Annotated in this window: 106 protein-coding genes (2 of these 106 cut by a window edge); 51 read left to right on the top strand and 55 right to left on the bottom strand. The window is 63.9% G+C overall.

Annotation, left to right across the window (positions count from 1 at the left end; all coding sequences use genetic code 11):
* Together HNQ39_RS05175 and HNQ39_RS05170 are read right to left on the bottom strand one after the other, a co-directional pair.
* A protein-coding gene (locus tag HNQ39_RS05175; RefSeq protein ID WP_184192881.1) for a PSD1 and planctomycete cytochrome C domain-containing protein crosses the window boundary here: on the bottom strand, positions 1–586 show its 5' end (the start). It extends 1,745 nt beyond the left edge of the window; only the first 586 of its 2,331 coding nucleotides appear in the window; it begins with the start codon at positions 584–586; its stop codon lies off the left edge, out of view.
* 224 nt (positions 587–810) lie between these two features.
* The gene (locus HNQ39_RS05170; protein WP_184192880.1) at positions 811–1,818 is read right to left on the bottom strand and encodes an alginate lyase family protein; all 1,008 of its coding nucleotides are present in this window, start codon (positions 1,816–1,818) and stop codon (positions 811–813) included.
* Positions 1,819–1,902: 84 nt separating this feature from the next.
* On the opposite strand from HNQ39_RS05170, the gene HNQ39_RS05165 reads away from it, so the two are divergent.
* Positions 1,903–4,470: a polynucleotide kinase-phosphatase gene (locus HNQ39_RS05165; protein WP_184192879.1), complete on the top strand. Its 2,568-nt coding sequence runs from the start codon at positions 1,903–1,905 to the stop codon at positions 4,468–4,470.
* 201 nt (positions 4,471–4,671) lie between these two features.
* Entirely contained in the window at positions 4,672–5,652 is a 981-nt protein-coding gene (locus HNQ39_RS05160) for a sigma-70 family RNA polymerase sigma factor (protein ID WP_184192878.1), read from the top strand.
* A gap of 44 nt (positions 5,653–5,696) precedes the next feature.
* Here HNQ39_RS05160 and HNQ39_RS05155 read toward each other — a convergent pair whose 3' ends face one another.
* The 7 genes from HNQ39_RS05155 to HNQ39_RS05125 all read right to left on the bottom strand — a co-directional run bounded on the left by HNQ39_RS05155 (position 5,697) and on the right by HNQ39_RS05125 (position 11,383).
* Entirely contained in the window at positions 5,697–6,380 is a 684-nt protein-coding gene (locus HNQ39_RS05155) for a putative N-acetylmannosamine-6-phosphate 2-epimerase (protein ID WP_184192877.1), read from the bottom strand.
* Positions 6,344–7,015, bottom strand: coding sequence for a protein phosphatase 2C domain-containing protein (locus HNQ39_RS05150; RefSeq protein WP_184192876.1), 672 nt, complete (start codon positions 7,013–7,015; stop codon positions 6,344–6,346). The genes HNQ39_RS05155 and HNQ39_RS05150 overlap by 37 nt, the downstream gene beginning before the upstream one ends.
* Positions 7,016–7,017: 2 nt before the next feature.
* Complete coding sequence (locus HNQ39_RS05145; RefSeq protein ID WP_184192875.1) at positions 7,018–7,593, bottom strand: hypothetical protein; 576 nt, start codon at positions 7,591–7,593, stop codon at positions 7,018–7,020.
* Positions 7,594–7,597: 4 nt separating this feature from the next.
* Positions 7,598–8,983 (bottom strand): asparagine--tRNA ligase, encoded by a 1,386-nt coding sequence (gene asnS / locus HNQ39_RS05140; protein WP_184192874.1) that lies wholly within the window; start codon positions 8,981–8,983, stop codon positions 7,598–7,600.
* A gap of 72 nt (positions 8,984–9,055) precedes the next feature.
* A complete protein-coding gene (locus HNQ39_RS30235) occupies positions 9,056–9,421 on the bottom strand; it encodes a competence type IV pilus major pilin ComGC (protein WP_184192873.1) in 366 nt (121 codons plus the stop codon).
* Between the two features lie 154 nt (positions 9,422–9,575).
* On the bottom strand, positions 9,576–10,541 hold the full coding sequence (locus tag HNQ39_RS05130) for a DPP IV N-terminal domain-containing protein (protein ID WP_184192872.1): 966 nt from the start codon (positions 10,539–10,541) through the stop codon (positions 9,576–9,578).
* The gene (locus HNQ39_RS05125) at positions 10,538–11,383 is read right to left on the bottom strand and encodes an FAD:protein FMN transferase (protein ID WP_184192871.1); all 846 of its coding nucleotides are present in this window, start codon (positions 11,381–11,383) and stop codon (positions 10,538–10,540) included. Before HNQ39_RS05125 ends, HNQ39_RS05130 begins: the two co-directional genes overlap by 4 nt.
* A 61-nt stretch (positions 11,384–11,444) precedes the next feature.
* On the opposite strand from HNQ39_RS05125, the gene HNQ39_RS05120 reads away from it, so the two are divergent.
* From HNQ39_RS05120 to HNQ39_RS05110, 3 genes are read left to right on the top strand one after another with little or no spacing between them, the layout of a single operon-like run.
* Entirely contained in the window at positions 11,445–12,521 is a 1,077-nt protein-coding gene (locus HNQ39_RS05120) for a M23 family metallopeptidase (RefSeq protein WP_184192870.1), read from the top strand.
* A gap of 20 nt (positions 12,522–12,541) precedes the next feature.
* Complete coding sequence (locus tag HNQ39_RS05115) at positions 12,542–12,859, top strand: HNH endonuclease (protein ID WP_184192869.1); 318 nt, start codon at positions 12,542–12,544, stop codon at positions 12,857–12,859.
* Positions 12,860–12,885: 26 nt separating this feature from the next.
* A complete protein-coding gene (locus HNQ39_RS05110) occupies positions 12,886–13,227 on the top strand; it encodes a DUF2500 domain-containing protein (protein WP_184192868.1) in 342 nt (113 codons plus the stop codon).
* Here HNQ39_RS05110 and HNQ39_RS05105 read toward each other — a convergent pair.
* Both HNQ39_RS05105 and HNQ39_RS05100 read right to left on the bottom strand, forming a co-directional pair.
* Complete coding sequence (locus tag HNQ39_RS05105) at positions 13,218–14,249, bottom strand: DUF2156 domain-containing protein (protein ID WP_184192867.1); 1,032 nt, start codon at positions 14,247–14,249, stop codon at positions 13,218–13,220. The two genes, HNQ39_RS05110 and HNQ39_RS05105, sit on opposite strands and share 10 nt — an antisense overlap.
* 8 nt (positions 14,250–14,257) lie before the next feature.
* The gene (locus HNQ39_RS05100) at positions 14,258–14,869 is read right to left on the bottom strand and encodes a hypothetical protein (RefSeq protein ID WP_184192866.1); all 612 of its coding nucleotides are present in this window, start codon (positions 14,867–14,869) and stop codon (positions 14,258–14,260) included.
* 83 nt (positions 14,870–14,952) lie between these two features.
* Here HNQ39_RS05100 and glmS point away from each other — a divergent pair, with 83 nt between their 5' ends.
* Both glmS and HNQ39_RS05090 read left to right on the top strand, forming a co-directional pair.
* Positions 14,953–16,788, top strand: a complete 1,836-nt coding sequence (gene glmS / locus HNQ39_RS05095; RefSeq protein WP_184192865.1) for a glutamine--fructose-6-phosphate transaminase (isomerizing) — start codon at positions 14,953–14,955, stop codon at positions 16,786–16,788.
* 151 nt (positions 16,789–16,939) lie between these two features.
* On the top strand, positions 16,940–17,512 hold the full coding sequence (locus HNQ39_RS05090; protein ID WP_184192864.1) for a DUF4126 domain-containing protein: 573 nt from the start codon (positions 16,940–16,942) through the stop codon (positions 17,510–17,512).
* On the opposite strand, the gene HNQ39_RS05085 is transcribed toward HNQ39_RS05090, so the two are convergent.
* Genes HNQ39_RS05085 through HNQ39_RS05070 form a run of 4 tightly spaced genes read right to left on the bottom strand, consistent with a single transcriptional unit; the run spans position 17,496 to position 21,623 of the window.
* Positions 17,496–18,377 (bottom strand): fumarylacetoacetate hydrolase family protein, encoded by an 882-nt coding sequence (locus HNQ39_RS05085; protein ID WP_221289815.1) that lies wholly within the window; start codon positions 18,375–18,377, stop codon positions 17,496–17,498. The two genes, HNQ39_RS05090 and HNQ39_RS05085, sit on opposite strands and share 17 nt — an antisense overlap.
* 2 nt (positions 18,378–18,379) lie before the next feature.
* A complete protein-coding gene (gene metG / locus HNQ39_RS05080) occupies positions 18,380–20,374 on the bottom strand; it encodes a methionine--tRNA ligase (RefSeq protein WP_184192863.1) in 1,995 nt (664 codons plus the stop codon).
* A gap of 40 nt (positions 20,375–20,414) precedes the next feature.
* Positions 20,415–21,377 carry an acyltransferase family protein gene (locus HNQ39_RS05075; RefSeq protein WP_184192862.1) on the bottom strand — a complete coding sequence of 321 codons (963 nt, stop codon included), beginning with the start codon at positions 21,375–21,377 and terminating at the stop codon, positions 20,415–20,417.
* Between the two features lie 9 nt (positions 21,378–21,386).
* Positions 21,387–21,623, bottom strand: coding sequence for an FmdB family zinc ribbon protein (locus HNQ39_RS05070; protein WP_184192861.1), 237 nt, complete (start codon positions 21,621–21,623; stop codon positions 21,387–21,389).
* Positions 21,624–21,774: 151 nt separating this feature from the next.
* Here HNQ39_RS05070 and HNQ39_RS05065 point away from each other — a divergent pair, with 151 nt between their 5' ends.
* Both HNQ39_RS05065 and HNQ39_RS05060 read left to right on the top strand, forming a co-directional pair.
* Entirely contained in the window at positions 21,775–24,183 is a 2,409-nt protein-coding gene (locus tag HNQ39_RS05065) for a DUF1549 and DUF1553 domain-containing protein (RefSeq protein ID WP_184192860.1), read from the top strand.
* Positions 24,184–24,347: 164 nt separating this feature from the next.
* The gene (locus HNQ39_RS05060) at positions 24,348–25,394 is read left to right on the top strand and encodes a mannonate dehydratase (RefSeq protein ID WP_184192859.1); all 1,047 of its coding nucleotides are present in this window, start codon (positions 24,348–24,350) and stop codon (positions 25,392–25,394) included.
* A gap of 77 nt (positions 25,395–25,471) precedes the next feature.
* Here the strand turns inward: HNQ39_RS05060 and HNQ39_RS05055 are convergent, their stop codons facing one another.
* The 7 genes from HNQ39_RS05055 to HNQ39_RS05025 all read right to left on the bottom strand — a co-directional run bounded on the left by HNQ39_RS05055 (position 25,472) and on the right by HNQ39_RS05025 (position 31,380).
* A complete protein-coding gene (locus HNQ39_RS05055; RefSeq protein WP_184192858.1) occupies positions 25,472–26,080 on the bottom strand; it encodes a hypothetical protein in 609 nt (202 codons plus the stop codon).
* 14 nt (positions 26,081–26,094) lie between these two features.
* Positions 26,095–26,562 (bottom strand): DinB family protein, encoded by a 468-nt coding sequence (locus HNQ39_RS05050; RefSeq protein WP_184192857.1) that lies wholly within the window; start codon positions 26,560–26,562, stop codon positions 26,095–26,097.
* Between the two features lie 32 nt (positions 26,563–26,594).
* Entirely contained in the window at positions 26,595–27,281 is a 687-nt protein-coding gene (locus tag HNQ39_RS05045; protein ID WP_184192856.1) for a hypothetical protein, read from the bottom strand.
* A gap of 168 nt (positions 27,282–27,449) precedes the next feature.
* On the bottom strand, positions 27,450–27,656 hold the full coding sequence (locus HNQ39_RS05040; protein WP_184192855.1) for a hypothetical protein: 207 nt from the start codon (positions 27,654–27,656) through the stop codon (positions 27,450–27,452).
* A gap of 46 nt (positions 27,657–27,702) precedes the next feature.
* Positions 27,703–28,596, bottom strand: coding sequence for a phytanoyl-CoA dioxygenase family protein (locus tag HNQ39_RS05035; protein ID WP_184192854.1), 894 nt, complete (start codon positions 28,594–28,596; stop codon positions 27,703–27,705).
* 43 nt (positions 28,597–28,639) lie between these two features.
* A complete protein-coding gene (locus HNQ39_RS05030) occupies positions 28,640–30,376 on the bottom strand; it encodes a hypothetical protein (RefSeq protein ID WP_184192853.1) in 1,737 nt (578 codons plus the stop codon).
* 68 nt (positions 30,377–30,444) lie between these two features.
* Positions 30,445–31,380: an NAD(P)-dependent oxidoreductase gene (locus tag HNQ39_RS05025; protein WP_221289813.1), complete on the bottom strand. Its 936-nt coding sequence runs from the start codon at positions 31,378–31,380 to the stop codon at positions 30,445–30,447.
* Between the two features lie 252 nt (positions 31,381–31,632).
* Here HNQ39_RS05025 and HNQ39_RS30230 point away from each other — a divergent pair, with 252 nt between their 5' ends.
* Together HNQ39_RS30230 and HNQ39_RS05015 are read left to right on the top strand one after the other, a co-directional pair.
* A complete protein-coding gene (locus HNQ39_RS30230; RefSeq protein WP_184193498.1) occupies positions 31,633–32,163 on the top strand; it encodes an RNA-binding protein in 531 nt (176 codons plus the stop codon).
* A 75-nt stretch (positions 32,164–32,238) separates the two neighbouring features.
* Positions 32,239–33,285 (top strand): UDP-N-acetylmuramate dehydrogenase, encoded by a 1,047-nt coding sequence (locus HNQ39_RS05015; RefSeq protein ID WP_221289810.1) that lies wholly within the window; start codon positions 32,239–32,241, stop codon positions 33,283–33,285.
* On the opposite strand, the gene HNQ39_RS05010 is transcribed toward HNQ39_RS05015, so the two are convergent.
* Both HNQ39_RS05010 and HNQ39_RS05005 read right to left on the bottom strand, forming a co-directional pair.
* The gene (locus HNQ39_RS05010) at positions 33,260–34,381 is read right to left on the bottom strand and encodes a TlpA family protein disulfide reductase (protein ID WP_184192851.1); all 1,122 of its coding nucleotides are present in this window, start codon (positions 34,379–34,381) and stop codon (positions 33,260–33,262) included. The two genes, HNQ39_RS05015 and HNQ39_RS05010, sit on opposite strands and share 26 nt — an antisense overlap.
* A gap of 27 nt (positions 34,382–34,408) precedes the next feature.
* On the bottom strand, positions 34,409–35,629 hold the full coding sequence (locus HNQ39_RS05005) for an aspartate aminotransferase family protein (protein ID WP_184192850.1): 1,221 nt from the start codon (positions 35,627–35,629) through the stop codon (positions 34,409–34,411).
* Positions 35,630–35,781: 152 nt separating this feature from the next.
* On the opposite strand from HNQ39_RS05005, the gene HNQ39_RS05000 reads away from it, so the two are divergent.
* A complete protein-coding gene (locus HNQ39_RS05000) occupies positions 35,782–36,582 on the top strand; it encodes an ATP-grasp domain-containing protein (protein ID WP_184192849.1) in 801 nt (266 codons plus the stop codon).
* Here the strand turns inward: HNQ39_RS05000 and nagA are convergent.
* The 6 genes from nagA to HNQ39_RS04970 all read right to left on the bottom strand — a co-directional run bounded on the left by nagA (position 36,567) and on the right by HNQ39_RS04970 (position 43,014).
* Complete coding sequence (gene nagA, locus HNQ39_RS04995; RefSeq protein ID WP_184192848.1) at positions 36,567–37,676, bottom strand: N-acetylglucosamine-6-phosphate deacetylase; 1,110 nt, start codon at positions 37,674–37,676, stop codon at positions 36,567–36,569. The two genes, HNQ39_RS05000 and nagA, sit on opposite strands and share 16 nt — an antisense overlap.
* Positions 37,676–38,797 (bottom strand): twin-arginine translocase subunit TatC, encoded by a 1,122-nt coding sequence (gene tatC / locus HNQ39_RS04990; protein ID WP_184192847.1) that lies wholly within the window; start codon positions 38,795–38,797, stop codon positions 37,676–37,678. Before tatC ends, nagA begins: the two co-directional genes overlap by 1 nt.
* A gap of 42 nt (positions 38,798–38,839) precedes the next feature.
* Positions 38,840–39,742, bottom strand: a complete 903-nt coding sequence (locus HNQ39_RS04985; protein WP_184192846.1) for a polysaccharide deacetylase family protein — start codon at positions 39,740–39,742, stop codon at positions 38,840–38,842.
* 68 nt (positions 39,743–39,810) lie between these two features.
* Entirely contained in the window at positions 39,811–41,646 is a 1,836-nt protein-coding gene (locus HNQ39_RS04980; protein ID WP_184192845.1) for a hypothetical protein, read from the bottom strand.
* A gap of 24 nt (positions 41,647–41,670) precedes the next feature.
* Positions 41,671–42,261 carry a LolA family protein gene (locus HNQ39_RS04975; RefSeq protein WP_184192844.1) on the bottom strand — a complete coding sequence of 197 codons (591 nt, stop codon included), beginning with the start codon at positions 42,259–42,261 and terminating at the stop codon, positions 41,671–41,673.
* A 9-nt stretch (positions 42,262–42,270) separates the two neighbouring features.
* Positions 42,271–43,014 (bottom strand): endonuclease III, encoded by a 744-nt coding sequence (locus tag HNQ39_RS04970; RefSeq protein ID WP_184192843.1) that lies wholly within the window; start codon positions 43,012–43,014, stop codon positions 42,271–42,273.
* A gap of 90 nt (positions 43,015–43,104) precedes the next feature.
* On the opposite strand from HNQ39_RS04970, the gene HNQ39_RS04965 reads away from it, so the two are divergent.
* The 15 genes from HNQ39_RS04965 to HNQ39_RS04895 all read left to right on the top strand — a co-directional run bounded on the left by HNQ39_RS04965 (position 43,105) and on the right by HNQ39_RS04895 (position 61,130).
* On the top strand, positions 43,105–43,986 hold the full coding sequence (locus tag HNQ39_RS04965; RefSeq protein WP_184192842.1) for a universal stress protein: 882 nt from the start codon (positions 43,105–43,107) through the stop codon (positions 43,984–43,986).
* A 48-nt stretch (positions 43,987–44,034) separates the two neighbouring features.
* Positions 44,035–45,945, top strand: a complete 1,911-nt coding sequence (mnmG, locus tag HNQ39_RS04960) for a tRNA uridine-5-carboxymethylaminomethyl(34) synthesis enzyme MnmG (RefSeq protein ID WP_184192841.1) — start codon at positions 44,035–44,037, stop codon at positions 45,943–45,945.
* A 5-nt stretch (positions 45,946–45,950) separates the two neighbouring features.
* Positions 45,951–46,367, top strand: coding sequence for a hypothetical protein (locus tag HNQ39_RS04955; protein ID WP_184192840.1), 417 nt, complete (start codon positions 45,951–45,953; stop codon positions 46,365–46,367).
* 45 nt (positions 46,368–46,412) lie between these two features.
* Positions 46,413–46,976, top strand: coding sequence for a GNAT family N-acetyltransferase (locus tag HNQ39_RS04950; protein ID WP_184192839.1), 564 nt, complete (start codon positions 46,413–46,415; stop codon positions 46,974–46,976).
* Positions 46,977–47,031: 55 nt separating this feature from the next.
* A complete protein-coding gene (locus HNQ39_RS04945) occupies positions 47,032–47,421 on the top strand; it encodes a nuclear transport factor 2 family protein (RefSeq protein ID WP_184192838.1) in 390 nt (129 codons plus the stop codon).
* Positions 47,422–47,429: 8 nt separating this feature from the next.
* On the top strand, positions 47,430–48,236 hold the full coding sequence (locus HNQ39_RS04940) for a GNAT family N-acetyltransferase (RefSeq protein ID WP_184192837.1): 807 nt from the start codon (positions 47,430–47,432) through the stop codon (positions 48,234–48,236).
* Between the two features lie 57 nt (positions 48,237–48,293).
* Positions 48,294–48,809 (top strand): hypothetical protein, encoded by a 516-nt coding sequence (locus HNQ39_RS04935; protein WP_184192836.1) that lies wholly within the window; start codon positions 48,294–48,296, stop codon positions 48,807–48,809.
* Positions 48,787–49,188, top strand: a complete 402-nt coding sequence (locus HNQ39_RS04930; protein ID WP_184192835.1) for a nuclear transport factor 2 family protein — start codon at positions 48,787–48,789, stop codon at positions 49,186–49,188. The genes HNQ39_RS04935 and HNQ39_RS04930 overlap by 23 nt, the downstream gene beginning before the upstream one ends.
* A 20-nt stretch (positions 49,189–49,208) precedes the next feature.
* Positions 49,209–49,631, top strand: coding sequence for a hypothetical protein (locus tag HNQ39_RS04925; RefSeq protein WP_184192834.1), 423 nt, complete (start codon positions 49,209–49,211; stop codon positions 49,629–49,631).
* A 193-nt stretch (positions 49,632–49,824) separates the two neighbouring features.
* A complete protein-coding gene (locus HNQ39_RS04920) occupies positions 49,825–53,472 on the top strand; it encodes an adenylate/guanylate cyclase domain-containing protein (RefSeq protein WP_184192833.1) in 3,648 nt (1,215 codons plus the stop codon).
* Positions 53,469–54,773, top strand: a complete 1,305-nt coding sequence (locus HNQ39_RS04915) for a ferritin-like domain-containing protein (RefSeq protein ID WP_184192832.1) — start codon at positions 53,469–53,471, stop codon at positions 54,771–54,773. Before HNQ39_RS04920 ends, HNQ39_RS04915 begins: the two co-directional genes overlap by 4 nt.
* Complete coding sequence (locus tag HNQ39_RS04910; RefSeq protein ID WP_184192831.1) at positions 54,770–55,654, top strand: hypothetical protein; 885 nt, start codon at positions 54,770–54,772, stop codon at positions 55,652–55,654. The genes HNQ39_RS04915 and HNQ39_RS04910 overlap by 4 nt, the downstream gene beginning before the upstream one ends.
* Before the next feature lie 20 nt (positions 55,655–55,674).
* Positions 55,675–57,222 (top strand): FAD-binding oxidoreductase, encoded by a 1,548-nt coding sequence (locus HNQ39_RS04905; protein ID WP_184192830.1) that lies wholly within the window; start codon positions 55,675–55,677, stop codon positions 57,220–57,222.
* 27 nt (positions 57,223–57,249) lie between these two features.
* Positions 57,250–60,147 (top strand): BTAD domain-containing putative transcriptional regulator, encoded by a 2,898-nt coding sequence (locus HNQ39_RS04900; protein ID WP_184192829.1) that lies wholly within the window; start codon positions 57,250–57,252, stop codon positions 60,145–60,147.
* 242 nt (positions 60,148–60,389) lie between these two features.
* Positions 60,390–61,130 carry a YebC/PmpR family DNA-binding transcriptional regulator gene (locus tag HNQ39_RS04895; protein ID WP_184192828.1) on the top strand — a complete coding sequence of 247 codons (741 nt, stop codon included), beginning with the start codon at positions 60,390–60,392 and terminating at the stop codon, positions 61,128–61,130.
* Positions 61,131–61,180: 50 nt separating this feature from the next.
* Here the strand turns inward: HNQ39_RS04895 and HNQ39_RS04890 are convergent, their stop codons facing one another.
* The 3 genes from HNQ39_RS04890 to HNQ39_RS04880 form a co-directional block, all read right to left on the bottom strand.
* Positions 61,181–62,104, bottom strand: a complete 924-nt coding sequence (locus tag HNQ39_RS04890) for a DUF418 domain-containing protein (RefSeq protein ID WP_184192827.1) — start codon at positions 62,102–62,104, stop codon at positions 61,181–61,183.
* Positions 62,105–62,298: 194 nt separating this feature from the next.
* A complete protein-coding gene (locus HNQ39_RS04885; protein WP_221289808.1) occupies positions 62,299–66,249 on the bottom strand; it encodes a non-ribosomal peptide synthetase in 3,951 nt (1,316 codons plus the stop codon).
* Positions 66,250–66,270: 21 nt separating this feature from the next.
* Positions 66,271–66,744, bottom strand: coding sequence for an SET domain-containing protein-lysine N-methyltransferase (locus HNQ39_RS04880; protein WP_184192826.1), 474 nt, complete (start codon positions 66,742–66,744; stop codon positions 66,271–66,273).
* Positions 66,745–66,886: 142 nt separating this feature from the next.
* On the opposite strand from HNQ39_RS04880, the gene HNQ39_RS04875 reads away from it, so the two are divergent.
* Entirely contained in the window at positions 66,887–67,081 is a 195-nt protein-coding gene (locus HNQ39_RS04875) for a hypothetical protein (protein ID WP_184192825.1), read from the top strand.
* Here the strand turns inward: HNQ39_RS04875 and HNQ39_RS04870 are convergent.
* Positions 67,073–68,224, bottom strand: coding sequence for a hypothetical protein (locus HNQ39_RS04870; protein WP_184192824.1), 1,152 nt, complete (start codon positions 68,222–68,224; stop codon positions 67,073–67,075). The two genes, HNQ39_RS04875 and HNQ39_RS04870, sit on opposite strands and share 9 nt — an antisense overlap.
* Before the next feature lie 68 nt (positions 68,225–68,292).
* On the opposite strand from HNQ39_RS04870, the gene HNQ39_RS04865 reads away from it, so the two are divergent.
* Genes HNQ39_RS04865 through HNQ39_RS04850 form a run of 4 tightly spaced genes read left to right on the top strand, consistent with a single transcriptional unit; the run spans position 68,293 to position 71,594 of the window.
* Positions 68,293–69,039, top strand: coding sequence for an SDR family NAD(P)-dependent oxidoreductase (locus HNQ39_RS04865; protein ID WP_184192823.1), 747 nt, complete (start codon positions 68,293–68,295; stop codon positions 69,037–69,039).
* Between the two features lie 9 nt (positions 69,040–69,048).
* Positions 69,049–70,137: a sialidase family protein gene (locus HNQ39_RS04860; RefSeq protein WP_184192822.1), complete on the top strand. Its 1,089-nt coding sequence runs from the start codon at positions 69,049–69,051 to the stop codon at positions 70,135–70,137.
* Between the two features lie 6 nt (positions 70,138–70,143).
* The gene (locus HNQ39_RS04855) at positions 70,144–70,866 is read left to right on the top strand and encodes a hypothetical protein (RefSeq protein ID WP_184192821.1); all 723 of its coding nucleotides are present in this window, start codon (positions 70,144–70,146) and stop codon (positions 70,864–70,866) included.
* The gene (locus HNQ39_RS04850) at positions 70,866–71,594 is read left to right on the top strand and encodes a hypothetical protein (protein WP_184192820.1); all 729 of its coding nucleotides are present in this window, start codon (positions 70,866–70,868) and stop codon (positions 71,592–71,594) included. Before HNQ39_RS04855 ends, HNQ39_RS04850 begins: the two co-directional genes overlap by 1 nt.
* A 3-nt stretch (positions 71,595–71,597) precedes the next feature.
* On the opposite strand, the gene HNQ39_RS04845 is transcribed toward HNQ39_RS04850, so the two are convergent.
* The 3 genes from HNQ39_RS04845 to HNQ39_RS04835 form a co-directional block, all read right to left on the bottom strand.
* Positions 71,598–72,002, bottom strand: coding sequence for a thiol-disulfide oxidoreductase DCC family protein (locus HNQ39_RS04845; RefSeq protein ID WP_184192819.1), 405 nt, complete (start codon positions 72,000–72,002; stop codon positions 71,598–71,600).
* Between the two features lie 16 nt (positions 72,003–72,018).
* Positions 72,019–72,648: a hypothetical protein gene (locus HNQ39_RS04840; protein WP_184192818.1), complete on the bottom strand. Its 630-nt coding sequence runs from the start codon at positions 72,646–72,648 to the stop codon at positions 72,019–72,021.
* 142 nt (positions 72,649–72,790) lie between these two features.
* Complete coding sequence (locus HNQ39_RS04835; protein ID WP_184192817.1) at positions 72,791–73,312, bottom strand: hypothetical protein; 522 nt, start codon at positions 73,310–73,312, stop codon at positions 72,791–72,793.
* A 27-nt stretch (positions 73,313–73,339) separates the two neighbouring features.
* Between HNQ39_RS04835 and HNQ39_RS04830 the strand changes: the two genes are divergently transcribed.
* A complete protein-coding gene (locus HNQ39_RS04830) occupies positions 73,340–73,783 on the top strand; it encodes a hypothetical protein (protein ID WP_184192816.1) in 444 nt (147 codons plus the stop codon).
* On the opposite strand, the gene HNQ39_RS04825 is transcribed toward HNQ39_RS04830, so the two are convergent.
* Positions 73,780–74,235: a hypothetical protein gene (locus HNQ39_RS04825; RefSeq protein WP_184192815.1), complete on the bottom strand. Its 456-nt coding sequence runs from the start codon at positions 74,233–74,235 to the stop codon at positions 73,780–73,782. The genes HNQ39_RS04830 and HNQ39_RS04825 overlap by 4 nt on opposite strands.
* Positions 74,236–74,416: 181 nt before the next feature.
* The gene (locus HNQ39_RS04820) at positions 74,417–76,186 is read right to left on the bottom strand and encodes a glutamate mutase L (RefSeq protein WP_184192814.1); all 1,770 of its coding nucleotides are present in this window, start codon (positions 76,184–76,186) and stop codon (positions 74,417–74,419) included.
* A 138-nt stretch (positions 76,187–76,324) separates the two neighbouring features.
* Here HNQ39_RS04820 and HNQ39_RS04815 point away from each other — a divergent pair, with 138 nt between their 5' ends.
* A complete protein-coding gene (locus tag HNQ39_RS04815; protein WP_184192813.1) occupies positions 76,325–76,690 on the top strand; it encodes a group I truncated hemoglobin in 366 nt (121 codons plus the stop codon).
* 5 nt (positions 76,691–76,695) lie between these two features.
* Entirely contained in the window at positions 76,696–77,646 is a 951-nt protein-coding gene (locus tag HNQ39_RS04810; protein WP_221289806.1) for a 2Fe-2S iron-sulfur cluster-binding protein, read from the top strand.
* Between the two features lie 167 nt (positions 77,647–77,813).
* Here the strand turns inward: HNQ39_RS04810 and HNQ39_RS04805 are convergent, their stop codons facing one another.
* From HNQ39_RS04805 to HNQ39_RS04785, 5 genes are all read right to left on the bottom strand, one after another.
* A complete protein-coding gene (locus tag HNQ39_RS04805; RefSeq protein ID WP_184192812.1) occupies positions 77,814–79,784 on the bottom strand; it encodes an alpha-ketoacid dehydrogenase subunit alpha/beta in 1,971 nt (656 codons plus the stop codon).
* Positions 79,785–79,842: 58 nt separating this feature from the next.
* Positions 79,843–81,219, bottom strand: a complete 1,377-nt coding sequence (locus tag HNQ39_RS04800) for a hypothetical protein (RefSeq protein WP_184192811.1) — start codon at positions 81,217–81,219, stop codon at positions 79,843–79,845.
* Positions 81,220–81,361: 142 nt separating this feature from the next.
* Positions 81,362–83,995, bottom strand: coding sequence for an alanine--tRNA ligase (alaS, locus tag HNQ39_RS04795; RefSeq protein WP_184192810.1), 2,634 nt, complete (start codon positions 83,993–83,995; stop codon positions 81,362–81,364).
* 6 nt (positions 83,996–84,001) lie between these two features.
* Positions 84,002–84,997, bottom strand: a complete 996-nt coding sequence (locus tag HNQ39_RS04790; RefSeq protein WP_184192809.1) for a GNAT family N-acetyltransferase — start codon at positions 84,995–84,997, stop codon at positions 84,002–84,004.
* Between the two features lie 39 nt (positions 84,998–85,036).
* On the bottom strand, positions 85,037–85,330 hold the full coding sequence (locus HNQ39_RS04785; protein ID WP_184192808.1) for a hypothetical protein: 294 nt from the start codon (positions 85,328–85,330) through the stop codon (positions 85,037–85,039).
* A 94-nt stretch (positions 85,331–85,424) separates the two neighbouring features.
* Here HNQ39_RS04785 and HNQ39_RS04780 point away from each other — a divergent pair, with 94 nt between their 5' ends.
* The 8 genes from HNQ39_RS04780 to HNQ39_RS04745 all read left to right on the top strand — a co-directional run bounded on the left by HNQ39_RS04780 (position 85,425) and on the right by HNQ39_RS04745 (position 94,215).
* Positions 85,425–87,857 (top strand): DUF1549 domain-containing protein, encoded by a 2,433-nt coding sequence (locus HNQ39_RS04780; protein ID WP_184192807.1) that lies wholly within the window; start codon positions 85,425–85,427, stop codon positions 87,855–87,857.
* Positions 87,858–88,086: 229 nt separating this feature from the next.
* The gene (locus HNQ39_RS04775) at positions 88,087–88,536 is read left to right on the top strand and encodes a hypothetical protein (RefSeq protein ID WP_184192806.1); all 450 of its coding nucleotides are present in this window, start codon (positions 88,087–88,089) and stop codon (positions 88,534–88,536) included.
* A gap of 24 nt (positions 88,537–88,560) precedes the next feature.
* The gene (locus HNQ39_RS04770; protein WP_184192805.1) at positions 88,561–89,889 is read left to right on the top strand and encodes a DUF1501 domain-containing protein; all 1,329 of its coding nucleotides are present in this window, start codon (positions 88,561–88,563) and stop codon (positions 89,887–89,889) included.
* A complete protein-coding gene (locus HNQ39_RS04765; protein ID WP_184192804.1) occupies positions 89,886–91,187 on the top strand; it encodes a WD40 domain-containing protein in 1,302 nt (433 codons plus the stop codon). Before HNQ39_RS04770 ends, HNQ39_RS04765 begins: the two co-directional genes overlap by 4 nt.
* Positions 91,177–91,818 (top strand): hypothetical protein, encoded by a 642-nt coding sequence (locus tag HNQ39_RS04760; RefSeq protein ID WP_184192803.1) that lies wholly within the window; start codon positions 91,177–91,179, stop codon positions 91,816–91,818. The genes HNQ39_RS04765 and HNQ39_RS04760 overlap by 11 nt, the downstream gene beginning before the upstream one ends.
* Before the next feature lie 16 nt (positions 91,819–91,834).
* Positions 91,835–92,464, top strand: a complete 630-nt coding sequence (locus HNQ39_RS04755; RefSeq protein ID WP_184192802.1) for a hypothetical protein — start codon at positions 91,835–91,837, stop codon at positions 92,462–92,464.
* Positions 92,465–92,757: 293 nt separating this feature from the next.
* Entirely contained in the window at positions 92,758–93,201 is a 444-nt protein-coding gene (locus HNQ39_RS04750) for a hypothetical protein (RefSeq protein WP_184192801.1), read from the top strand.
* 39 nt (positions 93,202–93,240) lie between these two features.
* Entirely contained in the window at positions 93,241–94,215 is a 975-nt protein-coding gene (locus tag HNQ39_RS04745) for an alpha/beta fold hydrolase (protein ID WP_184192800.1), read from the top strand.
* Between the two features lie 189 nt (positions 94,216–94,404).
* Here the strand turns inward: HNQ39_RS04745 and HNQ39_RS04740 are convergent, their stop codons facing one another.
* The 5 genes from HNQ39_RS04740 to HNQ39_RS04720 all read right to left on the bottom strand — a co-directional run bounded on the left by HNQ39_RS04740 (position 94,405) and on the right by HNQ39_RS04720 (position 102,522).
* A complete protein-coding gene (locus tag HNQ39_RS04740; RefSeq protein ID WP_184192799.1) occupies positions 94,405–95,388 on the bottom strand; it encodes a TolB-like translocation protein in 984 nt (327 codons plus the stop codon).
* A 66-nt stretch (positions 95,389–95,454) separates the two neighbouring features.
* Positions 95,455–98,829 carry an efflux RND transporter permease subunit gene (locus HNQ39_RS04735; RefSeq protein WP_184192798.1) on the bottom strand — a complete coding sequence of 1,125 codons (3,375 nt, stop codon included), beginning with the start codon at positions 98,827–98,829 and terminating at the stop codon, positions 95,455–95,457.
* Positions 98,830–98,936: 107 nt separating this feature from the next.
* Entirely contained in the window at positions 98,937–100,520 is a 1,584-nt protein-coding gene (locus HNQ39_RS04730; protein WP_184192797.1) for an efflux RND transporter periplasmic adaptor subunit, read from the bottom strand.
* Between the two features lie 11 nt (positions 100,521–100,531).
* Entirely contained in the window at positions 100,532–101,977 is a 1,446-nt protein-coding gene (locus HNQ39_RS04725; protein WP_184192796.1) for a TolC family protein, read from the bottom strand.
* On the bottom strand, positions 101,974–102,522 hold the full coding sequence (locus tag HNQ39_RS04720; RefSeq protein ID WP_184192795.1) for a TetR/AcrR family transcriptional regulator: 549 nt from the start codon (positions 102,520–102,522) through the stop codon (positions 101,974–101,976). The genes HNQ39_RS04725 and HNQ39_RS04720 overlap by 4 nt, the downstream gene beginning before the upstream one ends.
* Before the next feature lie 188 nt (positions 102,523–102,710).
* Here HNQ39_RS04720 and HNQ39_RS04715 point away from each other — a divergent pair, with 188 nt between their 5' ends.
* From HNQ39_RS04715 to rpiA, 3 genes are read left to right on the top strand one after another with little or no spacing between them, the layout of a single operon-like run.
* Positions 102,711–103,277, top strand: a complete 567-nt coding sequence (locus tag HNQ39_RS04715; RefSeq protein WP_184192794.1) for a hypothetical protein — start codon at positions 102,711–102,713, stop codon at positions 103,275–103,277.
* Between the two features lie 60 nt (positions 103,278–103,337).
* Positions 103,338–104,288: a class II fructose-bisphosphate aldolase gene (locus tag HNQ39_RS04710; protein WP_184192793.1), complete on the top strand. Its 951-nt coding sequence runs from the start codon at positions 103,338–103,340 to the stop codon at positions 104,286–104,288.
* Between the two features lie 57 nt (positions 104,289–104,345).
* Positions 104,346–105,041, top strand: coding sequence for a ribose-5-phosphate isomerase RpiA (gene rpiA / locus HNQ39_RS04705; protein ID WP_184192792.1), 696 nt, complete (start codon positions 104,346–104,348; stop codon positions 105,039–105,041).
* Here rpiA and HNQ39_RS04700 read toward each other — a convergent pair.
* The 4 genes from HNQ39_RS04700 to ruvX are packed head-to-tail and all read right to left on the bottom strand — an operon-like array spanning position 105,026 to position 107,302.
* On the bottom strand, positions 105,026–105,469 hold the full coding sequence (locus tag HNQ39_RS04700) for a GNAT family N-acetyltransferase (protein WP_184192791.1): 444 nt from the start codon (positions 105,467–105,469) through the stop codon (positions 105,026–105,028). The two genes, rpiA and HNQ39_RS04700, sit on opposite strands and share 16 nt — an antisense overlap.
* Positions 105,466–105,972 (bottom strand): YqeG family HAD IIIA-type phosphatase, encoded by a 507-nt coding sequence (locus HNQ39_RS04695; RefSeq protein WP_184192790.1) that lies wholly within the window; start codon positions 105,970–105,972, stop codon positions 105,466–105,468. Before HNQ39_RS04695 ends, HNQ39_RS04700 begins: the two co-directional genes overlap by 4 nt.
* Complete coding sequence (mltG, locus tag HNQ39_RS04690) at positions 105,969–106,895, bottom strand: endolytic transglycosylase MltG (RefSeq protein WP_184192789.1); 927 nt, start codon at positions 106,893–106,895, stop codon at positions 105,969–105,971. Before mltG ends, HNQ39_RS04695 begins: the two co-directional genes overlap by 4 nt.
* Positions 106,892–107,302 (bottom strand): Holliday junction resolvase RuvX, encoded by a 411-nt coding sequence (ruvX, locus tag HNQ39_RS04685; protein WP_184192788.1) that lies wholly within the window; start codon positions 107,300–107,302, stop codon positions 106,892–106,894. The genes mltG and ruvX overlap by 4 nt, the downstream gene beginning before the upstream one ends.
* A gap of 210 nt (positions 107,303–107,512) precedes the next feature.
* On the opposite strand from ruvX, the gene HNQ39_RS04680 reads away from it, so the two are divergent.
* The 4 genes from HNQ39_RS04680 to HNQ39_RS04665 are packed head-to-tail and all read left to right on the top strand — an operon-like array spanning position 107,513 to position 110,168.
* Positions 107,513–107,923, top strand: a complete 411-nt coding sequence (locus HNQ39_RS04680; protein ID WP_184192787.1) for a LysM peptidoglycan-binding domain-containing protein — start codon at positions 107,513–107,515, stop codon at positions 107,921–107,923.
* Positions 107,924–107,981: 58 nt separating this feature from the next.
* Positions 107,982–108,488: a transcription antitermination factor NusB gene (nusB, locus tag HNQ39_RS04675; protein WP_184192786.1), complete on the top strand. Its 507-nt coding sequence runs from the start codon at positions 107,982–107,984 to the stop codon at positions 108,486–108,488.
* Complete coding sequence (folD, locus tag HNQ39_RS04670; protein WP_184192785.1) at positions 108,481–109,344, top strand: bifunctional methylenetetrahydrofolate dehydrogenase/methenyltetrahydrofolate cyclohydrolase FolD; 864 nt, start codon at positions 108,481–108,483, stop codon at positions 109,342–109,344. The genes nusB and folD overlap by 8 nt, the downstream gene beginning before the upstream one ends.
* Entirely contained in the window at positions 109,341–110,168 is an 828-nt protein-coding gene (locus HNQ39_RS04665) for a polyprenyl synthetase family protein (protein WP_184192784.1), read from the top strand. The genes folD and HNQ39_RS04665 overlap by 4 nt, the downstream gene beginning before the upstream one ends.
* Before the next feature lie 5 nt (positions 110,169–110,173).
* On the opposite strand, the gene HNQ39_RS04660 is transcribed toward HNQ39_RS04665, so the two are convergent.
* Positions 110,174–110,908 (bottom strand): SDR family NAD(P)-dependent oxidoreductase, encoded by a 735-nt coding sequence (locus HNQ39_RS04660; protein WP_184192783.1) that lies wholly within the window; start codon positions 110,906–110,908, stop codon positions 110,174–110,176.
* A 94-nt stretch (positions 110,909–111,002) separates the two neighbouring features.
* Between HNQ39_RS04660 and HNQ39_RS04655 the strand changes: the two genes are divergently transcribed.
* Positions 111,003–111,995 carry a nucleotidyltransferase family protein gene (locus tag HNQ39_RS04655; RefSeq protein WP_184192782.1) on the top strand — a complete coding sequence of 331 codons (993 nt, stop codon included), beginning with the start codon at positions 111,003–111,005 and terminating at the stop codon, positions 111,993–111,995.
* Here the strand turns inward: HNQ39_RS04655 and HNQ39_RS04650 are convergent.
* Positions 111,992–111,996 carry the 3' end of a DOMON domain-containing protein gene (locus tag HNQ39_RS04650; RefSeq protein ID WP_184192781.1) on the bottom strand. It continues 532 nt past the right edge of the window, so 5 of the gene's 537 nt are visible here — the last part of the coding sequence; its start codon lies beyond the right edge, outside the window; the stop codon is at positions 111,992–111,994. The genes HNQ39_RS04655 and HNQ39_RS04650 overlap by 4 nt on opposite strands.

Here is a 111,996-nt window from a genome sequence, read left to right as displayed (position 1 = left end):
GCGGGGTCGGTGGCAGACCCACGAGGTCTAAAAATACGCGGCGCAGGAGCGTGGTCTTATCGGCGGGCGGGCTCGGAAAGAGCTTCTGCGTCTCCAGCTTCGCCAGCACAAAAGCATCGATCGGGTTCTTCACCCACTCGTCGCGCAGCACCGGGTTCTTGAGCCGTGGCAGTGTCGGGTTTGTCGGCGCGAGATAAGGCCAGCCCAGCTTTGCCTCGTCGATCTTGGCCCCCTGCGCGATCCAGCGCTCGATGGTCTGAATCTGCGCCTCTTTGAGCGGCGGCATCCCGATGGGCATCTGCGGCTGGTGCTTGCCGCGCAGGTAGCCGATCAGGGCGCTCTCGCTGGGCTTGCCGGGGACAATCACGCGCTTGCCGAACTTGCTCCCGCCGGAAAAGAGCGCGGCCTCCTCGGTGACAAAGCCCCCTTGCTTTGCGTCCTTACTATGACAGCCCGTGCAGTCGGCCTTGAGGATCGGCTCCACCTCCTCCCGGAAGCTCACCATCTTCGTGCTCTCCACCTTCTGCCCCGCCGCCCCGAGAGCAAAAAGCCCGATCAGAGGGAGTGCCGCCATAAACTTGCGCATAAACGTCATTTTACCGGTTTTGTCGGAAATCTGGCCTGGTTTGTTCACCTAGAAAGAGAAGGAAATCCCACAAAAATTCCCGAACCTGCGCCTGGATAGCCCTGGACGGTAAACCTCCGGGCTGTAGGGCCTTCGGCCGCCTCCTCGTCCCTCGTCGGTATATATTCCGCAGAAGGCATACCTAGACAAGCAGATACTATAGGGTGGTACTTAAGGAGTCCACTTTACCGTAGGAACAGCAGGGTTCCGAAGCCGGGGTGGTCGGCTTGGAAGGCGGCGCCTTCGGGGCGCAGGGACTCGGCGGCGCGGCGGGTGTAGGGGGCTTTCTTGCCAAGTCGTCCCTCGAAGTGATTGAGCGCCAGCTCGTAGATCGGGCGGAGCTTGCCGCGGCCCTCGTCGGAGATTGTCGGCCAGTCGTACTTGCCGGTCTTGTCTTTGTAGCGCTCGAAGGGGACTTCGTCGCCGAGATTGTACTTGGCGGTGTACTCAAAGCCCTTGAGCAGGCGGAAGTTACCCTCGCTGTAGAGGTCCACGCCCTGGTTCCAGGCAATCTCCGCCGCCTCCGCCAGATGCGCGATCCCGAGCTGGACGTGCTGCTGGTCCCGCCCGCTCTCTTGGCACTGGCCTGTCTCATTGATAATGTAGTGGGTCAGCCGCCCATTGCCCGCGCCGGTTTTGTAGTAGGCCACCGCCTTGTCAAAGAGCGCTTTGTCGTCGAGAAACACCCCGCAGGCGAGGAGCATCTTGATGCAGGCGGTGTCCCAGTTGCCATTGGCGAAGGTCGCGAAGCTGGTCACCACGGGAATAAAGGCGCGGCGCAGGCACTCCGCGAAGGGCTTGTGGCCCAAGAGCTCGGCGGCATTGACCAGCTTGAAGCCATAGAGCGCGGCGGCGAGCTCTTTGTCGTGGCCCGTGATGCTCTGGAGCGAGCCGCCCCACGCGTCCAAGATGGCGAGCGCTTTGTCTCTGTGCGCCTTCTCGCCCGTCAGCCACCAGAGCAGCGCATTCTGATACGCGGCGTTGGAGTCGCTGGCCAGCTCGTCGTTGCCCACGTTCTTCTTGGTCTCCCGACAGACGATCGGAAACGCGCCGCCACGAATGCGCCAGTCTTTCGACGACGCGGGGTGCTCCTTGAGTTTTTGAAGGCCCCCTTTCCAGGGCTCGTCGTTGAGACGCGTGCGAAGACGCTCTAGATCGGGCTTGGTGTGCAGGGCTCCGGGGTGGGTGAACATAGAGGTATTGTACGCGAGAACCACAAAATTATTTCCAAAATGTTTCAAAAAAAGGCGAGTCTGTGGTATTATGGCACTTCCCCTATGCAAATAGACCTACCAGATTTTGCGCTCGTTGTCCTTGTGGGCGCGAGCGGAAGCGGAAAGAGTACCTTCGCGGGCAAGCACTTCTTGCCCACGGAAGTGCTCTCGTCGGACTACTTGCGCGGGGTTGTCTGTGATGACGAGGGCAGCCTGGAGGCGACCGGCGATGCGTTCGCGGCGCTCCACTACCTGGCAGGGATTCGGCTCAAGCGGCGCAAGCTCACCGTGATCGATGCTACCAATGTCCAGGAGCACGCCCGCAAGCCCTTGCTCGCCCTGGCCCATCAGTATCATGCGGTCCCCGTGGCGATTGTCCTGGATGTCCCAGAGAAGACCTGCTACGCCCGCAACCAGGCGCGACCGAATCGGGATTTTGGCCCCCACGTGGTCCAGCGCCACAGCCGTGAGCTCAAGCGCAGCCTGAAGTTCCTCAAGAAAGAGGGCTTCCGGTATGTCTTCCACCTCGATGGCGAGGAGGCGATTGCGGCGACGGAGCTAGCCCGCGTGCCGCTCTGGACCGACCGGCGCACGGAGCACGGGCCTTTTGACTTTATCGGGGATGTGCACGGCTGCTACGACGAGCTCCAGGCGCTACTGGGCAAGCTGGGCTACGACGAAGCCGGGGGGCACCCTGAGAACCGGCGGCTGGTCTTTGTGGGCGATCTCGTGGACCGGGGCCCCAAGTCGGTCGAGGTCGCGAGTTTTGTGATGGAGGCGGTCGCGGCGGGACGGGCGCTGTGCGTCCCGGGCAACCACGACGATAAGCTCAAGCGGGCGCTTGAGGGCAAGAAGGTGACGGTCAACCACGGGCTGGAGCAGTCGCTGGAGCAGATCGATGCCCTCCCCGAGGCCGAGCGGGAGGCATTTAAGGCGCGGTTTATCGCCTTTGTGGAGAGCCTTGTCTCTCACCTCTGGCTGGAAGACGGTGCGCTCTGCGTCGCCCATGCCGGGATTCGCGAGGACTTGATCGGCCGCGCCAGCCGCGCCGTGCGGGAGTTCTGCCTCTACGGCGACCCCACGGGCGAGCGTGACGAGCGTGGCCTCCCGATCCGCCGCGACTGGGCCGCCGACTACTCCGGCAAGACGAACGTGATCTACGGCCACACCCCGATTGAGCGTGCCCAGTGGCGCGGCAACACCATCAACCTCGATACCGGCTGTGTCTTTGGTGGCCAGCTCACCGCTCTGCGCTGGCCCGAGCGCACGATTGTCGGTGTTGAGGCTAAAGCAAGCTATGCGGAGCACCCCCAACCCCTTCGCGAAGCCGAAGCAGCCAAAAGCCCCTTTCCCAGCGACGGAGGAGCGCCCGCACCCAGAGAGTACCCGGGGGTTGGGGAGAGGTTGAATCTTGCCGATTTTGTCGGGCGGCGCATCATCGAGACGCGCCTCGGGGGGAATATCACGGTCAACGACGGCAATGCGGCGGCGGCGCTGGAGGTGATCTCGCGCTTTGCGGCCCACCCGCGCTGGCTGGCCTACCTGCCGCCGACCATGAGCCCCGTCGAGACCAGCAAGACCGAGGGCTATCTGGAGCGCCCGGAAGAGGCCTGCGCCTACTTCGTGAAGAATGGCTTCACCGAGCTGATCGCCCAGGAGAAGCACATGGGCAGCCGCGCCGTGGTGGTTGTCTGTCGCGACCAAGCGGCAGCACAGAGGCGCTTTGGAGCCGAGAGTGGTGAGACGGGCGTGATCCTCACCCGCACCGGGCGGCCGTTTTTCGACACACAAGAGCAGACCGAGGCGCTCCTCTCCGAGCTGCGCGCGGCGCTCACGGAGACGGGGCTCTGGGATGAGCTGAAGACGGACTGGGTGATCCTGGACAGCGAGCTGCTCCCTTGGAATGCCAAGGCACAGGGGCTCCTGCGCGGGCAGTACGCCCCCGTGGGAGCGGCGGGGCGGGTGGCGCTCTCGACGGCGCGGGAGCTCGCGGAAAAAGCGAATCTCCCCGAGCTGGCACAGCGCTTGCAGGAGAGGGAGAGCTGTGTCGGGGCCTACCAGGAGGCCTACGGACGCTACTGCTGGAGTGTGAGCGGGTTGTCGGGAGTCAAGCTCGCGCCGTTTCAGATTCTGGCGGTCGAGGGTAGGACGCTGCTGGAGCAGGACCATCTCTGGCATATGCAGACACTTGCACGGCTCGCGGCGGTCTCGGAGCGGTTTGTGGCGACACAGTACCAGCTTGTCCAGGCCGATAACGCCGAGCAGGTGAAGGAACTCTCCGCCTGGTGGGACAAAAAAACAGAGGAAGGCATGGAAGGAATTGTGGTCAAGACACGCGAATCTATCCCGGTTCGGAACTCCGTCGCCTCTCTGCGTGTTCAACCTGCGGTAAAAGTGCGGGGACGGGAGTACTTAAGGATCATCTACGGTCCCGAGTACACCGACCCAGCCCATCTCTCCCGCCTACGTGAGCGGGGTCTCTCGGGGAAGCGCTCGCTGGCACTCCGGGAGTTCTCTCTAGGAATCGAGGGCCTGGAGCGGTTTGTCCGCCGAGAGCCCCTACGTCGGGTGCACGAGTGCGCCTTTGCGACCCTTGCGCTGGAGTCTGAACCTGTGGACCCACGCTTATAGGGAAGCCCGAAACCTAGAGGGCACGGACGACGTCTATTACAAATAGAGCCGAGGCGAACGTCCGTTTAGCGCGTTTCCTGTTAAAAACGATAGGGAACTTACGAGCGGTTTTTACCGTAAATAATAAGACATTCTTGTCCCCGCAAGTCGGGGCACGGGCCGGGGCGGTCGAGAGATCCCCCATTGGGTATAAGAAAAAAAATGACTACACTAACGCCGGATACCATAGAAGAGCAGAAACTGGATACGGCGGAGGCGCCAACGACGGCTCTCTCCGAGCCGGAGCTTGCGCAGCTCGCACCTGACGAAGAAGAGAACTTTGATCCCATGAAGGAGTTCTCTTTCACGGCATTTGTCGCCGATCGTGGGGGTGCGAACAGTGTGGCGCTCTTGACGCCGCGCCAAGAGCGCTGGCTTGCGCGCTGCGTCGAGCGTGGGGGCAAGCAGGGTGAGCGTGCTCGTGAGATCCTGGTCAACGCCAACCTACGCCTTGTCACCAGTATCGCCAAGAAGTACCAGAACCGTGGGATCGCCATGGAGGACCTGATTCAGGAAGGTACTCTGGGCCTGATCCACGCCGTGGACAAGTACGACTGGCGCCGTGGCTTCCGCTTCTCCACCTACGCCACCCACTGGATTCGCCAGGCACTGGGCCGCGCGGTCGAGAACCAGGGCCGCACGATCCGCCTGCCCTCGCACGCTATCGAGAGCCTGGGCAAGATCAAGCGCACCCGTGAGATGCTCGCCACGCGCTTCAACCGTGTCCCCACCCCCCAGGAGATCGCCCATGAGATCAGCCTGCCGGTCGATAAGGTGGAGACGCTGCTCGAGGCCGAGACGCCCGAGCCGATGAGCTTGGACGCGCCCGCGGGCGACTCGACCACGCGCCTGGGCGACCTGCTTCCCGCAGAAGACGCCACCAGCCCGTCGTCGCGCATCTTCCGCCGCGCCCTCCGCGAGGAGATCAACAAGGCACTCGACCACCTGAGCAGCCGTGAAAAAGAGGTGCTCTCCCTGCGCTACGGCCTCTCCGAGGACCAGGAGCAACCCATGACCCTGGAGCAGGTGGGCAAGGCGCTGCATCTTTCCCGGGAGCGTGCCCGCCAGATCGAGGCCGGTGCCCTGCAGAAGCTACGCCGGAGCGAGGTCGGTGGTCGCCTCCGCGATACCGTGATCGCGTAAGCAACAGAATAAAAAGAGAAGCCCGCCAGTCCGGCGGGCTTTTTTTATCTCAGTGCCCGAGCGAAGCGCTCGGTGATCTGCGCCGGGCGGGTGATCGCGCCCCCCACGATCACCGCAAATGCCCCCGCATCCAGAGCCGCACGGGCGTCCTCCGGAGAGTGAATCCGCCCCTCGGCGAAGAGCGGCACGGGGAGCTTGCGGGCCGCCAGCCGCGCGACCAGCTCCAGATCGGGGCCGGGGAACTGAGGAGAATCCGGGGTGTAGCCGGAGAGCGTCGTGGAGATCGCATCAGCGCCCGCCTCGATCGCGGCAAGTGCGGCGGCCTCGTTGTCGATATCGGCCAACACAAGGCGGCCCGTCGTGTGCTTGATCGCCTGGATCAGCTCCGCGGTCGTGCCCTCGGGGTGGGGACGAAGCGTGGCATCTATCGCGATAATCTCCGCGCCCGCCTCCGCCACGGCAACGGCCTCGCGGAGCCGTGGCGTGATGTAGACCTCGTCGAAGCCGGGTACCACGACCTTCCAGAGGCCAAACAGCGGCAGCTCAGGCACCTCAGCCTTGATCGCGGCGATATCGACCGGCGTGTTTGCGCGGATCCCAACAGCGCCACCGAGCTTTGCAGCGCGCGCGAGCTTTGCCATTATCTCCGAGCCAAACAGCGGCTCCCCCTCGAGTGCCTGGCAGGAGACGATCAGCCCGCCTTGAAGCGATTCAAAAATCTTATCCACGGCGCTATTGTATCAACTCGAACCAGCACCAGCGCCAGGTCATCGTAGAAGCGCCCCGCGGGGGCGGAGGCGAGCGTCTCCAGCGCCGTGGCAGCGTCTTCGACCGACACGGCGGTGCGAACCGCTTCCGTGATGGCGAGAGGGTCGGCGTACTTAAAGAGGCCATCGCTGGCAAGCAAGAGGGTCCCCGGCTCGGTGAGCGGGAGGGTGAAGGCGACCGGCTCGGCGGCTCCGGTTCCGAGATAGGGCTTGCGCTTCTGTGCCTCGGTGAGGGCAAAGTGGCCCGCGGCGGTGATCCACCAGGCCTCGGAGTCGCCCACCGAGGCTCCGAGGATCTTGTGCGCCGTCAGGCAGAGCGCGATCAGAGTGGTCTGTCCGGCCTCAGGATGGGCCGCGAGGGCATCGTCGAGCGCCTGCACCAGCCCACGCCAGTAGCGCGCCTCACGTCGGATCAGCGCCGCTCCCTCCAGCTCGACCGTCTCGATTGCAAGCTGGGCTGCCTCCCCGCCTCCGGGCTGGCCCCCGACTCCATCTGCAAGTGCGAGGACGAGCGCCTGTGGGGTTGCCTGGAGTACCAGCGCCCGGTCCTCAGACTCCGCTCGGTAGCTGGCCTGCCGCGTGGCGATCGTAAACACGGTTAGCGCTCAGGGCGCCCGGTCGCCTCGCTGGCACTGGCCTCGACCACCAGGGAGATGGGGGTGGGTTTCTTATCCTGGCGCGGCCCCGTGGCGGGGTCCGAGAAGCGGGCGACAACCAGCGGCTTGCCAAAGGGCACACGCCGTGTCGACTGCACCGACTCCGTCCCCACGCGCCGCCCTCCTCCCACCCGAAACGCCTTCGCTTCAAAGACCAGCTGGACCTCGCTCGGGCTCCCATGGAGCGTGCCTGCCAGCTCGCAGGCCCCGTTGCCCAGGTTTACCGCCAGTGCTTCTTTATTGGTCAGCAGCAAGGTCTTCTTCTCCAGCACCTCGCGGCGACTGCCCGGCCCCAAGCGCACCAGAAGCAGCTCAAGCTGGTAGCGCAGCGGGCGAACATCAGCCAGCTTGGCGAGCTGTGCCACGAGCTCCACCGCCTCTTTCTCCCCCTGGACCGTCAGCCGCATCTTTTTATCGTCGGGGAGGAGCACATTGATCCCCTGGGGCTTCTTCAGCTCCGCGACAAACTTTGAGGGGAGCAAGAACTGGAAGCTCACGCTGCGGATGAGGGTCTGCATGGGCTTAGAAGTCCGCGCTACCGGGGGTTCGTGGGAAGGGGATCACATCGCGGATGTTCTTCATTCCCGTGAGGTAGAGCACCAAGCGCTCTAGCCCGAGCCCAAAGCCCGCGTGGGGTGCGGAGCCGTACTTGCGCAGCTCCAGGTACCACCAGTAGGCCTCCTCGGGGAGCTCCTGCTTGCGGATCTTGTCGATCAGTACATCGTAGCGCTCCTCGCGCTGGCTCCCCCCGATAATCTCCCCAATCCGCGGCGCGAGCACGTCCATCGCCCGGACCGTTTTTTCATCGTCGTTGAGGCGCATGTAGAACGCCTTGATCTCCTTGGGGTAGTCCGTGACAATCACAGGGCGCTGGAAGACCTCGTCGGTCAGGTAGCGCTCGTGCTCGGACTGGAGATCACAGCCCCAGAAGACGGGAAACTCGAACTTGTGGCTCTTGGCGGCTTTTTCAAGCTGCTGGATCGCCTCGGTGTAAGTAACTTGGGCAAAGGTGCTCGTCGCCACTTTCTCCAGAGTCGGCAGGACATTCTCGTCGATGCGCTTAGTGAAGAACTCCAGATCGGCGGCGCAGGTATCGAGGACGTGCTGGATGACGTACTTTAGAAACGCCTCGGCGAGGGCTTTGTTGCCTTCCAGGTCACAGAAGGCCATCTCGGGCTCGATCATCCAGAACTCGGCGAGGTGGCGCGGGGTGTTGGAGTTCTCCGCTCGAAACGTCGGGCCAAAGGTGTAGCAGTTGGTGAAGGCCAGCGCAAAGATCTCCGCCTCCAGCTGCCCCGAGACCGTCAGGTGCGCTTGCTTGCCAAAGAAGTCCTCTTTGAAGTCGATGCCGCCCGCCTCGGTGCGGGGGAGGTTCTGCAGGTCTAGTGTGGTGACCCCAAACATCGCGCCCGCCCCCTCGGCATCGCTCGTGGTGATGATCGGGGTGTGGACATAGAGGAAGCCGCGCTCTTGGAAGAACTTATGGATCGCCCAGGAGACCGCGTTGCGTACCCGGAAGACTGCGCCAAAGGTGTTGGAGCGGACACGCAGGTGGGCCTGCTCGCGCAGAAACTCAAAGGTGTGGCGCTTGGGCTGCAGCGGGTAGGTGGCGGAGTCGGCGGGGCCAAGGACGGTAATCTCCTTTGCCTGAAGCTCCACGGCCTGTCCCGAGCCCGGCGAGGCGACCAGCTCTCCTGCAATCGAAAGACAGGCCCCCGTGGTCACGCCCTCAGGAACCACGCTCGGGTCGGCGACCACTTGGAGGTCTGCAAAACAGGAACCGTCGGAGAGCTGAATAAAAGAGACTCCCTTGCCAGAGCGGACGGTTTTAACCCAGCCACGGGCGACGACAGCGCTGCCGACGGGCTGGGTGAAGAGATCACGAAGATACTGCCCAGGTTCTACCATGGGCTCAGGATACCATACGACAAAGGGCGGCGAAACCGAAGTCTCGCCGCCCCTTACTTAGCTCGATAAAACCTACGGCAGGACGTGAGCGACGGCAGCGGCCGTACCGATGGAGCAGGTGGGGTCGGTGCCCAGGTTGCCGATCGTGTAGGTGCCGCTCGATGCACAGGTGGGAGTACCGCCCTTGATGTAGGTGGTGGTACCCGCGCCACAGAGCACGGACAGAGCGGGCATGGTGGAGCCCTGTGCCAGCTTGTAGTCCATGGCGTACTGCTCCTTGGCGGAGTCGATCTGCTTCAGGTTGGCAACACAAGCACGAGCACGAGCGGACTCACGAGCACGGACAAAGTTGGGGACAGCGATCGCGACCAGGATACCGATAATCAGGACAACGATCATAATTTCAACAAGCGTAAACGCGCGGCGAAGAGATTTCATTTTTTCTCCTAATGGCTCGGGGAGTGTTTCAGGGCTCCTCCGATTAGTTCTCCCACAGGACTGGGATACATAAGAATTATGGAAATCTCTACGCTTATTCTTCAGGGGGAAAAACCCAGTAATTCTTTGGGTTTTCCCACCACTTAAAAGAGCGCTAGCGCTTGCTGCGTAGCTGTCGTCCTCGCTTCACCGCCCGGGTATCCGGGTTGGTCTCGGGGTCGTAGGAGTTGCTCAGGCGGGTGGTCTGGCCCGTGCTCAAGTTCAGCCGGTAGATATCCGAGTCCACATCCCGATCGCTATCGAACATCAGGAACGCACCATCGGGGGTATAGACCGGGAAGCCATCCTCACCGCTACCACCACTGGTGAGCTGCTGCAGATCGCCCGAGCCATCGGTGCGCACCTGGAAGATCTTGAACTTGCCTCCGTCCCGATTCGACGCAAAGGCAACCCAGCGGCCATCGGGGGAGAAGCTCGGGGAGTCATCTGTCGCGACATTCTGGGTGAGCCGAACGAGATCGCCGCCGTCGGAGGCGCGGATGGAGTAGATATCCGTGTTCTCCGTCGAGGTCGGAGTGGCGGCGAAGACAAGCCGGGAGCTATCCGCGGACCATGCGGGGGTCTGCTCCGCCGCCGCGGTGTTGGTCAGCCGCTTTACCTCCCCCGTTGCCAAGATCATCACGTAGATCTCATCGTTGCCATCCCGGTTGCTCACAAACGCCACTCGGGTGCCGTCGGGGGAGTAGGCCGGATCGGCCTCAAAGCCCGCGCTCTCGGTGAGCTGCTCCAGCTGCGTGCCATCGGTGCGCATCAGAAAGAGCCGGTACTGCTTGCTGTAGGTCGCGGCCCGGTCCGACGTGAAGATAATCCACTGACGGTCCGCCGAGAGGGTCGGCTGGAAGTCGAAGGCGCTCGTGTTGGTGAGTTGCTGGACATTGGTGCCATCGCCGTTCATCCGGTAGATATCGCCATTGCGGGTGTAGACCACCCGGAAGCCCGCCGCCGGATCGCCCGACCCACCGCCACTCTCCTTCGTGGTCCCCCCACCACCGCCACAGCCCGCTAGAGCCAGTGTTGTCAGTCCTAGCAGCGCCACCGCTGCCCGCATTCGCATCTTCATTTCATCTCTCCTGTGTTGCCTAAAGTAACGTCTTCGGGCAGAAACGTGTGACAGCCGGGCCAGGCTCCCTCGCCACGCACCAAGAGAGCAGTCGAGAGCGCATCGGCCTGTGTCGCAGTGGGGGCGATTACCGCGGCCCAGGCACGGGCCCCGACCGGCCAGCCCGTGCGGGGATCGAGGACGTGGCCGTAGCGCCGCTCTCCAAAGACCGCCCACCGCCCCGACGGTGCCGAGACTCCTAGGCTCTGGTTGCTCAGGGTCAGGGTCGGTCCTCCCCCAATCTGCACCTTCCAGCCCTCTCCCAGCGCCACGACCGACGATGTCCCGCCATGCAGCAGTGCCCGTGTCACTCCGGCCTCTTCCAGGATATCGCGGGCACGGTCCAGTGCCCAGCCTTTTCCAATCGCCCCCGGGTCGAGCCGAAGCCCCTCCCGCGCGAGTGTGATCGAGTTGGTCTCGTGGTCGAGCAGGACCCCTTGCCATCCCGTCCGTGCGAGCGCCTGGGCGACGCTCTCGTCCGTGGGCTCCTCGCTGCCACGCCAGAGCGCGATCAGAGCCCCAATTGTCGGGTCAAACGCCCCCGCGGTCTGCTCGGTCAGCGCGCGGGCCTCCTCCAGAAACGCCAGGGTCGTGGGACGAACCCGCACCGGCCCCTTCCCTGCCAGTGCATTGACCGCCCAGAGCTCGCTCTCGGGGTCGTAGGCAGAGAGCTGACGCTCGACCGCCTCGATCTCCGCCAGAGCCTCCTCGCCCGCCGCGACCAAGCGCTCCTCCGAGTCGCCCTCCAGCACGAGCTCAAAGCGGCAGCGCATGGCCTCGGTCGCGAGCAGAACGGTCTTCATGGGGGGATTGTACCCCCTTCAAAGCGGTACAATACGGACACCCTTTCTCTGTTGCCTTCTTATGCCTGAGCCTCTTCTTCCCCCCATCCCCCCCTACACCAAGCAGCACCTGCCCACGGAGCGGGTGACGATCCCCATGGTCTTTCCGGTGATCAACCCCACGCGCTGGCGCTCTAGCTACAACGAGGACTGGGGCTCACACCGGCACACGGGCTGTGACCTGATCGCCCCCAAGCTCTCGCCCGTGGTCGCACCGTTCGCAGGGGTGCTGGGCTTCAAGCCCCAGACCTTTTGGATTGTCCGCGAGGATGGCTGGGGGTGCTTGGGGACGCACCTCAACGACGATACCCCGGGCACCAACGACAACAAGGCGCACTTGGATTTCATGTTCGCGCCCAATCTCGTCCCAGGGGAGCGGGTGCGGGAGGGGCAGCTGATCGGCTATGTCGGCGATAGCGGGGATGCCGATGGCCCGCACCTGCACTTTGAGCTCCACGGCCCCGAGGGCATGCGCGACCCTGCCCCGTCGCTGAAAGTGGCACGGCGGCTCCGTGCTCCCCTCCCCCTTCTCCCGCCCGAACCCAATCGCCTTGAGGGCTGCGTGCGTCGCTTCGCTGCCAAAACACGCCGCCTTACCGTCCTGCCTCTCACGGAGCCGCGCTACAAGACCCTCGTCCTGAGCGAGACAGCCCTGGCCCAGCTGGGGGGAGAGGCGGGGCTTGCCGCGCTGGAGCGCAGCCGTGTCGTGAGCCTCACGGTCGAGAAGCAGCGGGTCGAGCGCGCCACCCTCGTCCCAGCAGGCGCACGCTCTGCTACCGAGAGTGGTCAGCCGCTCGTCCGGCTCAGCGGCTCCAGCCTGAGCCCGGACGCCACCCTCACCCGCTGCGCCACCGCCGAGCTCGCCCAGTTTACCAAGCTGTCGTCGCCGCGCTGGATCCGCACGGGGAGCATGGCGCTCGGGCCGCTCCGCATGCGCGGAACCAAGCTCAAGCAGGCCGCGATCCTAGGACTCTCGGGTGCGCCTGCCAGCCTCTTTTCCCAGGAGGTTGTTCAGGAGGCCCTTCGCTACAGCGGCTTCACGCGCTTTGGCGGGGCCGTGGGCAGTGGGCGCATAATCCTCATCCTTGCCGACGGCTAGCCCTCGTGCGATAGAGAGGCATGGGGAAACACCACAAAAAGGCCGTGCGGGCAGCGTTTCGGGAGGCGGTCTTTGCCCGGGATGGCCACTGCTGCCGTGTCTGCGGGCGGAGCGATACCGCGCTGGATGCCCACCATATCTCCGACCGCACGACCCTGCCCGGCGGTGGCTATGTCAAAGAGAACGGCATCAGCCTCTGTGCTCTGTGCCACCGGCTCGCCGAGCAGCTCTGGGAGACAGGAGTTGCGGCACCGGGCTTCTCCCCCGACCAGCTCTACGCCTTGATTGGCTCGTCGTACGCACAAGCGCTCCATGCGGCAGAGAGAGCGGCAACTTAGTTGGGCCCTGCGGGTCTCTCATGGGCATGAATACGATCCATACAGGCTCACTGATTCTTCTGGGCTGTGTCGCGCTCACGGCGCTCCTGACTTTTCTGATCGCCAGCTACCTGCGGGTGTGGCGCAAGCCCCTGATCCGGTGCACCGCGACCGTCATGGAGAAGCGTACTGCCTCGATGTACCATGGGGTCGGCTGCTTTGTGACCTTTGCCTTTGAGGGCGGCCTCCAAGAGGAGCTCGCGGTGGACACGGAGATCTACTCGGCGCTCCAGGTCGGGCAGGTGGGGCCGCTCACCCGGCGGGGGACACGTGTCCTGAGCTTTGAGCCGCAGGCCCAGGCGCAGCGAAACACCAACGCTCAGCGCTGACGGAGCCAGCGCCACTCTTGGCGGACGGCCTTGAACAAGCCACGCGTTATGGTTGAGAGGGGCGAGCGGTCGGCGAAGGCGGCGGCGATCGCCCAGAGGGTGCGCGGCGAGAAGCGCGGCTCGTTGGCGATAGCGTAGATCGGCTCCCAGCCGCTTGGGGAGAACTTGGCCTTGAACGCCTCCAGCCCCCCAAAGTTATAAAAACGCTGCCCGTGTGCCCGCACCCAGCCGAGGGTAAAACGCAACCAGAGCGGGTTGTAGAGCGCGGGGTCCCAGGTGCCCGAGGAGAGCGGGACGAGGCCCATGGTCGCGTACTGGGCACCGTCGGCAGCGATGGCCCGTAGCGCCGCATCCAGCATCAGCTCCACGGTCCCATTGGGTGCCCCCCTCCCCCGCACAAACTGCTCCGTGAGCCAGCCCTGGCGTGCGGGAATGGGCGCGAGGGTGACAAACCCCAGAGGCGAGCCCCCCTGCTCCGCGACAAAGACCCGCTTGTCGGTGAGCGCCGCGAGGGTCTGGGGCTCGACCAGGAAGTGCATCGACGGCAGGGGCTTGCGGGCCAGCCACTCGCCCAGCACCCGCGCCAGTTCGGGGTGGCTCTCCGCCTCGGTCACGGGCCACTCGCGGACGGTGACCCCTTTGTTTCTAGCGCGGGAGAGCTGCGCCCGTAGCGACGGTCGCCAGTTCGGGAGCGCTTGTGGGTTCCAGACCGGCTGCGCCCCCAGCACGACCACCGAGTGCCCCGCCAGCTCCGAGAGCAGAGAGAACACCCGCCCCGCCGCCCCAAAGTAGCAGACCTGCTCCCCCGCGTGCGCAGCCTCCTGCGCAAACGCCGCCAGCACCGCCGCGAGCCGAGCTTCGTCGCAGACCGGTGCCCCCGCCACTACCCGCACCCCGGCCCTTGTGACATAGCCAATGACAGCATCGCCCTCGGGGGAGAACCAGTGCACGATCCCCGGATTCACGATCTGGTAGGCCGTGGCGTTCCAGGCGTACTGGCGGAGCAGGGAGTAGAGGCTCAAGTCCCTCCTTAGTACCCGGAACGCGGCCCCGGCGTATAGCCCGGCGGTAAAAGAAACATGCTGTCAGGAAGGTTCGGGTTGATCACCACCTGGGAGTAGGTTGTCTGCGAGATATCCTTGCCCCCGTCGCGCTCATTTCGGACACGGTAGATCAGACGATCCGGGCCAATGTAGAGCCGTGTTATCTGAGTCGGCCAGCCATTACTCCCTAGGCTCAGACCGCTCACGATATCTCCACGGACAACATCACAGGTGACCGCCCCCAGTCGCTCGGTTCCTAGGTACTTGAGATAGGCCAGCTCCTCCGAGTGGAGCTCGGGCCAGCCCTCAAGGTAGGGCAGGAGGTTCCTGAGCGTGGTGGAGCTAAAGGGGCTCTTGACATAGGTCTTCTTCAGCGTGTCTAGCTGAATATCGCGCCCCTGGTTGGAGAGCGCGATAATCCGCCTATCGGCTTGCAGGGAGCGGTAGGCGAGCGGACGCTTAAAGTCGAGGTGGCCCTGCACCTTACGCGCCGGAGTCTCTAAGAGAGTGTCCAGAGAGAGGGACTGAATCGACCTTCCTCGCTGGGCAACGGCCTCTAATAGCGTCACTGCCTTGGGATCAATAGATCTCTGTCGCATCGAGATTTTCCTTTTATAGACTTCAGACGATCCCCAAAGAAAGTGGGTTCCGGGCAGGGGTGGGCACGATACAATAAAAGCCTATGTGTGGAATTACCGGCTATGTGGGACCGCGCCCCGGCGTGCGGACAGTGATTGAGATGCTGCGGCGCCTTGAGTACCGTGGCTACGACTCCGCAGGGGTGGCGGTGGCCTCCGAGGGCGATGTCCAGATCGTCAAGGCGGCGGGCAAGCTCGCGGTACTGGAGTCGCAGCTCCAGGACCACTGGGAGACCCACGGTGCCTCGATCGCCCACACGCGCTGGGCGACCCACGGCGGCCCGACCACGCCCAATGCCCACCCGCACTTCTCCCACGACGGCAAGATCGCGCTGATCCACAATGGGATTATTGAGAACTACCAAGAGCTCCGCGCCGAGCTGCTCGCCGAGGGCTTTGTCTTTGCATCCGAGACCGACACCGAGGTCATGGTGCATCTCGTGGACCGGGCGTTCCGCAAGCTCGGGGGGATGGAGGCCGCGATCCGCGAGGCGCTGACCCTGGTGACGGGCGCGTACTCGATTGCGGTGTGCGCGTCGCACGAGCCCGAGACCCTCTACTGCGCCAAGACCGCCTCGCCGCTGATCCTCGGGCTGGGCGAGGGCGAGAACTTCCTGGCCTCCGACATTCCCGCCGTCATGCGCTACACCCGGCGCGTGGTCGTGCTCGAAGACGGCGACTTTGCCAAGCTGACCCCCGAGGGTGTGACCCTCACCAGCCTCACAGGCGCTGCCATCCACCGGGAGCCGTTTCAGGTCACCTGGGACGAGCAGACGGCGGAGAAGGGTGGCTTTCCCCACTTCATGCTCAAGGAGATCCACGAGCAGCCGCGTGCGCTGGCCGACACGCTCCGGGGCCGCCTCACGGAGAGCGACCGGGTCTTCATCCCCGAGCTCGACGGCTTCACCAAGGAGCAGCTCGCGGGCTTTACGCATATCCACATTGTCGCCTGTGGCACGGCCTACCACGCGGGCATGGTCGCCAAGCGCTTCTTTGAGAACCTGCTCCGTCGCCCGGTCGAGGTGAGTGTGGCCTCGGAGTTTCGCTACGCCGACCCGCTCGTGAGCCCCCAGACCCTCTGCTTCATCATCTCCCAGTCGGGCGAGACCGCCGATACGCTGGCCGCCCTGCGCGAGGCCAAGCGCCTTGGAGCGACCATTGTCTCAGTAGTCAATGTCGTGGGCTCGTCGATTGCCCGCGAGAGCCATGCCTGTGTCTACACCCAGGCCGGCCCCGAGATCTGTGTGGCGAGCACGAAGGCCTATGTCACCCAGCTCATGGTGCTGTATCTGATCGGCCTGCACCTCGCCGCGGTTGAGGAGCGCCTCACCGACGAAGCCCACGCCGACTTTGTCCGCGATCTCGTGGCCCTCCCGGATGCGGTGGAGAGCGTGATCGGCAACGCGCTTCTCGTGGAGGACCTCGCCGCCCAGCTCGCGGACCGCAGTGTCTTCTTCTATCTCGGGCGCGGCTACGACTTCGCGGTGGCGCTGGAGGCGGCGCTGAAGCTAAAAGAGATCAGCTACCTCCACGCCGAGGCCTATGCCGCCGGGGAGCTCAAGCACGGCCCGCTCGCGCTGATCGAGCCAGGGGTGATCGTGGTCTGCCTCGCGACCCAGCCGGCGGTCTTTGAGAAGATGCTCAGCAATATCAAGGAAGTGGCCGCACGCGGCGGGACGGTCGTGGGCGTGGTCTACGAAGGCGAGCACCGCCTCGACTCCAGCACCGACCACCTCCTCAGAATCCCCCAAGTTCGCCCCGAGCTCGCCCCCATTGTCTCGATTGTCCCCATGCAGCTCCTGGCCTACCTCATCGCCAAGCAGCGCGGCTGTGAGATCGACATGCCCCGGAACCTAGCGAAGAGCGTCACGGTCGAATAGCTATGGGTGGATTAGCGTGGACGGAAATCGTCCCGCTATGGGGCCTTCGGCCGCCTCCTCGTGCCTCGTCGGTAAAATCTGAGCGAAGCGAACGGCGGAGGCACGACGCCCCATAGCCCCACGTTTACCGTGCGGGACGGGGAGGGGAAACATGGGTGGATTAGCGACCTTGGGCATGGCGCTGGGGAGTGCGTGGGTCTCAGGGATCAATTTATACGCGACCGTGGCGACTCTGGGGCTCTTGGGACGCTTTGCCCATCTGACCCTGCCCGGCGACCTGACGATCCTCACGAGCTGGTGGGTGATCGGGGTGGCGCTCGTGCTCTACGTGGTCGAGTTTATCGCCGATAAGATTCCCGTGGTGGACCATGCCTGGGATGCGATCCACACGTTTCTGCGGGTTCCTGCCGGGGCAGTTCTCGCGGCGGGCGCCTTTGGGCACTTCGATCCGACTATCAAAACCATCGCGTTTCTGATTGGGGGGACGATTGCCCTCTCCAGCCACGGTGCCAAGGCCGCAGCGCGCCCCGCGATCAATGCAGCGCCCGGTGCGGGTGCCCTCGTGAGCCTTGCGGAAGACGGTGTCGCCATTGGCACCGCCTCCCTGGCCGCGTTCTACCCCGCCGCCGCGATTGTGGTGGTCGTGGTCGGCGTGGGCATCTCGCTGTTTCTCTTCTCGCGGATTCGCAAGGCGCTTCTGGGGCTGTTTAAGAAGCCGGGCTAACCGCGCTCCGCAGCACCCCGATGCCGTCGATCTCCACCTCGACCATGTCCCCGACCACCAGCGGCCCCACTCCCGGCGGGGTTCCTGTGGCGATCACGTCGCCGGGCTCCAGCGCAAACCAGGTCGAGAGGTAGGCGATCAGCTTGGGGATCGAGTGGATCATCTGGCCTGTGGTGCCGTCTTGCTTGGTCTCGCCGTTCACGCGCAGCTGCACTCGAATCTCGGAGGGATCGGGGAGCTCGTCGGCGGTGACCAGGTGCGGCCCAAGCGGCCCGAAGGTATCGAGGCTCTTGGCCAGAAACCACGGGTGCCCCTTGCTCTGGAGCGCCTTGGACTTCTCGCGGGCCGTCACATCGTTGAAGCAGCTATAGGCCACCACGCAGCCCATGGCCTCGCTCTCGGGGATGTTCTTGCCGCCCTTGCCCAGCACCACCAGCAGCTCGCCCTCGTAGTCCACACGCCCGATGCCGTCGGGAACCAGAATCTCCTGGTCCGGCCCGATCACGCTCTGGGATGCCTTGAGAAAGACCACGGGCTCATCGGGGACCGCGTTGCCCAGCTCCTTGGCGTGCTCAGCGTAGTTGCGGCCGATAGCGAGGATGCGATTGGGCTTGGGGATCGGCGCGTGGCGTGGTGCAAACGGCGGAAGGAGCAAGTCTTCAAGTTGCCCCGTCTCCAGCAGAACCGAGAGCGCCCGCTCCAGCCGCGTGCTGAGTGCTGCGGCCTCACACGCCGCCTCAAACGGGGTCGCCGGCGCAGGAGCCGTGTCCCCCGCCGCCGCCAGCGCCGCCACCACGGGAAGGAGCTGCTCTTCGTCGCCGTAGGTCACGGCCAGCCGATTGTCCGAAAGAAGTGCCAGTTTCATCCTTACCGCACCGTGCTCCCCGAGTCGGCCTTTTTATCGGGCTGGAGCAGGATCGCATTGCCCTCGGCATCGGTGGCGGCCAGGAGCATTCCCTTGCTCTCCACCCCGCGCATCTTGCGGGGCTTGAGGTTGTAGACCACGACAATCTGGCGGCCGACCAGCTCCTCGGGCGTGTAGGCGGTCGCGATCCCACTGACAATCTGGCGGTCTTCCTCACCAATCTTGAGCTGGAGCTTTAGCAGCTTATCGGCATCGGGCACTTTCTCCGCCGCGACAATATCGGCGACACGGAGCTCGACTTTCAGGAAGTCATCGATCGTAATCTCGTTAGACGTAGGGGCTTCAGTTTCCATAGGTTGCTTATCACTTTTCTCCCCCTTCGCCGGGTACCCTTTGGGTGCGGAGGGGGAAACGGCGCTGTCGCCGGGGGGAGGCGGAGCGAGTAGAATTTTAGTATCGACACGCGGGAAGAGCGGGGCGGGCTCGCCGGTCTTGATCCCGCCGGGCAGGGCGCCAAAGCGGGTGCTGTCTTCCCAGGTGCCACTCGTGAGCGACTCTAGGCCCAGCTGGCTCGCCACCTCCGCAGCGACCGTGGGCATGACAGGCGAGAGGAGGTAGGTCGCCAGGCGCACTCCCTCCAGCGCGTTGTAGACCGCCTCGGCGACCGCCGCTGTCTCGCCTGCCTTGGCCGCTTTCCACGGCGCTTTCTCGGCGAGGTAGACATTGACCGCGCGCAAGAGGGGCCACACCGACGAGAGCGCGCTGCCCCAGTCGAAGCGCTCCAGGGCTTTCTCGTAGGCAGCGACCGCCTCCGCCGCAACCGCGGTCAGGCCGGGATCGAGCGGGGCGCTTGCGGGGATGACACCGTCGAAGTAGGTCGCCTTGAGGATGCGGTTGAGGACATTGCCAAAGTCGTTGCCCAGATCGGCGTTCCAGCGGTTGGCCAGAAGCTCCAGCGAGAACTCGGAGTCGTCGGTGAAGCGGATATCGCGCAGGAGGTAGTAGCGCAGGGCATCTTTTGCCGTGCTCTCCGCCGCCCCACTGGCCGCAACCAGCGCATCGACCACCGCCTTGGGCTCGGGGATATTGCCCTTGGACTTGCTCCCCTTCTCCCCACCGACCGTCCACCAGCCGTGCCCGACCACGTGCTTGGGCAACGGCAGGCCGAGCCCCATCAGCATCGCGGGCCAGAAAGTGGCGTGGAAGCGGGCGTAGATCTCCTTGGCCATCAGGTGCGCATCGGCGGGCCAGAGCGTGCTCCAGTTTTCGTTGTCGGGCCAGCCGGTCTCGCTCAGGTAGTTGATCAGGGCATCGAACCAGACATAGAAGACTTTCCCCTCGTCGCCTGGCACCTCGATCCCCCAGCCCGCGTTCTTGCGCGAGATCGCAATATCCCGTAGGCCATCGTCGATCATGGCCAGCACTTCATTGCGGCGGGTCTCGGGGAGCAGAAAAGTCGGGTTGGCCGCGATATGCGCCTTGAGCCGCTCGCCGTAGGCCGAGAGCCGGAAGTAGTGGACATCTTCCTGGATGCGAATCACCTTCGCGCCGGTCTCTTTCACAATCCCGTTCTCATCGACATCGGTGTCTCGGAAGAAGGTCTCATCCGCGACCGAGTACCAGCCCTCGTAGACACCGAGGTAGATATCGCCGCTGGCCTGCAGGCGCGAGAAGATCTCCCGGACTACTTTCTTGTGGCGCTCCTCGCTGGTGCGAATGAAGCTATTGTATTTTATTCCTAGGTATTCCCAGCACTCCACATAGCGCTGGCTGACCTCGTCCACAAAGTCCTGCGGCGTCTTCCCCACTTTCGCGGCCGCATCGGCGACTTTCTGGGCGTGCTCATCGGTGCCCGTCAGGAAGTAGGCATCGTCGCCGCGCAGCTTTCGGTAGCGGGTGTGGGCATCGCACAGGAGCGTGGTCGTGGCGCTCCCCACGTGGGGAACTCCATTGACATAGTAGATCGGGGTGGTGATGTAGTAGCGTTTTTCAGGCATAGTGAACTCAGTATCGCCGCAGCGACAGCAATCCTAAAGGCTATTTTACCGCGCTTGCTCGCCGGGCCAGCGCATGGGCGGGCGCCTCGACAAAGCGGCCGTAGAGCCAGGCAAATCCCAGAGCGGCGGTGAGGGCAAGGGCACTGGCAAACGGAGGATGAAGATTGAGGAGAATCACCAGGCTCCAGCCCACCCCGATATGGGTCAGGTAGAGCGAGTAGCTCCAGGCCCCAGCCGCGACCAGCCACGCGGGAAAGGGGTACTTCTGTGCTCTGAGGAGCTCCTGCCCCAGCCAGTAGGCCGCGAGCCACGCGAAGGCATTGAGGGTGAGCCCATCGGGGACCTGCTTCCAGTGGAGTGCCGCCGCGCCCCAGCCCGCCAGCGCCAGCGCAAGCCGCACGCCCCAGAGCTCTCCCAGCTCCAGGGCAAAAAGGCGCCGCATGCTCCACTGCTCGGCCAGCCGCACGCCGAGGAGCCAGACGGGCAGGCCCAGTGCCCAGGAGAGTGTCGGGCCATAGCCGGGAATTCCCTCCCGCACGGGTGAAAAGACGAGAATCGCGAGCGCGATGGCGAGCGCCGCGCCGTAGACTATCCCCCAGCCGACCCGGCGGACAGCGAGTCGTAGCGCGGGGTAGAGCGCGTAGTAGATCAGCTCGGCCCAGAGGCTCCAGAGCGCTGCCAGGCTCAGGGAGCGCTCCTTTAGTACCAGTGCCACGGGTAGCCAGAGCGCCAGCGGCAGTACGAGCCGCAGGACCCGGCGCAGGTAGAACGCGCGCAGCTCCAGGGGGCGCTCCCCCACAAACGGCAGGTGGATACAGAACCCCGAGATGATGAAGAACACCATCACGGCGGCGGGGCCATTGAAGAAAAACATCACCAGCTGCTGGGGCAGGCTTGGGACAGCTCCCCGCTCCGCGCTGAAGAAAGGGACGCCAATATGGGAGACCACGACCACCAGAGCCGCGAGAAAACGCAGCGCATCGAGCGCTGGCAGACGTTGCATGAAAGACGGCTAGCGTCGCATCGGCAGACCACACCCCCCACCGCAGCAGGGCATGTTCAGAGCGGCACTGGTCGCACAGGCCCCGGCTCCGTCGGCGGAGACATGGGCGGCAACCATCGAGAGCAGGCGTGTCTTGGTGGGCGTGCCACAGCTCGGGCAGGGCGTGGGTTCGTCTTTTTGCGAGAGCGTTCGTAGCGTCTCAAAGCTGCGCTCACAGGGCTTACAGCGGTACTCATAGATCGGCATGGTGGTGTATTTTACCGCGCCAGGTAGTGAAATACCCGTCTCCAAGCAGGAGCGTCCCGAGGACGTGCAAGCCCCAAAACTCAGCGCGTCCTCGGGACGCTCTCTTTTACCAGGCGGGGATTTTCAATCCCCGACAGTGTATAATCCCTGCATGAGAAAACTGCTATGCATCGGGGCATTGCTGGGGCTAGCAGCGCTTAGCTACAGCGCCCCCCCGCCCACAAAACCCACCCTGGCTTTTTCGGGCGGTGAGAAAGCTATCGCGCTCGCGGGCGCGTACGCATCGGCGCGGGTGCTGGTCGAGGAGAGCGGGCGAGATGTGAGCGGCGAGGTGGCCCTGTCGCTGGCCGATCCGAAGCTGGCGGTGCTTAGCAAGAACGGGACACTCTGGCCGCGAAAAGACGGCACGACCGTCCTCACCGCGCAGTACAAAGGGCAGAAAATTACCATTCCGGTCACCGTCACTGGGCTCACGGGGGCCAAGCCACCACGGTTTACGTCGGACGTGATCCCCGTGCTCACCCGCTACGGCTGCAACCAGGGCGGCTGTCATGGCGCGACCCAGGGCAAGGGCGGCTTCAAGCTCTCCCTCCAGGGCTACGATCCTGAGGCGGACTACGACTCCATCACCCGTGCCGCCGCGGGCCGCCGCCTGAGCCCCGCCCAGCCGGAGAACAGCCTGCTCCTACGCAAGCCGACGATGCGAGTCAGCCACAAAGGCGGCCAGCTCTTTGAGCCCGGCTCGCCGCCCTACCAGCTACTCGTGGACTGGATCGCGGCGGGGATGCCACGGCCCAAAGCCGACGAGCCCGAGGTCACGGGCCTGGAGATCGTCCCCCCGACCCGCACGCTCGCTCTCGGGCAGAAGCAGCGCTTCCGGGTCTGGGCCAACTTCGCCGACAAGGCCCGCCGCGATGTGAGCGCGGAGGCGCTGTTTAGTGTCAGCGATGGGACGGTTGCCCAGGTCTCTCCCGAGGGCGATGCCAAGATCGTGGGTAAGGGCGAGGGCGCGATCCTGATCCGCTACCAAGACCGGGTCGCAACGGCGTCCCTGCTCTCCCCGTTTTCCAAGCCACGCCCTGCGCAGCCCCAGCCCACTAACATCGACCGCCTGATCGAGAACAAGCTCGCCGCGCTTGGGCTGGATGCCTCGCCCACCTGCTCCGACTCGGACTACCTGCGCCGGGTCTCGCTGGACCTCACCGGCCTGCTCCCCACCCCCGATACCACCCGCGCCTTCCTCGCCGACACCGATCCCCAGAAGCGCAGCAAGCTCGTGGAGACCCTGCTGGCACGCCCGGAGTACGTGGACTACTGGACTCTCAAGTGGGGCGATCTCCTGCGCAGCAACCGCAATGTCCTCAACGATAAGGGGCTTATCGCGCTCAACCGCTGGATTCGCGACAGTGTGGCGGCCAACAAGCCCTGGAACACCATGGCCCGCGAGCTGCTCCTGGCGCAGGGCAGCGCCTACGACGACGGCCCGGCCAACTACTTCCGCGCCGCCGCCACCCCCGATGCCCTCACCGAGACCACGTCGCAGGTCTTTCTGGGCGTGCGGATTCAGTGCGCCCGCTGCCACAACCACCCCTATGAAAAGTGGAAGCAGGACCAGTACTACCAGTTCGCAGCGTTCTTCTCCCGTGTCAAGACGAAAAACGGCGAGGCTGCGGATGAGAAGATTGTCTACACGGTCAGCTCGGGCGAGTCGGTGAACCCGCGCACGGGCAAGACCATGGTCCCCACCGCGCTCGGTGGTGCCCCCGTCGCCAAAGAGTTCACGGGCGACCGCCGCCTCGCGTTTGCGGACTGGCTCACGGACACGAAAAACCCGTTCTTTGCCAAAGTCGTGGTCAACCGCCTCTGGAAGCACTTCCTGGGACAAGGGTTGATCGAGCCGGTCGACGATGTGCGTGTCACCAACCCGCCCACCAACCCCGTTCTCTTAGATTGGCTGGCGGCAGACTTTGTGAACCATGGCTACGACCTGAAGCACACGATGCGCACCATTCTTGCGACCCGTGCCTACCAGCGCACCGCCTTCCCCACCAAGATCAATGTCGCCGACACGCGCTACTTCTCGCACTACTTCTTCAAGCGCCTCGACGCTGAGTCCCTCCTCGATGCAGTGGGGAGCGCCACGGGCTCACCCGAGAAGTTCGGCGGCTACCCGGCCGGCATGCGCGCCGCCGAGCTCCCCGACACCACAGCGGGCTCGTACTTCCTCGATCTCTTTGGCCGCCCCGCCCGCAATATTGTCTGCCAGTGCGAGCGCCAAGACGCCCCCAACCTCGGGCAGCTTCTGCACTTCATGAACGGCAAGGGCATCAACGAGAAGCTCTCCAGCAAGACAGGCCGCATCGCCAAGCTGATCGAGGCAAAGACACCCGATACCAAGCTGGTCGAGGAGCTCTATCTCGCGTCCGTCTCGCGCCTCCCCGACCAAGGCGAGCTCTTCGATGCCGTGGTCTCCCTGCGCGAGGCCAAGGACAAGCGCCAGGAGGCTGAGGATATTCTCTGGGCACTGCTCAACTCCAAGGAGTTTTTGTTCAATCACTAACGCAGTTGAATCGCCCCGGTGAGAGCGGGGCGTCAACGAGCCTGCGGCTGGGAAGGCCTTCGGTCATAAGATATTCGGTATGGCCGAAGGCCTTTGCAGCCGAGGCACGAGGCTCGTTGACGCTCCCCTCCAACGGGAGTGATCCAAACAACAATGAGGTAAGTATGGATCGTTATCCGCTCCGGGCGGTTCCCGGCTTCTATGGCACCAAACCGGGCATTCAGATCGGCACCTATGTCAGCTCCGAGGCAAGCGACGACGACTTGCAGTTCTTGCAGCAGCTCGGGGTGGAGTGGGCGATGCTTAATATCGTCAACCCGGCGCACCATACGGCGGAGGACTATTGTCGATTCAGCGAGCGGCTGGCGAAGTACGGGGTGAAGATCTACCGGATCGGCAACCACGGGGTCCACAATGTCCCTGAGATCACGCTAAACCTGCCGGGCCGCGACCAGAAGATCGAGGAGTTCCTGGGCTTTCTGCGCAATCTCCAAAAGGCGGGGATCTTCTACCACACCTACGCCCACATGGGAAACGGCATCTGGAGCACGGGCCACACCGACGGGCGCGGGGGCGTCCAAGCGCGCGTGCTGGACATCAAGAACGCCAAGGGGCACTGGATCGAGAAGGTCTTCGAGGGCGAGCTGACCCACGGGCGGGTCTACACCGAGGACGAGCTCTGGGAGAACTACACGTACTTTATCAAGCAGGTCGTGCCGGTGGCCGAGGAGACCAAGGTCTGTATCGGCATCCACCCCGACGATCCCCCGGTCTACGCGCTCGGCGGGATTCCCCGCTGCATCTTCGGCAACGCCGCGGGCTACCAGCGGGCACTCGATATCGCAAACTCCCCCTACATCGGAGTCTGCCTCTGCGTGGGGTGCTGGCTGGAGGGTGGGACGGTCGGGATGGGGTGCGATGTAATCTCCGCGATCAAGAGCTTCGCGGCGCAGAAGAAGCTCTTTAAGGTGCACTTCCGCAATGTCAGCAACCCCATGCCCGAGCCCTGGCAGGAGACCTTCATCGACGATGGCTACCAGGATATGCACCAGGTGATGCGCGCGCTCCGGGAAGTCGAGTACGACGGTGCGATCATCCCCGACCACATCCCCCAGATGCTCGGCGGCTCCCGCACGGGCCTCGCCTACTCGATTGCCTACATGAAAGCCTTGGTGCAAGCCGTCAACAACGAGTTCGGCGGCGCAGTGTAGCCACCGGTTGAAACCGGCGTCTGCAAAGCCCGGATCCCCTCTGGGTGCGGGCTGACAAAATTCAAGCAAAACAAGAGCTACGTGGGAATAGAGTCTGCTTGGGCCTTTAAGTAATCATAGACAGCTCCTTCGTGCATCGTATAGCGACGACCGGGCGCACTGTCCTTCCAAGCCTCCGACTGGCGCACTGCGAGTACGTCCTGAAGTGCTTGCTCCCGTGTGGGCACAGGAACGGGTTGCGTGCGAAAACGCCCTTCCGTCTGACAGTACCTCAGGTATTTCAGCGGGTCTTCGGGGCTCCCCCCTAGCATATATCCCTCGCTCAAGACAAAGTAAGAGCTTCCTGAGGCAACCACGGGATAGAGAGGCCAGCGTGCTGGAGGCATCGTGAGGGTTGGGAGGCTCAGCCCGCCGTAGCGCGGCTCACGCAAAGGGTATGCCTTCTTAGGCAGGAAGAGAATCCGAAGAACCCAGCCCACGCGATCATGACGCTCAAAGCCTCGTGCGACTCGCACTTCCAAAGGTGTCTTCGGATCGAAGGCTTGGGGAGCGAGCTGGGCCAGCTCTGTTGCGGCGCGTCTCTCTCCCAGAGCCACAAAGTAATTCACTGCCTCGGCAAGGACTGCGGCGTTGTACGCTTTTTCGCAAAAGAGAGAGGGAGTACGGGAGGGTTGGGGACGTGGCATGAAGGTTCCTCTTGTCAACGGCGGGTGTACTGGTCCCGGAGCTTCGTGAGCTGCCCGGCGTGGTAGGCGTTGTGCACGAGAATACTGGCGATCCCCAGCAGGCGGCTAGTCGGGGTAACCTCTGGGGTGGGAGACTCGAAGAGCGCCTCGGCACGGAGGGCGGCGATCCCCTCGCCAAAGGCTGTAAGCGTCGACTCCACCCGCTGCTGGGTGGCCGCCCAGCTCTCCGTGGCGGTCGGGGGCCAGTCGGTGACGGTGGTATCTCTGCCCTGAAGGAAGTGTACCGCCCAGCTTGTCCAGGCCTCGATATGGAGCACGATCTCCCAGAGCGAGCGCTCGCCCGGTGCCGGGCGCCACGCCGCCTCGTCTTCGTCGATTCCCTCCAGAACGTCGCGGAGCGGCGTGATCCAGGACTCCGTCTCCACCGTGTTGCGGTGCATCAGGGAGAGCACTGCCAGAAGCTCGGTTTCGTGTTTTTCCATGGGAGCATTGTGCCTGAAGCGGAAGGCATGCGCTAGAGCGACTCAAGCACGACCACGTAGGGGTGTTGGGTGACTCGGGTCTGGAAGGAGTCGGTCTCGGGGTAGGTGCCGTTGAGAATCCCTTTCAGCGCGACAATACCAGAGCCGGTCTTAGGATAGGCGAGGACAGCCTTGAGCGTACCGCCATGCTCCACCTGCGTGCGCCCCGCAAGCGTGAGAGCCACCGTGCCAGAGAGAATCGCATAGCGGTACTTTGTATCACTCCCAGCGGGTCGGAGGGTGAGAGAGCCGCCCACCCTGTCGTTGTGGATATTAGCCCCCACCATCTCCTTCATCCCCACCGGAAAGACCTGCTCCAGCCAGACACGCAGCAGCTCCGCGGCGACCGTGCGTGGGGCGCTGGGGTGTGCGAGCGTAGCCCACTCGGCGCTGGTGAGGGCGATAGGCTGAACGATAGGGACACGGTAGGCCGGCTGTGGGTGCTCCGGCAGGCGGATGAAGAGTCGAACACCTGCAGGCACCGCCAAGGGAGTTTTGCTTGGGGGGAGACTCGGGAGTCGAACGGGGCGAAGCGGAGCGGTGTGCGGGGGGAGCTTCAGGTAGGCAATGGCGCGCTGAAGCTGATCTCGGACATAGCCCGTGGCAGCTCCGGGCTGGCGATTGAGCATCGTGCCGCCCGGAATCGCGCCCTGGATACGCCCGGTAGCATCGGCGATCACAAAATAGGTGGTCTCGCCAGGGCTATCCGCGGCAAAGAGAGCGTCACGAATCCCAGCAGGCGCTTCGCTCGGTGAGCTACCTGCCCAGGTGGTGAGGACAAAAGGCTGTAAAAGCGCGACGACCGCCGCGTCCGAGAGAGCGCCCCCTCTCGTGTAGTTGGAGTTCGATCAGCAGTGCCCCGTAAAGGTATCCCCGTGGGCATTGCGCACCGCGACAACCAGCAGGGGGCGTCTCTCTTGAAGGGCACGCTTTTGTGCCGTTGCCAGAGGGACGGTCCAGTCGAGGCGGTAGATCTCAAGGTCGGTTTCCTGAGGGCGAGCCGCCGCAAAGTCGCGGCGGAGCAACTCTATCTGAGGGTCAAGGTTCGCATTCATACCCTGCCACTCTAGCCACAGACCATGAAGACATTCTTAACTCACTCTAGGCAGTCGTTGCGGGCCACCAGTACGACTCACGAGGAGCCGTGGGCACAAAATCGAGGCGCTCCTTACCGAGGTAGTGCAGGGTCGCACGCTCTAGCAGGGAGAAGTCCTCGGGGTTCTCACGGTTGAGGTTCATGGGCTCTTTGAGCACCACGGGCGGGTTGGTCATAAAGCGCGGGCGTCGGAGGGTGTTCTGCGACGAGGCATGGAGCATAAACGGGTGCAGGATCACGAAGTCCCCCACCTCGCCGGTCAGCTCCTCGAAGCGCTGGCACTGGGCAATGAGCTCCTGGAACTTAAAGTCTCCCGGCGCGACTCCCTCGGGGTGCTCCGCGAGGAACTTAGCGACCACACGCACGGAGTCCGGGGCGATAAACGTCCCGCCGCCTTGGTGCCGCATATCGGACCAGAGGACAATGGTGAGGAGCGCCTGCTCGCGGCTATCGAGAAAGTGCCGGAAGTAGCTGCCGTCTTTGTGCCAGCCGCCCACCTCAGCGCTCGGAGGCTGCCAGGGCTGGTCGGCACCACGGTGGAAGTTGGCGACAAAGGCATCGGACCAGAGCCAAGAGTTGATGGTCGAAAAATGCGCCGACTCGATCTGCATCACCTGGGTCTCCAGCCGCTCCTCGCCCCCAATTACCTCACAGAGCGCGGCCCATGCCTTGGGCGCGAGCTCTCGCACGGGGAGCTTGTGGTGGTGGTCCATCCAGACAATGTCTTTTTTCCAGGTGCTGGGCTCGCCCGGGTCGTAGCCAAGCCGGGCAAAGCCATCGTCCACCCAGCGCCGGGCCAGCTCGGGATCGAGGCAGCCCTTGACAACAAGATAACCATTATCAAGAAAGCCCTGCACCTGCGCAGGGCTTAAGACAGAAGAGGGGTTCGCGGTGGTCATGGAAGAGAGATTGGCCAGCAAGGTCCCCCTCTCCTCCCTGAGGCTACTTCAGGGGAGCATGGACAATCAGCAGGCTGTTGGTGGTCTTTGCCACGGCCTTACCGCCGCCCAGCTGAAGGGGCACGAGGTCTTGTGGGGTCAGGGCTGTGATGACGACCTCCGTCTTAGAGCCCCAGCTGCGTAGGTTGTTCTCCGTCAGCATGGAGTAGTAGCGTCGCTCCGGCTCTAACCCGGTGGTGGAGCGCCAAGGCATCTCCGCCGACTGCACCGTGACCGTCTGTCCCGGAGCGATCGTCTCCACGCGCCCCACCATCCCGTAGCGATGCAGGGTCACACTCTCCAGCACGACCGGCGTGTTGTTGGTGATCGTCCCCGTGAGCATCCCCCGAACTTCTTTGAGGTCTGCGACAATGCCACCGCCCAGAGGAAGGTCCTTACTCTGGAAAGCGACCGAGCGCATCGCCCACTGGGGAACGCTGAACTCATCCAGGCGGGGTGGCTGCCCCGTGTTCTGCTGGGTCGCGAGGTTGACGACATCGCCGACCGTCCGGAAGAACGTGGTATCGGGGGTCGGGGCGGTCAGGCTGTAGGTGGTCCGGTGCGGCGAGTAGAGCCCGTAGCGTGCCACCGCATTGCCCGTGGTCTGGCCGGAGCCGGTCTCGATCACGGCGGCCGACGTGTAGAAGGCGGTATCGCTGCGCCCCTGACTTCCCACGACATAGGCCCCGACCGCAAACACACCGGCGAGGAGCGGGGTGGTTCCCCAGGCCCACTCGCGCTTATCCAGGCGGCGCAGGACAATGTACTGAAGAGGAACCACCGCAAAGAGATAGGCTCCCAAAAAGAGGGCGATTGTCGAGAACGGCGGGGCCTTGACATCGGAGTTCTGCAGGATCTGCGGGAAGAAGTTCTGGCTCCCCTGATTGTAGTAGTCTCCATCGCTTGCCTGTGCGGCACGAAGGGCACCGACCTGATTCCAAGAGGTTAGTAGCGGGGCAGGGTTCTCCAGCCCCACATGGCGGATGCGCCCCACTCCCAATCGCTCTACTGCTTCAACGGGGCCATCTGTCTCCGCTGGCAGAGGGATCAGTGTCCCGCCGGCATTGACCCAGCGCCGCAGGGCCGCGCTCTGCGCCTCGCTCAGGCCCAGCTCCCCCGAGAGCACCACAATCCCAAACTGGTCCAGATCGCCCGCCTGATCGGTGAGCTGGGTGGGGCTTGCCGCGACCACGGAGAGATAGTCTTCCTCCGGGAGCTGGCCACCGCGGTAGGGCTCGTCGGGGCGGCGACGAGGGCCGGCCTTGGCGAGATAACCAAGAGAGCGGTGGACACCGCGGGTCTGGCCGTTGAGCGCTTCCCACTCCGTCGGCAGGTTACCGTCTTTGGTGACCACGAGAACACGCAGCAAGTTCGTGGGCTTGACCGCAGGGTTCCATGGGATGCTCTTGTTCTCCCCGTGTGAGCCGCGCAGAGAGAGGGCAGTGGGGTACCAGCTATTGGCCGGAATGTAGATGCGCAGATCGACAGTCGCCACCGATGGGCCCGCGGGGAGCGAGACAGGCGCACGCCAGCTCTGCTGCCCCCGCTGCAAGACCACTTCACCGGTGAACGCCCCGGCATCGGCGGGATTGGTCACCGTGACCGTGACCGGCTGGTCGTAGCCTGGCATGAGGGCGGCCCCAAAGCGTGGCTTCGCGGAGAGATCGGGACCAGCGGCCAGCGCGGTGGAGACCGTCAGCAGGCTGAGACCAAGTAGGGCAGTGAGTGTCAGGCGTCGCATCACAAAAAAACTCCTGTTGTTTGTAACGTCATTATGGCGCTTTCGGTTACGGCTCCGTGGGATTTTTTTCAGCCATTGACCACGTTGCGTGGGTGTCCCGCCTGGAACGCCGCGATATTGGCCACGGTCTCTGCCAGGAGGCGCTCGCGGGCGGCCTTTGTGGCCCAGGCATGGTGCGGCGTGATCCGTGTGTTCGGCGCGCGGAGCAGGGGGTTGTCCGAGGCGGGGGGCTCGGTGGAGAGAACATCCGTGGCAAAGCCCGCCAGGTGCCCAGAGTGGAGGGCAGCGGCGACGGCGGCTTCGTCGATCACGGGGCCCCGGGCGCAGTTGACCAGGAGTGCTCCGGGCTTTAGCAGTGCAAGGGTCTCGGCGTTGATCAGGCCACGAGTCGCGGGGGTCAGCGGACACTGCAAGAGCACGATATCGGCCTGGGCAAGCGCCTGATCGAGGGGGTAGGTTCCCTCGCGCGGGGTGCGGGCCACGGGCAGAACGCGCAAGCCCAGCGCCTCGGCGATCATGGCCACCCGTCGCCCAATCGCCCCGTAGCCCACCAAGACGAGGGTCTTGCCATCGAGCTCCGTGAGCGGGGTATCGGCCCAGCTCCAGATCCCACGGGCCTGCCACTCCCCTGCTGCCACGGAGGCCGCGTGTTGCCCCACTTGATTCGTGAGCTCTAGGAGCAAGGCGATCGCGTGCTGCGCCGTGGAGGCGGTCGAGTAGCCCGCGACATTGCAGAGCGTCACCCCGGCGGCGCGCGCCGCAGCCCCATCGACCACATCGTGGCCCGTCGCCAGCACCGTGACCAGCTTGAGCTTGGGGGCAAGCGCGAGGGTCGCAGCGGTCAGCGGAACTTTATTGAGCACGACAATCTCGGCATCGGCCAGGCGCTCCGTGAGCTGATCTGGCGACGTCTTCTGGTACAAATCAAGCTCTCCAAGTGCGGAAAGAGTGTGCAAAGCAAGCCCTTCAAGTGCAGGAGCAGCATCTAATACAGTTATTTTCACGTGTTTATTATACCAATTTGCGCTTTGCACAAGATATGAGATATACTCTATTTCGGTGCAATGGGGGAGGCCCTCCCTCCAGCTAATGGGTTTAGCGACTTCTTCGGACAGCGTTCGGTTCCATGCGGAATTCTGCTCTAGATGTTGGTTGAACGAGCACTCGGGTGCGTCAGTGGTGCGCATCGTTCGTTGGTGGGGGCAATGAAGTTCCAGGAAGCACTAGTGCCGCTTCCTGTCTGGAGAGCAGATTCCATGCGGATCTATGTGGGCGGTTTGCCCTTTTCGGTGACGTCAGAAGAGCTGGCGCGCATTTTCGGTGAGTACGGCGGAGTGGATGACGCACAGGTGGTCTCGGACAAGTTTTCCGGTCAGTCCCGTGGTTTCGGCTTCGTTGAGATGGGAAGCAGTGACGAGGCCCAGCAGGCAATCGCCGCTCTCAATGGCTCCAGCTACGGCGGACGCTCCCTGACCGTCAACGAGGCTCGTCCTCGTGAAGAAGGCGGCGGCGGTGGTCGCTCTGGTGGCGGCGGTGGCTACGGCGGCGGCGGTGGTCGCTCCGGCGGCGGCGGTGGCTACGGCGGTGGCGGTGGCTACGGCGGTGGCGGCGGACGCTCCGGCGGCGGCGGTGGCTACAGCGACTACGGTGGCGGTGGACGCTCCGGTGGCGGTGGTGGCTACGGCGGCGGCGGCGGTCGCTCCGGTGGCGGTGGTCGCTCCGGCGGCGGTGGTCGCTCCGGCGGTGGCCGTGGCGGCGACTACGGTGGCGGCGGCGGTCGCTGGTAGTTCCCCTCCCCCTCTAAAACAAACACCCGGCGTACGCGCCGGGTGTTTTTCGTTTCATACGATACACTAAGTGCCGTGTTTTTGGAAAATATCCCCCTCGCCCCCCGCACCACCCTCGGAGTTGGTGGTCTAGCACGCTTCTTCGCTGCCCTGACGACTATCACCGAGGTTCACGCCGCCCTCGTCGAGGCACAGCAGCGCTCCTTACCTGTCTTTGTTCTAGGTGGAGGGAGCAACCTGGTGGTTGCGGATGCCGGCTGGCCGGGCCTCGTGCTTGCACCACAGCTCACCCACCAAGACGGGGGGATCGTTGGGGCGGGTACAGACTGGAACACCTTTGTGGACCACTGTGTCGCGCAGAATCTTGCGGGCGTGGAGTGCCTTGCGGGGATCCCCGGCACGGTCGGTGCCACCCCCATCCAGAATGTCGGGGCCTACGGCCAAGAGGTCAGCGAGACCATTGTCTCAGTGACAGCCCTCGACCGCCAGAGCCTGGAGCTGCGCACGTTCTCCAAGGCCGAGTGCCGGTTCGCCTACCGCCAGAGCCGCTTCAACACCGATGAGCTGGGCCGCTGGCTGATTGTCGAGGTGACGTTCCAGCTCCAAGAAAACGCCACCCCCGCGCTCAAGTACCGCGACTTGGTGCAGCACTTCGAGGAAGCCCCCCACCCCACCCTCGCCGAGGTCGCTGCCGCGGTGCGCCAGATTCGGGCAAAGAAGGGTATGGTGGTCGATCCCCACGACCCCGATAGCCGTAGCGCGGGCTCGTTCTTCAAAAATCCGATCCTGGAAGCCCCCTTGGTTCCCGACGATGCCCCGCGCTTCGCCCAGCCCGATGGCACGGTGAAAGTTCCCGCGGCTTGGCTCATCGAGCGCTCCGGGCTCACCCGCGGCGAGACGCTGGCCGGTGGGATGGGGCTCTCAAGTAAGCATATTCTCGCGCTGGTCAACCAGGGCGGGGCCACGAGCGCGGATGTGGTCGAGGCAGCAAAACGGGTGCAGGAGCGTGTCCACCAGCACTGGGGAGTTGTCCTGCACCCGGAGCCTATCTTTGTCGGGTTCTCGGGGAGCGAAGCGCTCCCCGAGGGCGCGACCGTTATTTCTTCAGCGCCGCCTCAATAGCCGGAGCAAGGGCCTCGCCGCGTGCGCCCACGGCTGCGATCTTGCCGTCCTTGCCGATGAGCAGCGTGAAGGGAATCGCGCGGACCCCGTAGGCCACTGCATTGGCGGACTGCCAGTACTTGCCATCGTAGATCTGGCGCCAGGGCATGTTCTTGTCCTTGATAAAGGTCTCCAGCTTGGCACGCGCCGTGTCCTGGTCCAGGGAGATGCCCAGGATCTCAAAGCCCTGGCTGTGGTACTTGGCGTAGGCGGCCTGCACATTGGGAAGCTCCGCGACACACGGGCCACACCAGGTCGCCCAGAAGTCCACGAGGAGCACCTTGCCCTTGTAGTCGGCGTAGGAGACCGGCTTTCCGGCCAGGTCCACGCCCACCAGCTTAAAGGGCTCCGCCCCCACCTTCAGGCGCTCGTCGAAGTACGCCGGTGCCTTGGGCGGGTCCATGGCCACCGCGCCCGCCGCAGGGACATAGGTAAAGGTCGCCTCCGTTGTCTCAGGCGTGGTCGTGATCTTGCTGTAGGTCTCGGTGATGCTGGGTGCTCCCCCGGCCGGGCCGATCGTCAGCCGGCGCAGGAAGTGATCCCCCTTGCCAATCGCAAACTGGTAGGCCGACTTCTGCTGGGCGTTGCCGATAACCGCCGTGATGACATCACAGGCGACCCCATCGAGTGTCTCGTCGGGCCCCTTGGTCACGGACTCGGGCTTTCCGGGGATGATCTGCTTCTCGGCCGCAGGGCTGGTCAGGAGAATCGGCAGGAGCCCGACTCCGACACCACGGCTACTGCTGAGCGCATTCACCGCCTGCTGCAGGGTATTGCCCGGCTGCTTGACGTACTTGCTGGCCTTGTCCGTGGAGCTATCACTGTAGATCGTTGTTCCATCGGCGATCACGCGCTTGACCACGGTCCCGGTCGTAACGGTGGCGGCAAGCTTCCCGGCCTTCAGCAGGGTTATCTCCGATGTTGTCGTGCCACTGGTGAGGGTCAGGGCGAGGGACGAAGCATTGCGGTAGGCCGCAGCCGTGTCCGCGATTATTTTTTGGATGGCCGCATCGGGGGCTTGTGCCACCAGGACCAGGGCAGGAACCATAGGAATCATGACGAAAAATCAACCTTTCTCTAGATACTAAGACAGTACTAGCTTCAATTGTGTGACCGCATGGGTAATTTCCTCCTCGGAGATTACCAGCGGGGGCGTAAACTCTAGAATGTCACCGTCGCCTGCTGGCAAGACAATCACGCCCCGGTGCAGGAGCTGGACCATGAGCTCGCCGGCAAACGCGCTCGTGAGCTGAATCCCCAGCATGAGCCCGCGCCCGCGGACGCCGCGAATCTTGGTCGGAAACTGGCTTTGAAGGCGCTCTAGCTGCTCGATAAAAAACGCCCCACGCTCGCGTGCCAGCCCGGGGGCAGCGAGGCGCTCTAGCTCGCCCAAAGACGCCAGCGCAGCGGCGCAGCAGAGCGGGTTTCCGAGAAACGTCGATGTGTGCAGTGCCTCACCGGTCGAGACCCCCCAGGCCGCCATGACGTCGGGCCGAGCGAGGCAGGCGGAGATCGGCAGGCCCCCGCCCAGTGCTTTGCCCACGCAGAGAATGTCCGGCACGACCCCCTCGTGCTCACAGGCAAACCAGTCGCCGGTGCGCCCCCAGCCGGTGAAGATCTCGTCGAGAATGAGCACTGCACCGCTCTTTTCACAGAGCGCCTTGAGCGACTCCAGCCAGCCCGGCGGCGGGACGACAATCCCGCCCCGCCCCTGGATCGCCTCGACCAGCACCGCCCCCACACCGTCGGGCAGTTCCGTCAGAAACTCCCCATAGGGCTTGTGCACCGCAAAGGGCGCGATCTGTCCGGCAAACGGCTCCCGAAAGTCCGCGCGCCAGGTCACCGCCAGCGCCCCAAGATTGAGCCCGTGGTAGCCCCCCGTGAACGCCACGACTCCCGGCTTGCCCGTAAAGACCCGTGCGGTCTTGAGCGCCGCCTCCACCGCATCGCCCCCCGATGTCCCCAGCAGCGCCCCGCCCAGATCGCCCGGTGTCAGTGCGCTCAGCTTCTGCGCCAGCGCCACTTTCACGCGGCTGGGGTGGACATCGCCCATGCCATGGATGAGCTTCTGCGCCTGCGCCGCAATCGCCGCCGCCACCGCCGGGTTGGTGTGCCCGACACTGGCCACCCCAAACGCCGCCGTGAGGTCGAGGTACGCTTGGCCGTCGGCATCGGTGACCGTGCAGCCGTGCGCCTCCTCCCAGAAGATCGGAAAGCTGCCATCGTCGGCGAGGAACGTCACGTTGGGAGACTCAAACTGGCGGAGCGTTGCCGCCAGAGCGCGGGATTTAGGGCCGGGGGTCATGCCTTTTGTTTTACCATCTCCCCGCGCCTTAGAGCGCCTCCTCTCTTCCCGGCGAGGCACGAGCCATGATGGGAAGAGAGGTGCCTGAGCCGTGCGAAGGCGGAGAGATGACGAAAGACAGCGGAGTACTGACCTATGGTATACCCTAGAGCATGGCACTCTGGATTGTCGATCAGCAGCCCGCACGCAACCTGGGGCTGACGGGCGAGCCGCTCGTGGACGTGATCCGCTCCTGTGGGCACGAGGTTATTGAGACACACTTCGATCCCGCCAAGGGGCACCTTGCGCCTGAGGCGATCCCCTACTTTGACTCGGGGCGGCCGCTGCTCCTCACCGGCTCTGTGGGCTTTGCGATTTGGGCGCACGCGCACTGGCCGCTTCGTCCGGGCGCGTTTCGCTCTGAGCGGCTGGAGGCGCGGCACTGGCTCCCGGCCTACGGTGCGCTGGCGCTCAACGCGGGGGCGCAGTGGGTGACCTATGGGGAGTTTCTGACGCGCCCCCGCACCGAGCCGGTGTTTCTCAAGCCCGCGGCTGGGGGGAAGCTGCTCTCGGGGCTCTTGCTGGAGCCGGGAGCGAGCCTGCAAGACGCGCACTTCTCACGCCACCGGCGCTGGCCCGAGCTTCCCGAGGAGTTTTTATTGCTCGTCGCGCCTCCCCATGAGATTTTCGGGGAGTGGCGCTTCGTGATTGTCGGCGAGCAGGTAGTCGCGGCGTCGCAGTACAAGCTGGGGGAGAGCCTGGTGCTAGAGCGCGGTGCCCCCGATGGTGCCTGGGCAGTCGCGCGAGCCGTGGCAGCGCACCCATGGCGCCCCACCGATGTCTTTGTGGTGGATATCGCCGAGACCGCGGAGGGCTACTTCGTGCTAGAGCTCAACACCTTTGGCACCGCCGGGCTCTACGCCTGCGACCCTGAGGTTATCGTGCGCGCCGTTGCCCCCTACGCGGCGGAGTAGACGCACTCTCCGGCCACATAGGTTGCTTGCACCGTGAGGCCATCGTCCACGACCACCAAATCCGCGACGCAGCCCTCAACGAGACGCCCGGTGTCGAGCCAGCCTTGCTGATCGGCGGCGTTGGTGGCGGTGACTTGGGCGATTTCTTGCCAGCCAAGGGCGCACCACGCGCGAAGATTGCGGGCGGCCTGGTCCATCAAGAGCAGCGAGCCCGCCAGCGTTCCATCGGCGAGGGTAGCCTTGCCATTGACCACGGTCACCTCATGCCCCCCGAGGCCGTAGACCCCATCGCCCTTGCCCGCGCCCTCCATCGCATCGGTGATCGCGATAAAGCGCTTCGGGCCGACCGCAGCGTAGGTCATGGCGATCACCTCGGGCGCGACATGGTGCCCATCGGCGATCACCTCGACACGGGCACGGGGATCGGTGAGGAAGACGGGAATCGGGCCAGGGTTGCGGTGGTGAATCCCGCTCATCGCGTTGAAGAGGTGGGTCGCCTGCCGCGCTCCCAGGGCCAGTGCGCGCCGAGTCTGCTCCGCCGTGATATCCGTGTGCCCCAGCGAGACCACGATCCCCGCCGCATTGCACGCCGCGATCAGCGCGTCGCCGCCGGGCTGCTCGGGCGCGAGCGTGATCTGCCGCAGCTTCCCCTGAGCCGCCGCCAGCCAGCCCGCAAACTCCGCCTCGTCGTAGGGGCGCACAAACTCCTTGGGCTGCGCACCGGGCTTGTTGGGGCTGATGTACGGCCCCTCCAAGTGAATGCCCGCCAGCAGGGGCTCGGGGGAGGCCGCCGCATTGGCAAGCGCCGCCGTGATCGCCGCGTCACTCTGGGTGATCGTCGTGGCGAGCAGGCGGGTCGTACCGTGCGCCGCGTGCGTCTTACAGATCGTCGCCAGCGCCTCCGGGGTCGCGTTCATCGTGTCCGCGCCACCGCCGCCATGAATGTGCAGGTCGATAAAGCCAGGAAGCACGGTCCGCCCGGATGGTGTCCCTGCGGTCTCGGTGATCGCCTGGATGCGCCCCGCCTCCAGCGTGAGCGTCCCGTTCTCGATCACCCGCTCGGGTGTCACGATGCGAACATTACGCAGCTCCACTAGCGGCCATCCTGGGGCATGTTGGGAGTCACCGGGTTGGGGGTTGCACTTGGCTCCGCGGTTGGTGCGGGGGTTGCCTGGGGCACGGGTGACGGCGTGGCAGTCTTCTGCTCCAGTGCCGCCTTCAGGGCCGCGAGCTCCTCGGCCTGCTGGGTGACTTTCTCCTCCAGCGCGGCCAGGCGCTTCTCGATATCGGGGCTGACTGTCGGCGCGGAGGTCGCAGTGGGCAGGATCATACCCGGCTTTTGGATCGGCACCGCACGCTGGCGCACGATCCAGTAGCTCACAGCCCCCAGCATGATCGCAGGAGCCAGAGAGACCAGGATCATGGTCAGCAGCGGCTTGTTCTGCGTTCCATCTTCCCGCGGCTCAAAGGCCTTCACCAGGCTGATCGAGAGCAGGTACAGACCGGCCATCGGGACGGCCATCATCACCATGGTGATCGGGTCGTTGGAGGGCACAAAGATCGCGGCCAGGGCAGCCAGAACCACCACGGCGTGGCGCCAGTAGGCCACCATCAGCTTGGAGGTCAGGATCCCGACACGGGCCAAGAAGAGTAGCACCACGGGGAGCTGGAAGGCGATCCCAAAGGCCAGGATGATCTTGACCGAGAGCAGCAAGTACTTTGCGGCATCTTGGAGGAGCTGGGCATCCGGGACATCTCCCAGGTAGCCCACCATCCAGTCGTAGGCTAGGGGCAGGACCGCGTAGCCCGTCCCAACACCCGCCAGAAAGAGCAGGACCGAGAACGGTGCCAGGAACTTCACCGGCTCGCGCTCCTTGGGGGTGAGGGCCGGCTTGATGAAGCCCCAGAGCTCCATGACGAGCAGAGGCAAGGCGATAGCCAGCCCCGCGATAAAGCTGACCTGAAGCTTCAGGAAGAAGGCATCCTGGACGGAATCAAACTTGATGGTCCCGGACACCCCATGCTGCACCAGCGCACGAGTCAGGGGGTCGTTGATGATCCGGTAGAGCGGCTTGAAGAAGTTGTAGGTGACCACCATTCCCACGATCAGATAGAGGAGCGAGCGGAAGATCCGCGTGCGTAGCTCTGCCAGGTGCTCGACAAGCTCCATCTGGCCATCTTCAGGGACATTTTTCTTTTTTCCGATAAGTGCCATAACAAGTTTCATTATATCGGTGAAAAAAACGCCCCTAAAATTTTACGCGGCCACGGGCTTGAAGGCGAGCTTGCTGAGCTCACGGTAGCCGATCAGCTTGATCCCCAGTGAGTCGATCAGCTCCCGGGTGCGAGGGTCGGTCATGAGCTGGTACTCGTTCCAGCGCGCCTCCCAGTTGCCCGTGATGTGCCGAATCTCCGCATCATCGAGGCTCAGGTGAACAATGAACTCCGTCACCCCGGGCTTGAGGGCACGTAGGGCATCGTAGTAGTGCTTGCGTCGCGCCTCTAACGTGCTCCCCTCGGCACCTTCTTTGAGGTAGTCCAGGAAGACAAAGTTTTGTTTTTTGAGCTGCTGGTAAGAGCCCAGCGGGTCGCGCTGGCCAAACTCGTTCTTTGCCTGAGCGATCCGCTCGGGAGTGGGGTAGAGAACCATGGGCATGAGGCCCGTCTCCCGGCCCACCTTGGTGTAGGTGGGATAGAACACCCCGGCAAAGAGGGTCCCCATGTGCGAGTCGATATGGGTGGGCTTGAGCCCAAACTCACGGGCGCGTGCGATCTGTGCCCGAATCTCTTTCTCCACCTCAGCGGCGCTGGCATGGCGCGCGGTATCGCCTTCGTCGCGGTGGATAAAGCCCTCTTTGTCGAGGAGCCCTGGGGTCTCTTTGGCGGCGGTCAGGGGCTTCCAGCGGTAGTACTTCCACTCGCTGGTGAGGGTCAAGTGGAGCCCAAAGTCTTTCTCAGGGTGCTCACGGCAGTAGGCGGCAATCTCGGGGAACCAGGGGCAGGGCACCATGATGCTGGCGCAGGTCACGACCCCACGCTCCATGGCATCGGTGGTGGCGGCATTGACCGAGTGGCACATCCCCACATCATCAGCATGGATCAGCAGCAGCCTATCCGTGGCCTTGTAGCCAAGGCGCTCGGCGAGGGTTGGTTCAAGCATATTGTTTTCCTCAATGAAAAGACCCCCCTGAGAGCTCAGGGGGGTCGGGGTTGGTTGCTTTCCGTGACTTACTTCGTGGTTGTCGCGGAGGCAGTCTTCACCACGGGGGGTGCGACCACCAGCTCAACGACCGTGGTGGAGCGGAACTTCGCGGGGACCTTGGGGGCCTCCATCTGCTGTCCGCCCTGCATGCCACCGAAGCCGCTGGCATCGCCACCGCCGCCGGGCATCATCCCACCGGGCATCATGCCGCCGCCCTTACCGCCGCCACCGGGGAAGCCGCTGCCCATCATCATGCCGCCCATGCCTTCGCCATCCAGGCCACCGCCGCCCATCATCCCGCCGCCCATGCCGCCGCCGACACCGGCCTGCGGAACCATGGCGCTGAGGATATCGGAGGGGGTATCGCCCTCGACCTCGGTGACCGTCTCGGTCTTGATGATCTTACCGGCCTTGTAGCTGAACCAGATGATCCGGTCCATCTTGATCTTAGCGCCCTGGATCTTGCCTGCGCCACCAAAGATCTGGACATTCGCCTTGGCGTTGTAGGTCTGGTGGATCTTGGCACACTGGTAGCCGCTCTCCCACTCTAGGCCCTCAAGCACGTTGGTACAAGGAACCTGAGTCGGGGTATCGAGGGTGGCCCACTCCAGGAGAATGGGAGCCATCGTGGTCCACTTCTGGCCGATCCGGCGCTTGCCCCCCAGCTCGATCATCGGTAGGGCAACATAGGCACCGGGCCGTGCTCCATTGGCGATTCCATGGTCCAGCACCTTCCCAGACGAGGCCACGGTGCGGTAGCGGGACTTGAAGTCGTAGATATCTTGCAGACGAGCCGCGCCTCCTGCGGGGGAGACAATCGTGCCATCTTGTACCTTATCGCGGATAAAGAAGTCACTGGCGTTGATGCGATCCTCGGTGGTGCGGATATAGTTGGCCTTGACTGTCTGCACCGGGATTCGGTAGGCACCGACAGGCATGTTGTCGAAGGGGTTGCTTCCACCGCCGCCGCCCATCATGCCGCCGGGCATTCCACCACCCATCATCCCGCCCGGCATCATCCCACCGGGCATTCCACTGCCACCGCCGGGCATCATTCCACCGGGCATTCCGCTACCGGACATCCCACCACCGGGCATCCCGAGGCTACCGGAGCCGCCACCGCGCCGCCCCTGCATGCCGCCGCTGCCCATCATGCCGCCGGGCATCCCGCTGCCGGACATCCCGCCGCCCTTGCCACTGCCGGGGAAGCCGCCCTCACCGCCATCGAGACCGCCGCCGCCGCCACTAAAGCCACCCTGCCCACGTCCCTGGGAGTAGTAGCCACTGCGGCGCTGGGTAACAATCGTGTTCTCGGGAGTCTTGACATCGTTGACATACTCCAGATCGGTGCGCTGCTTGTACTGGCTCTGCTCTCCCACGGCGAAGCGGTAGGCCAGCGCGATCCCATCGGCGGGCATGCGCAGGTCGCCCCGGTTATTCACGGTCAGGGTGAGGGTCTGTTTGCCCAGCTTCTTATTGCTCGCATCGTAGGCGATCAGCTCCAGCGTGTGCGGACCATCATCGACCCCATCGAAGACCTGCTGCGAGGACTCGTCCTTGACCTTGGCCTTGGTGTTCCAGAGCAGCGTGACCATCATGCCCGCCTTGTCCATCTGGATCAGGTCGGTCTCGACCTTCTGGCCCGGCGCGGGAACCATCACGCCCGCGCGGAACTTGCCATCGACTCCCAGAGAGAGGTACTTAACCCCCTCTAGGCTCATCCGCGGGATGCGAATCTTGACGGTCTCCCGTACGGTCGCCCCGTTCTGGGGCCCCGCAACCTGGAAGGGCACTTGCTGTGCCCAGGAGATCGCTGCCACACCGAGGGTGGCCAGAAGTGTGCCTAATGCCTTGCTCTGCATACTATCCTCACTCTTAGCTTTCTTTTACCGGGACCCGGGAAGCCCAGATGCTCCCCCCTGCCCTTCGATAATCTGTGTGCCCGCCGGAAGCGCAAAGAGCGCCGCCGGGATATTCCCATTGAGTTTGATATTGGAGGCCTGCATGGTCTGCATTCCCCCCGCGTTCTTGATCTCTAGCTTCACCGGAACCGTAAAGCCGGGTGTTGTCCCCAGATACACCACCGAGCCCGTGCGTGGATTGGTGTAGATATCACAAGCGATCCCCGCGACGGTCGCCTTGCCGGTCTTCTGTGCTCCTGCCAGAACCTCACTCGCCTGTGAGAAGACCGTCTTGAGGCCGTCCTCGATCTTCAGGTTCATCTTCTGAGCCGCCTTGTTGACAGGCAGGTAGAAGAATGTCCCCTTCTCATTGACCATATAGCAGACCTCACCGAGAGCCTTGTCTTTATAGTCCAGACGCGCCTTCGGGCCGCTGACCGCTACCTGAAAGACTTGTGTGTCCTTCGGGCCGCTCTTGGGTGCCATGACGGTCGTGATGGTAAACTGCGCCGTCTTCGCTAGGTTGGCCCGCGAGAGGGTCGGCTTCTTTACATCCTTTGGCTGTGGTTTCTGCATCGCTTACGCCTAGTTCGACCCCTCTCCTTGTTTTTCCTTCAATCCATGGAGCGTTCCCGGTAAATTTTGTGCGAGGGACCTTCTGGACATTTTACCCCCTTCGCGCCGGTACGCACAACGCGCCCCCAAGACACACTCCTCGCAACGGGGCTGCTGGGCGACACACACCCGCCGCCCATGCCGAATGAGATGGACATGGTACGCATAAACCTCGGTATCTTTGAGCTGACTCTGGAGCGCACCATGCGCCCTCGCCTCCCCTAGTTTTTCGTCGATCAGCCCCAGCCGGTGCGAGACCCGAAAGACATGCGTGTCCACCGGGAGCACGGGCCGCCCCAGCGAGAACATCAGCACGCACGCTGCGGTCTTGGGCCCCACCCCATGAAAGCTCGTCAGAAACGCCTTGGCTTCATCGGTGGGCGTGGTCTTGAGAAACTCCAGGTCGGTCTTGCCCGTGCGCTCGTAGATCTCCTGGAGGACCGCCTTGATCCGCGGCGCTTTAGAGTCGGCGAGCCCCCCGCAGCGGATGGCATCGGCAATGGCTTTTTCCTCGGCGAGACGCACAGTGTCCCAGCCGCCGGGAAACGCCCGCCGCAGGCTATCAAAGGCCCGCCCACTATTGATGTCCGAGGTCGCCTGGGAGAGAATAGTCTGCACCAGCGCGTCCAGCGGCTCCCCGTGTGAGCGCCACACCAGCTCCCCGTACTCATCGTCGAGCTCCGAACACACCCATCCCGCTGTCGCTTTTTTCACTTCCTGATTCTACCCGAGAACAAATCCGTCAGGGCGTGGAGGCAAGGAAGTCCAGACCCGGCTACAATAGTGTCGGAAACGGAGGCCGGGATGCATGTTTTAGTGGGTGTGGACGAGAGTGAGAGCGTGGAGGAGATCAGCGGCTGGGTGGAGAGCCTGCGCTTTGCCAACCTCACCCAGGAGTGGATGCATGTTGTCCCCTCGCAGGCGAGCACGGTCTGGAGCCTGGACCCGATTGTCGGCGCGAACCGAACCGACCAGCTCGAAGAAAGGCTCGCGGGGCGCATGCAGCGCAGCCTCACGGAGCGCGCAGAGCCCCGCGGCGAGACAGTGAAGGTGCGGGTGCGGATTGGCAATCAGGCCCGCGAGCTGCTCAACCGCGCCGATGAGACCCGCGCGGAGCTGATCGCAGTACGGGGCTCCAATAAAGGAGGGATCGCCGCGTTCTTCTTGGGTAGCGTCGCCCGCGCCCTGGTCGAGGGAGCCGAGCAGAGCGTCTTGCTCACCCGTGGCCCCATCCCACAAGAGCCGCTCAAAGTCCTGATCGCAACGGATCACTCCGAGTACATGGAGAAGGCACTGGCACGGCTGAGCCGCTGGGCCCCCCACGGGCTTGGTCAGCTCACTCTCCTACATGTCCTGCCCCCCGCCTACCGTGCCGCCACAGACCACCTCGCCCAAGAGATTGCCCATGAGGTTTATGGACGCCCCATCCAGGAGGTGGAGGAGGTCACGGCCAAGGCGGCGACCGTGCTCGGCAAGAGCCTGGGGCTCACCGAGGGTGCCATCGACAGCCGGATCGCCCGCGGCTCTATCTCCGAGGCCATCGACACCGCGCTCGCAGAGACCGGGGCCGATCTCCTGATTCTTGGTGCCAAGGGCCAGACCCTGCTGGAGCGCCTCACCCTCGGAAGTGTCTCCTTTCGCGCTGTCACCACCTGCCACAAGAGCGTCCTCGTGCTCCGGGGCTAGCCGGGCGATCTCAAGCAAACGGCCACTCTGCGGCGATAGAATAGCATCATGTTTGATGTTCTGGTGATCGGGGGCGGGCACGCGGGGTGTGAGGCGGCGCTGGCGGCGGCGCGGCTTGGCTGTAAGACGCTTCTGGTGACGGGGCGGCTGGATCGGATCGGGTGGCTGCCCTGCAACTGCTCGATTGGTGGCCCGGCCAAGGGCCATGTGGTGCGGGAAGTGGACGCGCTCGGCGGGGCGATGGGGCTGATCTCCGATGCGACTCTCACCCACATTAGGATGCTCAACACGGGAAAGGGCCCCGCGGTTCGGGCGATCCGGGCACAGGTCGATGTGGAGAAGTACCCCGCGGCGATGCAGGCCTATCTCCAAAACCAGCCCAATCTCACGCTCCGCGAGGCGATGGTCGAGGCGCTGATCGCCCCCCCCGCCCCCACCCGCGAAGCGGGACTCAAATCCGCCTTCGGCGGTGGGGGAGCCCGGCAGGTGCTGGGCGTGACGCTTTCGGACGGGACACAGCTCGCGGCCAAGACGGTTGTCGTGACCACGGGGACCTTTCTGCGCGGGCTCTGCCACCGCGGCGAGGACAAGTGGGAGGCGGGGCGCAACGATGAGGCGGCAGCCTACGGGCTCTCGGCATCGCTCTCGTCGCTGGGCTTTCCGCTCCTGCGGCTCAAGACCGGGACGACGCCCCGGATGGATAAGAACACGATCGACTTTTCCCGCACCGAGGCACAGCCCACCGAGCCGGACTGCCCATCGCTGAGCTTTCGCACGCCCAAGCGAAGCCACGACGGCCTCCTGGCGGCGTATCTCACCTGGACCAACGAGGCAACCCACAAGGTCATCCGCGAGAACCTCCACCGCTCGGCGATGTACGGCGGGCAGATCGAGGGGGTCGGGCCCCGCTACTGCCCGTCGATTGAGGACAAAGTCGTGCGCTTTGCCGACAAGGACCGCCACCAAGTCTTCCTCGAAATAGAGGGCTGGGACACGCCGCAGGTCTATGTGCAGGGCATGAGCACGAGCCTCCCCGCCGAGGTGCAGGCGGAGTTTGTCAAGACCCTCCCCGGCCTCGAAGACGCCGTGATGCTGAAGCCGGGCTACGCCGTGGAGTACGATGCCGTCCCGCCCACGGAGCTGACATCGGCGCTCATGACCAAGCGGGTCGAGGGGCTGTTCTTTGCCGGGCAGCTCAATGGGACGTCGGGCTACGAAGAGGCGGCGGGCCAGGGGCTGATCGCGGGGGCCAACGCGGCGCTCTATGTGCAGGGCCGCAAGCCGTGGAGCCTGACCCGCAGCGATGCCTACATGGGGGTCATGGTGGACGATCTGGTGACCAAGGGTGTCAACGACCCCTACCGCCTGCTCACCAGCCGCGCCGAGTTCCGCCTGACCCTACGCAACGACAACGCCGACCTGCGCCTCACCCCCATGGGCCGTGCCCTCGGGCTGGTGGGCGACGAGCAGTGGGAGCTTTTCCAGGAGCGCAAGGCACGTATCGAGCATGTCGAGAAGACCCTCACCGAGAACACGGTCGGGGGACTGGACAGCCCACGCCTGGAAGCGCTCGGCTTTGCGCCCATCACCGCGCGCCTCTCCTATCTCGACCTGCTCCGCCGCCCGGAAGTGAGCCTGGAGTCGGTCGCAAGCCTCGCCGGCCTCGACCCGACGCACTACGCCGATGGCCTAGAGCAGTGCTTCATCACCGCCCGCTACGATGCCTACATCCGCCGCGAGGAGCTACAGATCGATGTCGCCCGCCGCGCCGACCACCTCGCCCTCCCCACCGATCTGGACTACGCGCTCGTGCCATCCATCGCCAACGAAGCCCTGGAAAAATGGAGCCGCCTCCGCCCCGCCACGCTCGGACAAGCGGCAAGAATTCCCGGCATCAACCCCGCCGACATCTCTGCACTTCATATCTACTTAGTGAGCCGAAAGGCCGGCTCTTCCTAAATCCCATGCGCCCCAACGAAACCAAGTTTATGGAGCACCTCGCCTTTCGCACAGAGTTCCCTCTGGAAGAGCTTTGTGAGATTGCTCGCACTGCCCTGGAGCTCCCACCGTTCCGCTACGACAACGAAAACGAGACTGAGTGGGGAATCGCGGTGAAGGAGGGGGTTGAGTACAATCTCTCCCGCCCCTACGAAGAAGGGACCTTGCAGCACTGGGATGCGACCGTGCCGCCGGGCTGCAACTTTGGGATGACTCTCCTCATTCCTTACACAAGCGCACTCCCCCCAGAGACGGTCGCGCCTTTGGTTGCCTTTGTAGGACAGACGCTCTCCCGTTCCTTGAACACAACCGTCTGGCATCACCGTCGCTGGCTCGGAGCCGGCAGGAATGTGCCTCAGAAGACCGTTTTTCCCCCTTCGTAAAGGCCTGCGCTCCCTGCTCTATGGCAGATGTTGAGATCAGGTAGAATGGCTCGTCAGACCGAGCCCACCATGCCCCATCACGAATTTGTCGTTGCCAATGTCGCCTCTCACCGGGCGGAGCTCACGGAGCTCAATATCGAGTACCTCTCGTGGGTCTTTACAGAGATCGAGAGCCTGTTTGGGGTGCCTGTGGATGAGGTCACGGGGATGCCGGTTCGCGAGTATGTGCCCACAATAATCGACAAGGTCTGTGGCGATCCGCCGCCGCGTGGCATCTTCTATCTGGTCAAGGCCGACGGTCAGCTGGCGGGAATGGGGGGGCTTCGCTTTCTTCGTCCCGAGCTGGCGGAGGTCAAGCGCCTCTACATCCGCCCTGAGTTTCGTGGCAGGAAGCTGGGGGAGCTCACCCTCAACCGCCTGCTCGACGATGCCCGGGCGTTTGGCTACAAGCGCATCTGCCTCGACACAGGTGTCTTTATGACGTCTGCACAGCGCCTCTACGAAGCCAGTGGGTTTTCGGACTGCGCCGCCTACGAAGGTGTCGAGGTGCCCGTAGCGTTCCACAGCCGCTGGCGTTTTATGGAGCGCCCCCTCACCGAGCTAGGGTAGAATGCACCAGAGCGATGTCTGCTACGGCGGACACGTGTTTGCAGAGGAGCAACCCATGACACAACATTCCGAGACGATCGAGCGGCTTTACGCAGCCTTCGCGAGCGGCGATATCCCGACCGTACTGGCGGCCCTTGGGCCCGATACCCGCTGGACGGAAGCAGAGGGTTTTCCCTACGGCGGCACCTACATTGGCCCGGAGGCAGTCCTCCAGAATGTCTTCCTAAAGCTCGGCACTGAGTGGGATGGCTTTGCCGCCGTGTCGCACGAGCTGATCGCTGAGGGGGAGACAGTTGTGGCGCTGGGGGAGTACAGCGGGACGTACAAGGCAACCGGAAAGAGCTTCCGCGCCCCGTTTGTGCATGTCTGGAAGTTCAAGGACAGTGGCATTGCCTCCTTCACGCAGCACACAGACACGGCTGTTGTGCAAAGCGCCCTCAAGTAGCAAACAGCATGACAACACATCCCCCCGTCCCGTCGATCGCCTCAAGTGAGGCGTCTATTGGCCGCGAAGCCGTATTGCATTTTGACCTGATCTGGCGGGACCTGATGCAATCCCAGGGCTCGGTTGAGAATGAGCAGTATTTTCGGGTGATCACCGGCGAGGCGCACCCTCTGGGAAACCTCGTCATCTTGCGTGAGCCCGGTGATACTAGCGCCGTCCACGAGGCCGTCGCGCCCTTGCGAGAGCTCTCGCAACCGTCCGCGGTTCTTTTCGTCGCGGGCGTCAGTGAGGCGGTCTCGGAGGCACTGACAGCCCTGGGCTTTGCCAAGGTCTCGCCGATGCCCGCGATGGCCATCGACACCGCCTCGGTGGCCTCTACCCTGCTCCCCGACGGCTACGAGTTTCTCCGGGTGTCCTCGGTCGAAGAGGGAGTTGCCTGGACGGAGGTGGTCGCGGAGGGCTTTGGGCTCCCACGCGGGCTTGCTCGGCTTCTGTCGCCGGAAGTTCAGGGCGTACGCACAGAGCCCGATGCCGCTGTCCAGTTCTTTGGCATCCAAAACAAAGGAAAGCTGGTTGCAGCCTCCCTGCTCTATCTCGCGAACGGGCTGGCGGGCATCTACTGCGTGGCCACGCTGCCCGACGAGCGGGGCAAGGGCCTCGGGGCGCATGTCACGGCGGAGGCCCTGCGGGTCGCGAGTCGGCTCGGGTACGGTGTCGGAGTGCTCCAAGCATCGGCTGCGGGACACTCGGTCTACCAGCGCCTTGGCTTCCGCGATGTGGACTCCGTTCCCATGTTTATCCGCATGCCCAGCTAAGCGAGCAGCCTGCACAGCTTGGGGTAGAATGCACCATCCTTTTCGAGGAACACGCACATGCACACCAGACCAGTAGCGCTCACCGCTTGCGCCCTCGCGCTTTTCGCCACCGTAGGTTCGAGCACCAGCCTCGCACAGCCACGCAAGGCAACCGATAGCCTGGCGGGCGCGTGGCAGGGAAAAGTCCAGTTCACGACCGGGGCCTTTGCGACAGTCAAGGACCTGGAGTTTATGTACGCCTTCCACGCCGGCGGCACCATGAATGAGTCGTCGAACTACGATGGCGCGCCGCCCGCTCCCCCGGCCTACGGTGTCTGGCGAAAAGTCGCCCCCCGCACGTACGAAGCGAAGTACCGCTTCTTTCAGCCCAAGGCAGTCGCCTCGGCCGACGAGCTGGTAAAAGGCGGCGGCTGGGCCCCCGATGGCTACGGCATCCTGACGCAAAAGATCACGCTCTCGGCAGATGGCAACGCCTTCGACTCCAAGCTCACGCTTAAACTCTTCAACAAAGACGGCAAGGCCATCGACGGCGGCGGCGAGGCAACGGCCCATGGAAAACGAATTCACCTCTGAGCATCCCTCCCCTCAGGCCGTGATACGGGCGTTCTACAACGAAGCGCTCGTGGTCCGCAGCCCCCAGACGGCGTTCTTGCGCTTTATGGCACCTGACTTTATCGAGCACAAGCCCGATGTTGCCGAGGGCACACGCGCCAAGGCGGCTGAGTTTCTCGAAAGCATCATGGCAGAGCTACCGGATGCGACTTGGGAGATTGTCCGGACCATTGCCGAAGACAACCTTGTTGCTCTGCACGCCCGGTTCACTCCCGCACCTGGCGCCCCTATCTATGCGATTGTCGATATCTTTCGTGTCGAGCAGGGGCTTATTGTGGAGCACTGGGATGTGGTGGCGGGTCCTCCACGCGAGCAACGCAATCCAAATTCTCGCTTCTGATACCCTAGTACAATTCCCGAATGAAAAATAGCGAGTGCACCATTGAGCAGTACCGCGGCGAGAAGCTTGTACGCACCTTCACCCCGACGGGCGACCCTGCTTTCCCATGGCGTATGACGGTCAATGGCAAGAGCTACCGGAGAACCCATGGCTGGGTTCTGTCGAAGATCCTGCCGACCTTGGTCGACAGCTCTCCCATTACCACCAAGGTCATTTCCAATAATTCGAGGCAGCTCTCGCTTATCGGGGAGAAGCTCGACCAGCTCGCCGCTATTGGGGCGAGCCTTGAGCCTCTTGTGCGCTGGGCAAGGGAGCTCCAGGAGGGCTACGAGGGCTTCGATACTCTAGAGCGTGCACGCCGCTACGAAGCGGTTCAGGAGGAGCTTCACAAGGCGACCAAAGCACTTGTGGAGGCCTGCCTGCATCTTCAAGAAGAGCTCTAGACAGAACCATCTGGGTGAGTTACCCCGTGTGGACCTCGGGATAGTCGCTCTGTATCTCGTAACACCGCTCGATAAATTCTAGTAAAAATAACATCTCTAGCGAAGATAGTTATGTTACAATCCCACCACTCCCCCATTATCATCCGTAGAGTGGGACCCAGTAAGAGACACACTGAAAATTTAGAGAAGTATCGTGTCAGCCCTATCTACTTTTGTCAGCTATATCCCCCGCCTCCTGCTCCAGCGTCTTCTTCAAGATGCGGACCATACGGCTCATGCCTACTGCGATAACCAGTCGGGGGTGGTTCTCTTTGCGGATATCTCCGGGTTCACCGCGATCTCGGAGCGCCTTGCAGAGCAGGGAAGCGCCGGGGTAGAGGAGCTCAGCAGCCTGCTCAATGGCTACTTCAGCCACCTCACCCAGCTCGTGGTCGAGCATGGCGGCGATGTGGTGAAGTTCGCCGGCGATGGCCTCCTCGCCTACTGGCCCGACCAGCCGACCTCGCTCTCCCAGGCCGTGCACTGTGGCAGTCGGATCCAGGAGCACCTGCGCGACAATGCTGCACGCAACGCATCCCTGCGCCTCTCCCTGCGCATTGGCATCGGTGTGGGCGAGGTCTTTGCCGCGAGTGTTGGGGGCGAGCCAGACCACTGGGAGTTTGTCCTGGGCGGCGAGGCGGTCCAGCAGTCCTACAGCGCCCAGCGCCAGGCCGAGCCGGGCCAGGTCGTGCTGAGCCCAGAGGCCCTGAGCCAGTACCAGCCCCCGCTTGGCGTGCCCACCCCGCTCCCGGTCGAGGCACCTGCCTCCTTGGAGCGCCTTCCCGCCGCCGCCCGAGGCTATGTCCCGCGCCCGGTTCTGGCCCGCCTAGAGAGTGGCCAAGGAGAGTGGCTCGCGGAGCTACGGCGGGTGAGTGCGCTCTTTATCCATCTTCCCACCCTCGATCTCCATGCCGATTTTGCCCGTGCTCAAGCGGTCATCCAGGGTATCCAGCGGGTGCTCAGCGAGCTGGAGGGCGTGGTCACCCGGGTTGGGGTGGATGGGCAGGGAATCACGGTCCTGGCGGCCTTTGGCCTCCCCCCGCTCGCCCACGAAGACGATGCCACGCGCGCGGTGCGGGCAGCGCTGGGAGTCGCGGCACTGGCTGAGAGTGCAGGGCTTGTTGTCTCCGTCGGGGTTGCGACCGGCCCGGTGTTCTGCGGGGCCATTGGTAGCAGCCAGCGCTGTGAGTACACCATGCTCGGGGACACGATCAATGTCGCGGCGCGCATCATGGCGGCGGGGCAGGGAGTCCGGTGTGAGAGCACCACCATGGCGGCCTGTGCCCACACGCTCCGCTTCAACCCACTCGGCTCTCTCTCCATCCGTGGCCGCAGTGAGCCCGTCGTTCTGGGAGAGCCGCAGGCCTTTGAGGCCAGTGCCGCTCCGAGTCGCACGGTCTCGCTGGTCGGGCGTCATGCGGAGCAGCGGCGCTTCACCGAGCGGCTGGAGGCGGGACGGGGAGGGCTGATCCTTGTCGAGGGGGAGGCGGGCATTGGCAAGTCCTGCCTCGTGGCCCACTTTCTGGAGCAAGCGCAGGCCAAGGGAGTTCCGACCCTGCTGGGAGCCGGCGACTCCATCGGTCGCGCGACCCTCTACGGTGCCTGGCGCAGTGTCTTTACCCAGATCTTTGGCGCGGCGGCCACGGATGCCGCGGCGGTTCTTACACACCTCAGCCCAAGCCAGCAGCCGCTCGCGCCGCTCCTGGGGGTGGTCCTGCCCGTGGAGCTTCCCGACAATGCCACGACCGCCATGCTCGTGGGCCGTGACCGCTCCGAGGCAACTCTAGAGCTGCTGGTCAGCCTCCTGCGGCGCCATGCGGTCGAGCAGCACCTTCTCCTGGTCATGGAGGATGCCCACTGGTTCGACTCGGCGTCTTGGGCGCTCCTGCTCCGGGTCGTGGAGCAGCTGGAGGGCCTGCTGATCGTGGTAGACACACGCCCGCTCCTGCCCCCCTACCTCCCGGAGTACGAGGCGCTCCGTGCCCACCCCAGCACCGACTTCCTACAGCTTCAGGCCCTGAGTGGCGAGGATATCGCCCAGGTGGTGGCCGAGTGCCTGGGTGTCCACGAGCTCCCCGAGGTGGTGGTGCGGCTCATCCAGCAAAAGGCGGAGGGGCATCCCTTCTTTAGTGAGGAGCTCGCCTACGCCCTACGCGATGCGGGCATGATCCAGATCTCCCAGGGTGTCTGTCGGCTCGCCCCCGATGCCCCGAACCTCTTGGAGCTCGCCTTCCCCGACACGGTTCAAGGAGTCATCACCAGCCGTATCGACCGGCTCTCGCCCCAGCAGCAGTTTGCCATCAAGGTCGCCAGTGTGGTCGGGCGGCTCTTTACCCTACGGACGCTCAGCGCGATCTACCCTCTCTCCCAGGATGTCCCCGCGCTCCCGCACAACCTGGAGGAGCTCTCTCGGCTGGACCTGACCCCGCGGGAGCTCACGCTCCCCGAGCAGGCCTATCTCTTCAAGCATGTCCTCACCCAAGAGGTCGCCTACAGCCTGATGCTCGCCACCCAGCGCCAGCCGCTCCACCATGCGATCGCCTTGTGGTACGAGCAGACCTACGCCAGCGACCTCACCCCCCACTACTCCGTGCTGGCCTACCACTGGAACCGGGTGGTAGAGACGGGCATCCCGACTCCCGAGGCGCTGCCCAAGGCGATCCTCTATGCCCAAAAGAGCGGGGACCAGGCGCTCCGTAGCAACGCTCTACTAGAAGCCATCGGGCACTTTTCATCGGCCCTCTCTCTCCTGGCACGCCTCCCCGAGTCCGCGGAGCGCGATTCCCAGGAGCTCAGCCTCCAGGTCTCCTTGGCGATCCCTCTCACCCTCACCCGTGGCTGGGCGGCACCGGAGGTGGGGGCGGCCTACCAGCGTGCCCAGGTGCTGATCCAGCGGGTCGGAGAGGCACCTCAGCTCTTCCCCACCCTCGTGGGGGTGCTGACCTACTACCTAGTCCGTGGGCAGTACGACGATGCCCTCGCGATGGCGCAGCACAACCTTGAGGTCGCGCTTCGCCTGGGCGACCCTGAGCTCTTGCTGGAGGCGGAGCACGATCTAGGCGCGGTCCACTTCTACCGAGGTGAGATCGCCCAGGTGCGCCCCCACATGGACCAGGTCCACGCGCTCTTCGACTCCGAGCGGCACTACCACCATATCTTTCTCTACGGCAAGAACCCCGGCTGTGTCGCGCATGTGCATCTCGGGCTCACCAGCTGCCTTGAGGGCGACCTGGACCAGGCACTGCAAGAGATGCAGGCCGCCACCGCCCTGACCGAGAGCTGGCCCCACCCCTTTAGCCGCCTCTGGAGTTTCTGCGGTGAGGCGCTGGTGCGCTATGCCCGGGGAGAGACCCAGGAGCTTGCCCAGCTCGCGGGGAGTATCTGTGAGCTGGCCAACCAGAACGGCTTTCCTAACTGGCTCGCCCAGGGGTTGGTCTACCTGGGGAGCGCTCAGGTGCGCCTCGGAAGCCACGCGGAGGGTCTTGCCGCGATGCAGCAAGGGATTGGGCTCTGGGCGATGACCGGCTCGGAGCTGCTTCGGCCCTTCTTGCTGAGCCTACTGGCCGAGGGGCAGCAGCTCGCGGGGCAGCCCGATGCCGCCCGCGCCACCCTGCAAGAGGCGATTGCACAGGTCGAGCGTACCGGTGAGCGCTGGTGGGAGCCCGAGCTCTACCGCCGCCTCGGCACGCTCGCGCCTCCCGATGAGGCACAGGGCCACTACCAAAAGGCCCACGCTCTGGCCACAGCACGGGGGGTTCCCCTGCTGGTACAGCGCACGAGTGAGGTACTAAAAAGCGTATGAGTGTGACACCACAAGACCTTGCCAACCGACAGCGCCTGGTCGCGCTCCTGGATGAGGCCGCCGAGATCGAGCACATGGTGCTCTGCCAGTATCTCTATGCCGCCTTCTCGCTCAAGCGGCACCCGGAGGAGGGGGGGGTGACCTGGGCGCAGCTGGAGAAGATGCGCCAGTGGGGCAGCCACCTGATGCTGATCGCACGCCAGGAGATGGAGCACCTGGGCTTGGTGGCCAACTTACTCCTGGCACTGGGCGAGGCCCCCCACTTCCAGCGCCCCAACTTTCCGGTCTCTCCCCGGTACTACAAGCTGGCGATCCCCTCCAAGCTCGAGGGTTTTGGTGAGTCGGCTCTCTTGCGCTTTATCGATCTGGAGCGCCCCGCAGAGCTCAGCGGCGAGAACGAGAAGCTCCTGAGCAAGCTCTTTCCTGCCGTGTTGCTGACTAGCTTCACGATCGGGGCCCTCTACGACGAGATCAAGACGCTCTTTGAGCAGACCGCTCCCGAGGCGCTCTTTCTGGGCTCGCCGCGCACACAGATCACCACCAGTGAGGTGATCCCCGTGCCGATCCGGGGGATCACGCTCCCCCCCAACACCCCGCTCTACAATGTCCTCATGCGCCCGGTCACCGACCGCGACTCGGCGCTGGCGACCGTCCACCAGATTGTCACGGAGGGAGAGGGCGCGCACCACGACCAGCAGCCCTGCCACTTCACGTACTTTCTCCAGATCTTCGAGGAGCTCGTGCAAGAGAAAGAGAAAGACCCTCAGTTCGCTCCCGCACGCAATGTCGTGACCAACCCCCAGACCTCGGGGCAGGATGTGATGCCCCCCCAGCCCAACACCACTCTCATCACCAATCTGGCCACCAACGCGGTCTCGCTTCTCTTCGACGGTGCCTACGAGACCATGATGCTGATGCTCATTCGCTTCTTTGCCCACACCAGCGAGAGCACGGAGGAGCTTGCGGCACTGCAAAAGGCGGTCTTTTTCCCCATGATGACCGTGGTGATTCGCCCCCTCGGGGAGGTGCTGACACTCCTGCCTGCCACGGAAGACCTCTCGCCGGGGGCTCCCACGGCCGGCCCGACCTTTGCCACGACCCGCGCCATGCACCTGCTCCCCGACCGGGCAGCGGCCTGGGGCGTGCTCGCCCTCCAGCTGGAGGCCCTCACCCAGAGCGCGAAGATGCTCCTGTACAACTACACGTACCCCAAGCCGGTCCGGGACCGCCTGACCCTGGTCTACGAGAACCTGGCGCGCATTAGCTTTGACTTTAACAATAGTAGAAAACAAAACCCATGAGTGCTCTCTTACTGATTCAGTTCTCGGGCTGGTGCCTCCTGCGCCTCCCCACCGACCCGGACCCCTCCGATGAGCCCCGTGGGATCAGTGGGTACACGTTTGCCTTTGCCGGGGAGCCCGATCTCGATGCGATCCTCCACTTCCAGCAGCCCGAGAACTTCACGCACCGGTCGCACTGCCCTTCGATTGGGGTCAATGTCCGCAGTGCCCAGCGCTTCACATCGATTGATCAGCAGGAATCGCTTCCCGCGCTGGTGGGCGCGCCGGTCTCCCTGCTGGATCGGCCCCAGCTCCAGAACCGCAACTGGAACCTGACCCTGCCCGGCTACGAGCCGATCGTCCCCTTTCACTTTCAGATCGCGGGCCAGGAGCTCACGGTGCGCCGCGATGCTCCCCTCGACCCCAACCAGCCCGACAGGCCCCTCTGGGAGATGGACTCGGCGCTGATCCAGGCACAGGGTGCCCATGGGATGGAGTTCGAGCCGGAGACAATCGGGAGGGCGACCGGAATCTGGAACTCGCTGGCCGTCGTGCAGCAGCGCCAGGCCCTGCTCCAGAAAGACCTAGAGGCGCTCCAGGCGCATAATGGCGACCCCGTGGCAATCGCGGCGCTGGAGGGGCGCCTCTACGAGCTCAACTACGCCCTCGCCAACCCCACCGACCGCCGGGTACTCGCCCGCAACTTTGTCGAGCGCTTTGGGTTCTTTATCGGCGGCCCCACCACGATCCACGGCAACCAGCAGGACTGCCTGGGAGGGGTTATCAGCTCCGCCACCACCCCAACCCCACCCTGGCGCCTTGATTTCTGGATGGGTGCCTGGGACCCGGATGCCCTGAGCTGCTATGTCGAGGGCTCGCTCCAGATTCCGTATCTCTCTTGACGCTAAGAAAGAATTGATCCATGGCAATAAATAGTAACTCGCCTCGCACCGCCAAGACGGCACAGCTTGCACAACAGTGGCCCGATGTCCCGGACTGGGTCTTCCAAAAGCTGGGGGTCTCGCGCAAGGAGCTCACGACCTTTGCGGGCAAGCTCCACACCAACGCGACCGTCGTGCTTCCGGGCATGCCCGCCTACCCCGCCGATAGCGCCAGCGCGGGCGACAACAAGCCCCTGATCATTGCCTACTGCACGACCTTTGCCGATGTGCGCCTCTGCCTGGAGTGGGCGCGGCGGCATCGCTGGTGGGTTGCCTGCCGCGCCGGGGGGCACTCCAGCGCCGGGTACTCGGTGAGCTCGGGGATGGTGATTGATGTGAGCGGGATCGACTATGTCGCCATCGACCCGGCTCAGAAGCTCGCCCGGATCGGGGGCGGGGCGCAGTTTGGCCACATCAATGCCCAGCTCAATACCTACAAGCTCCATATCCCCGGCGGCACCTGCGACACTGTCAGTATCGGCGGCCACATGCAAGGCGGCGGCTACGGGTTCACCTCGCGTGAGTTCGGCCTCAACTGCGACTGTGTAGTCGGGGTGACCGTCATGCTCGCCAGTGGCAAGATTGTCGAGGCGGACTCGATGGTCAACCCCGATCTCTACTGGGCGGTGCGCGGCGGGACGGGCGGTAACTTCGGGATCTTGCTGGAGGCGCGCTACAAGCTCTGGGATGTCCAGCGGCTCTGGGGCTACTGCCTGAGCTGGCCGCTGGAGCAGGCCCCGGAGGCGCTGGACGTGCTCCAGAGGGAGTACATGGGGATCGGCAAGGACCAGGTCGGGTACCTGGTGGTGCTGAGCAACCTGGGCAAGGGGCCTGTCCTGCTGGTGATGGGAACCTACCACGGCACCGAGAAGGCAGGACGAGAGGCGCTTGCGCCCCTGGTCGCCGTGGGGACCCCGACCTTCCTCTTTGATAAAACCGATACCTACAACGTGCTCAACGAGGCGCTGCTGGGGGTGCTTCCCGGTGTCCCAGATGGCTCGGGGGAGCTCAAGGACTGCGGCTACCTCGGCACCGAGCTGGGGGTGACGGGCTGGAAGGCGTTCTGCGACTACTTTGCTACCTCGCCCAATACGTTTAATATCGCCGTGATCGAGCCCTACGGTGGCAAGCTCAACTCCATCCCCGTGACCGAGTGCGCCTTTATCCACCGCAAGACCTACGGCGACTTCTTTATCGACTCGTTCTTTGCCGCATCGGCCGATAGCAAGCTCAACGACAAAGACTCCGCCCGTAAGTGGATGGAGGGAGGCATGCAGGTGATGGCTCCCTACTTCAATGGCTTCCGCTACCAGAACTACCCCCAGCCGTTCTACACCGACTACCGCTGGCAGTACTGGGGAGACTCGTTCAACAGCCTACTTTTTATCAAGCAAAAGTACGACCCAGAGAACTTCTTCCACTTCCCCCAGAGCATCTCGCCCTACCCGGACACGCCCGGGATCACCCGCTCCCAGGTACCGTCGATGTTCACAGATGAAAATATTTCCTATCCTTCCTGGGACAGCTGAACCAAAACGCGGGTATAAAAATAGAAGTTGACTACAGAACAGCACTGGGATATCCGACTTCTGGGGGGGCTACGCCTCTGGCACAACGAGCGAGAGATCCGGGCGTTTCAGCACCGTAAGGCGGGAATACTCCTGGCGTACCTTGCTCTGTATAAAGACAGACCACACGACCGAGATACCCTGATCGGGATGCTCTGGCCGCAGGTGGAGCTGGAGGCGGGGCGCAACTCCCTCAATGTCGCGCTGTCACGCATCCGCCAGCGGCTGGAGGGCAAGCAGCTCCTCCGCACCGAGCGCTACCAGCTCCAGCTCGACCCGCAGGCCCTCAAGACCGATGTGGCGGAGTTTGACGGGGCCCTCCAGCGCGCCCGTAAGCTCACTCCCCAAGACCCACGCCACCGGGAGCAGCTAGAGCGTGCCCTGGCAGCCTACCAAGGCCCGCTCCTGCCCACTTTCGACGAGCCCTGGGTCCTCGGGGAGCGCCAGCGCCTGCAAGAGGCCTTCCTGGAGACACTCAACCAACTTGCCCTGCTCCAGGCGGGTGAGCGGCGCTGGGACGATGCCATTGCGAGCTGTCGCCAAGCGCTGCAGCACGATCCTCTGCGAGAAGAGACCCACCAGACCCTCTTGAGAGTCTACCAAGCGGCGGGCCGGGTGACCGCGGCACGGACCCACTTCCAGGAGCTGGAGCGCCTGCTCCGGCGGGAGCTCAATATCGCCCCCACCGAGGCGACAGTCGCCCTGCTCTCGCCAAGTGCCCTTCCCTCTCTCGTGGCACCTGTCGCTCCCGTGGCCACAGCACCCCGTCCCAGCAACCTGCCTCTGGAGCTCACCCGATTTTTTGGGCGAGAGAGCGAGCAGCAAGAGCTCCAGTTCCTCCGGGCACGCGGCAGCCGCCTCTTGACCCTGGTCGGGGTGGGCGGCATTGGCAAGACCCGGCTGGCGCGCGAGCTCGCCCGACACGCTGAGGAGCAGGGTGAGCTGGCCTACTGGGTTCCCCTCGCCGATACCCCTGCGGAGAGCCGGCTCTGGGAGGTGCTCTTGACCACCCTACGCCGACAGGGAAAGGCATCTCCGCCGCAGCTCATCGCGCCCGATGCCGATCAGGCCCAAGAGGAGGTAGTCGCGTTGCTGCTGCAAGAGCCCTGCCTGCTGGTGCTCGACAACCTGGAGCACCTCCAAGAAGAGCACCTTCAGGAGTGTGTCAAGACCCTCTTGCGCCGTGTGCGTGGCCTCTCGCTCTTGTGTACATCGCGGCGGCGGCTGGCACTGAGTGGGGAGCAGGTCTATGTGCTCGAGCCCCTCCCGCTCCCAGACTCTCTGAGCGACGAGCAGGCTTGGCTCTGTCCCAGTCTCCAGCTCCTCCAGGATCGTGTGAGCCTCCTGCGCCCGGAGCTCTCTCTCCAGGGGAGCCCCCTGGGGCCCCTCCGCCAGCTCTGCCGCCAGCTCGATGGCATCCCTCTGGCGCTGGAGATGGCTGCCGCGCGCCTCGCGACCCTCTCCCCCCGCGCCGTTGTCCAGAAGCTCACCGAGAGTATCGCAGTCTTGGTGAGTGCCCACACCGATGTCCACCCCCGGCACCTCTCGCTGGAGGCGACTTTTCTCTGGAGCTACCAGCTTCTCTCGGGGGATGCCCAGTGGTTCCTGCGCCTGCTCTCGGTCTTTCGGGGAGGGTGCACCCTGGAGGCTGCGGAGGCGATCAGTGGTAGTGCGGCTCTCCTGGGCCCTCTCACCGAGCTGGTGGATGCGTCGCTGGTCGTGCGCGAGGGCCAGGGCGAGAGTATCCGCTACCGGCTGCTCGAGAGCATCCGGCAGTTCGCCCACTCCCTCCTCAGCGACCAGGAGCGCACCACCCTCTGCCAGCAGCACGCCCACTACTTTAGCCAGGATAGCTCCAAAGAGGAGTATGAGAACCGGGTCCTGGCGCTCCAGTGGTTCCAGAGTGCTCCGCCCGATATCCCGCGTGAGCTTCGCCTCGCCGAGTCGCTATTCTTCCACTGGATGCGCCAGGGGACCCTCCAGTTCAACTTCACCACCATCGAGCGGAGCCTGGAGCGTCTCCTGGAGCTCGAGAGTATCCCCGCCACCTACAACCAGCTCCTGATCGAGATTACCCTCCACTATGCACGGACCAGTAGCTTCAAAAAAGCCTTTGCGCTGATCGATACCATCGACCGCAAGTGTGACTATAGCTACCTCTTTGTGGAGAGTAAGGCCAAGGCCTTTGCCTTCTTAGGCAATATCGAAAAATCGCTCAACTACTACACCGAGCTGGTCAAAGACAACGCTATCCCCACGTTTCGCTACATCCTCGCCTGTGTCAATATGTCGTCGCTCCACACCCGAATTGGGCAGCACGAGGAGGCGCTGGAGCTATTGCAGCGAGCCAAGCACCTCAATGCGCGTGAGGAGAAAAACCAGCGTCTTGAGGCCATTATCCTCTGCTCCCTGGGCATTGTCTACGGTCGTCTGGGTGCCCACGCTGTGGGTCTGACACACTACCAGGAGTCGACCGTGCTCTTTGAGGCGCTGGGGGATCAGCATAGTCTGCTACGGATCGGCTGGTACGAGGCAGAGCTCTACCGGCGAGCGGGCGACTGGGAGCGAGCGCTGACACTCTACCGCAGCAGTGTCCGAGATTGTCACAGCCTCGCGGAGACCGACCTACTGATCGAGGGACTGATTGGTCTTGTCTACTGCCACACCCACTCCGGTAACTCTCTACGTGCACTCATGCTCCTTGGCGGGGTTCAGGCGATCATCACCGCGACAGGCTGCCTGCGTACTCGCTCTGAACAAGAGGAGCTCGATGGGCTCGCGGAGCAGGTGCGTGCCACGTTTGTGGGCGATGCCGTGGCAGCCTTCACCATGGGGCAGGCCCTCAAGCCCGACCAAGTGGTCAAACTCGCCCTGGAGAGCGCCTAGACACAAAAGTGTAAGCCTAAGTGTAAGGCCTGTGTAAGGATCGTGTTCTATAGTGACCCTGTACTTTTACTGCCTTGGCAGTGGCACAGGTGGAGTTAGGGAGATCGTAGAAACCATCCTGTTTATCAACCAACCATGGGGAGTGGGCGCTGGAGCCTGTGCGGGCCTCCTGAAGCTGCTCCCCGCTTTTTCGCCTCCCCTTCCTCACATGCGGTAAAATCGAGCGGAGGATTTTAAGAACTATGTCTGGCCATAGTAAGTGGCATAATATTCGGCTCCGCAAAGGCAAGCAAGACGCCGTGCGCGGCAAGCTCTTTACCAAGCTGGCAAAAGAGATCATTATCGCGGCCAAGGGCGGCGGCAACCCGGACACCAATATCCGACTGCGCATGGCGGTTCAGACCGCAAAGCAGAACTCGGTGCCCGCGGACACGATCAAGCGCGCGATCCAGCGCGGAACCGGTGAGCTCGATGGCGGCAACCTGGACGAGCGCACCTTTGAGGGCTATGGCCCCGGCGGTGTCGCCATCATTGTCGAGTCGCTCACCGATAATATCAACCGCACCTACCCCGAGCTACGCAGCGCCTTCGCCAAGAACGGCGGGCGCATTGGAGACTCCGGGAGTGTCGCGTATCTCTTCGAGCGCAAGGGCATCCTAGTGATCGACCCTGGTGTCACGACCGAAGAGGTCCTGATGGAGGTCGCGATCGAGGCGGGTGCAGAAGACGTGCAGCCCAGCGAGGATGGCGGCTTTGAGGTGACAACGGCCTTTGAGGACTTCGCGACCGTCCGTGATGCCCTAGACGCCGCCAAGATCGCGACCTCGTCGGCCGATATCCAGCAGATCCCGACCACGCGTGCGGAGCTCGATGTGGCGGAGCAGAAGAAAGTCCTCAAGCTCTTGGATGCCCTGGAAGACAACGACGATGTGCAGAATGTCTACCATAACCTGGAGCTCAGCGAAGAGGCTCTCGAAGACTAGTCACACGTCAGATAAACGAAACCGAGCAGGGAAGAGCCCTTGCTCGGTTTTTATTTTCTCCAGAGAGTCTCCAGCGGCCCGTGCGGAGAGCGCCGTAGCCAGAGCATGCTCAGCGGCATGGCCACTGCCACGTAGCCTAAGAACGCGGCAAGCCCCACACGGAGCGGCCAGTCTTCATCGGGGTAGAGCAGGCGCAGGGGGGCAAAGACCAGCACGATATGCCCGACGTAGTGTGTGAGTGAGAGCCGCCCCAGCGCTGCCAGCGGGAGCGTGAAGCGCGGCAGCCCTCGGGCAGCATCCCACCAGAGGAGGCCAGCGATCAGCGCCGCCGCCGTGCTCCCGATCCGCAGGAGAAACGGCAGTGTGGTCGGCACCCAGGTGGCAGGGCCAAGACACTGCGCCAACGCGGCCAGGGGGAGGGCACAAAAAAACCAGAGCCGCGTGCGCCGCGCCGTCAGCCCCGTGCCCGCCACCGCGAGCATCCCCAAGAGCGGCAGTGCCAGCCACGGCAGGAGCGGGTAGTTACCGTCCAGCACCAGCGCCCGCAGGGTCGGCCAGCCCAGGGTGTGATCGGCAAGGTGGCTACCGTCGTCGAGCCAGTCGCTCACGATCAGCGAGGAAAAGCGTGCCTGCGCCAGCGGCGTAACTGCCAAGACCAGTGTCAGCGCGCCCCCCACGGCCCATGGTCCTCGTCGCCAGAGGCCCTGACAGAGAAGCATCATCAGCGCCAGCGGCACGAGCACCTCAGTCGGCCAGACGAGGCGGTGGAAGAGCACGCCAAACGCCGCCAGCACCAAGGCCCGACGCGCACGTGACTTTCCGGAGAGCGCCCAGGCGATCCCCGCGAGGATAAAAAACAGCGCCGCCGCCCGGCCTTCGAGGATTGTCGCGAGCTTCGAGCCCACGAAGTGCATGTAGATCATCCCCACCACCGCGATCCCACGGGCGAGGTCGAGTGCGGGAAGGCGGGTCACCTCTCCGGGAGTAACCTCTCCCCCTGCCCCCGATAACCTCTCCCCTAGCCCCTCTCCCGCACCCAGAGGGTACCCGTCGTTCCTCGCTGGGAAAGGGGAATCTAAGGGGATTTGCTCCCCTCTCTTCCCCAGCGAAGAATGAGCGTCCGCACCCAGAGGGTACCCGGGGAGGGGCTGGGGGTGGGAGAGGTTACTCACCGCGTGGGGGCTCCTTCGTAGTGCCGGTGCGGGAGTAGGTGCTCGTCCTTCATGATCACACTATGCGGCGCGACATAGGCTCCCTCCCCTGTTGTGGCGCCGTAGAGGGGGACGGTGTTGCTCCCGACAGTCGCACTGGCCCCGATTCGGACTTTATCAAGCTTTAAGACACGGTCCTCGAACGTGTGGGCTTGGAACGCCGCCGTCACCGTGGCACCGTCGCCGAGCTCGATCATGTCGGGGTCTACCACCTGAGAGAAGCCACTGCCTAGGACAACCCCTTTTCCGAGCTTCAGCCCCATGGCACGCAGGTAGAGAGTGAGGAGCGGCGTGCCCTCCAGAGCCGTGAGTGTCCCACGGGCGTAGACTCCCCAGGCGACATAGAGAAAGTCCCAGCGGCTACACCAGCACGACCAGAGCGGGTGGGTACCGGGGCGCGCGCGGCCCAGCAAGAGCCACTTGAGCGCGAGGATCAGCAAGCAGAGGGCGCTCGTGCCCGCCAGTGCCGCCAGAGGGATCGCAAGCCCGCCCGTCGCCATCGCAGAGAGGCTCTCGTAGAGCACGAGGGCGGGGACTACGGGCAGGGCGAAACGCAGGGTCTCCCAGAAAACACGATTGACATAGCGGATCGCGGAGGGACTGTGGGTGAGGCTCCGGTCGCACGCCACTATCTCGCGGTGGGGAAGCGCAAAGGGCGGGTGGCCAAACCAGGAGCTCCCCTCGTGCATAAGCTGATCGTCGGCGACCGTGCAAACACCAAGGAGGAGATTGTCGGGGAGTCGCTGGCCGCCCGCGACCACCACGTGGTTTCCCAGAAAGACATTGGTGCCGATCTGCACGCTCGCCAGGGTCACCGTGCCACGGTGGACCCGCGGACCACCGAGGTAGATGCCATCGGCGAAGAAGGTCTCCGGGCCGATCTCAATGAGCTCTGGGACGACGTCGATAATCGTGCTGATCTCGCAGCCCGCCCCGACCCGCATCCCCGCGGCACGGAGCCAGAGCGGCCAGAAGAGCGCGCCACTGAGCCACTCCCCCGCCGTATCCACGAGCCCCGCCTTGAGCCAGACCCGCAGGTAGGCCAGGCTCCAGCGCGGGAGGACGCCCTGGGAGACCCGGCCCAAGGCGCGCACGGCGAGGGCCTCCAGTGCCAGAGTGAGAGGGAGCGAGAGAGTGAGAAGTGCGGTGTAGAGCGGGAGCGCGTCCGAGGCCTTTACCCAGACCAGCGCCCCGAGGCTAAGGAGCTCCAGCGGCAGGGCCAGCACCGACCAGAGGGCGCTCTGTGCGAGCAGGAGCGCGACACTGTAGGCAAGCGGCGAGAGCGTGGGCGGGTGTTGTGTGGGCACGGGAGCAGGCGGTGTCGCTCCCGTGGGACGTGCCGGGATGCCGTCCCAGCGCTCGCCCGCGGGCACGGTCGCGCCAGCGGGCAGCGACGAGAGCGCGGTCAGAGAGGCACCCGGCTCCAGAGCTCCGCCCGGCGCGACTCCGGCACGCACCTCCAGCGTCGCGCCCTCCCCCAGCGTGATCGGGCCGAGCACCAGCTCCCGGCTCTCCAGCTCGACCAGACGCAGGGCCGCGTCCTGGCCTACCGTGACATCATCGGCGAGGGTCAGCAGGTCCCAGCCACCTTGGGTCAGGTCCACCCCGCGGTGGAGGTGCACGCGCTGCCCAATCCGCGCCCCGAGTGCCCGGAGCACCATGCACTGAAACTCCGTCCCCCCCAGCACGGGCCAGGGAATCAGCCGCGCGGTCTGGACCACGATCCAGTGCCGAAGGTAGAACGCCCCCCAGACCGGCTCGCGGCGCGGGGTGTACTTCCCGATCAGCAGGCGCTTGACCGCCACCGCGACGAGGACGGCAAGCGGCGTGTAGAGCACGAGCCCCCCCAGGAGCAGGAGTGGCGTGAGCAGGAACAGGAGCGCAACTCCCAGGCGTGCGAGGAGTGCGGGCAGGAGGCTGTAGAAAACCTCGTAGGCGGCAAACGATGCCACCGTCAGCTCCAGCAAGAGCCAGAGCCCCTGTAAGACCCCGGTCCGTAGCTCGCCGCGTGTGTCTAGGGGAGCCTGTCGCGGGCGCTGCTGCTGGGGCGGCAGCGGCGGAGTCACGCGCAGGGCGAGCGCGGCGACCGTCCTAGCCTCGTAGAGCTCGCGGACCGTGACTGAGGCAGTGGCGGGGTCGGTGCGGAGGCGGGAGATCAGCTGCGCCGCCTGAAGCGAGGTGCCCCCCAGCTCCTGGAAAAAATCGTCGGTGACCGAGACCTCGCCGGTCAGGGCCAGTGTCTGGGCAACCGCAGCGGCCAGTGCGCGCTCCCGCGCAGTCCGGGGTGCGACAAACTCCCGCTCCCCGATGGGTCGCTCCCCCCGGCTCAGCAGGGGCAGGCCCTCGCGCTTGAGCTTTCCGCCGACACTGCGCGGGAGCTCCCTCAAGACTCCAAAGAGCGCGGGCACCATGTAGCTGGGAAGGGCTTCACGGAGGGCCGCACGGAGCGCATCGAAGGTGGGAGGCGCGCTCACCTCCTCGGGGACAATAAACGCGGCGAGGTCGTTGCCTTGGACACAGCAGGCGGCCTCGCGGACGCCGGGGCAGGCGGCCAGGCAGGTCTCGATCGCCTCCAGCTCGATCCGGTAGCCACGGAGCTTCACTTGCGAGTCCATTCGCCCGTGGTAGTGAAACGCGCCGCTCGCCGGGTCGCGGTGGACGAGATCGCCCGTACGGTAGAGCCGTCCCAGAGTCGGGTGGTCGATAAACTTCTCCGCAGTGAGCTCGGGGCGCTGGTGGTAGCCCCGCGCCAGCCCGACTCCTCCCAGACAGAGCTCGCCCGCACTGCCATCGGGGACAAGGTCCAGCGCACTATCCAGCACCCAGGACTCTAGCCCCGGCACGGGCGTCCCAATCGTGATCGTCTCCCCGACTCGAACGTCGCCGCGCAGGGCTGTGACCGTGCACTCCGTGGGGCCGTAGCCATTGACCAGCCGCCGCCCTTTGGCCCATGTATCGGCGATATCGCGGGGGAGTGCCTCGCCGCCGACATAGAGCAGCTTGAGCGCGGGGAGGAGCTCGGCAGGACTCTCGCAGCCGGTGGTTCGCAGAAGCGTGGGCGGCGGACAGAGCACGGTGATGCGCTCGCGCTGCAGCCAGCCCACCAAGTCCGGCCCCAGCCGCGCCGCGTCGTCGTCCATCGCCACGACCGTCGCCCCTGAGGCGAGTGCGAGCCAGAGCTCCTCCACCGACGAGTCATAGGCGGGCGACGATCCCTGGGCCACGCGGTCGCCCGGCCCGAGCCCGAACTCCATAAGATCGGACTGCACCAGGCTGACGATACTCCGGTGCTCGATCAGAACCCCCTTGGGCTTCCCGGTCGTCCCCGAGGTGTAGATGACGTAGGCTAACCTCTCCGGGAGTAACCTCTCCCCTAGCCCCTCTCCCGGGCGTTCGTACCTCACTGGGAAAGGGGAAAGCGAATTTGGCTCCCCTCTCTTCCCCAGCGAAGAATGAGCGTCCGGGGGAGGGAGGGGCTGGGGGAGGGAGAGGTTACCTCCGGAGAGGTTAAACACGCGCACGGGAAACTCCCCGCGCGCGGCGCGGGCTTGGCCGGCCGCGTCGGTGAGGAGCAGAACGGCGGCGGAGTCGCGGAGAATCTCACGCACTTGCTCGTCGGGGAATGAGGGGTCGATACAGAGATAGGCCGCGCCCGCGCTCAAGACCGCGAGCTGGGCGACATAGAGGCGCTCGGTATCGCGGCCCAGCAGGATGGCGACAATGCACTCGCCCACCACATGGTCCTGAATCGCCGTACGAAGTGCCTCGACCTGCTCGGCCAGCGCAGCGTAGGTGAGGGTCGTCCGCTCCGGCCGGGTCGGGCCGGGGGGAATGTCGATGGCAAGGGCATCGGGCCAGGTGCGAACGGCGTGCTCGAAGAACTCAGGGAGCCAGGTAGGCGTCGTCATACTGTCCCCATTGTACGGGCTTTACGCACTATCGAGGAGACGCAGCAGGTACGGTGCCAGCCAGGGCCGAAGCGCCTCTTGCTCGGCGGCGGGAAGCCAGCGAAAGCCACGGACGACCCTTTGGCAGTGCGGGCTCCCACAGCGGCAGTCAAACGGCTCCGCCATGTCGTACTCGGTCGTGTTGTAGTTGAAGGTGAGCTCGTCCCAGGGCGCAAGGTTACGGGCCGCGTAGACCTCATCGCCGCGCAGAAACGTGCTCGGCTCGCAGTGGTGGTTCATGAAGCGCCAGAAGTAGCGGTCCAGAAACTCCTCCAGTGGGCGCTCCCCTAAGTCGATATGCGTCGTTTCGTCGAGCTGGACGGAGTAGCGTGTCGGGGTGTTTGTCCGCTCCCCCTCGATCCGAAAGAGCCGCTCCCCGGCCGTGATCGCCTCGGTTGCCCGCAGCTGAAACTGCCCCTCGTGGCGCAAGACTCCCACACGTGTCTTTTCAAGCATGGAGGCACAGTACCTGAGGGTTATGAAGAAGTCGTGAAAGGGAAGCGATGCGCTCTTTCTGTAACTTCTTAAGCACTTTGGTGTCTCACTGCGATAGAGAGGGAGAGAGTCCCCAAAGTGAGGGAGAGAGTAGGAGATCACCATGAAACGCATACCCGTCACACAACCCACCAAGCAGCTTAAAGCCCTCAAGCACCTGCCGTCGGCGCTCTTTACCAGTGCCCTCTACCGCAGCGGTGCCGGCGCCCACGCAGACCAGCGCGGGCGCTACAGCAAGCGTGAGCGGGCGAGCCACCGCGCCGACGAGCGCCGGGCACGGCTCGAGTCCTTAGGGTAGCCGTCGCCAGAGGACAGCATAGCCGGCCGCCATCCCCCCCTCGAAGACCTCCCCGACCACATTCCCTGCGCTATCGACTCCCAGCGCCGTGGAGCTCCCCACATTGAGGCGGCGGCCATCGACCGTCAGGCCCGTGAGGAGCGAGTGAAGGTCCACGACACTCTGTGGGGTGCCGCGCCAGACAAGGGCATGGCTGGCACCTCCCTCGTTTGAGAGCCCAAACCCCACCTGCCTGTCCCCCGCGAGATCTGTCACCTCAGACTCACTGAATCCCGCCGGGCTCAGGTCCACGACACTGGCTGCGGTCCCTCGCCACAGGAGCGCGTGGACGAGATTGGGAGTGCCTGTACTCAGCACTCCATAGCCTCCCTGGTACTCCCCAGAGACAGCCAGGGCCTCGCTGAGAGCAAATCCCGCAGGATTCAGATCGACAGCACTCGCCGCCGTGCCTCGCCAGAGAAGGGCATGTGGCTTGAAGGTTCCCACGGTGTACCCCACCCCCACCTGGTACTCCCCGTCCACATCGCGGGCATAGCTATCGTAGTAGCCGCTCGGGTGGAGATCGACCACACTCTCTGGCGTCCCATACCAGAGCAGGGCATGCGTCCCCGCGATCGTATTAAAGGTACCATTCCCCACCTGCGCGGTTGCGGAGAGCCCTTGTGCCTGTGTGGAGAAGAACGCCGATGAATGAAGGTCGGTGACACTGGCGGCACTGCCTCGCCAGAGAAGCGCATGGCTTCCCCCCTGTGTCGTCGAGTGGCCGTACCCCACTTGGAGCTCGCCCAGTGCGCGCGTCCCCGCGCTGGCGGAAAACCCCGACGGATGGAGATTCACCGAGGAGGTCGTGCTCCGCCAGAGCACCGCTTGCCTCGTGCTGGAAGCAAGCATCGCCGAGCCAACCTGCACGTCACCGGCTACCCCACTCGCCGTGCTGTAGAGATACCCACTCGGGTGTAAGAGAATCGCCTCGTAGCGATCCGCAGGCGCGGGGGTGGGTGTCGGTACTGGGCTTGGAGTGGGGGTGGGGGTAGGTGTCGGCGTCGGTCCAGAGCCGGGCCCACTTCCTCCACAGCCTGCGAAGGCCACAACAGTTATCAGGAGACAGAGAGAGTTTTTCAGGGAGGAGAGCGGCTTTTTCATTGGTGGGAATTCTACCATAGGCCACGACGAATACCCGGCAGGTAGAATGGAGCCGGAGGATAGAGTTTATGCTTCTTTCAGGGAAAGTGGTGCTCGTCACCGGCGGCGGGCGTGGGATCGGAGCGGCGATCTGCCGGGTGCTGGCGCGCGAGGGAGCGATTGTCGCGGTGAACTACGGCAAGAGCGCGGAAAAGGCCGAGGCGGTGGCGGCGGAGATCGGCAACGATGCCAAGGCGTACCAAGCGGATGTCACCGACGAAGCCAGTGTGAAGGCGATGATCGACGCCATTGTCGCGGACTTTGGGCGCATCGACGGGGTCATCAACAACGCGATCGCGGGCTCGCAGCCCGGCAAGCTGGGCGAGCACGGCTGGGCAGGCTACCAGAACATGCTGGACTACAATGTCAAGGCGGTCTACAACACGCTCACCGCGGCGCGGCCACACTTCAATGCCCAAGGCGGCGGACGTGTCGTCAATATCGTCACCGAGCTCTGGAACATGGCACCGGCGGGCTGGAGCATGTACACCGCGGGCAAGGGCGCGATGGTCGGGATGAGCCGCTCGCTCGCCACCGAGCTGGGGCCGGAGAACATCACGGTCAATATGGTCGCTCCCGGCTGGATGGCCGATGAGAAAGTAGATACGGAGAGCGAGGGGAGCAAGAACTTCGCCAAGTCCCTCCCATTGCGAGTACACGGGAGCGCCGAGGAGATCGGCAACGGCTGCGTCTTCTTCCTCTCGCACCTGGCCAACTATGTCACGGGGGTCTACCTGCCGGTCACCGGTGGGCGCATCACCCAGACGGGAATGTAGGAAATCATCATGCCCTCTTTCGACGATGCCCAGCAGCCGGCGCTGGCGCTTGGGCCCGGTGGCTTGGTAGCCTTGGCGATGCTCCAGCGCGGCAATATCACGGTCGCGCTCTCCAAAGACGGCGGCGCGAGCTTCTCGGAGCCCGTGGTCGCGATGGACTGTGCGGGCCAAGCACGCGGTGGGCGCCAGCGCGGCCCCCGGATCGGGATCGACGCACGGGGGACGATCACGGTCTCGGCGCCGGTTACCTTCGACGCCGAGGAGCGCAAGAAGCGCTACCCCGCGCCGGAGCTCTACTTGGTGCAGTCCCAAGACGGTGGCAAGACGTTCTCCTCGCCGCTTCGGATCAACCTGCTGGAGAAGAAAGCGCCCGAGGGGCTGCACATGCTCTCGGTCAGCGCAGACGGCGTGGCGCATCTCGCCTGGCTGGATATCTCCGCACGCTCCGGGCCGGGGCAGGACCTCAACTACGCCCGCCTGGTCAACGGGGAGCTCACCGACCGCACGACAGTCGCGCGGACGGTCTGTGAGTGCTGCGCGCCGGGGCTGGGGCTCGATAGCAAGGGAAACCCGACAATCGCCTGGCGTGAGGGCGGGCTAAAAAATAGCCGGGAGCTCTTCCTACGGCGCTCGCTCGATGGCGGAAAGCGCTTTGGGGCCGTCCAGCGCATCAATACGTCCCCCACGCTGGAGACCGGCTGCCCCATGTCGCTCCCCACCACCGTGGTCTCGGGCGATAGCCGGCGCGTGCTGGTGGCGTGGAAGCATGTCAATAAGTCCGCCCCCCATGTCTCCTGGCGCGAGGCGACGGCCCCCGCGCCGGATGCGGACCTTCAGCCCCAGCCCGGCGGCACGCAAGACCATCCCTGCCTCGCCCTGTCCGCCGATGGCACCTGGTCGGCGGTCTGGGAGGAGACCCGTAGCGGACGGCAGAGTGTCTGGTACCGCACCTCCAAGAACGGCGACCAAGGCCGGCAGCTCAGCGCCCCCAGCGACGGCCAAGCCGCCTTTCCCGTGCTGGTGGTCGGAGCGCAGACCACGGTCGCCTACGAGGCCAAGCAAGGCACGCAGCTACGGGTGTTTGTCCAGAAGCTCTAAACTGTCATGCAGCGCCAGAAACCGCAGGCCATACCTTCCGATGTTCAGGCGGTCGCCAAGGCGCTACGCAAGAAAGAAGGAGGTGCCGACGAAGCCCTACGCCTCGTCGAGCACCTCCCCGATAAAGACGCGCTAGAGCTACTGGAGAGCGCCAGGCTCGTGCGACCTCGGCGCATCAAGCCATTTTTAGTTACCGGTGCTACCTGCTGGATACTCGGGCATCTCCTGGAGTTCTACCGCATCCTTACCCACCAAAAGTGGGAGATGAGTATCCAGTTTCTGGTCTTTCTGTTAAAGGGTCTCCCCCTTCTCTGTCTAGGAATTCTTGGTCTAAACCCAGATATCTTTCAAAATAATCTCAAAGCGGCAATTGCTCACCGTGTACACAATATTTCCGATACCAATGCGCTGGATTACCTCCTGCGCTATATCGCGAAGAATCCTAAAACTCACGATTCAGGCGAAGCGTGTTGGGCCTCTGCAATGCGGCTACTCGCACGGATCTCTGATACAGAGGCAAGGGCACTCTCGCCAGAAGCTCGGATATTCTTACATCAGTTGGTGATCGGAAAAACACTCTCCCCTACCCTCGCTACTGACTACGATAAGATCGCGGCAATGCTGGCTCTAGCAGCCGTTAAAGACCAAGCCACCTATCAACTTATTCGAAGTAAGCTCACCCATCCGTCCTTACGAGAAGTGGCGCAGAGCATCTTGGAGGACTGGTAGTGTTCCAGGCGCAAGCGGTCGCACCAGAGATTCGGGTGGTGGCAAGAACACTGGCAAAGGAAGCCGGTGTCGAGGAGGCGCTTCGGCTTGTCGAAGGGCTCCCCGATAAAGACGCGCTGGAGCTACTGATTGCGGGCTCACAAGTCCACCTAAACCGCACGTCAACGATACTACTTCTACTCTGTTTGATTCTGAGCCCTCTGGCAATGCTCGCTCTGATACTTTTTCAGGTGTTGCATCTCTTGGTGCCTCAGATGATTGTAACGACCATCGTCCTCATCACGATTCTTCCCTGCCTGCTGGCCGTGATCCTCACACAGCGCTCACTGCGTCCTCGGGCGGCGAGGAATGGGGAGGAAGCGATTGCGCGCTATGCGGCCCAGGTCCAGCAAATCGACACCGTGGAGATCTTGCTTGCACTGAGCCAGCAAGACACCGCGAGCGAGCAGACCCGGCTCGCCTGCTGGAAAGCGCTCAGCAGCCTCCTCCCACGCATCCCCGATGAGCAGGCAAGGGCACTCTCGTTTGAGTCTCGGAGCTACCTTTTCACGCTGGTAAGTGGGCACAATCCTAGCTTTCCGAGCCTCTCCAGCAACGAAAAAATCCATGTCATGATCGTCCTTGCCGCCCACAAAGACACCACTACCAAAGAGTTCATCGCCGATCAGCTGGTGCGGCCTGCGCTCAAGGCCGCCGCCCAGAGCATTCTGGAGGACTGGGAGACGTGAGGGCTACTCGAAGGCGAGAAAGCGCTCTCGGAGGCCTTGGGGCGGCATCTCGCAGCTCTCTTTTTGACCAAACCACTTGTAGCGATTCTTCGCGATGATTTTGTACACAAAGTCACGTAGCGGCTTGGGGACGATCATCCCCACCCACAAAGCGGAGAACGGTGCACTCAGGCGACGGGCGATTCGTAGCGCGGCGGTGGAGCGGTCGTAGACCTTACCGTCTTCGATCAGCAGGATGGAGTTGAGGTCGGGCGCGCTCGCCCCCGCCTCGGCGAGGAGCTTCTGTCCTGTCTCGCTCTGGAGAGGCGCAAAGCGAAAGTAGCCGCTCGGGTCGTGGCGGAAGATAAAGCGCACGCTCTTGTCACAGAGGTTGCAGACACCATCAAAGAGAACAACGGCCTGAGGCATACTCCCATTCTATCGTCTACGAAGGTACTGTCAGCGAAATAGGCTCACTGTCCACATGGATTACCCTCCCGTGTTGGGTCACCAGCCGCATACGGGTGGTGATTTTCTCTCCCGGCTGCGCCTCGACGAAGGTGAGGCGAAGAGGGCAGCGGTAGCTCTGGCCCGGCAACAGAAGGCGATCCCCTCGCTGCTGAGAGTAGCCCGGTGCGGGGCGGAGCCAAACCTTGGTGTGGTGTGACATCCAGGTCTCCCAGTAACCTTCCCCAACAACCAGCGGCTCCTGAGAGATATTCTTGACCTCGCCCACCAGCTCATCTGCAGACATACCAGAGGGACGTAGGGTCACTGCCAGCGGTGCCTTCTCAAGAAGCGGAACGACTTCGCTCACACGGATGGTCAGTGGCTTGCTCTCCAAGAGGGGAGTACCCTGGTAGGTATCAAACCAGAGCTGCAGTGTCCGTGTCTCACCTGCGTCGAGGGGACGACGACGGCTCGGGCTGAGGAGTAGCAGAGGGAGGTCGCGCTCATAGCTCTCCCCTGGCTTCAGGGTACAGCGAATGAGGTGATTACTAAAGCAGTTCCAGCTTCCTGCAAAATGTACATAGGGCGTGGTCGTTGAGTAACTATCACACCAGGAGCAACTCATGTGTCTGATGGTGATCGCATCCCTGCCTTGGTTTACCACCCTGCAGCGCACCAAAGCGGTGTACGGGTCGCTCCCATCCCAGCGAAGCTCTCGTCCCGCCTTCACTAAGTGCTCCGTATAAAATGCCAGCTCCATAGCCTTCTTAGAGTGGGCTCCCTGCCCGTGCCTTCAGATGCCGCTGACGGAGCACCCACGACGAGAGCCAGGGGCCACCAAAAAGCCCGACACCATAGGAGATATTGTGCGTCACCAGATCGGCGCTGAAGCGAGCGCCCTGGTCGGCGTTGAGCACCATCGGGAGCACGTGCGGCGGCGCGGTAAAGTTCATCAGGCGGGTTATGAGAAGGCCGGTCATCGCGCAAGCGAACGTCACCAGGAGAAGTATGATGAGTGGGCGAAGCAGCTCACGGGCGGAGCGCTTGGGCCATGGCCCAACCTGGGCACAGAGAGCGAGCGGGAGCCCCAGAATCAGCCCCACCCACCAGGTCGCAACAATGCCCCAGTAGAGACCCAGCACGGTCGGAGTCCAGGGAATATTTGTCGGGGAGAAGTGGCCGACAGTGAAGTACTCCAGGCAGACCCGCGCGGTGATCTGGTCGTGGACAATGCCGTAGGCGCAGGAGAGCCCCACTGTCAGAGCGATGATTTTAAGGGCCTCACGCATACCAAACTCTACCTTAAAATCGTCTGTGTGGTTCCGTTTCCAAGGAGCGGTGTGGAGTTTATGGGCATGAACCTTCCCCATCCCTCTGAGTCCGTTGCCGAGTCCATCTGGGTCTATGTTGAGGCGGGAGGGATGTGCCGGTATGGCCGTCTCTCACGCAAGCACTACGAGGCACTCCTGAGTGGCAACTACACCGCACGCTTTCTTCCCCTTGAGGATGTCTTCTGGCTGGTGGAAGGGAAGCCCATACGTGCCACCACACGCCCCTGCGCTCCCCTGTTTCAAGGCACCTTTCAGATCGCAGCCGCCTACATCGCCACCATTGCTCAGGTCGATGACTGCACGCAGCTGTTCTTACCGACAATCTGCAGCGGCACCGAGGGTATGAGTGCTTGGGAAGCACAACAGTGTGCGGTGCCTGCTGTCGTGGAAAAACGTCGGCGCAAGGCAGCAACACTGACTAAGAGCTAGTCCAGCCGGGAGTCGAAGCCACGGACCTTGACCGGACCGCTCTTGGTCTGGACAAAGCGGTCGGGACGGTCGTGGCGAGCGAGCTCGGCCTGGAGGGTCTCTTTATCCCGGGCCTGCTCAAAGCGCTTGTTCTGCTCGCGCTCCCGGCTCCAGGCGCAGAGCTCCCAGATGCCGGCAGCGATCAGCAAGGGGACGAGCATCACGCCAAAGACACCGCGCAGGATCACCCAGAGGCAGACCAGCATGACGCTCCCCGAGAGCAGCGCGATCCGCCGCTGGCCCGTGGGACTCTCCCAGAACGCGAGCTCGGCCTGCGCCTGCTCTGAGAGCGGCGCAGGCTCCACAGGGCGACTCGGGGCGGGGCGGGTGATGAGCGACGTGCCACAACTCAGACACTGAAGATCGGTCTTGAGGTTCTTCGCCCCACAGCTCGGACAAGTGATGTGTTCCATGTCGCTTTTGACTCACCAGCCCCTGCTTGGGTTGCGCCGGGGTGTGCCAGGGGTTGAAATCCCCGGCACAAGGCAAAGAGCGTCCCGGGGACGCGGGAACCAACCGGCTCGACGCGTCCTCGGGACGCTCCCTAAAAACGCTTGCCGGGGATTTTCAATCCCCGGCACACCCCGGCGATGCCTACTCGCTGCGTAGCTTCAGCGCCTTGAGCCACTCGCGCATCTTGGCGGCGCGGGCGGCGTCTTGGTCCGGGATGGCGATCGGACGACCACGGCAGTCGAGGATCAGACCAACCTCGCCGCCTTGGACATTAAACGTGACACTCTTGCCCTTGCCTTGGCCTAGATCGAAGTTCTTGGCGGGGCGGCACTCGACGGTCGCGGTGGCACCTTGCTCCAGCGGCAGGAGCACGAGCTGGCCGAACTTGACATCGTGGGTGGTGCCATTGATCACAAACGTACAGCAGGCTTCGCCGTCTTTGGCCGTTCCCACCGGCGCGATACAGTCGGCCAGGCGGATCAGACAGTCCTTCTCAAAGACCTGGGTCGCGGCCTCGGGGAGGAGCACGGAGAGCACCCCGAGCTGGGGCATCATGAAGATCGAGTCCTTGGCCAGAGTGGTCAGGCCCTCGGGCGCGTAGGCGTCCATCATCATGATACAGGTCTGGGCAAACTCCGGCGCGTGGGCCAGCACCCCGCCCGAGCCGATAATCATGTCCAGCGAGAACATGTCCACGAGGGTCTTTCCACCCGCGGCCTGCTCAAAGATCTCGCCGATATCGCGGCTCTGCTGGACTCCGACCATCTCGCGGGCCAGGCTCTTGTGGTGCTCGAAGGCCAGGCGCAGCGCCTCGCGGGCGGCGGCCTGCTCGATCTGGAGGTCCTTGAGGTCCTGGGGGATCGTGGTCGGGCGGATCATCTTATTGCGCAGCTGGTTGCGGATGTAGGAGTCGCCCAGGTCGAAGGGCAGCCAGCGCTTGATGTTCTCCAGCCCCGCCTCGGTGAGGACATTACAGATCGAGTAGCTCATCCCCAGGTTGGCCGAGACCGTGCGGTTGTAGATCCCCTTAAAGACCGAGAAGACATCGGTGGTGGCCCCGCCGATATCGACCCCGAGGACATTGATGCTGCGCTCGCGGGCGATGGTCTCCATGATCTTGCCCACGGCCAGCGGGGTGCTCATGATGTCCGAGCTGGTCCAGGTCTTGAGCTTGGAGTAGCCGGGCGCCTGCTGCATGACGTGCTCCAAGAAGAGCTCATGGATCTCCTCACGGGCGGGCGGCAGGTTCTCTTGCGCGAGGCTGGGGCGCAGGTTATCGACAATGCGCAGATCGACCGTATCGCCCAGGGTCTCGGTGACCGCCTCGCGCATGAGCTTGCTTCCGGCAAAGATCACGGGCAGCTTCAGCCCAATTCCCAGGCGCGGCTTGGGGTCGGCAGAGCGCAGAATCTCCGCGATCTCCTGCACCTGCGGCACCACATTGCCATCGTCGGTGCCCCCGCTCATCAGGATCATGTCTGGGCGCAGGCTGCGGATGCGCTCCACTTTCTCGTAGTCCTTGCGGCCATCGTTGACCGCGAGGGTGTCCATGATAATCGCACCGGCTCCCAGCGCCGCACGCTCCGCCGACTCCGCCGACATCTCCTTGACCACCCCCGCGACCGTCATCTGCAGGCCGCCCCCCGCCGACGAGGTCGAGAGATAGAGATGGGTCTCCGAGGTGGTCGGGCGGCCGTTGGCATCGAGGAAGCTCTTGCTCGTCAGCTCCTCCAGCTCACGGACAGCATTGGCCACTCCAACCGTCACATCATCAAACGGGGCCTCGACGGTTGTGGGTGCCTCACCGCGCGCCACAAGCCGGTAGACGCCATCGGGCTGACGCTCAATTAAGATCGCCTTGGTGGTGGTCGAGCCACAGTCCGTGGCGACAATACTCTGCACAATTGCCATGATCAAGCATTATACGCGATGAAGCGCCATTTTCGTGCTCCCCCTCAATACGCCATTTAGGGGAGGTCTCGGGGAGAGGGATTTGCAATAATCGGACATGTAAGTCCAAATTTACTTGGACACGAAAGGTAAGCAATCATGAGCACTCTCTATGAGCGTCTTGGCGGAGAGGCCGCCGTGGATCTGGCGGTGGATAAGTTCTACCGGAGGGTCCTGGCAGACGATAGGATCAGCGCTTTTTTTGAGGGGGTCGATATGGAGCGGCAGGCCGCCAAGCAGAAGGCGTTCCTCACGATGGTCTTTGGGGGACCGCACCACTACACGGGGAAAGACATGCGCGACGGCCACCGGCACCTTGTCGCCCGCGGCCTCAACGACTCCCACTTCGATGCCGTGGTCGAGGACCTGGGGGCTACGCTTAAGGAGCTAGGCATCCCCGACTCCGATATCGCGGAGGTCGCCGCGCTGGCCGAGACCACCCGCAACGATGTGCTGGACCGCTAGCGAGCATGCCCACCGTCACGTTTGAAGGACGCTCCTACCCCACGGAGCCCGGTGAGACGGTGCTGACGGCGCTACTACGGCAGGGAGGGGCGATCCCCCACTCCTGCCGTAGCGGTGTCTGCCGCTCCTGCCTCGTGCGCGCCACGCAGGGCACGCCCCCCGCGAGCTCCCAGAAAGCCCTCAAAGATACCCTGAGGGCCCAGGGCTACTTTCTCAGCTGCATCGCCCAGCCCGAGAGCGAGCTGACGGTCGCGCTTCCCAGCGATGGGGTAATTGGACACACACGGGCTCAGCTCCTCGCCCGCGAGCAGCTCGCGCCGGATATCTTCCGCCTGCGCCTTCAGGCCGAGGAAGCCTTTCCTTTTATGGCCGGCCAGTTTATTACCATCCGACGCCCCGATGGCCTGCGCCGCTCCTACTCCCTCGCCGCGCCGCCTACGAGTGACGGCACGATCGAGCTGCACGTCCGCCGCCTCCCTCAGGGGCAGCTATCCGGCTGGCTCTGTGAGGCGCTGGAGCTTGGGGCATGGGTCGATCTCTTCGGCCCTGAAGGAAGCTGCTTCTATCTCCCCGACGATCCCACGCGCCCTCTCCTGCTGATCGGCACGGGCACGGGCCTCGCCCCGCTCCTGGGAATCGTCCGCGATGCCCTTGCACAAGGCCATACCGGCCCGATCCAGCTCTTCCACGGCAGCCGCCACCCGGACGGGCTCTACCTCCAAGGCGAGCTAGCGGCGCTCACCGTCACCCACCCCAACCTCACCTACACCCTCTGCACTAGCGCCACCGGCCCCCGCGCCGATGTCGCCGCCTTCGGTGCCATCCCCGATACGAGCGGCTGGCGTGTCTATCTCTGCGGCAACCCCGAGATGGTCAAGGGTGCCCAGCGCAAGGCCTTTCTCCTGGGGGCCTCCCTCGCCGAGATCTACACCGACCCCTTTGTCCGCGCCGGGTGAGGGGGTATTGGGGAGCCATCTCCCCGCGCCTTAGAGCGCTTCCCCTCTTCCCCTAATGGCTCGTCCCTCGCCGGGAAGAGGGGCACTCCAGCCAGTCCCTCTTCCCGCGACGAAGGAGCAAAAGGGGAAGAGGGAAGCCGTCTAAGCGGCAGGGAGATGGCTCTCCCCTACTCCATCACTTGCTGGAGCGCGGCGACTACTTGCGCAACGCTGGGGAGTGCGGCGTACTCTAGCACGGGGTTGTAGCCGATGTAGGTGTCTAGGCGCGCCACGAGCTGCGGGGCGGAGTAGAGGAGCTGGAAGTGCTCGGGGTTGGCGGTGACCTCGGTGATGATCGCCTGCCCGATCCCGGTCGTGCGGGCGTCCTCGTGGACAACCACGAGACGCCCGGTTCGTCCTAGCGACGCGACGATGGTCTGCATGTCCAGCGGCATCACCGAGCGCAGGTCGATCAGCTCCACAGAGAGCCCGCTCTGCTCGATCGCCTCTTCGGCGACTTCGATACAGTTGCCAAAGGTCACGAGAGTGATATCACGGCCAGGCTTGCGGACAACAGCCTTCCCCAGTGGGATGGGCTCGGCCTGAGCAGAGATCAGGGCCCGCTTACGGAAGATATGCTTGGGAAGCAAAAACAGAGTCGGGTCGTTGCTATGGATCGCGCTCCAGAGCAGCCCGGCAGCGTCCTCGGGCGTGCTGGGAACCACCACATTGAGCCCATGAACATGCGCCCAGATTCCCTCATTGCTCTCGGAGTGCCAGATGCTCCCGCCCGGCAGGTAGGCACCGTAGGGCGCGAGAATCACCATCGGGCAGCTCCACTCGCCACAGGTGCGCCAGCGCAGGTTGGCGACATTGGTTAGGAGCTGGTTGAAGGCGGGCGGGAGAAAGTCGGTGAACTGGATCTCAAAGAGCGGCTTGAAGCCGGTCGCCGCGAGTCCGACCGCGGTCCCTAAGATAGTCGCCTCGGCGAGTGGGGCGTTGAAGACCTGCGTGGGGAAAGCCGTGGTCAGCCCCTTGGTCAGCCCAAAGACACCGCCCTTGGGGTCCTCGATATCCTCACCAAACAGCAGGACTTTCTCGCTCTCACGGAGGGCCTGCTTGAGGGTCTCGTTGACGGCGGCCACCATGGTCGTGGGCTCGCTGGGACGGTACGGTGAGGCGACCGGCACACTGGCGGGCCCAAAGAGGTGGGTCAGGGGCTCGGGAACCGGATCGGGCTCGAGCTCGGCGGCGCGGTAGGCCGCATCGACCTCCTGCACCAAGGCCGCCTGCTCCGCCTCCCACTCCGCCGGGGTCAGCACGCCCTCCGCGATCAGCTTCTGCGCCAGGAGCGCGAGCGGGTCGCGCGCGGCATCGATCGCCAGGTCCGCCGCGTCCCGGTAGAGCCGCTGGTCGTCGCTGCTGGTGTGCGAGCAGAGCCGGTCCAGCTCGCACCAGAGCACGGTCGGTCCCTCGCCCGCACGCGCCCGTGCCACCGCGGCGCGAAAGGCCGCGAGCAGCACAAAGGGATCGCGCGCATCGACCCGCACCAGCGCCTTCTCCCCCAGCGCTCCAATGCGGTAGGGGAAGAACTTATCGGTGGGTGTGCTGATGCCGTAGCGGTTGTCTTCGATCACAAAGACCGCGGGGAGCTTCTCTTGCAGGGCAAAGGCCACGGCCTCGTAGAACTCCCCCTGCCGTGTGGCCGCATCCCCGACCATCGCGACCGCCACTTGGTCGGTCCCGGCGAGCTTGAAGCCCCAGGCCGCGCCCGCCGCGGGGAGGCACTGCGCCGCCGTGGGGGTCGCGACCGAGAAGATATTGAGGCGACGGCTGGAGTAGTGGCCGGGCATCTGCCGCCCGCCACTGCTACTGCCCGCCTTGGCCAGATAGGCGCTCGCCAGCTCCGCCGTGGTCACGCCTCGCCCGAGGGCAACCGCACGATCCCGGTAGTAGGGAAAGAGGTAGTCATCGGGCCGCAGTCCCCAGGCAAGGACGCCCAGGGTCTCGTGCCCCGTTCCCGAGACCTGAAACCAGCCCTTGCCTTGCCGCAGGAGAATCCCCTCGCGGCGGTCTCCCTCGCGGGAGAGGAACATCAAGCGCAGCAGTGCGCGCGGGTCTGGGTCGGTAGTAGAGAGGTCGAAAAGATCGTTGTCCATAGGTTCTGTGCCAAGAGAGCGTCGGTGCTCCGACTAGCAAGTATACCCGATTCGGCCCTCAGCTTGCGGCGGCCGAGTCGGCGGGGGAAGGTAGGCTTTTCTCTAGACAGACCACCAGTACAGGAGCCAACAAGAGCAGCGCGGCAATGGTTCCGGAGTCGTTGAAGGCAATCGCTGCCCCCGCTCCCCAGAGGGCTTGCACCACACGCCCCTGGAGCTCGCTCTCCAGCCGCGCAAAGGGCTTGCGCAGCTGCCAGCCCGCGACACCGGCCACTCCCAGCGCCAGCAGAGTCGGCCCCGCGACGGTCAGGCGGGCGTTCATGGCGAGCTTGCGCAGGATAATCGCCCCCCACGCGCTCGGCCCCTTCCCCGCCGCCTGCCCAATGTGCGACTGCGCCACGCCGGGTTGCAAGCGATCCAGCCCCGCCAGCGCAACGACCACCACAAACGGTAGCACCACCCGCCACCAAGACTTCTTGCTCGGGGGGAAAAACGCGACACTCGCCGCCATCGCCCCCCCGGCATTGGCTCCGAGCATCGGCAAGCCCAAGAGAAGCGTGATCCCCGCCCCCACCCAGCCGAGCCACTTCTTCGGCACGCTCATCAGCGCCGCCCCGATCAGCAGGCCCATGTACTCGTTGCCGATCCCATAGAACCGAATCCCCGAGTCGTAGTACCCCGAGAGCGGCGAGCTTGCGACGAGACTCCAGCGAAAGAGTGTGTCGAGCACTACCAATAGAACCAGCGCGAGTAGCAGGTTCTGGAGGGCGCGTGGGTACTTGCTTGGCTGCGAGATCACCGCCAGCACCGCGGTCGCAACCACAAAAACAGCGGGCCCAGCGATGGGAAAGGCAAAGCCTGCCAAGAGAAGCGCCACCGTCCCCGCAGTTGCAACCGCCAAGGCATTCCCCGCCGCAACTTGCAGCTTTGGCCAGCGCAGAGCGGCAATGGCAAGCCCCAGCCCAAGACCCGCGAGCGCCCCCCAGATAATCAAGAGAGGAACCTTTGTCTCCTCAAGGATCTCCAGGCCCGCGCCAAAGTAGCCCATCTGTCGCAGCCCACCCCGTACGATCTCAACAGGTCGCCCTTCCCCTGTCAAGTCCGCCGCTGTCACCAGGCCCAGCGTCCGAGTTGACGGCGAGGTAACCGCGCTTCGGTCTGCGATACCCTGCCCAACCAACCGCAGGCGGCGTAGCTTTGGCAGGCCCTTCAGCGGCTCCTGCACAACCGCAAGGCGAATCTCGCCGCGCTCGGCGCGCGCGATGAGGGCTTCCAGGGGCTCCGTTGAGGGCTCAGGGAGTTTTCCGGTGGCCGTGTGGACATAGCCAAACGCACCTTTGAGCTTCAGCGCCGTCGCATCGGGCGGCGACGAGACTACGAGAGGCGGTTGTGCGTGGGCGAGAGGGGTTAGGAGGAGGAGGAGCAGCAGTAGCAACCTCCCCCGGCTCGCTAGGGCTCGCCACCCGGGTACCCTCTGGGTGCGGCTTCGCGAAGGGGGGGAATTTAGTCTGTCGCGGAGCGACTTTGAGGCCGCAGGCCAGCAGCGAAGCGAGCCGCCCACGTTCCTGTGGGCGGCGTCAGAGCGCCGCACGTGCGGCGGCCAGCGCCTCGCCCAGCTTGCTGGCATCGCGGCCTCCGGCTTGGGCGAAGTCCGGGCGGCCACCGCCGCCACCGCCGGCCGCTGTGGCCGCCGCCTTCACGAGGTTGCCACAGTGGACTCCCTTGGCGACCGCATCTTTTGTCGCCTTCGCCACAAAGACCAGCTTCTCGCCCGAGACCGCACCGAGCACCACGACGCCCGCACCGATACGCCCGACCAGCTCATCGGCCAGCTTGCTGACGTCGTCGGTCTCCACCGATGCGATCACGACCTTGTAGCCGTCTTTTTCGGTCGCTTCGGCCAGCAGCGTGTCGGCGAGCGAGCCTGCGGCAGCGGACTTGAGGGACTTTAGCTCGCTCTGGAGCTCTTTGGCATGCGCCTGAAGCCGCTCGATTGCCTCCGGAACGGAGTCCGGCTTGACCGAGAGCAGAGCGCCTGCACTTTCCAGTGTGGCGAGCTTGGCATTGAGATAGGCCAGCGCGCCCGCGCCCGTCACCGCCTCGATACGCCGAACACCCGCCGCCGCGGAGCCTTCGGAGATGATCTTGAAGAGCCCGATCTCGTTGGTGTTCTTGACATGGGTTCCGCCACAGAGCTCGACCGAGTACTTGCCCCCGACCGAGACCATGCGCACGACATCGCCGTACTTCTCCCCAAAGAGCATCATCGCGCCGCGCTCCCGGGCATCGTCCTGGCTCGTCTCGACCGTCTCCACGCCGTAGCCCGCGTAGATCGCCGCATTCACCTCGGCCTCGATACTGGCAAGCTCGTCGTCGGTGAGGGCGGCGCTGTGCGAGAAGTCGAAGCGCAGGCGGTCGGGCGCGACCAGGGAGCCCTTCTGCGCGACATGGGTTCCGAGTATGGAGCGTAGCGCTTTATGGAGCAAGTGGGTCGCCGTGTGGTTGCGCAGGATCGCCGCACGTCGCGCCGTGTCCACCTGTGCGGTCACATCAGCGTTGAGGGTGAGTGTTCCCGATGTCACCTTTCCGTGGTGGAACCAGAGCCCATCGCGCTTCTGGGTGTTGGTGACCGCAAACGACGACGAGTACACGACACCGGCACCGCGCTCCTGGTCGAAGGTAATCGTCCCCGTGTCCCCCACCTGGCCGCCGCTCTCGGCGTAGAACGGCGAGCTTGTTAGGATTAGCTCCGCCTCCTCGCCCTCAGCGAGCTCCTGAAGCGGCTTGCCACTCTGGAGAATCCCCACAAGCTGCGTCTGCTCAGAGGCCTGGGTGTAACCAACAAACTTCGTGTGCGGCAGGTTGCGCAGCAGCTCCTTGGTGCCCTCATCGGTGACCACCCAGGTCTGTTTCTCTTTGTCCTTGGACGCCTCCGAGTGAGCAACCTCAGCCGCGTCGTAGCCCGCACGGTCGAGCGTAATCCCCCGCTCCAGCGCGACCTCGGCGGTGACCTCAAAGGGCAGGCCGAAGGTCTGATAGAGGTAGTGGGCACGGGCACCGTCCAGGGTTCCCTTCGCCAGCTCGTCTTCAAGACGCCCGAGGCCATTACGGAGCGCATCGCGGAAGGTCTTCTCCTCCAGCTTCACGGCCTCCAGAATGGCTTCCTGGCGATCCACGAGCTCGGGGTAGTAGTCCTTCATGTTCTCGATCACGCCCGGAACCGCGCGGTCCATGAAGGTCTCGCTCTCAAAGCCCAGGTGCCGGATTCCCGCCACAATCGCGCGGCGCATCAGGCGGCGCAGGATGTAGCCCTGTGCGCTCGGGCCGGGCGTCACGCCATCGCCGAGGAGAAACGTGGTGGCACGCACATGGTCGGCGATCCGGCGGAAGGCGATATCGGTGGTGGAGTCGGGCGTCGACGTGTAGCTCTTGCCCGAGAGCTGCTCCATCACGGCGATCACGGGGCGCAGGAGGTCGGTCTCGAACGGGCCGGCGAGGTTGTTGATCGCCGCCGCAGTGCGCTCCAGGCCCATGCCGGTGTCGATGTTTTTCTTGGGCAGCTCAATCAGCTTGTAGTCAGCGCCCGTGCCCTGGCCGGTGAACTGCGTGAAGACATTGTTCCAGATCTCCAGCCAGCGCGTGCCTTCGCCGTCCCACTCTTGGTCAAACGGCAGGTGCGGCTGCAGGTCGAAGAAGATCTCCGAGCACGGGCCACACGGACCTTGGCTCTGCTCGACCATCGCATTGGCGGGCCAGTAGTTGGTCTTCTGCCCGAGCCGCGTGATGCGCTCGTGGGGCATGCCATTGGCGCGCCAGAAGTCGTAGGCCTCTTGGTCGTCCTGGTAGATCGTCACGCGAATCCGGCTTCGGTCCAGCTTCAGCACGTCGAAGAGAAACTCCGTGGACCAGGCGATTGCCTCTTTCTTGAAGTAGTCCCCGAAGCTGAAGTTGCCCAGCATCTCAAAGAACGTACAGTGGCTAATATCGCCAATGTCCTCGATATCCTTGGTGCGCAGACACTTCTGGCTCGTGACAATGCTACGGCGCGGCGGCGTGGCGCGGTCCTCGAAGTAGGCCTTGAACGGGACCATCCCCGCCACGGTAAACAGCAGCGTCGGATCGTCGGTGGGCAGCGGGTCGGAGGGGAGGCGCAGGGCACCCTTGCTCTCGAAAAACTCAATGTACTTCTGGCGAAGCTCTCTAGCTAGCATAACGCGTTAGTATACCGCCTCTCTCCTGCCCCCTAACCCCCGCCCGGCGGGGGATGGGGGGGAAGCAACAAACCCGACCCAGCCGGGCTGGCGCACAAAGCCCAGTGCCCGGTTGATCGAGAGCATTCCCTCGTTGTTAACCTCGTTGTCAGTGCGGATGATGGGAGCGCCGCGCTCTTTGGCGAAGGCGAGCGCACGAAGCTTCAGCGCAAGCGCGATCCCCCGACGGCGATGCGAGCGCGCAATGCCCGTGGCTCCGGTCTGAAGGTGGTTGTCGGCCTCACGTGCCCAGAGCGTGCTCAGCCCCACAAAGGAGTCGCCATCGAGTGCCAAGAAGTTCGCCTCGGGGAGGTAGCCCGCGTGCTCAAAGCGCTTGGCCCAGACCTCGTAGGGGAGCGGCGTGAAGGGCTCTGGTGAGGGAATATCGGCCTGGATAATCTGGGTGAACGCGTAGAATTTCTGGCGCACGTCGGGGTTGGTGGCCCCCAGCTCCGCCAGTGTCGTGAGACGAATCCCCTGGGAGAGCACGCGCTCCTCGGCACCGGCAAAGCGGCTGGGATCAAACGCGTCCACATCGAGCCACGACTCGGCGTAGCTCATGCCCTCAACAAAGCCCCGGTCGGTGAGGAAGCGCAGGGCGCGCTCGGTGCCCTCGACCGTGTGGGTACGGAGCACGGTGGGCTGGAGAGGTGCCAGGTCGGCGAGAACGCGGTCAAAGAGCGCCTTGCCGTAGCCCTTCCCTTGCTGCTCGGGCGCGACAAAGATATCTACCTCAAAGTGGGTGGGGTGGAAGCTGTGCGTGTCGTGGCCGCTCTGGCCAAAGCCAACAACCGCGCCACTATCGTCTTCCGCGACAAGGCGAGCAAAGTGGTGTTTTTCGTCGCGGTAATTGTCACTAAAGCGGAACTCATTCTCGGACTCCTGGAAGCCTGGGAAGTTGGCGTTGTAGATGGCGACGACGGCAGGGTAGTCGCGGGTGGGGTCAAAGGTACGAAGGGTCATATTGCCCCTATCGTACCCTTGCCCGGCTTTGCTAAAAACCTACTTGTGCGGCGCGGTGGACTTCTTGATCGCCAGTCGTGTCGCGGCCCCGGCGGCGATCCCGGTGAGGGTCGGGTGGCGCTCGGCCCAGGTGAGCTTCTGGCGCTGCTTTTTCTTGGCCGCTGCGGAGCGCTTCAGCGCCGCATGGGTGGCGATTCCCGCCGCTACTCCGGTGGCCGTGGGGTGCTTCTGGACAGTCTTCACCACCTTGCTCACGGGGTGGCTGGTCTGGGCCACGACGGGAAGTGGGGCGAGGGTGGTCAAGCAGAGAAGGGCGGCGATGGTTGGTTTCATGGTTCTTTCCTCCACAAACAGAGACACCCCACCCCCCACTCCGTTGCGCTCTATCGGAAAGTTCACAGTGCCTGGATTCTGGTATCATCCCACCATGCTCGCCTCACTGCTCGCGGTTGTGCTCCTAGCCGCTACGCCCCCCAAGGTTGCACGCCTGGAAGTGACCCCGTCGTCGGTGGCGCTGGACGGTCGCCTGGCACGGCAGCGGGTGCTCGTCACGGCGGTCCTGAGCGATGGGAGCCGCAAAGACGTGACGGGCCAGGCCAAGCTCAGCACCTGGCCACCGTCGCTGCTCCAGCTCGCAGGAAGCACGCTCATGCCGCGCACCGACGGCACGGGCGCGCTCAAGGCCGAGCTAGGCAGTGTCAGCGCCAAGATTCCGGTGGGCGTCAAGAACACCGGAGTCGCCCCCACCTACTCCTTTGTCAACGATGTGGCCCCCACCCTCGCCAAGCTGGGCTGCAGCCAAGGGACGTGCCACGGTGCGGCGTCGGGGAAGGGCGGCTTTAAGCTCTCCCTGCGCGGCTACGCCCCCGAGCAGGACTTTCTGGCGATTGTCAAGGCGCTGAGTGGCCGCCGCATCACCCGCGAGGCACCGGAGCGGAGCCTGTTTCTACGCAAGCCGCTGGGCGAGCTTCCCCATCGCGGCGGGACGGTGCTCACGAAGGGCTCCCCCGAGCACCAGCTTCTTCTCGGCTGGCTCCAGCAGGGTGCACCCGGCCCGGCTGAGAAAGAAGCGCCCCTCGCCAAGCTCGAGATCCTCCCCGGCGACCGCACGCTCCTGCCCGGCGAGACCCAGCGCCTGCTGGTCCGCGCCACCTACACCGATGGCCGCACCGAGGATGTCACCCACCGCGCCCTGTTCTCCGTCAACGATCCCGCGATCGCCTCGGTCACCGACGATGGCATGGCAAAGCAGCTCCGCTCGGGGGAGACCGCAGTGCTGGCCAAGTACCGCGACAAGCTCACGATTGTCCGCCTGAGCGCCCCGTTCCCCAACCAACTCAAAGACAGCGCCTTCACCGCCCGCACGAACTACATCGACGATGCGGTCAACACAAAGCTCAAGGCGCTCCATATCGAGCCGTCGGGCCGCTGCACCGAGAGCGAGTTTCTGCGCCGCGTCTCTATCGACCTGATCGGCACCCTCCCCACCGAGGCTGAGGCACGCGCCTTTCTCGACGACAAAGCCCCCGACAAGCGCGAGAAGCTCATCGACAGCCTGCTCTCCCGCCCGGAGTTTGGCCTGATCTGGGCGCTCAAGCTGGGGGACTTGTTCACGCTCCGCAAGGAGAACATGAGCCGCAAGTACGCCCTGCAGCTCCAGGCCTGGCTCGCGGAGCAGCTCAACGCCGATACCGGGTGGGACACGCTCGCCACCAAGATCCTCACCGCCTCGGGGCCGCTGGAAGACAATCGGGCCGGCCTCTTCTGGCTCAGCCGTGTGCCGCAGAAACCGAACCAGGGCTACTGGGTGCGCGCCACGGAGAACTCCACGGAGCTGATCGCCCAGACCTTCCTAGGCCAGCGGATCGGGTGCGCCAAGTGCCACAACCACCCGAGCGAGAAGTTCACGCAAGACGATTACTACCACTTTGCGGCGCTCTTTCACCAAGTCAGCGGCGGCGGCGAGAACGAGGACGGCATCCCCGAGCGCCTCGAGGCCAAGCACGACCCGAACCTGCGCCACCTGCGCACCAACGAGATCTCCGAGCCGCGCCCCCTCGACCGCTCCGCGCTGGTCTTCGCCAAGGACGAAGACCGGCGGGTGAAGGCAGCCGCTTGGCTCGTGGCCCAAGACGACTTCGCGCGCAACGCCGCCAACCGGCTCTGGGCGCGCTGCTTTGGACGCGGGATTGTGGAGCCGATCGACGACCTGCGCTCCACCAACCCCGCCAGCAACGAGCCGCTGCTGGCCGCCCTCGCCGCGGACCTGCGCAAGAGCAACTTCAAGCTCAAGGCCCTGCTCAAGACCATCTGCCTCTCGATCACCTACCAGCGCACCAGCACCGCCACCCCGAGTAGCCGCCTTGACACGCGCTACTTCTCGCACTACCTCCCACGTCGCCTCCCTGCCGAGGAGCTCGCCGATGCCCTCGCGCAAGTGACCCAGGTCCCCGACCGCTACCAAGGCCAGCCTGAGGGAGCGCGCGCCATCGAGGTCGCCGATGCCGAGATTCCCTCCGTGATGCTCGACACCTTTGGCCGCCCGCCGCGCATTCTCTCTGGCGAGTCCGAGCGCACCTGCGAGCCCGCCCTCGGGCAGGCACTGGCGCTGCTCAACTCCCAAGAGGTGCAGAATAAGCTCACCAGCGGCGAGGGGATTGTCAGCCAGCTGGTGAGGGCCAAGAAAACGAACGAAGAGATCCTGGACACGCTCTTTCTTGCCGCCCTCGCCCGCTACCCCAAGCCCGCCGAGCGGCTCGCGCTCGAAGCCCAGCTCACGGCTGCCAAGAACCGCGACGAAGCCCTGCAAGACGCGCTCTGGGCGCTCCTCAACAGCCCGGAGTTTCTCTTCAATCACTGATCCCGCCCGTTGGAGGGGCGGGACTGGAGAGCGTCGCAGGCTCCGCTACAAAGCCCGTGCCGGGCATACTCAGATTTATGGGAGGAACGCCCTTCGCAGCCGTAGGCTCTTCAGTCCGGCCGTTCCCATCGGCGGGATAAACGGTATAATTGACCGAAGAAGCCAATGTAGTCTGATGCTTCACAAAACAGAGCGAGCGCCATTGGTGGAATAACACAAGGTAAAGAAAATGAAGGCACCTCTTGAGTTTTTACTGGCAGGTTATACGATTGAAAAATCGACGGAAGTTCACCTACGCGATCCGAAGACAGGCTATGTCCTAGTACGAAGCGGCGACTGCGATGGCGCGCTGAAGCACCTACGGCTCTTTCCGAGTGCGGAAGAGATGTCCCGTAGCACCGATGCCGCCTGGGTGAGCGATCTCAAGTTCGAGGCAAAGCCGCTTCCCCTAGAAACAGGACGTGGAATTAGCATCGGGGATCGCCCCGAGAAGATTTTCCGGGAGATGGGCAAGCCCACCTGGCGCGGTGGTAGCACCTACATGCCCGGAGACGAAGTCTGGTCCTACCACCACCGTGTCGGAACCCCAAAGCAGGGAGTTGAGTACAAAGCCCTGTTCCGCTTCCGCCGTGGGCGAGTGGTGGCAATGGAGCTCCATAGCGAGAACTATCCCAGCTAAAAGCTAGGGAGAGAGAGAACGACGATGCTGGATGTCAATGCCGGTCGGGAGTATGCGCGCTGCGATGGGATGACGCGGTGGGATTTCGTGCGCCTTGGGGCACTCTCCGCAGTGGGGCTGAGCCTGCCAGAGCTCCTGGCGCGTGAGGCATCCGGCAGAACCGAGAAGCCACTTGCCAAGAACGTGGTCGTGGTCTATCTCGGGGGCGGGCTGACGCATCATGACTCGTTCGATCCCAAGCCCGAGGCCCCGGCGGAGATTCGTGGCAAGTACGGCACGATTGGGACCAAGCTAGCCGGGATCAAGTTCTCCGACAAGATGACCGAGCTGGCGAAGCTTACCCACCTCTACGCGCTCTGCCGGGGGCAAGTGACCGGCTCCGACCACCACGAGACCGCGACCCAGTGGATGCTCACGGGAAACTATGGCCTGATGCAGGGCGGCGACTACCCCAGCCTCGGCGCGATCTGTGCCCATGAGCTGGCTCCGCTGAGCACCCTCCCGCCCCATATCGCCATCCCGCGCAACGCCAGCTTCACCTGGGAGCTGGGGAAAGCGGCCTGGCTTGGGGAGCGCTACGAGTCGTTTAAGGCGGGCAATGTCGGCGACGGCAACTGGCAGGTGCCGAACCTCTCGCTCCTGCCCGGAGTCGCGGAGGAGCGCCTGACCCGCCGCCAGAGCATGCGCCAAGCCCTCGACAATGTCGCTAAGAAGTTCGAGTACAGCGATGCGCTCACGAGCATGGATGCGTTTCAGCAGAAGGCCGCACAGCTAGTCCTCTCCCCCGAGGCGCGCAAGGCGTTTGACCTCAAGGCCGAGTCCGACGCGACCCAAACCAAATACGGCAAGGACTTCTGGGGCCGCCAGCTCCTCCTCGCACGGCGCTTGGTGGAGGCCAACACGCGCTTTGTCTTGGTGAACCAAGGCGGCTGGGACCACCACGCCAAGATCTACGAGGGCTGCGACAGCGCCCTCCCCGCGCTGGACCGCTCCCTCGCCGCCTTCCTCTCGGACATGAGCGAGCGGGGCCTGCTGAAAGACACGCTTGTCGCCGTCTTCGGGGAGTTCGGGCGCACGAGCAAGCTCAATAAAGACGCTGGCCGCGATCACTGGGGCAACGCGGGCTGTATGCTCTTTGCCGGCGCGGGTGTCCACGGCGGCCAAGTGATTGGGGAGACCGACGAGCGCGGGGAGTACACGGTCAGCCGCCCGATTCGCCCCACGGAAGTGGCCGCGACCATCTACCACGCGCTCGGGATCGACTACGAAAAGCATCTCATCTCACCGTCGGGCCGCCCGGTCGCCATCCTCCCCGAGTGCCAGCCGGTCAAAGAGCTCTGGTCGGGGGCATGACGCAGCCGCCCCCAGCCAAAGCGATTGTCTTCAGCCGCGACGTCCTCCCGATCCTGCGCCCCAGCTGCATGGGCTGTCACTCTGGCCCCACCCCCGCCAGCGGCTACTCCATGGACACGGTCGCCAAGCTCCTCGCCGGTGGCCGGCACGGCGCTGCGGTCGTCCCCGGCAAGGGTGCCCAGAGCAATCTCCTGCGCTACTGTAACGGCGAGCTCAAGCCCAAGATGCCCCCGAGCGGCGCGCTCGATAAGGTCCAGCTCGGCACCCTCAAGCGCTGGATCGATGAGGGGGCAAAAATCGATAGCCTAGTGGCGGCGACATCCCTCCCCCAGCCCCTCCCTTCGCCTGAAACCCTCGTTCCGAGGGGCGAAGGGAGGGGAGCAAGGGGTGGGTTAGCCCCTGTCACTGCTCTCGCCTTGTCTCCCAACGGCAAGACCCTCGCGGTGGGCGGCTACCGGGTGGTGCGGCTCGTGGACCCGCTGACGGGAGAGCTGCAAAAGACGCTGACCGGATGCGCCGATCAAGTGCAGAGCCTAGCGTGGGAGGCAAGTGGGGAGCGGCTCGCGGCGGCGGGTGGGGTCCCGGGCGAGAGCGGCGAGGTAGCGATCTTTGCGCTTGCCAGCGGAAAAGTGGAGAAGACCCTCACAGGGCACACCGATGTGGTGGTCTCCGTGGCGTGGCGCAGTGGCACCGACGAAATCGCGACCGGCTCGCTCGACAAGACCACCGCGCTCTGGAATGTAGCAACGGGCCAGCGGCTTCGGCTCCTGAAAGACCACGCCGATACCGTGCTGGCCGTCGTGTATAGCCCGTCGGGGGAGTTCTTGGCAACCGCAAGCGCCGACCGCACTGCCAAGCTCTACCGCACCAAAGACGGTGTCCGGGTGGCAGCGCTCAATGCCCACCAGGATGCCATCGTCCGCCTCGCCTTCTCCCCCGATAGCAAGCGGCTCGTCACGGGCTCGGCGGACAAGACCGTGCGCATCTGGAGTGTCAAAGACGGCCCTATTGAGAACCCCGATGCCACCCAGTACGAGGCCGAAGCCCTCACCGCCTGCGCCTTCTCCCCGGACAACCAGCGCCTTTTTTGGGTCTCCGCATCGCGCAAGATCAAGGTCTTTGCGGCCAATGGGCGCGACTACCAGCTAGAGCTTGGCGATGCCACGGACTGGGTCACGAGCCTCGCCGCCACCACCGATGGCAAGACCTTGATCGCGGGGACGCTCGATGGCAAGCTCTTTCTCTGGGACCTGACAACACGAAAATTCCTGCGGAGCATCGAGAGCCGTGCAAAATAAGCCCACGCTCAAGGAGCTCACGGTCTTTGGGCTGGTGGCGGGGCAGACGACCACACTGACGCTCACCGGAGAGAACCTCACCCCGAGCGGGGTCACGGTCAAGGGCCCGCTTCAAGCCAAGCTCCTCGACACGAAACCCAACACAGCAACGGTCGAAGTAATCGTCCCCGCCGAGTGCCCGCCCGAGTCGTTCGAGCTCACGCTCGTGCATCCCAAAGACAGCCCGACCATCAAGCTGCCCGTGCTTGTCGCCGCGGTGAAGGAAGTGACGGTCAAGAAGCCCCTGAGCCGCTTCGACCAGGCGTTCTCCCTCGTGCCCGCTCCCTCACTCGCCGTCCAGACCAACCTGGACAACGACCAAGCGCATCTCTACCAGCTCCCCTTAAAGCGCGGCGAGAAACTCGAGATCACGGTCACCGGGGCACGCTCGTCCCTCTCCGACCTCGATCCCCTCGTGCGCCTGCGCGACTCCCAGCGCCGGATGCTCACGCTCGCCACGGGCCGCCTGCGCGTAGACCGCCGCCTATTCTTTACCGCCCCCACCGACGGCATGTACTTCCTCGAAATCGGAGATGCACAGCAGCGGGGCGGCCCCAGAATGCTCTATCGGCTCGTCGTGCGCCGCCTCTAGCCGGTACAATATGCGTATGCCGCAGCAGCAAGCGCTCTCCCCCGTTGCCCTCGCCCAGCGCTACGCCCAGCGACGAGAGAACCCGCTGCTCAAGCGCGCCCTGCTCCCTCTCAGCACGGTCTTGGTGATCGGACTCCTACTGCTAATCGCCCTGCCCGCTCTCCTTGGAAGTGCCCAGCCCCTGCCCCTTCTTGCCCTGATCTTCCTCATGACCTTCTGGCTCCCGATGCTCATCACCCGTGCCAACACCGAGAGACGTGAGGAGGCCGAGCTCTACGCTCAGCTGCTGGCGATTCTCAAGGACGACACGCTCCCACTGTCCCTCGTGGACCGGGTGACCCTCCTTGCCGCGCTCCCCGTATCCACACAGCCACCTCTGATCGGGCTCGCCCAGGCGCGGCTGGCGCAAAAGCTCGCCTACGCCAGCCCCACCGAGCTCGCCGCGCTCCCCCGCGCACCGCTTCATGCCTGGCTGAGAGCCCTCGAAACGCCCGACGAGCTCCGGATCGCGCTGCTCCTCGCCCTCGGGAGCCTCCAAGACCACGCCATCCGTCCCCTCGCCCAAGAGATCGCCCACCTCGCCCCCACCGAGCGCCTCCACGAAGCCGCCCTGGAGTGCCTCGCCTCCTTGGAGAGTAGCCGCTAGTGCAACAGCAACGGCAAATACCGCCCGACGCCTGGCAAACCCGCCTCGCCGAGCGCATAGCCAGCAAAGCGTGGAAAGACAGCGACCCCGTTCTGGCAAGCCTCACGCCCGAGCAAGCCGTGGAGTTTCTCCTGGCACAACAACAAGGCGACCGCCCCTTAGTCAAAAAATACTGGCGGTTTCAACTACTTGTTAAGCCGACAGTGTCCGTAGTTGGTTACGTCCTCATCTTGTTGACAATGAAGCATTTTCATATTCCGTATATTAAAGGCATTTTTCTTATCCAGCTTATCTTGGGCCTTTTTACGGAGAGCCCCTTCACCCCTAAAAAATCGCTTGCCGCGCAGCGGCGCCAGCAACGCTTAAACCTGCTCTTAGCGGAGTACCTTCCCCACTGCACCTCGCCCGAGCTGATTCCCCTCTTGCTTGAGGCCTATGTGCACGCCCCCATGTCGCAGCGGCTTTTGCTGGAGCGGGCTCTCACACGCACTCTCACGCCCCTGAGCGGGGAGGCGGTCTTTACCCTTCCCTTTGCGCTTCGTGCCCAGCTTGCGGTTATCGCGGAGGAGCCTCTGACACTGCAAGACCTGGCGATTGCGATCTGCCTCGCCCTGACATCGGCGCGGGATGGGAATATCCAGCCCGTGCTGCGGCGGATGAGCCGGGACGCGCGCTCGGTGCGCCTGCGCGAGGTGGCGGCGGAGTGCCTGCGCGAGTTTTCCGATCCTATCCCCTAACCCCCGCCAGGCAGGGGGAATTTGCGGTATAACCGATCTATGTCTGAGGCAAGCGACGAGACGCAAAAGAGTGGCAGTGGGATGCTCAAGAAGCTCCTGTGGGCGGGCGTGGCCGTGGGAACCGTGGCGATCATCAACGCGGCGATCTTCCACCGGACGCCGCCCCTGATGTACCGACAGACGGGTGGGCAGGCAAAGTGGCTGCCGCTCCCGGATGGCGATATCGCCTATGAAGTGGCGGGCGAGGGCAAACCCTTGCTGCTCCTGCACGCCATTGGCGCGGGCTGCTCGGCGTTTGAGTGGCGGCATGTCTTTGGGCCACTCTCGGAGACGCGCCAGGTCTTTGCCCCCGATCTGCTAGGCTTTGGCAAGTCCGACAAGCCCAAGATCACCTACACCGCTGAGACCTACCTAGACCTGATCGCCGACTTTATCGAGCAGGCGATTGGCCAGAAGACCGATATCATCGCCTCGTCGCTCTCGGCCGCGTTTGCAGTCGCGCTGGCGCACCGCCGCCCCGATCTGGTCGATAGGCTGATCCTGGTCTGCCCGACCGGCCTGCAGGCGCTCTCGGCCCCGCTCCAGCCCGCCGGGAAGGCGATCACAACGGCCCTCAAGCTCCCCGTGCTGGGCGCGACTCTCTACAACCTGATCACCAGCCGCCCCGGCCTGCGCCAGTACCTCAAGCTGCGGGTCTACGCATCGCCGGAGCCCGTGGACGATGCCCTGGTCACCCACTTCCACCGTGCGGCACACCAGCAAGGCGGCGACCGGGTGCTTCCCTACTTTTTGGGCGGCTACCTAAACTGCAATATCGCCGACGCCCTCGCCGCGCTCCCCGAGGCTCCAAAGCTACTCTGGGGCGCCGCCGCCAGCGAGACCCCCATCGCCCAGTCCGAGGCATTTCTCGAGGTCCGCCCCGATGCGCAGCTCGTGGTTCTCAACAACGTCGGTGGCCTGCCGCACGACGAAGCCCCGGAGGCGTTTTTGGAGATCGTGAAGGGGTGGGTTTAGCCCGCCCCCATGAACATTTAATCGCCCCCATGAACGCACCCAAGGGGTACCCGGTCTTGCTGTCGTCGCAGGCTCCGACACGAAGGCCTTCGGCCATCCCGAATTATGGCCGGAGGCCTTTGCGGCGGAACGCCCGCGGGTGCCCTCTGGGCGGCCCCCCTCCCACGGGGGCGATACAAACGGGGGCACTCATCGCCAAAACCCTCCGGTGATCGAGACAAGGTTGGTGGTGATGGCGCGGCGTCTTCCGGTGGCGAGCGTGATGATCTCCAGCGCCCCACAGCGCTGCCCACCACGCTTGTACGCCCCGATCCACTCCTCCTCAGCGGTGGCGATGTGCTTGCCATCGGGGCTGATTCCCACCAGCCGCCCTAACGAGAGAGGTTTCCAAGTGCGCTGCTTCAGATCCGCCAGAACGCAAGTGTAGTGCTCACCGTCTGACCTGCCTCCCACGGTCTCCGCGAGAAGCCAGTCTGGTTTGCCAGGAAGGGGATGCCACCAACGACGGTACGTCAGTCCCACCCTCCAATCCGGCTCCCCAAGTGGCTTAAGCATCCGTTTTTCTGGGTTTGCCGCACCGGGACGTAGATATAAAAAAGGGAACTGCCCCTGAAACTCCTGCTGGCTATCCCCGACCAAAGTGCCATCAGGGAGCCAGCTGCAGTTATACAGAACCGGCGCAGGCGACTCTTTGCCCGTGGCAAGCTCTAGGATGGTCGCACGGCTCGCATAGTCCAGCAGATAGAGTCGCTTGCTATCCGGCGACCAGGCACGGTCAATCGTGTCCTCAGGGAATTCTTTCGTTTTTCCGGTCTGGCGATCATAGACCTGACTGGTGTTTGCCACAAAGCGCCCATTGGGGGAGAAGTGACCCGCGGAGAATTCCTCCAGCTCCGCACAACGCTTCAGCGTGCCGTCGCGCAGGGACAAGTGGTGAAGCACATTCTCACTCCCAAAGCGCTGCCCACGCTCCAGATAGACGCCCGTTCGATCCGCGCCCAGCCGTGTCATCAGCGCATCTTGCTTGCTATCGGTCAGCGCCTTGAGGCCCGTTCCATCGGGGCGAACCCGCCAGAGCCGGTACGGCCCCCGCGCATCTAGAGTCGCCTTCTTCGTTGTGCTGCGACGATAAAACTGCCCGGTAAAGTAAAGGTAGCTGGTGGCCCTGTCCATAGGCCATTCTACAAGAAAAAGCCCGCCCCAGAGCACGAAACTCTGGAGCGGGCTAAGGGGAGCTGGCTAGCGTCCCGTGAGCCGTCGTTTCACCCGTGCGAAGCCCTCACCGAGGTCATCGAAGACGGTGTAGACACAGGGAATCACCAGCAGGGTCAACAGCGCCGAGAGACACAGACCGCCCACCACGACGATTCCGAGCGGCTGGCGGAACTCCGAGCCACGGCCCAGTGCCAGCGCGATGGGCATCGCGCCGAGGATCTGTGCCAGCGTCGTCATCAGGATGGGCCGCAGACGGGTCGGGCCGGCCTCGCGGATGGCGTCCTCCCGGCGGTAGCCCCGCTCCCGGAGCGTGTTGGTAAAGTCCACCAGGAGAATGGCGTTCTTGGTCACCAGCCCCATCAGCATGATCACCCCGATCATGGCGATAATGCTCAGCGGCTTGCCCGTGACAATCAGCCCCAGCAGCCCCCCGACCAGCGCCTGGGGAATCGAGAGCATGATGATCAGCGGGTAGAGGAAGTTATTGAAGAGCGCCGCCATGAGCATGTAGACCAGCGTGATCGCCAGGCCCAGCGCGGTCACCATGTAGACCCCTTCCTCCGCCATCGTATTGGCCTCGCCGCCCCACTGGTACTTGGCCTTGCCAAAGTCGATGGTCTTGAGCTGCGGGTCGATCTTCTGCTGCATGTTGCCGATCACCAGCCCCGGCGCGAGATACGCGCTCACCACAAGCTGGCGCTGGCGGTTCTTGCGGTCGATCTTGGTGGGACCGCGGCCCTCCAGGGTCTTGGCCACATCGCTCACCCGAATCGGCTGGCCGTTCTTGGTCGCGATAATCACGCTCCCCACGTCCGCCACCGACCCGCGGTCGATCCGGTTGTACTGGACACGGATATCGTACTGCTCACCGTTGTCGCGGAACTTGGCATCGATATTTCCCTCGACCGCATCCCGCAGCGCCTGTGCGACCTGCTGGACCGTCAGGCCAAACTGCGCCGCACGCTCGCGGTCCAGCACCACCTGTACCTCGGGCTTGGTCGCCTTATAGCTAATATCGGGGGTCAGGATGCCCGGAGTCTTCTCCAGCACCGCACGCACCTTGCGAGCATTGACGATGTTCTCGTCCATGTTGGGCCCGACAATCTCGATCTGCACGGGAGCGGCGCTCCCATTGAAGCCCGAGACCTCGGCGGTCTTGATGTCCGCGCCAGGGATGTCCTTCACCCGCTCACGCACAATCGTGGCGATCTCCACATCGCTGCGGGTGCGCAGGTCCGAGTGGTCTTTCCAAGGCTCCAGGCGGTCCAGGGTTCCCATCGGGTCGTTGAGCGTGATACGCACCTGGCCGAAGTTGGTTCCGTTGTTGCTGGTCGAGCCAAAGCCGCCGGTTGCGGTCGAGCCCGCCGAGCTCTCGATGTACTGAATCTCCGGGATATCGTGGATCTTGGCCTCGATCTGCTTGAGTACCAGGTTGGTCGCATCCAGGCTCGCCCCGGCGGGCAGCTCGACCGTCAGTGCGACCTGTCCCTGGTCCTGGCCCGGCGCGAACCGGAAGCCCAGCGGCTTTCCGACCTGGCCGGCAAGAACCGTGACAATCACGGTCGCAATCGCCCCGATCGCCGTGGTGATCAGCGGCTCGATCGTGAAGCGCTTCTTGAGCTTGCTCACGCCCACCAGGATCGCCCCGACCACGAGCTGCAGAATCGCCAGGGGCATCGCCATCTTGATCGCACCCGCGCCGCTCCCGGCGGCGGCCATCCAGAGGACAACCAGCACCAGGGCCATGTTTCCGATAAAGATCACCGAGCCACGGTGCACCAGCGCCCAGCCCAGCGCCCGCTCGTAGGAGTTCTCCAGGCGGGTGTAGAAGCGGTTGATCGCACCAAAGAAGCCCCCGTGCGGCTCGGCGTACTCGCCCTTCTTGTACCAGCGCGATGCCAGCATCGGGGCGAGGGTGAAGCTCATCAGGAGCGAGAAGAGAGTCGCAATCGCCACGGTCAAGCCGAAGCTACGGAAGAACTGCCCGACAATTCCGCCCATAAACGCCACGGGCACAAAGACCACCACATCGACCAGGGTGATGGTCACGGCGGCCATCCCGATCTCGCTGCGGCCGTTGCGCGCGGCTTCCTCAGGTGTCTCCCCCAGCGCGAGGTGGCGGTAGATGTTCTCAATCACCACGATGGAGTCGTCCACGAGGATTCCCACCGCGAGCGAGAGCCCCAGCAGGGTCATGGAGTTGAGCGTGAACCCAATCGAGTACATCACCAGGAAGGTGGCGATAATCGAGGTCGGAATCGAGAGGGCGACAATGAGGGTCCCGCGGAAGTTGTGCAGGAAGAAGAAGACAATGGTCACCGCCAGAAATGCCCCGATCACCAGGGTCATCTCCACATCCTTCAGGTTCTCGTCGGTCTTTACCGCCTTGTCCTGGGTCGTGGTGAACTCGATATCGTCGGGGAGGAGCTTGGCCAGGGAGACCATCTGCTTGCGGACTCCCTTGACAATATCGACCGTGTTGCCCTCGCTGGTCTTCTGCACCGCGATCGAGACCGTGTCGGTGGAGTCGGGGAGGGCGCCGGGGCCTTGGCGCTGGGAGAGCAGGGCGCTCTCGGTGCGCTCGGCGACCGTGTCCTCGACCGCACCCAGGTCGCTCATGAGGATCGTCCGGTCCGCGGAGCCATTGCGCCCGGCAAAGCTCAGCCGCAGGTTGCGTAGCTCATCGGCGCTGGCAAACTCCCCGATCACCCGCACGGCGTAGTCACGGTTCCCCTCGGTGATGCGCCCCGACGGCACGTTCAGGTTCTGGGACTTGATCGCGCTCGCCACATCGGTGACCGTCAGGCCGTAGGCATCGAGGCGGTTCTTATCCAAGCGGACCTGGACCTCACGCTTGTCGCCCCCCGTGACAATCACCGACGACACCCCCGAGACCTGGCCGAGCTGGTCTTTTACCACGCGGTCGGCGAGGTCACGGACCTCTTTATTGTTGCGCCCGATCTTGGAGCGCATCGCCATGTAGAGAATGGGAGTCGAGCTGGTGTTGGCCTTCTGGATAGTCGGTGCCTCGACCTCACGCGGCAGGCGCGCTCGGACGGCATCGACCTTTCCACGCACATCGGCAGCGGCCACATCGGCGTTGGTGGAGAGCAGGAACTCAATCGCCACCACCGAGATACCCTGCTGGCTGGTGCTGGTGACGTTCTTGACGCCATTGACCGCCCCGACGGCATCTTCAATCGGCTTGGTGACCAGTGTCTCGATCTCTCCCGGCCCCGCGCCCGGATAGGCGGTCGTGACCGTCACAAAGGGGAACTCGACACGGGGGTCCTGCTCGGCGGGCATCTTGAAGAAGCCCTGCAAGCCCATCACGATCAGCGCCCCGATGAGCATCATGATCGCCACCGGTCGCTTAATGGCAAGATTTGTCAGCCACATAGTTATTTCTCCGCAGCCTGCCCCCTAACCCCCGTGGAACGGGGGGACAAATTGGAATCGGATTCCTTGTATTCCCCCCGCCAGGCGGGGGTTAGGGGGTAGGCTACCTATTTCTCCGCGATATCCGTGACCACACGGATCGCAGCCCCCTCACGGAGGGCGGTCTGGCCTACAACAATGATGGAGTCGCCCGCGCTGACCCCGCTCCGAATCTCGGCGGTCTCAGCCGTGGTCACCCCCAGCGTCACCTTGCGCTGCTCCGCGACACCCCCCTTGGCAACAAAGACCGCAAACGCGCCCTCGTCGCTCTTCACCAGCGCGTCCTTGGCGACAATCACCCCGCGGCGCTTCTCCAGCACCACACTGCCACGGGCGAACATCCCCGGGCGGAGCGAGCGGGCGGGGTTCGGGACGGCAACACGGACCACAAAGTTGCGGCTGGCCGTGCTTCCCACCGGGTAGAGCTTGGCCACCTGCCCGGCGAAGGTCTTGCCTGTCAGCGCATCGACTTTTACCTCGACCGGCATCCCCAGCTTCACCTGAGCGATCTCGGTCTCGGGGACCTGCGCCTCGAAGAAGACCGTGTCCAGCGCGACAATGGTCAGCAGCGAGCTACTGGGTCCGGCAAGCTGCCCGATCTCCGCGGCGCGCTTTGCGACAATGCCGTCGATGGGGGCGTAGATTCGGGTGTTGGCGACCTGCTGCTGGGCCGATGCCAGCCCCGCCTTTGCCTGTGCCAGCTGTGCCTGCGCGGAGCTGAGGCCCGCCTGTGCCTGTCCGAGCGCGGCCTTGGCCTGGCTCACTCCCCCCTGCGCCGCCTTGATATCGTCTTTGCGCACATCCAGGTTCTGCGTGTTGGACTTCGCCAGCCGTAGGCCAAACTCCGCACGAGCGACCGCGGTCTGGGCCTGGCGCACGGACTCGTCGCGCCCGCCGATCTGGGCCAGCTCCAGCTGGGACTTTGCCGAGTCGAGCGCGGCCTTGGCGACCCGCTCCTGATTGACATACTGATCGAGCGTGATCTGCGCGGCGGCTCCCTCGCGGACCAGGTTCTCGTAGCGCTTGCGGTCGCTGGTGGCGCGCTCGAAGTTGGCCTGCGCCTGTGCGACACTGTTCTCCGCCACGGCGACCTCCTGGGTGCGCTGGGGCTTCTTGGCGATCTCGAGCTGTGCCTTCGCCGAGGCAAGCTGCTGCTCGGCGTCTTTGACACCGGCATCGCTCTGAGTATCGGTGAGCTTGAGGTTGGTGCGGGACTGGTCGAGCTTGACAATCGCGTTCTGGTAGGATGCCTTGGCGCTCTCGATTCCGGCCTGAGCGTTCTTAATGGCGGCCTCGGCGCTCTTGATGGTCGCCTCCGACGAGCGCACCTGGGTCTCGTAGTCCGACGCGTCTTGCTGGACAACGAGCTGGCCCTTGCGGACTGCCTCGCCCTCCCGAGCGGCGATAAAGCTCACCCGCGCACTCACCTTGGCCGCCAGATCGACCGAGTCCGTGGCCGCGATCGAGCCCGTGACACTCACCGCACGCACCACCTCCTTCTCGGTCGCGGTGGCAACACGCACGGGGGTACCTACGCCTGACTTCGTGCCGGCGGTGGGGAGCTCGGTTTTGGGCTTCTCATCGGTCTTGGGCGCGCACCCGGCCAGAAGCACGAGGCTCAGGGTGGCGGCAAACAGGGGATAGTTTTTCATGATCACTCTTTTCACTCTTTCCCAAGGGCACGGTTGAGACGCGCCAGGGCGGTGAGATAGTCGTAGCGGGCATTGACGATATTGGTCTCAGACTGGGTGAGGGAGGTCTGGGCATCGTTGACCGAGAGCTGGGTATCGACCCCCTCCCGGAAACGAACCTGCGCGATTCGGTAGGCCTCGCGGGCCTGCTCGACCGCGCTCCAGGCGGTCTGGGCGCGCTCATGGGCATCGCGCACGGCGATAATGGCCTGCTGGACCTCGGCCTTGATCCCATTGTGGTACTGCTCGCGCTGGATCTCCGCGGCGCGTTGGTCGGAGCGGGCCCCCTCGGCCTGCGCCTTAGACGACCCACCATCGCTGAGAGGCAGGGTCAATCCCAGGGAGAGCGAGCCGGTGGTCTTGTCGCCGATAAAGGCGGGGTTGGGGTTGTAGTTGGTCGAGAGGGAGGCCCCCAGCGACGGCGAGAGGCCCTTGCCGTAGAGCTTGATGTTCTTCTCCGCCTTGGTGAGGGAGACCTCCGCCTGTCGCGCCTCGGGGCGGGCTACCCACGCCGCGGCGATCAGCTTGGCCTCGTCGAGTTCGGGGAGCGGGTCCTTCTCCTTCATCTCCGTGGGCGCGACCAGCTCGACCGGCGTGCTGGGGTCGACACCGAGGCTGTTGGCAAAGGCATTGCGCGAGAGCATCACCTGGTTGCGGGCCGAGATCAGGCTCTGCTGGTTGTTGGCAAGCTGGGTCTGGGCACGGAGGACATCGAACTGCGCGACCGTCCCCGCGTTGAACTGCGAACGGGCGACCCGGAGGGCCTCCTCGCTCTGCGCCACGGCGGCGGCGGAGACCTTCACCAGCGACTCAGCACGCAGGAGGCTGTAGTAGCCACTGCGGACACTGTACTTCAGGTCCATCAGCAGGCGCTGGTAGTCGAGCGCCTGCACCTCCAGCTCTAGGTCGCCCAGCTGGTTGGCGAGCTTGATCACCCCAGCCAGATCGAGGTTCTGCGTAATGCTCAGGCTCACCGACTCCTGGTTGAGGTCCGTGCCGCTGCCGAAGCCGCCCGTGGTAGTTGTCGTGGTGGTGGTGCTTGTCGTGCTCTCGGCGCGGCTGGTGGCGGCGGGAAGCTGGACAGGCTGGGTTCCAGGCGGGGTGTTTTGCAGCAGCACCGGGAAAGGATTGGTCACGCCTGCCCCCCCGCTCGCCCCGCCCCCGCCAAAGCCCGAGCCGCCGTTGAGTAGGCGGGTGTAGGTGGCACGGAGGCTGGCCTGGGGCTTGCGCGCGGAGAGAATCTGGTTGATGGTCTGCTGGGTCTTGAGGGCGCGCTCCTTGGACTGGCGCAGGCTGGGGCTCTTCTCCTGTGCGAGACGAAGGGCATCCTCAAGATTTTTAATGGGGGGGGAGGTCTGCGCCAGGGCCGGAGTGGCCAGCAGGAGCAGTCCCAGAGAGAGTCGTAGCGTGTGGTTCATGGCATTTCAGATTTTAGGATCAGCTGATCCAGGTAAGAGACAAGGAGCTGGCGGGTTTCGTTGTTGGGCGGGTTGATTCCCATGATCTCGGAGAACTTCACCCCATCCATCACAAAGCGCACCAGCTGAGCAACAGTAGGGTCGATGTCATCGTCGGCGAGCTGGCCCTGCCAGTCGCCAATCTTCTCCCGTAGGATCGAGAGGAGCTCCGGGTCGTTGGCGATCGCAGCGAGCATTCCCGCCCCGCCGCGCTCGTCCATGGCATCGGGTGTGGCGATCAGGCTCAGGAGCGCACGGGTCTTGCGTCCCGGCCCCTCGGGCTGCTTCTCGATCGCGGCGTGCCAGTCGCGCTGGTGGCAGTCCATCCAGGTGTGGAGCATCTGCCCGATCAGGGCGTTCTTCGTGGGGAAGTAGTAGAGCACCGCGCCCTTACTCACTCCGGCCTCACGGGCCACGAGGTCCAAGGTGAGCCGTGTCACTCCATCGCGCACAACAACATTATGAGCGGCGTGAAGAAGCTCTTCGAGTTTTTCTGGCTTTCGCATAGTACTTTCTGACCGTCCGGTCAGTTTTTAAAATACCGTCTGGTCAGTCAGTTTGTCAAGAGAAGACGGGGATGTTTTTACAAACACAAGCCCTCTCGGGCAGTTCCCAGGAATCCAGAGAATACGTTTCGCATCTAAAGTGGCAACTTTTTCACGAAATAAGAGTCATGTATCAAAAGGAACGATCCATGCACAGACTCACTTACTCCTTGCTCACTCTTGGGCTGTGTCTAAGCCCCGCCGTCGCAGACGATGACGACCGTCACTTCAAAGACCGGGGGAACTTCACCATCGGCCTTGGAAACTGGGGAGGCTTCAATGGAATGCGAATCGGCGCTACCTACGACCTGCTCGGAACCAAGGCCAAGCCGACAGAGCGAACGAGCCTCGGCTTCTATCTCGACAGCGGTGTCAAGACCCCCGGCTCTCTCATCCTCACCCAGACCGAGCTCATGCGCGAGCCACAGCGCGCGGTGAGCTTCCAAGGCGGTGGACTCCAGCTTGAGCGACGCCTGGGGAGCCTCTACACAAGCGCGGGCCTAGGGCGCTACTTCGTGACACACTTTATTCCCTACGAAGACACCGCCCCAGACCCCATTATCAGCGGCCTCTATTCCTGGGGCGTACGCTACACCATCGGTGTCCGGCTCGATCGCTTTCTCTTCCAGGTCAGCGCCACGCGCCTCCCTTCCCCGCCCACGGAGCGACGTGCCCGCAACACAGTCTATGCCATCGAAATCGGAGGACGCTACTAATGCTGGTCTTGACGATCGCTTTTGACATTCCTCTCTTTTGGAGGGTACACTGAGGCCGAAATGATTGTCGCAACCAAACAACTCTTCGCGCACGCGTACGGTAAGTACGCTGTCGGCGCCTACAACATCAACAACCTTGAGCAGATCATGGGCCTCTTCAAGGGCTGCATCGATAGCCAAGCCCCGTTCATCATCCAGCTCTCCAAGGGCGCTCGTAGCTACGCCAACAAGCAGATGCTCGAGGCGATGATCCGCACCGCCGAGGAGATCTTCCCCGAGGCGATCTTCGCGGTTCACCTGGATCATGGCGATGAGCAGACCTGCTACGAGTGTATCGAGTCGGGCTTCTACAGCTCCGTGATGATCGATGCCAGCCACTCCCCGTTTGAGGAGAATGTCGCCATCACCAAGCGTGTTGTCGATGCCGCTCATGCCAAGGGCATCTCGGTCGAGGCCGAGCTCGGAATGCTCGGCGGAGTCGAGGAGCATGTCCAGGTCGATGAGAAGAACGCCTGCCTGACCGATCCCGACGAGGCCCTGGAGTTTGTCAAGCAGTCCGGCTGCGACTCGCTGGCCTGTGCGATCGGCACCAGCCACGGTGCCTACAAGTTCTCCGGCGGCCAGGGCATCCACTTCGATCGCGTCAAGGCGATCCAGGACCTGCTGCCCGGCTTCCCGCTGGTCATGCACGGCTCGTCCAGCGTTCCCCAGGACGAAGTCGAGCGCATCAATGCCGCCGGCGGTGAGCTCAAGGGCGCCAAGGGAGTCGATACCGCGCAGTACCTCCCCGCCGCCAAGCTGGGTGTCTGCAAGGTCAATATCGACACCGACGGCCGCCTGGTCTGGACCCGTGTCCACCGCGAGTTCTTCAAGGAGCAGCCCGGTAACTTCGACTTCCGCACCCCGGGCAAGATCTTCATGGCCGAGTACGCCAAGTTTATCGCCAGCCGCAACGAGCTCCTGGGCTCCGCCGGCGAGCTGGAGAGCCTCCGCGAGTCCCTCAAGGGCTAAGCACACCCTCAGAGACGCCCCCTCTCGCAGTGCGGGAGGGGGTTTTATTTTTGACCTATGAGCAACACAAACATCGGGAAGCAAGCCGCCGGCGGGGTCGCCGCGGGGCTCGTGCGCGACGGCATGGTGGTCGGGATTGGAACCGGCTCGACCGTGGTGTACTTTATCGAGGCGCTGGGACGGCGCGTCCAGACCGAGGGGCTGAAGATTCGTGCCATCCCAACCTCGGAAGCGACAGTTGCACACGCGAGCCGCTGGGGAATCCCCCTCGTGCCGCTCACCCCGCAGACACGCCCGGACCTGACGATCGACGGTGCCGACGAGGCCAATCCACGGCTGGACCTCATCAAGGGCGGCGGCGGTGCGCTCCTGCGGGAGAAGCTGGTCGCAGCAGCGGCCGCAGAGTTTGTGGTAATCGCCGACTCCAGCAAGCGGGTGGAGCACCTCGGGGCGTTTCCCCTCCCCCTCGCCGTAGTGCCTTTTGCCGTCCCAACGGTCGCCGCACAGCTCAAGGACGAGTTCGAGGTCACACCGCGCCTGCGCCTCCTCGCCGATGGGGAGCCGTATATCACCGACGATGGCCTCTACATTCTGGACCTGCCCTTTGGCCTTATCAAGCGCCCCGCGATCCTGGACAAGCGCCTCAAGGTCATCACGGGTGTCGTCGAGACGGGCATCTTTATCGGCCTCGCCAAGCGCCTGCTGCTCGGGCACCCCGACGGCCGTGTCGAGAATATCTACCCGGCGGACTGAAGGCGCTTGCGCATCGCAAAGTGGGGAATCTCGGCCTCGAAGAAGCGCTCACCCTCGGTGGCAAACTCAAGCTTCTCGTAGAACCCGACCACGGGCTCTTGCGCGTGCAGGAGCGCCTCCGTAAAGCCCCGCTCGGCCAGGCTCGTGAGGACAAACGCCATCAGCGCCGCGCCCAGCCCCTCGCCACGGCGCGCCATAAGGACAGCCACCCGCCCGATCTTGGCAACCCCGTGCCCCTTGTCCACCACCCGCGCGACCGCAACAGGCTGCGCGCCCTCAAGCCCCAAAAAATGCAGCGCCATCGCATCGTCGCGGTCCTGCTCAATCTCCTCGGGCACCCCCTGCTCCTCGATAAAGACCACGCGCCGCAGCTCCCTGCAAAGCGCGAGCTCCTGCGCAGTGGTGGCAAGCCGACAGCTAAGGCTCATCGGGGGCGGGCGCGCTCCCCACGCAGGATGAGTTTTTCGGCGTTGCGGCTGATGAGCTTGGTGCCGATAAACTCTTTGTCGGCGAGCGGGTTGACCAGCACGGTGGTCAGCCCGACCCGGTTTCCGGCGACCATGTCGGTAAAGAGCTGATCGCCGATCATCACCGCCTCGTTGGGGAGGACAGCGAGCAGCTCCAGCGCCTTGAGAACCCCTGCGCGGCCGGGCTTGCCGGCGTTGCCGGGGACATGGTGGATCCCGAGGGTCTGGGCGATTCGGGCGAGGCGTGCGGGCCGGCGTGTGTTGGAGCACAGACACACCCCGATCCGCGCCGCTTTCACGGCGTCCAGCCACGCCAAGATCTCGCTGGGAATCTCATCGCCGTGCCAGGCCGCGAGCGTGTTGTCGAGGTCGGAGACAATCCCGCGGATGCCCCGCTCCTGGAGCCAGGCGAGCTCCAGGTCGCTCACCCGGCGCAGCATCCGGTCGGTCTTGAGCAGGCTCACGAGTGCCCCCCCTTCCGAATCCGGGCGATATTGGCGCGGTGCTCCTCAAAGGTCCGAGCAAAGACATGACCCTTGCCCTCGCCTTGAACGTAGAACAGATAGTCACTCTTTTCGGGGTTGAGCGCGGCACGGATCGACGGCAGTCCGGGGCTACAGATCGGGCCGGGGGGCAGACCAGCGTGGAGGTAGGTGTTGTAGGGCGAGGGGGTCTTCAGGTCGGCAAAGAGCAGGCGCGCCTTGTGCTCGGGGAGGATGTACTGGACGGTCGCATCGATCTGGAGCCGCATATTTTTTTCCAGCCGGTTGTAGATCACCCCCGCAATCTTGGGCCGGTCGTCGTCGGTCTCGGCCTCCCGCTCGATCAGCGATGCCACGATCAGCGCCTCGGGGGTGAGCTTGAGGGCCTTGGTCTGCTTCTCAAACTGCGCGTGCATCTGCGCGACAATCTCCTTGGCGGTCGTGTTCTTCGGGAAGGCGTAGGTATCGGGGAAGAGCTGCCCTTCCAGGCCATCGGCGAGCGCCAGAAACTTGGTTTCATCGGTGAGGAAGCCGCGCTCTTTCAGCCGGGCGGCGATCTTCTTAACTGTAAAGCCCTCGGGGATCGTCACCTTGACAGCGGCCACCTCGCCCTTGTGGAGCTTGAGGTAGATCGCCTCCGGGGTATCCGCGGGCGAGAAGGCATAGACACCGGGCAGGATCGTTCCCGTGGCAATTTTTTTAAAGTACGCTGCGGAGCGGATCACGTGCTTTTGCTCCAGGAGCTGCCCCACCCGGCTCACACTACTGCCGGCGGGGATGGTCAGCTCCAGAGGCGCGGCTCCGGGCTCGGCGACGGGCCTACCATCGGCACCACAGCCCTGCGTGACAAGTGCGGCAAACAATGCTGTAGCGGGGGCAACAACGGCCCAGAGAGGTCTCTTCACTGGCTCTTTAGGTAGCTTTCTAGGATTCGGACGGCGGCGGCCTGGTCGATGACAGCGTCGCGGCGCTTGCGCGAGACTCCCGCGGCGATCAGGTCGGCCTGGGCTTCTTGCGACGATAAAAACTCGTCTTGGAGGATTATCGGCAGGGCGGTGGATTCCCCAAGAGCGGCGGCGAACCTCTCGCAGTGGAGGGTCCAGTCGTTCTTGGTGCCTTGGAAGCTCAGCGGCAGCCCTATCACGATCGCCTCAGCGGCCTCGCGTTCGGCCCAAGCCAGGATCGCCGCGATATCCTCGGCGCGGGAGCGTGCCCGCGCCAGGGTTGTCCGTGGGTAGGCACCAAAGCCCAGCTCATCGGTGACCGCGATTCCAATCCGCTTGGTTCCCAGGTCTACGCCTAGCAGTCTCACTAGTGTCTGTTCTATCACAACGGAGGAACCCCTTACCAATCCCACGTGTCAGAGTAGGCAAGAGATCAGCACAGAGCGCTCTAGGCAAACACTTGGTTGACAAACAAAAAGAGAACGGATAAACTACTCCAGCGAACGAAAATTTGCTAGATTTGGTTTTCCGCCTTGCGTTGTCCCGGCGGAGTGTTGAGCCAGAAGGTGAGTGTAACTATGGTGTGGGAGAGTGGAAACGGGGGGAACTTCTGGACAGACGAGGAGAAGAAAATTCGTCTGTACGCCCGGCAGCGCGTGTTTGCTGCCCAGCAGCGACGCAACAAGCAGCTCAAGCGGCGCTTGCTCTGGGTGGGCTTGACGGTCGCCGGGGTTGCTTTAGCGGCGACGGTTGCGCGCTCGGCGGCTCCCGTGGGCGAGCGCACACACAACCGGGTCGCGGCAGTGCCTGAGCCCGCTCAGACCCAGGTCGTGACGGTCGCTCCGGGGGACTCGCTCTGGAGTATCGCCCGCCGCTACAGCCAGCCGGGCACCTCGACCATGGACAATATCGCGGTGATCTCCACGCTGAACGGGAATCTTAGCGGCCAGCTAGAGCCCGGACAGCGCCTCGTGGTACCTACCCCCTAGCCCCCCCTACGTAGGGGAATCAGAGTCGTGGGGAGGGATGCGATACAATAGCCGCGTTATGGCGAAAACCCCCTCCCCCTCTTCTCGGCGTGCCGCGCGTGAGACGGCCTTGCGTATCCTCTACATGATGGAGGTAGGCAAGACGCCGCGTGATATTGCCCAGCAAGAGACCGTGGCGGCAAACAAGTTGGAGGAAGAGGCGGCAGAGTTCAGCTGCCTCCTGGTCGATGGCACCCTTGCCCACCAGGATGCGACCGACCTTGCCATCGCACAGCACTCCACCCACTACCCCCTCAACCAACAGACCATTGTCGACCGTAATATCCTACGGATCGCCGCCACCGAGATTCTCTTTGGCCTCTCCGGTGCACCCGCAGGCGTGGTCGCCAATGAGGCGGTCGAGCTGGCAAAGAAATACTCGACCAGCGAGGCTGCCAAGTTTATCAACGGGGTGATCGGTGGGCTGATCCGTGCGACCGAAGAAAAAAACGCCCCTGAAGAGCCCTCCCTACTCGAAGAGCCCTCCCTAGAAGAATCAAAAGAAGTCGAAGAAGTCCATGTCTGAGCCCCTGATTTTAGACGGTGCCGCCACCGCAAAGGCGATTCGTGCTGAAGTGGCCGCCCGCGCCACCAAACTCAAAGAAGCCCACGGTATCACCCCCGGCCTCGCCGCTGTCCTTGCGGGCGATAACCCCGCCTCCGTCACCTATGTCTCGATGAAGCGAAAGGCCTGCGCCAAGGCCGGGATCACATCGTTTGAGCATGTCTTTGGTGCCGATGCGACCCAAGAAGAGGTCCTGGCCTGTATCCATCAGCTCAATGCCGACCCCAATGTTCATGGGATCTTAGTACAGCACCCCATGCCCAAGGGCCTAGACGAAGACGAGATCCTCGCGACCGTTGACCCGGCCAAGGATGTCGATGGGATCGGGCGGGCGAGCCTGGGCGATCTTGTTCTGGGCCACCCGAGCTTTGTCTCCTGTACCCCCCAGGGCATGATGACCCTGCTCAAGCGCTACGGTATCGACCCGGCGGGCAAGCACGCGGTCGTGATCGGGCGCTCGGTGATCCTGGGCAAGCCCATGGCGATCGCACTCCTCAACGCCAATGCCACCGTCACGATCTGCCACAGCAAGACCCAGAACCTGGCAGAGCTCACCCGCCAAGCCGATATCCTGGTCGCCGCCGTGGGCCGCCCCGAGCTGATCACCGGCGAGATGCTCAAGCCCGGTGCTGTGGTCTTAGACGCGGGCTACAACCGGGTCGAGGGCCGCGGCCACGATGTCGGCGACTGCCACTTTGAGAGCTGTGCTGCTGTCGCCAGTGCCATCACGCCCGTCCCGGGCGGTGTCGGCCCGATGACCATCGCCACTCTCTTGGAGCAGACCGTCGCCGCCGCGGAGCGCAGTGTCGGAAAATGAGCTTTGAAGCCTGGGTTGCGGTCCACACGCCCCGTGTGAACGCCGCGCTCGACCAGCTCTGTCCTGCAGATGGCTCACCGCTCCGCGAGGCGATGCGCTACTCGCTCCTGGCGGGCGGTAAGCGTCTCCGGCCCCTGCTCTGTATCGCCGCCGCGGAGGCAGTCGGAAGTGAGATCGCAGCCGTTCTCCCGGCGGCGTGCGCCTTGGAGATGATCCACACCTTCTCACTCATCCACGACGACCTGCCTGCGATGGACGACGACGACCTGCGACGGGGCCTGCCGACGTGCCATGTCCAGTACGGCGAGGCGCTCGCAATTCTTGCGGGAGATGCCCTCCAAGCCCTTGCCTTTGAGATCGCTCCGACACACGCCGTGCTGCTGGCTCGCGCTTGCTACCAGATGTGCGCCGGGCAGGCTGAGGACCTCGCCGCGGAGGGCCAGGATATCGGCCTGGAGCACCTGCAGCACATCCACTCTCGCAAGACCGGAGCGCTCCTCTGTGCGAGTGTGGTCTCCGGTGCCCTCACCGCCCCCCCCGAGGCACGGGCAGCCCTCACCCACTACGGCGAGAAGATCGGGGTTGCCTTTCAGATCGTCGACGACATTCTCGACGTGACCGGCGACGATGCCACGCTCGGCAAGCCCGCGGGCTCCGATCTCAAGCACGATAAGGCGACCTACCCCAAGCTGGTCGGGCTGGACGAGAGCAAGCGCCTTGCCCGCAGGGCCGAGCAGGAGGCGCTCGCCGCGTTGGAGCCCTTTGGTACACTCGCCGAGCCCCTGCGCGAGATCGCCCGCTACATTGTCGAGCGCAACACCTAGCCCGCTTAGAGCTGGTGGCTCTCCGGCTGGAGCGTCAGCTCACCCAGTACGAGATGCGCCGGCTGCGTGAGGGCATAGAGAATCGCGCCCGCAGCATCGCTCACAGAGAGCATCTTATCGCGCTGGACCTTCATCTCAATGGCCGGGTTGTCGTAGAACGGTGTGTCCACGCCCCCGAGATAGAGGCCCGTGACCTTGATGTTGTGCCGCCGCGAGACCTCCGCACGAAGCGCCTGCAAGAACCCTGTCAGCCCGTACTTGCTCGCGCAGTAGACACTTGCCTGGGCCATCGGTGCCTTTCCCAGAATCCCCACCACATGGAGAATGTGCCCGGATTTCTTGGGGGTCATGACCTTCACTGCCGCTTGGGAGAGGAGCATCGCGCCGTAGAGGTTCGCCGCCAAGGTCAGGGTCATCTCCTCAGGGCTGATGTTCTCCAGAGGCTTGACCAGCCCCACCCCCGCGGCATTGACCAGGATATCCAGACCACGCTCCGCAGTTGCCTCCGCGAGGAGCTTCTCGACCTGCGGCGCACGGCTCAGGTCCGCGACAATTGTCGACGGGCGCACACCTGTCTCCTGCTCCAGAGACGCTGCGAGTGCCTCCAGTTTCTCCGCGCTGCGCCCCGAGAGCGTTAAGAGCGCTCCCTCACGCGCCAGCTGGAGTGCCGTTGCCTGACCGATTCCACCCGTCGCACCGGTCAGCAGGATGGATTTCCCTAAGAGTTGTTCGTTTGTCACGATGACTTCAACCGCGCGTCTCCCTTGCCCGTTCCCAAATATAGGCTAGATTACTAATGCGGAAGTAACTAAATCTGACCTATAATCCAGAACGATGAAAGCAATGGTCTTAGGTGCAGGGATCGGTTCGCGGCTCGATCCTCTCACCCGTTCCCTCCCCAAACCCGCCGTCCCTGTTGTTGGAAAGCCCGTTATTGGGCATATCCTGGATCACCTGAAGCACTACGGGGTAACAGAGATCATGATCAATGTGCAGTACCTGGGCGAGAAGCTCATGGCGACAATTGGGGATGGCTCTGCCTACGGCGTCCACGTGACCTACTCCGTGGAAGACGAGCTCTGGGGAGATGCGGGTGGCGTGAAGCGCTGCGAGGCCTTTTTCCGGGACTCCGACGACGACACGTTCATGGTGGTCGGCGGTGACGATCTCTCGGACATGGACTTTGGGGCGATTATCGCGGAGCACAAGGCCAAGAACGCCACCGCGACCATCGGGGCCAAGCGTGTCGAGGACCCGTCGCAGTTTGGCATCGCGGTCACCGATGATAACGGCTTTATCACCCGTTTCCAGGAGAAGCCCGCTCCGGGCACAGCGTTCTCCAACCTCGCCAACACGGGTGTCTACCTCTTCAAGCAGACGGTCTTCGACACCATCCCCGCCGCGACCTTCTATGGCTTTGGCAAGGATGTCCTGCCCGCCCTCCTCGCCGCCGGGGAGCCGCTGCTCGCCGTGCCCACCGATGCGTACTGGGAGGATGTGGGCAACCTGACGATCTACCGAAAGGCCCAGCGCGACTGTCTCGACGGTAAGGTGAAGGTCGTCTTCCCTACTGGCACACGTGTCGGCGAGAACAGCTTTGTCTGCGAGGGCGCACAGGTCGAGGGCACGATCTCAGACTACACCGTGGTCGGCAAGAACGCCATCATCGAAGCGGGTGCGGTGGTGAAGAACTCTGTTCTCTGGGACGGTGCCATCGTGAAGGCGGGTACGTATCTAGAGAACTGTGTGGTCGGTAACAACGTGACGGTCGCCAGCACGCACGGCATCTTCAACGCCCAGATCGTCGAGGCCAACCGGCCCGCTTAAC

It is taken from the genome of Armatimonas rosea, from assembly GCF_014202505.1.
Lineage (GTDB): Bacteria > Armatimonadota > Armatimonadia > Armatimonadales > Armatimonadaceae > Armatimonas > Armatimonas rosea.
Note: the sequence above shows the minus strand (reverse complement) of the source record. Positions and strands in the feature narration are given on the sequence as shown.

What these genes read in the sequence shown, in the direction of transcription:
- HNQ39_RS05170 (WP_184192880.1), bottom strand. Translation starts at nt 1,818, where the DNA reads ATGTTCACCCACCCCGGAGCCCTGCACACCAAGCCCGATCTAGAGCGT.
- HNQ39_RS05165 (WP_184192879.1), top strand. Translation starts at nt 1,903, where the DNA reads ATGCAAATAGACCTACCAGATTTTGCGCTCGTTGTCCTTGTGGGCGCG.
- HNQ39_RS05160 (WP_184192878.1), top strand. Translation starts at nt 4,672, where the DNA reads ATGACTACACTAACGCCGGATACCATAGAAGAGCAGAAACTGGATACG.
- HNQ39_RS05145 (WP_184192875.1), bottom strand. Translation starts at nt 7,593, where the DNA reads ATGCAGACCCTCATCCGCAGCGTGAGCTTCCAGTTCTTGCTCCCCTCA.
- asnS (WP_184192874.1), bottom strand. Translation starts at nt 8,983, where the DNA reads ATGGTAGAACCTGGGCAGTATCTTCGTGATCTCTTCACCCAGCCCGTC.
- HNQ39_RS30235 (WP_184192873.1), bottom strand. Translation starts at nt 9,421, where the DNA reads ATGAAATCTCTTCGCCGCGCGTTTACGCTTGTTGAAATTATGATCGTT.
- HNQ39_RS05130 (WP_184192872.1), bottom strand. Translation starts at nt 10,541, where the DNA reads ATGAAGATGCGAATGCGGGCAGCGGTGGCGCTGCTAGGACTGACAACA.
- HNQ39_RS05125 (WP_184192871.1), bottom strand. Translation starts at nt 11,383, where the DNA reads ATGAAGACCGTTCTGCTCGCGACCGAGGCCATGCGCTGCCGCTTTGAG.
- HNQ39_RS05120 (WP_184192870.1), top strand. Translation starts at nt 11,445, where the DNA reads ATGCCTGAGCCTCTTCTTCCCCCCATCCCCCCCTACACCAAGCAGCAC.
- HNQ39_RS05115 (WP_184192869.1), top strand. Translation starts at nt 12,542, where the DNA reads ATGGGGAAACACCACAAAAAGGCCGTGCGGGCAGCGTTTCGGGAGGCG.
- HNQ39_RS05110 (WP_184192868.1), top strand. Translation starts at nt 12,886, where the DNA reads ATGAATACGATCCATACAGGCTCACTGATTCTTCTGGGCTGTGTCGCG.
- HNQ39_RS05100 (WP_184192866.1), bottom strand. Translation starts at nt 14,869, where the DNA reads ATGCGACAGAGATCTATTGATCCCAAGGCAGTGACGCTATTAGAGGCC.
- glmS (WP_184192865.1), top strand. Translation starts at nt 14,953, where the DNA reads ATGTGTGGAATTACCGGCTATGTGGGACCGCGCCCCGGCGTGCGGACA.
- HNQ39_RS05090 (WP_184192864.1), top strand. Translation starts at nt 16,940, where the DNA reads ATGGGTGGATTAGCGACCTTGGGCATGGCGCTGGGGAGTGCGTGGGTC.
- HNQ39_RS05085 (WP_221289815.1), bottom strand. Translation starts at nt 18,377, where the DNA reads ATGAAACTGGCACTTCTTTCGGACAATCGGCTGGCCGTGACCTACGGC.
- metG (WP_184192863.1), bottom strand. Translation starts at nt 20,374, where the DNA reads ATGCCTGAAAAACGCTACTACATCACCACCCCGATCTACTATGTCAAT.
- HNQ39_RS05075 (WP_184192862.1), bottom strand. Translation starts at nt 21,377, where the DNA reads ATGCAACGTCTGCCAGCGCTCGATGCGCTGCGTTTTCTCGCGGCTCTG.
- HNQ39_RS05070 (WP_184192861.1), bottom strand. Translation starts at nt 21,623, where the DNA reads ATGCCGATCTATGAGTACCGCTGTAAGCCCTGTGAGCGCAGCTTTGAG.
- HNQ39_RS05065 (WP_184192860.1), top strand. Translation starts at nt 21,775, where the DNA reads ATGAGAAAACTGCTATGCATCGGGGCATTGCTGGGGCTAGCAGCGCTT.
- HNQ39_RS05060 (WP_184192859.1), top strand. Translation starts at nt 24,348, where the DNA reads ATGGATCGTTATCCGCTCCGGGCGGTTCCCGGCTTCTATGGCACCAAA.
- HNQ39_RS05055 (WP_184192858.1), bottom strand. Translation starts at nt 26,080, where the DNA reads ATGCCACGTCCCCAACCCTCCCGTACTCCCTCTCTCTTTTGCGAAAAA.
- HNQ39_RS05050 (WP_184192857.1), bottom strand. Translation starts at nt 26,562, where the DNA reads ATGGAAAAACACGAAACCGAGCTTCTGGCAGTGCTCTCCCTGATGCAC.
- HNQ39_RS05040 (WP_184192855.1), bottom strand. Translation starts at nt 27,656, where the DNA reads ATGAATGCGAACCTTGACCCTCAGATAGAGTTGCTCCGCCGCGACTTT.
- HNQ39_RS05035 (WP_184192854.1), bottom strand. Translation starts at nt 28,596, where the DNA reads ATGACCACCGCGAACCCCTCTTCTGTCTTAAGCCCTGCGCAGGTGCAG.
- HNQ39_RS05030 (WP_184192853.1), bottom strand. Translation starts at nt 30,376, where the DNA reads ATGCGACGCCTGACACTCACTGCCCTACTTGGTCTCAGCCTGCTGACG.
- HNQ39_RS30230 (WP_184193498.1), top strand. Translation starts at nt 31,633, where the DNA reads ATGCGGATCTATGTGGGCGGTTTGCCCTTTTCGGTGACGTCAGAAGAG.
- HNQ39_RS05010 (WP_184192851.1), bottom strand. Translation starts at nt 34,381, where the DNA reads ATGATTCCTATGGTTCCTGCCCTGGTCCTGGTGGCACAAGCCCCCGAT.
- HNQ39_RS05005 (WP_184192850.1), bottom strand. Translation starts at nt 35,629, where the DNA reads ATGACCCCCGGCCCTAAATCCCGCGCTCTGGCGGCAACGCTCCGCCAG.
- HNQ39_RS05000 (WP_184192849.1), top strand. Translation starts at nt 35,782, where the DNA reads ATGGCACTCTGGATTGTCGATCAGCAGCCCGCACGCAACCTGGGGCTG.
- tatC (WP_184192847.1), bottom strand. Translation starts at nt 38,797, where the DNA reads ATGGCACTTATCGGAAAAAAGAAAAATGTCCCTGAAGATGGCCAGATG.
- HNQ39_RS04985 (WP_184192846.1), bottom strand. Translation starts at nt 39,742, where the DNA reads ATGCTTGAACCAACCCTCGCCGAGCGCCTTGGCTACAAGGCCACGGAT.
- HNQ39_RS04980 (WP_184192845.1), bottom strand. Translation starts at nt 41,646, where the DNA reads ATGCAGAGCAAGGCATTAGGCACACTTCTGGCCACCCTCGGTGTGGCA.
- HNQ39_RS04975 (WP_184192844.1), bottom strand. Translation starts at nt 42,261, where the DNA reads ATGCAGAAACCACAGCCAAAGGATGTAAAGAAGCCGACCCTCTCGCGG.
- HNQ39_RS04965 (WP_184192842.1), top strand. Translation starts at nt 43,105, where the DNA reads ATGCATGTTTTAGTGGGTGTGGACGAGAGTGAGAGCGTGGAGGAGATC.
- mnmG (WP_184192841.1), top strand. Translation starts at nt 44,035, where the DNA reads ATGTTTGATGTTCTGGTGATCGGGGGCGGGCACGCGGGGTGTGAGGCG.
- HNQ39_RS04955 (WP_184192840.1), top strand. Translation starts at nt 45,951, where the DNA reads ATGCGCCCCAACGAAACCAAGTTTATGGAGCACCTCGCCTTTCGCACA.
- HNQ39_RS04950 (WP_184192839.1), top strand. Translation starts at nt 46,413, where the DNA reads ATGGCTCGTCAGACCGAGCCCACCATGCCCCATCACGAATTTGTCGTT.
- HNQ39_RS04945 (WP_184192838.1), top strand. Translation starts at nt 47,032, where the DNA reads ATGACACAACATTCCGAGACGATCGAGCGGCTTTACGCAGCCTTCGCG.
- HNQ39_RS04940 (WP_184192837.1), top strand. Translation starts at nt 47,430, where the DNA reads ATGACAACACATCCCCCCGTCCCGTCGATCGCCTCAAGTGAGGCGTCT.
- HNQ39_RS04935 (WP_184192836.1), top strand. Translation starts at nt 48,294, where the DNA reads ATGCACACCAGACCAGTAGCGCTCACCGCTTGCGCCCTCGCGCTTTTC.
- HNQ39_RS04930 (WP_184192835.1), top strand. Translation starts at nt 48,787, where the DNA reads ATGGAAAACGAATTCACCTCTGAGCATCCCTCCCCTCAGGCCGTGATA.
- HNQ39_RS04925 (WP_184192834.1), top strand. Translation starts at nt 49,209, where the DNA reads ATGAAAAATAGCGAGTGCACCATTGAGCAGTACCGCGGCGAGAAGCTT.
- HNQ39_RS04915 (WP_184192832.1), top strand. Translation starts at nt 53,469, where the DNA reads ATGAGTGTGACACCACAAGACCTTGCCAACCGACAGCGCCTGGTCGCG.
- HNQ39_RS04910 (WP_184192831.1), top strand. Translation starts at nt 54,770, where the DNA reads ATGAGTGCTCTCTTACTGATTCAGTTCTCGGGCTGGTGCCTCCTGCGC.
- HNQ39_RS04905 (WP_184192830.1), top strand. Translation starts at nt 55,675, where the DNA reads ATGGCAATAAATAGTAACTCGCCTCGCACCGCCAAGACGGCACAGCTT.
- HNQ39_RS04895 (WP_184192828.1), top strand. Translation starts at nt 60,390, where the DNA reads ATGTCTGGCCATAGTAAGTGGCATAATATTCGGCTCCGCAAAGGCAAG.
- HNQ39_RS04885 (WP_221289808.1), bottom strand. Translation starts at nt 66,249, where the DNA reads ATGACGACGCCTACCTGGCTCCCTGAGTTCTTCGAGCACGCCGTTCGC.
- HNQ39_RS04880 (WP_184192826.1), bottom strand. Translation starts at nt 66,744, where the DNA reads ATGCTTGAAAAGACACGTGTGGGAGTCTTGCGCCACGAGGGGCAGTTT.
- HNQ39_RS04875 (WP_184192825.1), top strand. Translation starts at nt 66,887, where the DNA reads ATGAAACGCATACCCGTCACACAACCCACCAAGCAGCTTAAAGCCCTC.
- HNQ39_RS04870 (WP_184192824.1), bottom strand. Translation starts at nt 68,224, where the DNA reads ATGAAAAAGCCGCTCTCCTCCCTGAAAAACTCTCTCTGTCTCCTGATA.
- HNQ39_RS04865 (WP_184192823.1), top strand. Translation starts at nt 68,293, where the DNA reads ATGCTTCTTTCAGGGAAAGTGGTGCTCGTCACCGGCGGCGGGCGTGGG.
- HNQ39_RS04860 (WP_184192822.1), top strand. Translation starts at nt 69,049, where the DNA reads ATGCCCTCTTTCGACGATGCCCAGCAGCCGGCGCTGGCGCTTGGGCCC.
- HNQ39_RS04855 (WP_184192821.1), top strand. Translation starts at nt 70,144, where the DNA reads ATGCAGCGCCAGAAACCGCAGGCCATACCTTCCGATGTTCAGGCGGTC.
- HNQ39_RS04845 (WP_184192819.1), bottom strand. Translation starts at nt 72,002, where the DNA reads ATGCCTCAGGCCGTTGTTCTCTTTGATGGTGTCTGCAACCTCTGTGAC.
- HNQ39_RS04840 (WP_184192818.1), bottom strand. Translation starts at nt 72,648, where the DNA reads ATGAGTTGCTCCTGGTGTGATAGTTACTCAACGACCACGCCCTATGTA.
- HNQ39_RS04835 (WP_184192817.1), bottom strand. Translation starts at nt 73,312, where the DNA reads ATGCGTGAGGCCCTTAAAATCATCGCTCTGACAGTGGGGCTCTCCTGC.
- HNQ39_RS04825 (WP_184192815.1), bottom strand. Translation starts at nt 74,235, where the DNA reads ATGGAACACATCACTTGTCCGAGCTGTGGGGCGAAGAACCTCAAGACC.
- HNQ39_RS04820 (WP_184192814.1), bottom strand. Translation starts at nt 76,186, where the DNA reads ATGGCAATTGTGCAGAGTATTGTCGCCACGGACTGTGGCTCGACCACC.
- HNQ39_RS04815 (WP_184192813.1), top strand. Translation starts at nt 76,325, where the DNA reads ATGAGCACTCTCTATGAGCGTCTTGGCGGAGAGGCCGCCGTGGATCTG.
- HNQ39_RS04810 (WP_221289806.1), top strand. Translation starts at nt 76,696, where the DNA reads ATGCCCACCGTCACGTTTGAAGGACGCTCCTACCCCACGGAGCCCGGT.
- HNQ39_RS04805 (WP_184192812.1), bottom strand. Translation starts at nt 79,784, where the DNA reads ATGGACAACGATCTTTTCGACCTCTCTACTACCGACCCAGACCCGCGC.
- alaS (WP_184192810.1), bottom strand. Translation starts at nt 83,995, where the DNA reads ATGCTAGCTAGAGAGCTTCGCCAGAAGTACATTGAGTTTTTCGAGAGC.
- HNQ39_RS04790 (WP_184192809.1), bottom strand. Translation starts at nt 84,997, where the DNA reads ATGACCCTTCGTACCTTTGACCCCACCCGCGACTACCCTGCCGTCGTC.
- HNQ39_RS04785 (WP_184192808.1), bottom strand. Translation starts at nt 85,330, where the DNA reads ATGAAACCAACCATCGCCGCCCTTCTCTGCTTGACCACCCTCGCCCCA.
- HNQ39_RS04780 (WP_184192807.1), top strand. Translation starts at nt 85,425, where the DNA reads ATGCTCGCCTCACTGCTCGCGGTTGTGCTCCTAGCCGCTACGCCCCCC.
- HNQ39_RS04775 (WP_184192806.1), top strand. Translation starts at nt 88,087, where the DNA reads ATGAAGGCACCTCTTGAGTTTTTACTGGCAGGTTATACGATTGAAAAA.
- HNQ39_RS04770 (WP_184192805.1), top strand. Translation starts at nt 88,561, where the DNA reads ATGCTGGATGTCAATGCCGGTCGGGAGTATGCGCGCTGCGATGGGATG.
- HNQ39_RS04765 (WP_184192804.1), top strand. Translation starts at nt 89,886, where the DNA reads ATGACGCAGCCGCCCCCAGCCAAAGCGATTGTCTTCAGCCGCGACGTC.
- HNQ39_RS04755 (WP_184192802.1), top strand. Translation starts at nt 91,835, where the DNA reads ATGCCGCAGCAGCAAGCGCTCTCCCCCGTTGCCCTCGCCCAGCGCTAC.
- HNQ39_RS04745 (WP_184192800.1), top strand. Translation starts at nt 93,241, where the DNA reads ATGTCTGAGGCAAGCGACGAGACGCAAAAGAGTGGCAGTGGGATGCTC.
- HNQ39_RS04740 (WP_184192799.1), bottom strand. Translation starts at nt 95,388, where the DNA reads ATGGACAGGGCCACCAGCTACCTTTACTTTACCGGGCAGTTTTATCGT.
- HNQ39_RS04735 (WP_184192798.1), bottom strand. Translation starts at nt 98,829, where the DNA reads ATGTGGCTGACAAATCTTGCCATTAAGCGACCGGTGGCGATCATGATG.
- HNQ39_RS04730 (WP_184192797.1), bottom strand. Translation starts at nt 100,520, where the DNA reads ATGAAAAACTATCCCCTGTTTGCCGCCACCCTGAGCCTCGTGCTTCTG.
- HNQ39_RS04725 (WP_184192796.1), bottom strand. Translation starts at nt 101,977, where the DNA reads ATGAACCACACGCTACGACTCTCTCTGGGACTGCTCCTGCTGGCCACT.
- HNQ39_RS04720 (WP_184192795.1), bottom strand. Translation starts at nt 102,522, where the DNA reads ATGCGAAAGCCAGAAAAACTCGAAGAGCTTCTTCACGCCGCTCATAAT.
- HNQ39_RS04715 (WP_184192794.1), top strand. Translation starts at nt 102,711, where the DNA reads ATGCACAGACTCACTTACTCCTTGCTCACTCTTGGGCTGTGTCTAAGC.
- HNQ39_RS04710 (WP_184192793.1), top strand. Translation starts at nt 103,338, where the DNA reads ATGATTGTCGCAACCAAACAACTCTTCGCGCACGCGTACGGTAAGTAC.
- rpiA (WP_184192792.1), top strand. Translation starts at nt 104,346, where the DNA reads ATGAGCAACACAAACATCGGGAAGCAAGCCGCCGGCGGGGTCGCCGCG.
- HNQ39_RS04700 (WP_184192791.1), bottom strand. Translation starts at nt 105,469, where the DNA reads ATGAGCCTTAGCTGTCGGCTTGCCACCACTGCGCAGGAGCTCGCGCTT.
- HNQ39_RS04680 (WP_184192787.1), top strand. Translation starts at nt 107,513, where the DNA reads ATGGTGTGGGAGAGTGGAAACGGGGGGAACTTCTGGACAGACGAGGAG.
- nusB (WP_184192786.1), top strand. Translation starts at nt 107,982, where the DNA reads ATGGCGAAAACCCCCTCCCCCTCTTCTCGGCGTGCCGCGCGTGAGACG.
- folD (WP_184192785.1), top strand. Translation starts at nt 108,481, where the DNA reads ATGTCTGAGCCCCTGATTTTAGACGGTGCCGCCACCGCAAAGGCGATT.
- HNQ39_RS04665 (WP_184192784.1), top strand. Translation starts at nt 109,341, where the DNA reads ATGAGCTTTGAAGCCTGGGTTGCGGTCCACACGCCCCGTGTGAACGCC.
- HNQ39_RS04655 (WP_184192782.1), top strand. Translation starts at nt 111,003, where the DNA reads ATGAAAGCAATGGTCTTAGGTGCAGGGATCGGTTCGCGGCTCGATCCT.